The organism is Acidimicrobiia bacterium (assembly GCA_040881685.1).
In the GTDB taxonomy this organism is placed as follows: Bacteria; Actinomycetota; Acidimicrobiia; order IMCC26256; family PALSA-555; genus SHVJ01.
In genome coordinates this window covers 23,472-138,814 of the sequence record JBBECS010000003.1, presented here as the reverse complement: position 1 = coordinate 138,814, position 115,343 = coordinate 23,472, and the positions used below count along the sequence as shown (strand labels likewise).

Here is a 115,343-nt window from a genome sequence, read left to right as displayed (position 1 = left end):
GCGGCAGTCCGATCAACAGCACCAGAGGCGCGAGCAGCGGAATGAACCCGAACGGCGCGAGCAGCCGGAATGCGAAGTCGCCCGACTCCGACGAGAAGACGTGTGACGTGATGGCGCCCGGGTCGTTGAACAGGGTGTCGACCATCCCACCGGCGGAGCCGCCGACCCCTTGGTAGATCCCTTCCGACTGCACGTGGCCGCCGTTGATCGCAGGGAAGAGCACCACGGTCCACAGCACGAACCAACCAAGCGCGACGCCCGCGGTGGCGAGCCCGATCCGGCGGTTCCAGCGGAGCGCGACGAGCAGCCCGAGCACCATGACTGCCAGCGCAACGTCCTCTTTCCAGGACACCGCCAACACGGCCCAGAACGCGAACCATCGCCACGATCGACGCGACGCACACAGGTACGCGCACAACAGCGGTGTGATCGCGACGACCTCGGGGTGGAACAGCTCCCAAGAGAAGAACTGGACGGCGGGGTGCAGCAGAAGCGCGCTGCCGAGCGCGGCACCCACCCAGGGTGACAGCCCACGGTCGCGTGCCAGCAGGTACAGCGGGATCGTGCCGAGCGCGAGTGCGCTCACCTGGAACAGATTGAGGAAGTCGGGTCCCGCTCCGAGCCAGTAGGCAGGGACAAGCAAGTAGTACGCGGGCGTCGCGTGGTGCCCGAACACGTCGAGGCCCCGAACCGTCATGAAGTCGCGACCATGGGCGAGCAGCCACACCGACTGGTCGTGGATGCCCATGTCGAACGCCAGATCCCAGAAGCCGTGATGGCGACGAACGACGAGGACGGCGAAGGTCACGAACCACGCGGTGGTGAACATCGCCAGCGTCAGGACCGCGGGATGGGGCAGCGAGCGCACGATGCTCGCCGCACGCGGGCGCGGTCGAAGTGCCGCTCCTGCGCCCTCGATCGTGACCGTCACTCTGACTCCTTTGGTCGGCGTCGCGGGCGACGCCTGTTGCTCCGGCGGTCGGCGAAGCCGCCGCCTACGCGAATGCTCTCAGAGCACTGCGGGCCAGGAACGGCAGGTGGCACCGGTAGGCTGAACGCCGTCATGGGCCTCTTCAACAAGCTCCTTCACGCCGGCGAGGGCAAGAAGCTCAAGCTTCTCGGGTCGATCGTGCCCGAAGTCAACGCGCTCGAGCCGGAGATGGAAGCGCGCAGCGACGACGAGCTGCGTGCACTCACCGCCGAGTTCCGTGCCCGTGTGGACGAGGCCGGCGATCCCGTGACCGATCGTGAGGCTCGGATCGACATGCTCGACGAGCTGCTGCCGGAGGCGTTCGCCGCTGTCCGCGAGGCCGCGAAGCGCACGATCGGCCAACGGCACTTCGACGTGCAGATCATGGGCGGCGCCGCGCTTCACTTCGGCTGGGTTGCTGAGATGAAGACGGGTGAGGGCAAGACGCTCGTGGCCACGTTGCCGGCCTACCTCAACGCGCTTGCGGGATACGGCGTCCACCTCATCACGGTGAACGACTACCTCGCCAAACGCGACGCCGAGTGGATGGGCCAGATCTACAGCTTCTTGGGCATGGAAGTCGGCGTCGTCATCCCCGAGATCGACGACTGGGACGAGAAGAAGATCGCGTACAACGCCGACATCACACACGGCACGAACAACGAGTTCGGGTTCGACTACCTCCGCGACAACATGGCCGGTTCTCGAGAAGAGCAGGTGCAGCGCGGGCACTCGTTCGCGATCGTCGACGAGGTCGACTCGATCCTGGTCGACGAGGCGCGCACCCCGCTCATCATCTCGGGTCGTGCCGATGACGCTCAGCAGCTCTACTACCAGTTCGCCCGAATCGTCGGCGGGCTCATGCGCGATCGGGATTACGAGGTCGACGAGGCGAAGCGAACCGTCGTGCCAACCGAGGAGGGCATCGGCCGGGTCGAGGAGGCGCTGTCCGTTACCAACCTCTACGAGCACGTCAACCAGAACTTCGTGCACCAGCTCCAGGCGGCGCTGCGCGCCAAGGAGCTCTTCAAGCGTGATGTCGACTACGTCGTGGCCGACGGCGAAGTGAAGATCGTCGACGAGTTCACGGGCCGGATCCTCGAGGGGCGACGGTGGAGCGAAGGTCTGCACCAAGCGGTCGAGGCCAAGGAAGGCGTGCGCATCAAGGAGGAGAACCAGACGCTCGCCACGGTGACCCTCCAGAACTACTTCCGCATGTACGACAAGCTCGCGGGCATGACGGGTACGGCCGCCACGGAGGCGGGCGAATTCGCGCACACGTACGGGCTCGAAGTGGTCTCCATCCCAACGAACGTCTTGATGATCCGAGCCGACCACCCCGATCTCATTTACAAGAGCGAGGCTTCGAAGTTCGAAGCCGTGGCCGACGACATCCAGGAGTGCTTCGAGCGCGGTCAACCTGTACTCGTCGGCACGATCTCGGTCGAGAAGTCTGAGCACCTCTCGGGTCTGCTCCAGCGCCGGGGCATCCAACACGCGGTGCTGAACGCCAAGCAGCACGAGAAGGAAGCGCACATCGTGACGCAGGCCGGACGGCCGCATGCGGTCACGGTTGCGACGAATATGGCCGGCCGCGGCGTCGACATCCTCCTCGGTGGCAACCCCGAGGGCCTCGCCCGCAGTGACCTCCTGGCCGAGGGCTCGTCGCCCGCGGACGATCCGCAACGCTTCGCCGAGCTGATCCGCAAGTACCGGGAGCAGTGCAACGAAGAGGGTGAGCAGGTCCGCCAGCTCGGTGGTCTGTATGTGCTCGGCACCGAGCGACACGAGAGCCGCCGCATCGACAACCAGCTCCGCGGTCGGTCAGGACGCCAGGGCGACCCGGGGGAGAGCCGGTTCTATCTGTCGCTCGAGGACGACCTCATGCGGCTCTTCGCGACGGGCGCGATGAGCTGGGTGATGGACCGCGCGTTCCCAGACGACATGCCGCTCGAAGCGAAGATGGTGACGAAGGCGATCGAGCGCGCGCAGCGCACCGTCGAGGACCGCAACTTCGAGATCCGCAAGGACGTTCTCAAGTACGACGAGGTGATGAACGAGCAGCGCAAGGTGATCTACCGGCGCCGCCAGCAGATCCTCGACGGTGAGGACCTGCGCGAGCAGGCGCTCGAAGCGATCGAGGACGCGCTCGACCGACTCATCGAGGCGAACTGCCCGGGCGAGTTCCCCGAAGACTGGGACCTCGACGAGTTCCATCGGAACCTGCTGGTCACGTTGCCCACCCAGCTCGAGCGCGCGGCACTCAACGAATCCATGCACGTGGACCAGCTCCGCGAGCTCGTGGTCGCCGACGCGCTTGCGCAGTACGCCGCCAAGGAAGAAGTCGTCGGCTCCGAGCAGCTGCGAGAGCTCGAGCGTCGGGTGATGCTCTCGGTGATCGACCAACACTGGCGCGAGCACCTCTACGAGATGGACTACCTGCGCGAAGGCATCAACCTGCGCGCCATGGGCCAGCGTGACCCGCTCGCCGAGTGGCAGCGCGAGGGCTACGACATGTTCGAGGCGATGATGGCTCTCATCGAAGACAACTTCGTGCAGTTCGTCACCCACCTCCAGGTCGTCGCGGAGGAGCCGGAGCGTGCCGCCCCGCGCAATCTGCGTTACAGCGCGCCGGAAGACCCGGTCCAGGGCTCCGGTGGCCTGCGCGACGTCGCCGCAAGCGCACCACCCGCGGAGGTGGAGGAGGCGCCGTTCGGCGAGGTGGTCGAGCCCATCGCCGACACGGAGGTTCAACAGCAACCCGTGACGGTCGACAAGACGCCGGGGCGCAACGAGCCCTGCTACTGCGGGAGCGGCAAGAAGTTCAAGCTCTGTCACGGGCGCTGAACGCGTCTCCGACGATCTCATACCCGAGGCGTCTCGATGCGCGACTTCACTGACGAGCTGTCCGACCTCCGTCGCCGCATCGACGACGCTCGCAGCTACCTCTGCATCGACGCGACGCAGACGCGCGTGTCGGAGCTCGAGAAGGACGCGGCCGATCCCGGGTTGTGGGACGACCCCGATCGCGCCCGTGCCGTCAACACCGAGCTTGCGCGGCTCCAGGAGGACATCACGCTGGTCCAGGGTCTCGAGCAACGAGTCTCGGATCTCGAGACCCTTCACGAGATGGGTCGCGAGGAGGGCACCGACGAGCTCGAGCCCGAGATCGTCGCGGGTGTGGCCAGCCTTCGTGACGAGCTCGACCGGCTGGAGCTGCGCGCGCTGTTCACGGGCGAGCACGACGAGCGCGACGCCATCTGCGACGTGAACTCCGGCGCGGGAGGCACGGACGCGCAGGACTGGACCGAGATGCTCCTTCGTATGTACACGCGTTGGGCCGAACGGCGCGGCTTCGACGTCGAGATCGACGCCGTGCAGCCGGGTACCGAAGCGGGGATCTCGTCGGCCACGTTCACGGTGAAGGGTCGCTACGCGTTCGGGCTGCTGCAGAGCGAGCGAGGTGTGCACCGGCTCATCCGAATCTCACCGTTCGACGCCAACGCTCGGCGTCAGACCGCGTTCGCGTCGCTCAACTGCGTGCCCGCGCTCGACGAGACCGAGGCGCCGGAGATCGACCCGACGGACTTGAACATCGACACGTACCGCTCGTCGGGCGCCGGCGGGCAGCACGTGAACGTCACTGACTCCGCGGTGCGCATCACGCACCTTCCGACCGGAATCGTGGTCTCCTGTCAGAACGAGCGCTCGCAGACTCAGAACAAGGCCAGGGCGATGCAAATCCTCGGGGCGCGCTTGGCCGAGCGTCAACGCCAGGAGCGCGAGGCGGAGTTGGAGTCGCTGTCGGGCGACAAGCGCGACGTCGCCTTCGGAAACCAGATCCGTACCTACACGCTCGCGCCGTACCGCCTCGTGAAGGACGAACGCACGCGCTACGAGACCGGCAACGTGGACGCTGTGCTCGACGGCGACGTGGACGCGTTCATCGAGTCATGGCTCCAGTGGCGACGCCGGGAAGGGCCAGGTCAGACCGCATGATTTCGGCTGTGAACGCGCTGTGAATGATCGGGTTCAACAGACATCGGCTGGTACCCTGACCGTTCAGCCCCTCGCTCCAGCACACCGGTCTTCTCATGCTGCGCTTCGAAAATGTCTCCAAGGTTTACAAGGGCAACGTCACCGCGCTCCGTGATATCTCGATCGACGTCCAGAAGGGCGAGTTCATCTTCCTGGTCGGCCCGTCGGGATCGGGGAAGTCGACGTTCCTCCGGTTGCTGCTGCGCGAGGAAGAACCGTCAAATGGGCGCATCGTGGTCGCGGGGCGTGACATCTCCGCGCTCGGCCATTGGAAGGTGCCGCAGCTGCGCCGCAACATCGGAACGATCTTCCAGGACTACAAGCTGCTGCCGAGCCGGACCGTGTACGAGAACGTGGCCTTTGCCATGGAGGTCATCGGGCGTCCTCGCCACGTGGTGCGCACGCAGGTTCCGCAAGTCCTCGACCTGGTCGGCTTGGCGAAGAAGGCGGGACGTCTGCCCAACGAGCTCTCCGGCGGCGAGCAGCAGCGAGTGTCGATCGCCCGGGCCTTCGTGAACCGTCCGCTAATCGTCCTCGCCGACGAGCCCACGGGGAACCTCGACCCCGCGACGACGGTCGGGATCATGCGGATCCTGGATCGCATCAATCGCACCGGCACCACCGTGGTGATGGCCACGCACGACCAACGGATCGTCGACGCGATGCGTCGCCGGGTGGTGGAGCTCGATCGCGGCAGCCTCGTGCGGGACCAAGCCCGCGGCATCTACGGCGTCGGGAGTTAGTCCAGAGTGTTGGCGCGACTTCGGTACTTTGCGCGCGAGACCGTCATCTCGTTGCGCCGCAACTTGATGATGACGATCGCCGGCGTGCTCACGGTGTCGGTGTCGCTCGCCCTGTTCGGCGGCAGCCTGCTGCTCACGCGCTGGGCCGGTCACGGAACCGAGCGGATCAAGGGCGGCGTCAAGCTCGAGGCGTTCATGCAGGTTCGGGCGACCGAGCAGCAGATCTCCGATGTTCGCGCCGCGCTCGACAGCGACAAGGACGTCAAGTCCTTCACCTACCTCGACAAGGCGGCGGCCTTCGAGGAGTTCCAGCGGATCTTCCGCGAGGACCCCGACCTCGTGAAGAACATCAACGCCGATTCCTTGCCGCCGTCCTTCCGGATCGTCCCGGTGCGGGCCGAGCTCACACCCAGCATCCAACGACGGTTCGCCGCGATGTCAGGTGTCGAAGACGTCGTCACGCCCGAAAAGGCACTCGAGGGGTTGCTCGACGTCACGAGCAAGGTCCGCCTGGGATTGATCCTGCTGTCGCTCGTGCTGCTCGTGTCTTCACTGTTCCTGATTGTCAACACGATCCGTCTCGCGACCTTCGCCCGCCGCCGCGAGATCGAAGTCATGAAGCTCGTCGGCGCTTCGAATTGGTTCGTGCGCGTGCCGTTCCTCGCCGAAGGCCTCACGCAAGGACTCGCGGGCGCGGGGATCGCCACCGTGGTCGTGGTCACCCTCAAGTACGGGGGCTTCGACAACTGGTTCAACAATCCCAACAGCGTCTTCCGGCTCTTCTATCTCACGACGGGTGACGCGGTGCTCGTGACCGGCCTCGTCGTGTTCGCGGGAATGGTCATCGGCCTCATGGGTTCGGGCATCGGCCTCCGCCGCTTCCTGAGAACCTGAGACGACGGGGGAGGCAGGCCTCCCCTTTGATTCCAGGCCTTCTGGGGCCTGTTGCCTGTGTGGTTCGTGTTGTCTAGCCTTGCTGACCCCATGCGACGGCAGCCCCCGCTCCGCCTGGTCCTCTCCGCCGCGATCGCGCTGGCGTTGCTCGGCGCGCCTGCAGTCGTCAACGCGGCCAGCGACAACGACCACCGCCGAGAGCTCGAAGAGCAGATCGGCGAGGCGTCAGCGGCGGAGGCCGCGGCACTGGCTGAGCTCCAGGAGATCCGGGGCCGCCGGATGGTCATCGAGGCGCGCGTCGCCGAGCTCGATGCGCAGCGGGTCGCCGCCGAGGCGAAGCTCGCGCCGCTCGAGGCCGAAGCGGCCAGGCTCACCGCCGAGTACACGACGCTCCAAACCAAGGTGGTGGAGACCCAGGCGCGGCTCGAGGCCGCGCAGCGCAAGCTCGACCGCACCGCGGCCAGCCTCTACCGCACCGAGCGCCGCGGCGCTTCGTACGACGTCGTGTTCACCTCGCGCCCGAGTCGTCTGCTGTCCCAGGAGCAGTACCTCGATCGCGTCTCTGACAAGCGGCATGCGATCGTCAATCGCGTCACGGTGTTGCGCAACGACCTCGAGGACCAGCGCAAGAAGATCGAGGTCCAGAAGGCCGAAGCCGACGCGGCGGCGGCCGAGGCGCGCTCGATCCGCGACCAGATTGCTGCACTCCTCGCCGAGCTCGGACCGGCTCGCGCGCAAGCGGCGCAGGAGCAGTTCCTCGAGCAGCAGTCGATCGACAACATCCGAGCGAACAAGGCGCAGTACGAGGGCGAGCTCGCCGCGATGAGCGCCACCTCGGACAGCATCGGTGGGCAACTCCGGGCGCGCGGGGGTTCCGGTGGAGGAGCTCCGTGCGAGGCGCGCCCCGTCCCGGGTCCGATCACGAGTGGGTACGGGCCCCGGTATCACCCGGTCCTGCACTACAACCGGATGCACACCGGCGCCGACATGCGCGCGAGCTCAGGAACGCCCATCCGCGCGTGCCGGAGCGGCACGGTCGTGATCGCCGGCTCCCAAGGTGGCTACGGCAACGCCGTCGTCATCGACCACGGTGGCGGGATGGGGACGCTGTACGCGCACCAGTCGCGCATCGCGGTCTCCAACGGCCAGCAGGTGAGCGCCGGTCAGATCATCGGCTACGTGGGCAGCACCGGCATGTCCACCGGCCCCCACCTGCACTTCGAAGTCAGGTTGAGCGGGAACCCCGTCGACCCCGCGCCGTACCTCTAACCCGCGGTCGCTCGTTGCGGCGCAGGGGACCTGCACCGCGGCCACTCGCTCCCTGGCGAGCGCCTCCGGCGCCGCAGCTGCTTACTTGCTCGGCTGCGGGGTGACGCGCAGGTAGGGCTTGATCGTCTTGAATCCGGGGAACCGCTTCTCGGCGTCCTCGTTGCTCACTGCGGCGGTGATGATGACGTCATCGCCCTGCTTCCAGTCGGCCGGCGTCGCGACCTGGTAGTTGGCGTTGAGCTGGAGCGAGTCGATGACGCGCAGGATCTCGTCGAAGTTGCGACCCGTCGTCATCGGGTACGTGAGGATCATCTTGACCTTCTTGTCGGGCCCGATGACGTACACGTTGCGCACGGTCATGTTGTCGGCCGGCGTCCGCTCCTTGGGGTCGCCGCTCGTGCTCGCAGGCAGCATGCCGTAGAGCTTCGACACCTCGAACTTCGTGTCGCCGATGATCGGGTAGTTGGGCGCCGTGCCTTGGGTCTCTTCGATGTCCTTCGCCCAGGCCTCGTGGTCGGTGGTGGCGTCGACCGACAGGCCGATCACCTTCACGTTCCGCTTGTCGAACTCCGGCTTGAGTGCGGCGACGCGTCCGAGCTCCGTGGTGCAGACCGGCGTGAAGTCCTTCGGGTGTGAGAACAGCACGCCCCAGCTCTCGCCGAGGTAGTCGTGGAGGTCGAGCTTGCCCTCGGTGGTGTCGGCGGTGAAGTTCGGGGCTTCGTCGCCCAGTGCGATCGCCATGGTGATGCCTCCATTTCCAGATCGGACGGGGAATGCGGTGTGGTGGCCCCTACGCTGCGAACGGATCGCAGCCTAGGGACGCGGGGGTGCAAACACCATTGGAGAGATCGAGATTCCCGGGTCGTCGTGTGCTCGGGCGCCTTGCAATCGACCTCACACCGCTGCGCTCCTCCCGCGACTTCCGATTGCTGTGGGTCGGCGAGCTCGTCTCCTCCGCAGGTTCGCAGATCGCGGTCGTCGCGGTCTTCGTGCAGGTGTACGCGCTCACAAAGTCGGTGGCCGCCGTCGGGCTCGTCGGGCTCGTCCGGCTGGTGCCGCTGGCGGTGTCTGCGTTCCTGGGCGGTCCGCTCATCGACACTCGGGATCGCCGCCGCCTTCTCTTGCTCGCCGAGCTCGGTCAGGTCGCGTCGTCATCGGTGCTGTTGGTGGGGTGCGCTCATGGACGAGCCGCCGTTGGCCCTCGTCTACGTGGGTGCGGGACTGGTCGCAGGCTTCGGCGGCTTCGCCGCGGCGACCCGCACCGCGATCATCCCGAACGTCGTGTCGCGAGCGCAGCTGCCGTCGACGCTGTCGCTCAATCAACTGATGTTCAACACGACGATGATCGTGGGACCGGCGATCGGCGGCGTCGTGATCGACGGACTCGGTCTGCCGGCCGCGTACGGGCTCGACGTCGTGAGCTTCCTGGTAGCGATCATGACCGCTTTCCTCATCAAGCCCCAGGTGCCCACGCAGGAGTCCGTCGCGACCGAGGCTCGGGGAGGCTCGATCGCTCACGGCTGGTCGCAGCTTACCGAGGGGTTCCGGTTCCTACGAGGGCAGCGCGTGCTCAAGGCGACGTTCTATGTCGACATGATCGCGATGATCTTCGGGATGCCTCGCGCGCTGTTCACGGTGCTCGCCGTCACCCAGTTCGGCGCGTCGCGGGGGTCTGAGGGATCGGTAGTTGGCCTGCTCTTCTCTGCGGTCGCGGTGGGGGCGGTCGTGGCCGCGCTCACGACCGGTTGGGTGCGCCACGTCCGGCGCCACGGGCTCGCGGTGCTCTTGGCCGTCGCAATCTGGGGACTCGGCATCGTGCTGTTCGGACTGTCCGGCGGGGTGCTGCCGCTCGCGCTGGCCAGCCTCGCGCTGGCCGGCGCGGCCGACATGGTGTCGGCGGTGTTCCGCGGCAGCATCCTTCAGTCGACGGTCCCCGACAACCTCCGGGGCCGGATGTCGTCCGTGCACATCCTCGTCGTGGTCGGCGGCCCGCAGCTCGGCGACGTCGAAGCCGGCCTCGTCGCCGCCGTGTTCACACCAGTCGCGTCGGTCGTGATCGGCGGCGCGGCATGCATCGCGGGGGTGGTGGTGCTGGCCCTTGCCGTCCCGGAGTTCGCCCGCTACCGCGCACCGCGCTTCGTCGAGCCTGGCGGTTGACGCGCGCCGCTTCGCGCGGCGAACGTGACGGCCTTGGCCGGCTACTCGGGAACCCCCCTCGTTCGGAAGCTGGGCATCAAGGAGGGCGCCCGACTCGCGGTGGTCGGCGCGCCGAACGGGTTTGCCGAGTCCTTGAAGCTCCCGAAGGGCGTTGATCTGCGTCGAGAGGCGCGCGGCCGCCTCGACGTCGTGCTGTTCTTCGCGACGCGGCGCGCCGAGCTTGCGCGGCGCTTCCCTCGCTTCGCCAACGGCCTGGAACCCGACGGTGGCCTGTGGATCGCATGGCCGAAGAAGACGTCAGGTGTGGCCACGGATCTTTCGTTCGCGCCGGTGCAGGAAATCGGGCTCGCATGCGGCCTCGTCGACAACAAGGTGGCGGCGATCGACGACACCTGGTCCGGACTGCGCTTCGTGTACCGCGTGAACGATCGACCGAAGCGCTGACAACCACTCGCTACGCGCGAACGTAGAGGGATGTGCGGTCGCTTCGTCGTGGCGTCGTCCCCGCAGCTCCTGGCTGACCAGTTCGACGTGCAGGAGAACACGGTCGACATCGTCGAGCCCAACTACAACATCGCACCGCGCCAGCAGGTCATGGTCGTCCGCCAACGGGAGGATCGCCGTGTCTTGTCGCAGGTTCGGTGGGGCCTCGTGCCGTCGTGGGCGAAGAGCGCGGCCGTCGGTGACCGCATGATCAACGCTCGAGCCGAGGGGCTCGACACCAAGCCGGCGTACAAGCGGGCGTTTGAGAAGCACCGCTGCATCATCCCGGCCGACGGTTTCTACGAGTGGGAGGTCGTGGCGCCGCCCACGACGCCGAAGGGGCGGCCGAAGAAGCGACCGGTCTTCGTGCACCGCCGCGACGGTGAGCCGATGGCGTTCGCCGGGCTCTGGGCGGCGTGGAAGGTCCCTGATGGCCAGGAGGTGGAAGGCGTCGGGGAGGACGGCTGGCTTCGATCGTGCGTGATCGTCACGACCAAGCCGAACGACCTGCTCGCACCCATCCATGACCGGATGCCGGTCGCGTTGCCGGAAGCCGCGTGGGCGCGCTGGCTCGACCCCGAAGACCACGATGTGGCCACGCTGTCCGAGCTGCTCGTGCCCGCGCCCGATGACGCATTCGAGCTGTGGCCGGTGAGCACGCTTGTGAACAAGGCCGACAACAACGGCCCCGAGCTCGTGCGCCCCGTCTCGTAGTCTCATCTCCTTCCCGCTCTCGGCGCTACGCCTCCATTGGTCGTCGTCGCGAGCGACGACTCCTGCTCCGGCGGTCGGCAAAGCCGCCGCCTTCGCGCCGGGGCGCTCGGCCCCCGGCTACCTGCGCCGCAGGGTACGTGCGGCTCGGTCGGTAGCCTCTCGGCATGCCCACAGACATCGACTACATCGGCGCGATTCGCGAGAACGCCTCGGCACTCGTCGACGCGGCCGAACAAGCCGGGCTCGATGCACCGGTGCCGTCGTGTCCGAAGTGGAATGTTGCCGATCTCTTGGACCACATCGGCGTGGTGCATCGCTGGGCCGCCCTGTCCTGCAACCGCGAGCCGTCGGATTCGTTCACGAGCTCGCGTGACTCGGGCATCAAGTCCCCGGATGACGTTGCCGCCCGACCGGCGTGGGTTCGCGAAGGCGCGACGGAGCTCGCCGACACCTTGGCGTCCCGGTCACCCGAGGACGCGTGCTGGACGTGGGCCCCACCCGCAACCATCGGCTTCTGGCAACGACGTCAGGCGCACGAGACCGCCATGCACCGCGTGGATGCGCAACTCGCCGCCGGCACGGCGCAGCCGATCGACGCGCACCTCGCCGCGGATGGCATCGACGAGTGGGTGACGCTGCTCCCGAACATGGCGTGGCGTGAGGAGCGAAGCGGAGCCGGCGAGACCATCCATCTGCATTGCACCGATGTCGAGGGCGAATGGATGCTCCGGCTCGGGGCGTCGGGCCTCGACGTCGAGCGCACGCACGGCAAGGGTGACGTGGCCGCCCGTGCTCCGGCGTCGAGCTTGCTGGCCTGGGTGATGGGGCGAGGGGCGATCGACCCGCTGGAGGTCTTCGGCGACCGGGCGTTGCTGGAGCGTTGGCGCGAGGACACGAAGTTCTGATCGAGCGTCTGCTTCCAGGAGAGGCGCTTGCGTCCGCTACCGTCGAGCGATGAATCTGCTGCTCGGCATCGCCGCCGGCTTCGTCATCGCCCAGGTCGCGACGCTCGCCACCACCGTCTACCTCCATCGTGGTCTCGCCCACCGGGCGATCACGGTGCACCCGGCCGCGGCGATGGTCCTGCGCTTCTTCCTCTGGATCTCCACCGGGATGCGCGCTCGTGAATGGGCGGCGGTTCACCGCAAGCACCACGCGGCGAGCGACACGCCGGGCGACCCTCACAGCCCGATCGTCCTGGGATTCTGGCGTGTGCAGCTGGCGAACGCGGCGCTCTACCGCCGCACGGCGCGCGACGGTGAGACCGTGACCAAGTACGCGCGCGACCTTCCGCCCGATCGCCTGGACAAGTTCCTGCTCGACCACGCGTTCCTCGGTCTCGGCGTCGGCGTCACGATCTCGTGTCTCATCTTCGGCTGGCAGACCGGCCTGGTTGCGGCCGTAGTACACGCGGTCACCTATCTGATGATGTCGGGCGCGATCAATGCCGTCGGGCACACGCACGGCAGTCGACCCCACGACAACAAGGCCACGAACGGCCGAGTTCTCGCGCTCTTCACGCTGGGCGAGGGCCTGCACAACAACCACCACAACGCGCCTACCTCCGCGCGATTCTCCGAGCGCTTCGGTGAGATCGACTTCGGTTGGTGGACGGTCCGACTGCTGGCCGCGCTCCGACTGGCGAAGATCCGCCAACGGACCCGCGACGCCGTCTCGGTCGCGGGCTAGCTCCAGAACGGGCGACCGCGCCGAGAGCAGAATCAGGCTCCGGGCGCCAGCGCCCGCACGACCTCTCGCACCTCTTCGCCCGAACCGAGGATCGCCGGCGCGGGAGTCGTCACACCGTTGGCGGTGAACCGAGCCAGGTGCTCGCGGATCTCGTCGGCCGTGCCGTGCACGATGAGCTGGTCGACGAGCTCGTCGGGGATCGCCTCGGTTGCCGCGGCACGGTCGCCCGACTTCCAGGCGTCCCACATCGGAGCGAGTGCGGCGCCGCGCCCGAGCCACTCGTGGAATTGCGCGTAGACGGGCACGTTCAGGTACGCGGCGATCGAGCGTCGACCCACGAAACGCACGAGGTCGCGGTCGGTGGTGGCGAGCACGAAGATACGGGCAACGATCTCCTTGCCCTCGCCCACATGAGGCACCACCGTCTTGACGTCTTCGGCCGACAGCCAGTTGATGATCGCGCCGTCACCCTCGCGGCCGGCGAGGCGCAGCATGCCGGGACGCAACGCAGCAACGAGGATCGGCGGCATCTCAGGAACCGCAGCACCGAGCCGGAACCCCTTCACCGCGAACGTCTCGTACTCGGCAGTCACCTTTTCGCCGGCGAGCGCGGCCCGCAGGAAGCGGATGGTGTCGCGCACTCGCTGGTACGGATGCTCGAACGGGATGCCGTTCCAGTTGTGCACGATCACGTCGGACGACGCGCCGATTCCGAGCGCGAATCGACCAGGCGCGGCTGAGCACATCGCGGCGACCGTCTGAGCGATCGTGGCCGCTCCGCGCGTGTACGCAGGCACGATCGCGGTACCGAGCCGGAGCGACGGTGCCCACGCCGCCGCGAGCGCGAGCGGCGTGAACGCGTCGAAGGCCCCGGCCTCGGCTGACCACACATCGGTGTACCCGAGGCGCTCCAGCTCTTCGAACCACGCCTTGTGCTCGTGCAACGGGACGCCCTCGAACGGGACCGTGATCCCGAAGCGCTGAGGCACACTCATTTGGCTTGCCTCATCAACCTTGGTCGGGCTCACTCGGCGGCAGGGTACCTGCATCTCTGGTCGACTCCGCAGGCTTCGTCTCCGCCGGCGCCGGGTCGGCAAAGCCGCCCGGTCGCCTCACCGCCGCCGGTTGGGACGTTCGCCGCTCCGGGTCATCCGACCCGGTGTGCTGGTCGCGCACGATGACGGACTGGCTTGCGGTCGCCAGCAGTGTGCCGTCCTCCGCCCACAGGTGTACGACGCCGTGCCCGAATCCACCGGACACCGCCTGTACCCGCACGTCGGCAAGCACCCACTCCGTCGTACCCGCCCGGACCAGGCGCAGCGTGTTGTCGATGCTGTTGCCCGAGATCTGGTGTCCGAGGGCCTGGCCCACCCCGAAAGGCACGTAGTCGGCCACGATCGCGAGCGCGGCCGCTGTCGCCTCGGTGCCGAAGGGCACCCGCACCCACAGCGCGCTTCGCCCGTCAGGCGTCGGCGTGCCGTCGAGGTGCTCGGTGTCTCTCCCGTTCGCAAGGCGCATGGCGAGCCGCTCTGCGATCGTGCCCTCGAAACGGGGTGCGAGCGGGCGCGGCTTGCTGTCTGCCACCGACGGCAGGTCCGGCCGGACTGCCCACTCGCCCTCCCACGGCAACGTGCGTCGCCCGAGCGCGGCGACGACCGTGAAGATCTCTTGACCGTCGACGTGCGCGAGCACGCGCGCCTGCGAGGACGCGTGCCCGTGCACAACCTCCGTTGCTTCGAGCTCGACGACGGACGGCGGGCGCGCGAACTCCAAGAACTGCGCGGTGGCCCACACCAGCGGCCTCTCCGTCATGTGCTCGAGGATCTCGATCGATGCGCCGAGCGCGCACCCTCCGAACAGCGTTCCCATCCCTGAGCACAACCCGCGGACGACGGGCATGCGCCAACGCCGCTCGTCGATCGACTCGAGGCCGAAGAAGCTCAGTGCGTGGGAGGGCAGCCCACGATTGTACGAGTCAGGACGCGACACAGATCAGCGCGCATCGGTGCCGCCCATCGCCCACGCGCGGCCCCGAGCGTCGTCCGCAACCGCCAGATGCAGACGCCAGCCGGTGTCGGACTCACCGCCCTCCCAGGTCACGAACTCCAACCGCGCTAGCTCCGCTCCCAACCGATCGGGATCGGGCGGCCACACGTCGAGGAGGTCGGTGAGTGCGCCAGCGGCCCACCACGCGCCGAATCGTCCCGCGGCCGCCCCCGCGCGTCGGCCGTGAGCGCCACCGCTGGCGGCAGCCCAAGCCATCAGCGCCATCGCGCGCGCCGCGTCGATCGGTGCCGCACGAGCCTGGCGGTGACCGAGCGCGGCGATCGCATCGAGTGAACCTCCGCGCACGGACACGGCGTCAGCGTGTCCGTCCGACCCGGTCGTCCATGCGCGCACGAGCTCGACGAGTGCTCGGCTCGCCTCGTCACGTTCGATCTCGCCGGGTGCCGGCGGCAACGCCGCTGGTTGCAGCGTCGGGACGTCAGGCATCGGGAAGTCGGCCTCGTCGGGTCGGTACTCGGCAAGCGCGTAGCGCGGCTCCCACTCCATGAGCTTCAGCGGCACCTCGAGGACCGCTGGGCCGGGCAGCTCGACGTCGGAGAGGTCCTCGCCGCGCATCACGCGTTCATGGGCGGCGAGCACGGCGGGCACGCCACGAGGCACATGTGGCGCGAGGTCGTGCCACTCGTGGGCTTGCGCCGCGACCTCGGGGAGCGGGCCGAGCGAGAATGTGGCGCTGTCGTCGCCGAGCATTGCAGCCGCCCACGGTGCCGGGGCTTCGAGCGCGAGGCGGTACGCCGAGTGGGACGCCACCGGCCACAGCTGACGGCCGGTCTCGTGGCCACGTGCACAGCGATCCCGCAGCGTCTCGAGTCCGTCCCAGTCGCGTACCGAGCACAGTGTGTCGACCATGCGTAGGAGGTCGTCGAGGTCGGCCCGGCGCACTGCTTCGTCGAGCTCGTCGTTGTCCACCGTCCCATCCTCGCGGGGACCGCGAGGCCAAGTGAGAGACTGCCGCCGATGGGCACCGCACCTGCGATCGAGGTCGATGGTCTCGTGCGCCGCTTCGGCGAGTTCACGGCCGTCGACGATGTGTCGTTCACGGTTGAACCGGGGGAGCTCTTCGGGTTCCTCGGCCCGAACGGTGCGGGCAAGACCACGACGATCTCGATCCTCTGCACCCTGCTGCGACCAAGCGCCGGGTCGGCGCGGGTGGCCGGGTACGACGTGGGGACCGAGCCGGGGGCCGTCCGTTCGAGCATCGGCCTCGTGTTCCAGGAGCTCACGCTCGACGACTACCTCACGGGCGCCGAGAACCTGAGCTTCCACGCGGTCCTCTACGGCTACCCCGCCGGGAGTGTGCGCGAGCGCGCGGCTCCTTTGCTCGAGATGGTGGGACTCACCGAACGCGCCGATCAGCAAGTGCGCTTCTATTCAGGAGGCATGAAGCGCCGGCTCGAGATCGCGCGCGGACTCTTGCACTCACCACGTGTGCTGTTCCTCGATGAGCCCACGATCGGCCTCGACCCGCAGACGCGCGTCCACATCTGGGACTACGTCGATACGTTGCGCGAACGCGAGGAAACGACGATGTTCCTCACCACGCACTACATGGACGAGGCGGAGCGATGCGACCGCATCGCGATCATCGACCAGGGACGAATCGTCGCCATCGACACTCCCGACGCGCTCAAGAACTCGGTCGGGCTCGACACGGTGACGCTCGAAACGAGTGACGACCGGCTCGCGCTCGAGCAGATCGAGCGTGAGCTGGGGATCACCGGTGAGCTCACCGACGAGGGCCTACGGCTGCGCGTGCCCGAGGGTGAGTCATTCGTGCCGCGACTCTTCGGGCTCCTGACGGTGAACGTCCAGAACGTCGCGATGCATCGCCCCAGCCTCGACGATGTGTTCATCGAGTACACGGGGCGTGACATCAGGGACGCGGAAGCAGGTGCCACCGACCGCTTCAAGATGAACCCGATGGTTCGTGGCTTCCGGAAGGAAGGCAGCTGATGGCCGACGCTGCCGTACGAACCAGCGAGATGACCATCACCAAGCACGCCGACGTCCGCCGTGACGGCGCGTTCGCCCGCAACGTCCGCGCCGCGCTCATGATCTGGCGCCGCGACATCATCCGACTGTTCCGGATGCCGACCCGGCTGATCTCGGGCATCGCGCAGCCTCTGTTGTTCCTGTTCGTGCTCGGGGCGGGTCTTGAGGGCGCGATCGGCAGCCGCGGAGCTGGTGGCGTGGATTACCAGCAGTACCTGTTCCCCGGAATCCTCGGGATGTCGGTGCTCACCTCGGCGCTGTTCTCCGCCATGGCGATCGTGTGGGATCGCGAGTTCGGCTTCATGCGCGAGATGATGGTGGCACCGATCTCGCGATCGTCACTCGTGATCGGCAAGGCACTCGGCGGCGGATCGGTGTCGGTGCTCCAAGGCATCGTGCTGGTGGTCGTGGCCCCGGTGGTCGGCGTGTCGTTCACGGTCGCCAGCTTCTTCCAGATGTTCGGCTTCCTGCTGCTGCTGGCGTTCGCGCTCACGGCGTTCGGCATCGTGATCGGGAGCCGGATGCAGCGCATGGAGAGCTTCCAGATGGTGATGGCGTTGGTGATGCAGCCGATGCTGTTCCTCTCCGGCGCGATCTTCCCGCTGGTCCAGCTCCCGGAGTGGCTCGGGGTGATCACCCGTCTCAATCCGGCGACGTACCCGATCGACGCCATCCGACGAACGGTGCTGCCCACAACCGCGAAGCTCGACGTCCTCGGCTGGACGGTGCCGCTCTGGGCCGATGCGCTCATCACCCTTGGCTTCGGCGCAGCAATGCTGCTGCTTGCTGTCAAGTTGTTCGACCGGACGGAATAGCGCCATGGCCACGAGGAATCGTCAGCTCCGGCTTGCACAGCGGCCCGTCGGCATGGTCGATGACGACACGTTCGAGTTGGTGGAGTCCGACGCCCCAGAGCTGAATGACGGGGAAGCGCTCGTGCGAATGGCGTACTTGTCGATCGACCCGACGAACCGGGTCTGGATCCGCGAGGAGCCGTCGTACCTCCCGCCGGTGGAGATCGGCGAGGTGATGCGCGGCGGCGGTGTCGGGAAGGTGATCGAGTCTCGCAGCGACACCTACCCAGTCGGCGCGACCGTCACCGGAATGCTCGGATGGCAGGAGCATGCAGTCGTCGGGGCCGACGTGCTCGCACGCGTCGTCCCGGACGGTGTGCCGATGATGGCGGTCCTCAACGTGCTCGGCTCGAGCGGGATGACCGCCTACTTCGGCATGACCGACATCGCGCAGGCGCGCGAGGGCGACACGGTCGTCATCTCAGGCGCGGCCGGCTCGGTGGGCTCACTGGCAGGCCAGATCGGCAAGATCCTCGGCTGCCAGGTGATCGGCATTGCCGGGACCGACGAGAAGTGCGCATGGGTCACGGAAGACCTCGGGTTCGACGCGTGCATCAACTACAAGACCGAGGACGTCGCCAAGCGCCTCGACGAGTTGTGTCCTGACGGCATCGACGTGTACTTCGACAACGTCGGTGGCACCATCCTCGACGAGGCCCTCGCCCGCCTCGCGCTCAATGCTCGGGTGGCGATGTGCGGCACGATCTCCAGCTACAACGAGTCGGGTCTCCCGGAATCGATGCACAACTACTTCAAGCTCATCGCCACCCGCTCGCGCATGGAGGGGTTCCTCGTGCTCGACTACCTCGATCGCTTCGACGAAGGGGCGGCGAAGCTTCTCGAGTGGACGTTCGAGGGACGGCTCCAAGCGCGCGAGCAGATCGTCGACGGGCTCGAGAACGCACCACGCGCCCTCAACATGCTGTTCACCGGCGAGAACACCGGGAAGCTCCTCGTGAAGGTCGACCCCGACGCCGACTGAGGTTCCTCAAACAGGGGCTGAGGTGCTCCGCACGACGCGGCCGGTGAGTGCGCCGGTGTGCTCGCCATGCTCCATGAACACGGTGCCGTTCACGATCGTGGCGTCGTAGCCCGTGGCCCGGCCGAGATACCGGCCGGCGCCGTTCGGGAAGTCATGCACGTACTCGGGGACGGGGAGCTCGAGCGCGTCCCAGTCGATGACGTTGAGATCGGCGAACGCGCCCGCCCGCAGGATGCCGCGATCGGGGATACCGAACGTCGTCGCCGTATCTGATGTGAGGCGTCGAACCGCGTCTTCGAGCGTGAGGAGCTGTCGCTCACGAACCCAGTAGGTGAGCAGGTAGGTCGGTGCGCTCGCGTCCATTGTCTGGCCTACGTGGGCGCCGGCGTCGGCGAGTCCGGACAAGACCTCCGGCTGCGTCAGCATCTCGCCGATCGCGTCGACGCTCTGGTTCAGGAGTGGCCACGACAGCAGCAGCGCACCATCGGTCTCGATCGCGAGGTCGATGAACGCTTCGACCGGCGTGACGCCGCGTGCGTCGGCAACGGCGACGAGCGAGCGCTCCGGCTGGCAGTCGTAACGCGCCACCCCGTCGGGGCCGTTGAGCACGAAGAACACGTCGAGACCGGCGCGGTCATCCTTTGCAGCGTCCACGAGCCGGGCCCGCCCACTGGGGTCGCGCAACATGGCGAGGCGCTCCCCGAGCGCGAGGGATTGGAGCGCCTGCCATGCGGTGTGGTGGTCGAACGGGGTTCGATGTGCGATGCCCGTGAGCACGCCGATGAAGCGAGGCGTGGTCTGCGGTCGTACGTGGCCGCCTCGCGCGTTCGCCTCGCGCGCGAGCTCGATCGCTCGGCGGTAGTGCTCGCCCTGGCTGTGAGTGTGGGACAGCCCGAACGTGATCGGGCGGCCGGAACGCAGGCTGGCCTCGGCGATCCACGCCATCTCCGATTCGACGCGGGGGAGTGTGGGGCCCTCCCCGTCGAATCGTGGTGCGACTTCGATCACGCCGCGACCGCGCCGCCCGAGCACATCGGCGAATGCGAAGAGCTCGTCGGGGCTCGCGTAGGTACCAGGGACGAACCGCCCGTCGGGAACGCGATGGCGCAAGGTGCGCGAGCTCGAGAAGCCGAGCGCGCCGGAGTCCAGCGCCTCGTCGACGAGCGCGGTCATCTTCGCGAGCTCGTCGTCGGTCGGCACTGCGGTCTCGTCGAGGGTTCGCTCGCCCATCGCGTAGTAGCGCAGCGCGCAGTGACCCACCATGCCGCCGGCGTTGACGCCCTTGGGAGTCGACTCGAGCCAGTCGAGGTACTCCCCGTACGTCTCCCAGTTCCACGGCAGCCCTTCGAGGATGCTGCGCGCTGGTATGTCCTCGACCGACTCCATCATCTCGGCGAGGTAGGTGTGATCGTTCGGGCCGACCGGCGCGAACGTGACGCCGCAGTTGCCGACCGCAACCGTCGTCACACCGTGGAAGCACGACGACGAGCCGGTCGGATCCCACGCGAGCTGGGCGTCGAGGTGCGTGTGGATGTCGACGAAACCCGGCGTCACGAGCCGACCGTCGACGTCGAGCTCGCGTCGCCCCGGAGCGTCCACGGTGCCGACCGCGGTGATCCGGTCGCCGTCGACTGCCACGTCGGCGCGAGCGCGGTCGCGGCCGGTCCCGTCGACGACGGTCCCGCCGCGCAGCACGAGGTCGTGAGGCACGTGAGCACCGTACGCGCGCGCCACGGGGCGGGTCGCAGAGGTCCCGGATAATGTGACGACCCGTCAGATCGATCTCGACCCGAAAGGGAGGGTCCGTGAGTCCCGCCGAGACCCCCCTGGTCCCGTTGATCGTGAGCGTCGACGACCACGTCGTCGAGCCGGCCCACGTGTGGGAGCGCTGGCTCCCCGAACGGCACCGCGAGCGCGGGCCGCACATCGAGCGCAAGGGCCTGGCGGGCATGCGTCACGTCGGCGGCGGCACGTACGAGCTGGCGTTCGCCGATGACGCGCCCCAAGCCGACTGCTGGGTCTTCGAGGGGACGGTCTATCCGCACAAGCGTCATGTGGCGGCTGTCGGATTCGACCGCGATGACATGACCCTGTCACCGATCACCTACGACGAGATGCGGCCTGGCTGTTACGAGCCGAAGGCTCGAGTCGATGACATGTTGATGAACCACGTCGAAGCGTCAGTGTCGTTCCCCACCTTTCCGCGGTTCTGCGGGCAGACCTTCCTCGAGGCCGACGACCGTGAGCTCGGCATGGCGTGCGTGCTCGCGTACAACGACTGGATGGTCGATGAATGGTGTGGTGACAGCGGCGGTCATCTGGTCCCGCTGACCATCGTCCCGCTCTGGGATGTCGACGCGGCCGCAGCTGAGGTGAAGCGCAATGCCGCGCGGGGTGTGCATGCCGTGTGCTTCAGCGAGATCCCGCCACACCTCGGGTTGCCGAGCATCCACTCCGGCTACTGGGATCCGTTCTTCGCGGTGTGCGCCGACACCGCGACGGTCGTCTGCATGCACATCGGCTCGTCGTCGAAGATGCCTGCCACCTCGGCCGACGCGCCTGCCGCGGTGGCAGCAACCCTCTCGTTCGGAAATGCGATGTCTTCGATGAGCGACTTCCTCTTCTCGGGTGTGCTCGTGCGCTTTCCCGAGCTGCGGCTCGCCTACTCGGAAGGCCAGATCGGCTGGATCCCGTACATCCTCGAGCGCGCTGACGACGTGTGGCAGGAGCACCGAGCGTGGGGCGAGGTCCGCGACATCGTGCCGGAACCGCCGTCCACCTACTACTACCGCCAGATCTTCGGCTGCTTCTTCCGTGACCAGCATGGGCTTGCCTCGCTCGAAGAGGTCGGTGTCGACAACATCACGTTCGAGACGGATTACCCGCACACCGACTCGACGTGGCCGCACACCAAGGAAGTCGCCGAGAAGATGTTCTCCGGCCTCGACGCCGAGACGATCCACAAGATCGTGCGCGGCAACGCGATCCGTATGCTGAGCCTCGACCTCGCCTGACGGCGAGATCGAGGGGGTCGTGATAGTCGAGCTCTTGAAGGGGAAGCTCCTCGTCGCGACGCCGGAGCTGGAAGACCCCAACTTCTTTCGGGCGGTCGTGCTCGTGCTGGACCACAACGAGGACGGCGCGCTCGGCGTGGTGCTCAATCGGCCGAGCGCTGCTTCGCTCGTCGATCCGCTGCCCGAGTGGGCACCAATCGCGGCGGAGCCGGCCGTGGTGTTCGTCGGTGGACCCGTGCAACCCGACGCTGCCATCGGCATTGGGCGCCGCGCGGGTGGCGGCGATCCTGACGGCTTTGCCGAGCTGTTCGGCGAGATCGGAACCGTCGACCTCGAACGGTCGCCAACGGCAGTCGCGCCGCCGGTGGATCGCGTCCGGGTCTTTGCGGGCTACTCCGGATGGGGTCCGGGACAGCTCGAGGGGGAGCTCGCAGCCGACGGTTGGTTCGTGGTGGACGCGGACTGCGCAGACCCCTGGTCCGAGACCCCGTCCGAGATGTGGCGCAGTGTGTTGCAACGTCAACGCGGGCAGCTCCGCGTGTTCGCCCACTTCCCGCTCGATCCGGAGACGAACTGACCCGACCGGAGCGCGGGTTCGGTACGCTGCCGAACATGCGTTTCAACCACATGGAGCTCACCTTCCCCGTCGGGACGCTCGACGACGTCTTCCGCAAGGAAGTGGATGCGTTCTACGGGGACGTCTTCGGCTGGACGGGCGTCGACACCGAAGTCGTCGGGCAGCTCTGCCACGTGATGCTCACCGGCGACCCGAACGGCGACTTCATCCTGTTGGCGGAGAGCCCGAAGCCGATGAGCTCCCCCGGATACGACCACCTCGGGCTCCTGCAGGAAACGCGCGCCGAAGTCGATGAGTTGCTCGACAAGAGCAAGCGTTGGGCGGAGAAGGACGACCGCGTGAGGGTCAAGGAGTACGACGACCTCGTGATCGGTGACCTCGTCGTGCACGCGTTCTACGTGAAGCACCTGCTGCCGATCTATTTCGACGTGCAGTGCATGGAGCGCGGCGGACAGCCGGTTCTTGTCTGAGTCATCCCGCGTCACGGTGGCCGATAGCCCAGATCTCTTCGCGCGGCGTAACCGTGCACGCATCGCGCTGCTTCTGGTACTGGCGACCGTCAACTACATGTTGGCGATCGCCCTCGCGACCGTGGCTGTCGTGCTCGGTGTCGTGCTGTCCGTCATCTTCGGTCTCGAGGTGTTCCCCGACGATCTGAACACGTTGAAGTGGATGGCCATCGGCATCGGTGGCATCGCGGCGGTGTCCGCGGTTGCGGGTGTGGTCATCGGATTGGTTCGAATCCCGTTTCAACGCCGAACACTCGAGCGTCGGGTGCTGAAGGAGACCGGTGCGCACATCGCGACGCCTGACGAGCACCCCGAAGTCCGGAACCTCCTCGAAGGGCTGGCGCTCGCGAGCGGCCTCCCGGTTCCGCGCTTCGCGGTTATCGACGACGACGCCCCGAACTCGTTTGGTGTCGGGACGCGGCCGTCGAACACCGTCATCGGCGTCACCACTGGTCTCGGCAAGACGTTGAGCCGCGATGAGCTTGAGGCGATCCTCGCATACGAGGTGAGTCGGATCGCCAGCTGGGACATTGCGCTCGCGAGCTGGACGGTGGCCCTCACGAGCGGGGCGATCTCGGCGGTCGATGCCAGCGACGACAACCTGCTCAAGACGGTCTTGGGCTACCTGCCGCGACGGTTTGGCGAATGGCTCCAGGTGTGGGCGCTGCGTGATCAGGGCGTCGAACGTGACCGCGCCGCGATCCGTTTCACGCGCAACCCCGGTTCGCTCATTCGAGCTCTCGAGAAGCTCGATGCCGACGCGACCTCGATCAGGCACGTAGCACGAGCGACAGCGCCATTGTGGGTCGAGTTCCCGGCGCACGTCGTGAGCGGCTCGTCGTCGAAGGCGACGCGTCGCCTCGCCAAGGAGCTGTTGCTCGACGAGCGCATCGAATACCTACGCGACCTCGCCCACGAACCCGCTTCGAAAACAACCGAGACGCCTTGATGTCGGCGACGGAGCTGACCGAGATCGACCTCACCGACCTCGACAACTTCGCTCAGGGCTTTCCGCATGACCTCTTCGAAGTCCACCGCCGCGACGCGCCGGTGTGGTGGCACGAGCCCACTCAGCACACGCCCGATGGTGAGGGCTTCTGGTCGGTAGCGACGCACGCTGAAGCACTCGAGGTGCTGCGCAACCCCGACGTCTACTCCTCGGAGCGGGGCGGTGACCGCGAGCACGGGGGAACCCTGCTTCAGGATCTCGAAGTTGCCGGGGTCGTGCTGAACATGATGGACGACCCGCGTCACGCGCGCATCCGCCGCCTCGTGAGCACGGGGCTCACACCCCGCATGGTGGCCCGACTCGAAGATGAGCTTCGGGCGCGCACGGGCGCGCTGCTCGCGGAGATCGACGACGGTGAGGAGCTCGACTTCTTGACCGATGTCGCCGCCGAGCTCCCGATGCAGATGATCTGCATCCTGCTCGGCGTGCCCGAAGCGGACCGTCACGAGCTCTGGGAAGCGGTCGACCCCGGCTTCGACATCCGCACCGGCGACTCGGCACCGCCACCTGGGGGTGGGAACGGTCCGGCGCAGCGGCGGATGCTCGAGTACGGAGCCGCGCTGATCGCCGAGAAGCGAGCGCACCCGACCGACGACATGCTGTCGGTGGTGGTGCACGCCACGCTCGGTGACGTCGACCCGCCCACCCTCTCGGATGCCGAGCTGTACTCGTTCTTCTCGCTGTTGTTCGCAGCCGGTTCGGAGACCACGCGCAACGCGATCACGGGTGGCTTGCTGGCACTCATCGAGCGCCCGGATCAACTCCGTACCTTGCGCAACGACCTCGATCTGCTGCCGAGCGCGACCGAAGAGATGCTGCGGTGGACGGCGCCGTCACCATCGAAGCGCCGCACCGCGACGCGTGCTGTGACGTTGCGCGGTCACGACATCTCACCGGGGGACAAGGTGCTGTTTTGGGAGGGCTCAGCCAATCGTGACGAGCAGGTCTTCGAGCACTCCATGGAGTTCGACGTGCGCCGCAACCCGAACCCGCACCTGTCGTTCGGCCACGGCATCCACTACTGCCTGGGCGCGAGCCTGGCCCGTCTCGAGATGCGCGTGATGTTCGAAGAGCTCCTGCCGGCCTTCGCGACGTACGAACTCACGCGGCCCGTCGAGTGGACCAGGAGCAACCGTCACACCGGCATCCGTCACCTGTGGGTGCGGCTGAGCCGAGACAGCACGAGCATGTGACGTTTCCCAGTCGCGTACGTGGGTTGATCGTCACATGCTCGTAGTGGGGGAGTGGAGGTGGCGGGTGTCGAACCCGCGTCTTCCATGTCCTCAGCGGGGCTTCTCCGAGCGCATCCGGTGAAAGTTGTCGGACCGCCGCCGTTCACCGGCGCCGAACGGCGGTCCCAACCTCAGTAGATGTCCCGAATGGCCCCTGGGGCCTGACCATCCGGTAAGCCGCTGTCAATGACGCCTAGGCGAACCAGCAGCGCATCCGGTCCTAGGCGCACGACCCAACCGAAGTTAGGCCGCGAGTGCGAGGTCGTTGTCCTCAGCAGTTATTGGTTGTGCCGGCTCTTTCACGACGATCCGGCGACGTCGGCTCGCTTCACCCGCTTCGACACACGAAATCGAAGCCACGCACCCCCATTGTCAAGTGTCGAGTCGATGCGTGTGACCCGACAGGAACAGTCTACCTGCCGTGTGAGCCCCCGATTTCAGGGGTCTCAATCCCGCTGGCCCTTCATGGCGCGCTCGGCTTCGCGCTCGGCGTCGCGCTTGGCGATCGCCTGGCGCTTGTCGTACTGACGCTTCCCTCGCGCCGTGGCGAGCTCGACCTTGGCCCGGCCGTCCTTGAAGTAGAGCCGCAGCGGCACCAGCGTCACGCCCTTCTCGGCGGTTGCGCGCGCAAGCTCGTCGATCTGACGGTGATGCAGGAGAAGTTTGCGCGGACGGATCGGGTCGAGCTCCTCCTGGGAGTGCGAGTAGGGCATGACGTGCATCCCGTGGAGGAACACCTCGCCGTCCTGCACGCGCGCGTATGCCTCGCGCAGGTTGGCCTTGCCTTCGCGGATGGACTTCACCTCGGCACCCTTGAGCACGAGGCCACACTCGTAGGTATCGAGGACGAGGTAGTCGTATCTGGCGCGTCGGTTGTTGATCGTCGGAGTGGGGCGGGGTGGCACGTGGTCACGGTACCGTCCCCCTCTTCGTTCGCTGGAGGTTGACGATGGCAGGGGAGCAGCCCCTAGGGGTCGGACTGATCGGGTGCGGGATGATCGGTCAGGTCCACGCGGCCGGGCTCGGCCAGCTCGTTGAAGACGGCGACGTGCGCGCGGTCGCGGCGGCGGATCTCTCGGAGGACGCCCGCATGGCGGCCAACCGCAACGCTCGTGGGTTCGAACGCTTGCATGCCGACGGGCAGGCAGTCATCGACGATCCCGAAGTCGAGGCCGTGCTCATCGCGAGTCCCACCTCGACTCATCGCGATCTGTTGCTCGCCACTCTCGCGGCCGGCAAGCCGGTGCTGTGTGAGAAGCCACTGGCACCGACTTTCCCGATCGTGCGGGAGATGCACGACGCTGTGATCGCATCCGGGCTCACCGCGCAGGTCGGCTTCCACTCGCGCTTCCACTACCTCTTCAACCGGCTCAAGGATCTCGTCGACAGCGGCGAGCTCGGCGCGCCGATGGGATACGTGCTGCGCGAAGACCAGTACTGGCCAACGGGAGACGTCGTGCCCGGCCATTCGTCGTGGCGCTCGGATCGCACCCAGGCCGGCGGCGGCGCGCTGCTCGAGCACACCATCCACGGCGCGGATGTGGTCTCGTGGCTCTTCGGGCCGGCGACCCGGGTCTTCGGCCACACTCGCAGCCACTTCGGCTACGACGTCGAAGACGTCGCGGCCGCCACGGTCGAGCACGACTCAGGTGTCATCGGCACGTTCCTGACCGTGTTCAATGGCGTGCGCGGCCGTGAAGAGCGCCGACTCGAAGTGTTCTTCGAGCACGGTGCGGTGGAAGTCACGGCGGACTTCGTCGTCGGTGCGCCCGAGGACGGTCTCCTCATCCAGCGACCCGACACACCGGCTGAGCATGCCGACCTCGACGCGCTGCGCGCCGCCCACTGGAAGCAGCTCGGTTTGACGCGCACGGACGTCTTCTTCTACCTCTACCTCGGCGCCCGAAACTGGGTGCACACGGTGCGCGCTGGTGGCGCGGCCACGCCCGGATTCGCCGATGCGCTCGCCGCGCACGCGCTCGTCGAGGCCGCGTACCGCTCGGCCGCGAGCGGTGATCCGGTGAAGCTCGAAGGTGATCTCGCACTCGCATCGCAGGGTCGATGACGGCACCTTCGGTCCGCACTCGAGTCAGCGATCTGCTGGGTGTCGACTATCCAATCGTCCAGGCGCCGATGGGGTACATCGCGCGGGCTCAGCTCGCGTCTGCGGTCTCGAATTCCGGGGCACTCGGCATCATCGAGACGTCATCCGGGCAGCTCGACCAGGTCCGCGACGAGATCGCGAAGATGCGCGACCTCACGGACAAGCCATTCGGCGTGAACATCGCGCAGCTCTTCGTGCGTGACCCGAGCATCGTGGACTTCGTCCATAGCCACGGAGTGCGGTTCGTCACCACATCCGCGGGAGACCCGGGCGTGTTCACGGCGGCCTTGCATGATGCGGGGATCACGGTCTTCCACGTCGTGCCCAGCCTGCGCGCTGCGCTGAAGGCCGTGGCCGCGGGTGTCGACGGCATCGTCGCGGAAGGTGGAGAGGGCGGTGGCTTCAAGGCCACTCGTGACGTCGCTTCGATGGTGCTCGTGCCGTTGGTGTGTGCGGCCGTCGACGTGCCGGTGATCGCAGCCGGTGGCGTGTGTGACGGGCCATCGATGGCGGCCGCCTTTGCGCTGGGCGCCGAGGGGGTCCAGATGGGCACGCGCATGGTCTCGGCTGCGGAGTCGCCCGTGCACGACAACTACAAGCACCTCATCATCGACACCCCCGAGACCGGCACAGTGTTCCTCAACCGCTGGCACAAGCCCGGCTTCCGCGTCCTCGCCACGCCGCGCAGCGAAGCGCACGAGCACATCGAGGACCAAGTCGCCCTCGGTACGCTCGACGGGATCCTGCGCCTCTACTTCGAGGGTGACCTCGACGCCGCGTTCGCGTTCGGCGGCCAAGTTGCCGGCCGCATCGACGAGGTGAAGCCCGTGGCGCAGATCATCGACGAGACGGTCGAGGGGTTCCGTTCCGTGATCGCCGGGCTGACCACCATCTAGAGGCGAGCGTCCGCGCCGCAGGTATCCTGCGGCGCAGTGAGCCGTGGCCTAGCGGCCCGGCCCGAAGGGCCAAGAGCGGGAATTAGAGTCCTCGCCCGTGGCGAAGTCCGGCTCCATCCTCGGCAATCCCGTCCGTCGCGTCGAAGACCCACGCATCCTCTCGGGCGAGGCGAAGTACTTCGACGACCTCGAGCCCGACGGGTGCGCGCACGTGGTGTTCGTACGCTCGACGATGGCCCACGCAACGATCACGTCGATCGACACGAGCGAGGCCGAGTCGATGCCGGGCGTGGTCGGTGTGTACACGAACGACACGCTCGAGCTCGCGCCGGTGCAGGGCTTTGTGATGCTCGACGCCGTGTTCAGCCGCCCGCCGCTGGCCGACGGCATTGTGCGCTTCGTCGGCGACACCGTCGCCGCGGTCGTTGCGGAGACCCGCGCACAAGCGGTCGACGCGGCCGAGATGGTGATCATCGACTACGACCCGTTGCCGGTCGTGATCGACCCGGAGAAGGCGCTCGAAGACGGCGCGCCGTTGCTGTTCCCGGATCACGGCTCGAACGAGGCTTTGGACCTCGTGGTCATGGGCGCAACGACCGACCCCACGATCCTCGACGGCGCCGAAGTGGTCGTGAGCGGGCGGTTCGTGAACCAGCGCGTCGCGGCGGTGCCGATGGAGCCAAACGGCATCATCGTGGAGCCCGGCGCCGATGGCGCGGTGACCGTCACCGTGCCCACCCAGGGCCCGTTCGGCGTGCGCGACGGAATGGCTCCCGCGCTCGGCGTCGAGCCCGACAAGATACGCGTGATCGCCCCCGCGGTCGGCGGTGGCTTCGGCGCCAAGACCGGCGCGTACTGCGAGCACATCGTGACCGGGGTGATTGCGATGCGCCTCGGACGGCCGGTGAAGTGGACGGAGACGCGCTCGGAGAACATGGTCGCGATGAACCACGGGCGCGGGCAGGTGCAGTACGTCGACATGGCGCTCACCCGCGACGGAATGATCCAGGCGGTACGGGCCAGGATCATCTGCGACGCTGGCGCCTATCCGGCGATCGGCGCGTTCCTGCCGTTCCTCACGCGCATGATGGGACACGGCGTCTACGAGATCCCGAAGGTCGAGGTGACGTCGCGCAGCGTCGCCACGAACACGACCGCCACCGGCGCGTACCGGGGAGCCGGTCGTCCGGAGGCGGCGGCCTTCTTGGAGCGGATCATCGACATGGCCGCGGTGGAGCTCGACATCGATCCCGTGGAGATCCGGAAAAAGAACTTCATCGCGCCGGAGAGCTTCCCGGTCTCTACCTCGACCGGCGCGAACTACGACGTCGGCGAGTACGCGAAGGCACTCGACGAAGCGTGCCGCGTCGCTGGCTACGAGAAGCTGCGCGCCGATCAAAAGGCGCGGCGCGATCGGGGCGACGTCAAGCAGCTGGGCATCGGCATCGGCGTGTACGTCGAAGTGACCGCGGGTGGGATGTCCCAGGAGTTCGGCGGGGTCGAGGTGCAGACCGACGGCACCGTCGTGGCGACCGTCGGCACGTCGGCGCACGGGCAGGGCCACGAGACCGCGTACGCCATGATCATCGCCGAGCTGCTCGGTGTCGCGATCGAAGACGTGCGAGTCGTCCAGTCCGACACTGGAGTGGTCCCGCGCGGCATGGGCACGATGGGCTCGCGCTCGCTCCAGACCGCGGGCAGCGCGCTGTACAAGGCGAGCGAAGCGGTCGTCGAAAAGGCGAAGCGGCTCGCTGCCCAACTCCTCGAAGCCAATGTCGAGGACGTGGTCGTGCACGAGAGCGGCAAGCTCGGCGTCGCTGGTGTACCCGCCACCGCGCTCTCGTGGGGAGAGCTCGCTACCAAGGCCGACGAGCTCTCCCGCGCGCCCGACGCGTGGAAGGGTGGCCAATGGGACTGGCTCAAGACCGGGGTCGAGGGACCCTGGGACGGGAAGCTCGAGGCCGAGATCGACTTCAACCAGGGTGAAGCGACGTTCCCATTCGGCGCGCACATCGCGGTCGTCGAGGTCGACATCGAGACCGGTCGCGTCGAGCTGCTGCGCCACATTGCGGTCGACGATTGCGGTCGGGTGCTCAACCCATTGCTCGTCACCGGCCAGCAGCACGGCGGCATTGCGCAAGGCGCGGCGCAGGCGTTGTACGAAGGCGTGGTCTACGACGACGACGGCAACCCGTTGACCGCGAACCTCATGGACTATGCGATGCCGAGCGCCGCGGAGTTCCCCAGCTTCGAGGCGTCGAACACCGAGACGCCGACCCCGCTCAACCCGCTCGGCGCGAAGGGCATCGGTGAGTCTGGGACCATCGGGTCGACACCGGCGGTCCAGAATGCGGTCGTCGACGCGATCTCACACCTCGGGATTCGACATCTCGACATGCCATTCACGAGCGAGCGCGTGTGGCGCGCGATCCGCGACGCGGCGCCGCATTGATCCTCTGACGTGCCGTTCGTGGAGCCGACGCTCCGACTCAGCCTGGCGCAGTACCGCGGGATGGTTGCCCACTGCTACGACGGGCTTCCGTACGAGGCGTGCGGTCTGATCGCGGGGCCGGTTCACGAGACCGGTGAGGTCGTCGGCGACGTCACCACGATCTACGCGTGCACGAATACCGACGTATCCGCACGCACCTACACCGTCGACTCGCGCGACCTGCTCCGTTCGATGCGCGATGCCGAGTCGAGGGGTGAGGAGCTCGTCGGCGTCTGGCACTCCCACACTCATACCGACGCGTACCCCTCTGACACCGATGTCCGCCAAGCGATGGAACCGCACTGGGTGTACGTCATCGTGAGCCTCAAGCACGCCGAGCCAGTCATGCGCGCGTACCGCATCCGCGACGGTCGCACCGAAGAGGTCGACGTGGACGTAGCCGGTCTTTAGTACTCGCTCCTACCGCTCTCTCCGGTCGCCGCATGTCTCGCTTGTAGAGTGGTTACATGGCCGTCGAGGTGAAGCTGCCCACGTTGCTGCGGGTGCACGCAGGTGGCGCGTCGTCCGTGACCGCCGACGGCTCCACGGTTGGTGACGTGTTCACCGAGCTCACCGCCCGTCATCCGGGGCTCGCGGGCAATTTGGTCGACGGCGACGGCAAGCTCCACAAGTTCGTCAACGTGTACCGCAACGACGACGACATCCGGTATCTCGAGTCGCTCGACACGAAGGTCGCCGACGGCGACGTGATCTCGGTACTCCCCGCCGTCGCCGGCGGCTAGTTACGCGCGGCCGTGACCCGGCACGAGACGATTCTGGGCGTCATCGGCGACACGCCGCTGGTCGGCATCCACGCGCTGTCGCCGAATCCCGACGTGCGCATCTACGCCAAGCTCGAGGGCCAAAATCCCGGCGGATCGTCCAAGGACCGGATCGCGCTGACGATGGTGGATCTGGCCGAGCGCGAAGGTCTGCTCGCCGCGGGCGACACCATCCTCGAGCCGTCGTCCGGCAACACGGGGATCGGGCTCGCGCTCGTGGCCAAGCTTCGCGGCTACCGCTTGCGGGTCGTGATGCCGGAGAACGTGTCGGTCGAACGTCGCCAGCTGCTCGAGATCTTCGGCGCCGAGGTCGTGCTCTCTCCAGGCCCGGAAGGCAGCAACGGCGCGATCCGACTCGCGGAGAAGCTGGCGGCCGACGATCCATCCCTGCGGTTCTTGTTCCAGTACGGCAACCCCGCCAACCCACTCGCGCACTACGAGGGAACCGGCCCTGAGATCTGGCGCGACTGCCCCGAGGTCGACGTGTTCGTGGCCGGCCTCGGCACGAGCGGAACGCTCATGGGTGTCGGCCGCTATCTCAAGGAGCAGAACCCCTCGATCAAGGTGTTCGCAGTCGAACCGCCCGCGGGTGAGCTCGTGTCGGGCCTCCGCTCGCTCGACGACGGATTCGTGCCACCGATCTTCGACCCGTCGGTGCTGAACGGAAAGTCGATCGTCTATCCGCGCGAATCCGTCGAGTGGCTGCGGCGACTCCTCAACGAATGCGGGATCTTCGCCGGCGTGTCGTCGGGTGCTGCAGTCGCGGGCGCGGTGAAGGCCGCGGAGAAGATGACGTCGGGAACGATCGTCACGCTGCTGCCCGACGGCGGTTGGAAGTACCTGTCGTCGGGAGCATGGACCGACGATCTCGACGTTGTCGCCGAGCGCGCCACGAAGATCAACTACTGGTAGCCCGGGCCATGGCGAGCGAGCACGAGATCAGCGAAGCCGTCGCGGTCCTTCGTCGCGGCGGACTTGTCGCCTTCCCGACGGAGACCGTGTACGGGCTTGGCTGCGACGCCCGGAATCTCGACGCGCTTCAACGTCTCTACACCGTGAAGGCGCGGCCGATCGACCACCCGGTCATCGTGCATCTGCCCGGTCCCGACCATCTCGCGGCGTGGGCGTCGTCCGTGCCCTCCGACGCCGCCGTGCTCGCCGAAGCCTGCTGGCCAGGTCCGCTCACCGTCGTCGTGCCCCGCGCCGCATTCGTACCCGACGAAGTGACCGGCGGGCGCGCGGGCGTCGCGCTACGCGTCCCCGACCAGCCGGTCGCGCTCGCCCTGCTCAGGGCATTCGACGACGGAGTCGCGGCGCCGTCGGCGAACCGGTTCGGACGGGTGAGTCCAACGACCGCCGCCGACGTGCGCGATGACCTCGACGACGATGTCGATGTGATCCTCGACGGTGGTCCGTGCGCCGTCGGCGTCGAATCTACGATCGTTGATTGCACGGAGCCCGAGCCCGTCATCCTGCGGGTAGGGGGCTTCCCCAAGGAGCGCCTCGAGGCGTTGCTCGGCCGTCCGATCGGGCTGCGCGTCGACGGAGAGCGCGCAGCACCAGGGACATTCCCCGTGCACTACTCGCCGCACGCGAGCGTCGTCGTCGTCACGCATGACGAGTTGGTGGCGGAGGCACACGCGACCTTGGCATCCGGGAAGCGCGCTGGCGTTCTCGCTCTCGACGCTCCGACGCAACTGCCGAACGGGCTCGTGGTGCTCGAGGCGCCGAACGACATCGACGATTTTGCGCGCGTGCTGTACGCGCGCATGCGCGAAGCCGATCGCTTGGGCCTCGACGTGCTCTTCGCGGTCGCACCACCCGAATGTGGTGTCGGCGCGGCCGTGGGTGATCGACTGCGGCGTGCCGGTGGCGGGAGGCCATCATGAACGGCCCGATCGGAGTGTTCGACTCGGGCCTCGGCGGGCTCACGGTGCTGCGCTCGATGATCGATCTCCTGCCGCACGAGCCAGTCGTGTACTTCGGTGACACCGCGCGGTTCCCGTACGGACCCAAGCCGCGCGACGAAGTGGTCAAGTACGCCCTCGAGATCGGTGAGCTGCTCGTGGATCGGGGCGCCCGCGTGGTGGTCGTGGCGTGCAACAGCGCAGCCGCGGCGGCACTCGATGCACTCGAAACCAACCTTCCCGTACCGGTGCTCGGGGTGATCGACCCCGGCATGCGCGCCGCCGCGCGGGTCACGAGGTCCGGCCGAGTTGGCGTGATCGGCACGGTGGGGACCATCGCGTCCGGTGCCTATCAGCGGGCCGCCGAATCGCTCGATGGCGACCTCGAGCTCACCTGTGCAGCGTGTCCGGGCTTCGTGGAGTTCGTCGAGGCCGGTGACGTCGAATCCGAGCAGGTCCACGTGCTGGCCGAGCGTTTGCTCGCACCGCTCAAGGATGTGTCCGTCGACACACTCGTGCTCGGTTGCACCCATTACCCCCTGTTGGCCCGTACGATCAGCGACGTGATGGGCCCGAATGTCACGCTGGTCTCCAGCGCCGACGAGACCGCCACCGCGGTGCGCGCGCTCTTGGGGGATCCGTCTCCGGGCGCAGAACGACGAGCCGGCCATCGCGCCTTCGTGACCAGCGGCGACCCCGATACCTTCCGACACCTCGGCGCGCGCTTTCTCGGCCCCGAGGTCGAGCACGTCGAGCAGTGGTTATGGACCTGAGGACGCCGTGGAGCTGACCGTCCTCGGTTGCTCGGGTTCGTATGGTGGACCGCGCGGTGCTGCGTGCAGCGGCTATCTCGTCCGTGAGGGTGATGCGGCGGTGTGGCTCGACTGCGGTAACGGCACGTTCGGTCATCTCCAACAGCACATCTCCGCGGAAGAGCTGACCGCCGTCGTCATCACACACGAGCACCCCGACCATTGCGTCGACGTGTATGGCTTGCACGTGCTCATGAAGTGGGGCCTCGAGCGAGAGGGCTTCCCTGTCTATGCCCCGGAAGGGCTCGACGAGCATCTCGGCACGCTCGTCGGGGGCGACTGGGGCGGTGCGTTCGCGTGGCATGGGATCGAAGACGGTGCGCACGTGCAGCTCGGAAGCATGTCCATGCGGTTTTCGCGCACCGACCACCCACCGCCCACGTACGCCGTCGAAGTCGAAGGCAGCCGCAAGCGACTCGTGTACACGTCGGATACCGGACCCTCCTGGTCCGTGAGCGCATTCGCGCCCGGCGCCGACCTCGTGCTCTCGGAAGCGACGTGGCTCGAGGACCACAAGCCCGCGCCGATCCACCTCACGGCCAAGGAGGCGGGGACGGCCGCCCGAGAGGCGGGGGCGCGACGTTTGATGCTGACGCACCTCTGGCCTCGCACCGACCCTCGTCGCACCGTCGAAGAGGGTTCCGACGCGTTCGGTGAGGCGGTCACGCTTGCCGCGCCGCACCTGGTGATGCGGGTTTGACCGCGCGGCGAGACGGGCGCGAGCCCGACGAGCTCCGACCGGTCGCGTTCACCCGCGACTACACAGACATGGCCGCCGGATCCGTGCTCGTCGAGTTTGGCCGCACGCGAGTGCTCTGTACGGCGTCGGTCGAGGAGCGCGTGCCACCGTGGCTTCGGGGATCTGGGCGCGGTTGGGTGACTGCCGAGTACTCGATGCTCCCCGGTTCGAGTCCCGAGCGAATCGAACGGGAAGCTCAGAAAGGCCGTCCATCGGGGCGCACCCAGGAGATCCAGCGGCTCATCGGACGCTCCCTCCGTGCGGTCACCGAGCTCACGACGATGGGTGAGGTCCAGGTGATCGTTGATTGCGACGTGCTCCAAGCCGACGGTGGCACCCGTACCGCTTCGATCTGCGGGGGCTACCTCGCGCTCCACGATGCGTGCACCAGGCTCGTAGCCACGAGCAAGCTCAGCGCGCACCCGCTCACCGACCAATGTGCGGCTGTGTCGGTGGGTATCGTCGGCGGTCTGCCCTACCTGGACCTCGAGTACTCCGAGGACGCCAACGCCGAAGTGGACATGAACGTCGTGATGACGGGCGCGGGGCGCTTCATCGAAGTGCAGGGCACGGCGGAAGGTCTGCCCTTCACCCGCAGCGAGCTCGACGAGCTGGTCACGCTCGCGCACGTTGGCATCGACGAGCTCTTCGCCTTGCAGCGCGCGCTGCTCGCAAAGCCGCCACCGCCACGTTGAGGATGATCCGAGCACGAACATGAGGGAGATTCGCTTCGTCCTTGCGACTGCGAACCCCGACAAGGCCGCCGAGATCGACGCCGTGATGCGCGAGTCCGGAGCGCCAATCGCCCTCGAGCCCCGTGACCCGTCCCTCCCCGACGTCGAGGAGACCGGCGCCACGCTCGAGGACAACGCGCGTCTGAAGGCGGTCGACGTCTGCGCACGCACGGGCATGCCGGCGATCGCAGACGACACCGGGCTCGAAGTCGACGCGCTCGATGGCGCACCTGGGGTGCGCTCGGCCCGCTTCGCAGGTGGTCGCGCGTCCTACGCCGACAACGTCGAGCTGCTCCTCGATCGGCTCACCGACGTTCCCGACCCTCAGCGCACTGCTCGGTTCGCCACCGTCGCGATCGCGCGGTGGCCAGACGGTCGTGAGGTCGCGGCGCTCGGAACGGTCGAGGGTTCCATCGCCAGCGCGGCGCGAGGCAACGGAGGCTTCGGGTACGACCCGGTCTTCGTGCCCGTTGAGGGAGACGGCCGCACGTTCGCCGAGATGCGCCCTGAAGAGAAACATGCGTGCTCGCATCGAGGCCGCGCGTTCCGTACGCTCGCCGAAGGGTTGCGCACACTCACGACCACGACCGAGGCCTAAGAGGCGAGCGCCCGCGCCGCAGGTACCCTGCGGTGCAGCGAGCCGGGGCCTGAGCGGCCCGGCCGCAAGGCCGAGAGCGGAAAGTTCGACATGGCAGTCATCGACATCGCAGGCTTTGTTGCCGATCTCAAGGATCACGCGGTCGAGCACGGCTTCCACGTTCACGACGAGCGTCACTTTGTCGAGAGCTACTCGCTCCGACAGACGTGGGAGGTCGATGCCCACCCCGAAGAAGGTTGTGAGGGACCGGTCGATCTGTACCTGTCACTCGAGATCGATCCTCGCGTGCTGCTCGGCTTCGAGGACGCCGTGATCGCACGTCCCGAGGGCGACGACCCGCCCGACGAGTACCGGTTCCCGTTGAACTTCACGTGGGGGCTGCCGCCGCTGCCACACGGTCCCGATCTGCTCGTCGTGGCCACCGAGCTCGCCGGCATCGGCGGACCCGACCTCCCGCTCGAGGTGTCTGCGATCGACTCGATCCCCGCCGCCACCGAAGCATCGGAATGCTCGTTGCGCGTCGTGGCACATCAGAACGTCTCGCTGTTGCGCATACGAGACGGCGATGCGGTGTCCTGCGAGCTGCTCGACCGCAGCCTCGGAGTCAGTCGCTTCCTGCTGGCCGCGGCCGAAGGTTGGCTCGCGTAGGACTCAGAGGAGCTCGGTGGGTGTGCTGATGCCGAAGATGACCGCGCGGCCGCGGCCCTGCTCCTTCGCCTGGTACAGGGCGACGTCGGCGTCGCGAAGCAGCGTGTCGATCGTGACCCGGCTCCCCGCGCCGATGGCGATCCCGATGCTCACTCCGACCTCCGCCGTGGCCGTGCCGAGCTGAGCCGGGGGTGACACGGCGGCGATCAGCCGTGCTGCGAGCTCGAGCATCTCGCGCTGACCGGCCGGGTGCTCGCAGCAGATCGCGAACTCGTCACCCCCGAAGCGGGCGAGCACGTCACTCTTGCGCACGACATCGCGAAGCCGAGCCGCGACCTCGACGAGCAGCTGGTCTCCCACGGGATGTCCGAACGAGTCGTTCACGTGCTTGAACCGATCGAGATCGAGAAAGAGAACCGCCACCGTCGTGCCGTCGCGGTCAGCGCGGGCGAGCGCCTGATCACCCAGCTCCTGGAAGAGCTGCCGGTTGGGGAGCATCGTGAGCACGTCGTGCGTGGCCTGGTGCTCGAGCCGTCGTTGCGCGCTCTTCAGATCGCGGATGTCGTGTGCGATCGCGGACACGAGCGTGACCACGTCGTGCTCGTCCTTGTGGAGCTGGACGGTGCACGCGGCGGGTATCTCCTCGCCCGTCGTGGTCAGGAGCGTGAGCTCGCCGGTCCACATTCCGTTCGCGAGGAGCTGAGGCTCGATCTTCTCCGGGATTCGCTCCACGGTCTCGGCGCCCAAGAACCCGTCGAGGCGGTCGCTGGGACGGTCACCTTCCTGCAATCCCAGTAGCTCGCGTGCGCGCGTGTTGACGTACTCGATGGTGCCGTGCGCGTCTGTAAGGAACACGAGCTCCGGGCTCGACTCGAGGATGTCGCGCAACTGGAGCGCGTGCTCCTTCACTGCTCGTTGCTCGGAGATGTCCACCAATGCGCAGTTCACGGCGTGCACGCTGTTGCCGGGGCCGCGCACCACCCAGAACGTGCGGCGCACCCACACGGCGTGGCCGTCGGCGCACTGGAGTCGTCGCTCGTGCGTGTCGTGGTCGGCATCCCCATCGAGCAGCCGTTGTGCGGTGGTGGCCTCTTCGTCGAGTTCTTCGGGGTGCGCGAGCTCGGCGACGTGCATGCCGATCAGCTGAGCGGCCGTATATCCAGTCAGCTCGATCATGGCCGGGTTCACGCGCGTCAGTCGCCCGTCGGGATCGATCACTGCGCACGCCGACGGTGCCCGGTCGAACGAGAACTCGGCGCCGAAATCGGAGTCGTCGCGCCCGGAGGGCGTCTCGGCGCGTCCGGTGACATCTCGGGCGCAGATCACGATGCCGCGCACCTCTGGCGTGTCGAGCAGGTTGTTGGCCACGAGCTCGATCATTCGCATCGGCTCGTCGGGTGCGTTGGCATCCTTCATGGCCACCCGTACGGTGAGCGGCTCGCGGATTCCGGGTCCCTTCGCTGCTGTCTCGGCGAGCGCCTCGATGGCAAGACCTCGATCGTCGACGTGCACCAGCTCGAGCGCGTTGGTGCCGAGCACGTCTTCCACGGAGCGCCCGAGGAACGCCTCGCACGCTGAGTTGGCGTAGCAGAGCGTGCCGCGCGCGTCGACGACGAACACCATGTCGGACAGGTGATCGAGGAGTGCGAGGGCGGTCGGGCCGCCGGTTGCGGCCCCGCTCGGCGCGGAGAGTGACGAGGTCAAGGCGGCTCCTGGTGCGACGCTTCCTTGATCATCGGCACGCCGTCGGTCCGACCGAAGAGGCTTCGCTCCTGCGGTCAGAATAGGCCCGTGCCCATGCGAACGAACTGCCGCCACTACGAGAGCCGGACGTATTCCGGAGGTGAGGTCGTGCGCAAGTGCCGGCTCGACCTGGCGCCTGAGGCACCCTGGCGCTGCCCGGACGACTGCCCACGCTTCGAGCTCCGGCGCATGGACACGGGCTGGCAGTACGGCAGCCTTGGCACGGCTGCGGCTCGTCCGGCGCCTGAGCCCGAGGGCACCGACGTTGCCGCGCTCCTCGACGAGGCCGAAGGGATCGTCAACGCAGCCGCGCCCGACATCATCTCGGAGATCGCGGCCGAGCAGCCCAAGAAGAAGGGCCGCCTGGGAGGCCGCAAGAAGAAGAAGAAGAAGTAGCGCGGCGCCGAAGGCGCTCGCCAGCTAGCGAACGCCCGCGGGCCGGGTATCCCGGCCGGCAGAAAGCGAGCGAAGCAAGGTGTGCGAGCGGAGGGATTCGAACCCTCAAGTCCCTAGGGGACACCGGGTCCTAAGCCCGGCGCGTCTGCCAGTTCCGCCACGCTCGCGTGGGTCAAGTCTCCCACGATGGCCTGAGGTAGCGTGCGCTCGATGGGCAAGCAGATTCCGATGGTCGAGTACCTCGCGCTCGGCGACGAGCCACACCTGATTGCGCAGGAGTGCAAGGAGTGCGGCGCCCTGTACTTCGATCGCCGCAACGCGTGTGCGAAGTGCGGCGCCCGGAAATTTGGGTCGCGCGACCTCGCGCCGACGGGGGTGATCCGCTCGTTCTCGATCATCCATCAGGCCGCGCCCGGTGTTCCGGTGCCGTACGTCTCCTCGATCGTCGATCTCGACGGCGGAGGTTCCGTGAAGGCCAATGTGATGAACGCGGAGCCCGATCCCGACCATGTGAAGCTCGGCATGAAGGTTCGTCTGGCCACCTTCGTTGCCGGTACCGATGACGACGGCACCGAAGCGATCGCCTTCGCCTTCGAACCTGTCGGCTAGCGCAAGAAGGCAAGGAGGCTTCGATGGCGGACTCGGTATGGGTGCTCGGCGCGTCGATGACGAAGATCGCCCGCTATCCCGACAAGGACGTGATCGATCTCGCCTCGGAGGCCGCGCTCGACGCCCTCGACGACGCGGCCGTGGGCATGCGCGACATGCAGGTCATGGGCATGGGAAACATGTTCCAGGCGATGGCCGGCCTCGGGCAAAGCGTGCAGCAGCAGATCGGCCAGACCGGGATCCCTGTGTACAACGTGGTGAGCGCGTGCGCGACCGGCGCGGTGGCCGTGCGCACCGTGTACCTCTCGATCCTCGCGGGTGAGTGCGACATGGGCATCGCGATCGGCGCCGAGCAGATGGGGAAGATGGGGTTGCTCGGTGCGGGCGGTTCGGCGAAGCCGGAGAAGCACGTCTTCGAGCCCGCAGGCCGCTACGGCTCGGTGATGGGGGCCGAGGGCATCCTCGGTACCACGTTGATGCCCGGCGTGTTCGCGCAAGCGGGCATGGAGTACGCGTACGAGCACGACGGTGTCGGGTTCGACCAATTCATCAAGGTGGCCGAGAAGAACCACGCGCACTCGTCGTTGAACCCGCTCGCCCAATATCAGAAGAAGTTCTCGTTCGACGAGATCAAGGAAGCGCGCATGGTGGCGTACCCGAACACGCTGCCGATGTGCTGCCCATCGGGTGACGGTGCCGCGGCCGTAGTGCTCGTGTCCGACACCAAGCTCAAGACGCTGTCTAAGGCGCAGCAGAAGCGGGCCGTAAAGATCGGCGCGTCGGTGCTCACGTCAGACCCGTACGCCGAGCGCGGTCAGGTCCAGCCCGACGTGAACACGCTCACGCGCAACGCGGCCAAGCAGGCCTACGAGAAGGCGGGCGTCGGCCCCGATGAGCTCGATCTCGTGGAACTCCACGACTGCTTCGCCACTGCCGAGCTCTTGCACTACGACAACCTCGGGCTCTGCGAGCCCGGCGGTGCGGGCGAGTTCATCGACTCGGGTGCACCCTGGCGCGACGGGAAGACCCCCGTGAACGCATCCGGTGGTCTGCTCTCCAAGGGTCATCCGATCGGCATGACCGGCGCGGCCGGCGTCTTTGAGATCACCACGCAGCTGCGTGGCGAGGCCGGTGACCGACAGATCGAAGGTGCCAAGGTCGGCATGGCCCACGTGATCGGTCTCGGCTCGTCCTGCGCGATCCACATCCTGGAAAAGGCTGCGGCCTAGTTCCACCACAGAGGACGCGGACGGCCGCCGTCAGCTGACGGTGGCTTCCAAGATGTCGCCGCTTGCCGTCGCGACCACGTTGCCACTGCGCCGCGGTCCACTGATCGAGATGCGGATGAGCACGCGCCCGTCCAATGACGTGTCGCGCTGGATGTAGAGCGACGTCACTCGAGCCTGCTCGATGCGGACGGGGCGTGCGTGCTCGAGCCGGCGCTCTGCCGCGCGCACGATGTCGGGGAGCTCCCCGAGGTTCACGGCCGTCGTCGGAAAGAGTGACGCGTCGACATCCTCCTGCGATCCCGAGAGATGGACTGGTTCCGGGCTGTCCACGGAATCATCCCGCCAGGTGTACGAGTCGATGTGATCGACGATGTTTGGATCCTGCACCTCGACGATGAGGTATTCCGGGTAGACGTAAATCTCTGTGACCTGTGCTGGCGATGCCCCGACTCGATCCTCGATGTCGGCGAGTGCGCGCTTCGCCGCGCCGGGATCGTGCAGCAGGTCGACAGGGAGATCGGGCACGTCGATGGTGTCGGTTGTGCTGGTGGTCGTCGTGCACGCAGCGAGCCCGAGGACGAGTGCAGCGACGATCGGGACGACGCGGCGGCTCATACGGCTGTCCAGCCGCCGTCCACCGGCAGCACTGCGCCGGTCACGAAGCTGCTCGCGTCTGACGCGAGGAACAACAGGGCCCCGTCGAGCTCGTGCTCCTCACCGCCACGTCCCATCGGCGTGCGACCGAACATCCACCGCTCGGAGCCCTCGTCGCCGAACATCGAGCCCTCGGTCATCTCGGAGCGGAACCATCCGGGCGCGAGGGTATTCACCCGCACACCCCTCCTCGCCCATTGCGCTGCCAGCTCGCGCGTCATGCTCAGCAAGGCGCCCTTCGATGCCGCGTATCCAGCGTCGGGGATCTGGCCGACACCGACCATCGCCCAGATGGATGCGACGTTGACGATCGACCCGCCGCGCCCTGACTCGATCATGCTGCGAGCGCAGAGCTGTGAGAGGGCAAACGGTGCCACGAGGTTGACGTCGAGTTCACGGCGGAACTCGTCGACGGTCTCGTCGGTCGCCGCCTTGACGAGGTTGACGCCCGCGTTGTTGACGAGCACGTCGGCCCGGTCGTACCGCTCCATGGCGGCATTCACCACGAGTGCCGGCGCATCCTCGTCGGCCAGGTCGCATGCCACCGGGAGCGCGTCACGCAGGTCGGTCGCGAGCTCCTCGAGGCGATCACCCCGTCGAGCCACGAGCACGACCGCGGCACCGGCCGCGTCGAGCACCCGGGCGAAGCGTGCTCCCAGGCCGCCACTCGCGCCGGTCACGATCGCGACTCGGCCGTCGAGGCGGAATGGCGCGAGTGGGTCGAGTGCGCTCATGAAATCTTGTGCGTCAAGGTCTGTACGCCCCCGGGGACTCGAACCCCGAACCTAGTGATTAAGAGTCACTTGCTCTAGCCAGTTGAGCTAGGGGCGCGCGGCCGCCATCGTAACCGGGCACCTCGATCGCACTGTGACGGTTCCTCCGACGTAGCGTGACGGGATGGACGTGCTGGTCACGGGATCGAGCGGGTTCATCGGCTGCGCGCTGCTCCCCGCGCTCACGGCCGCAGGTCACCGGCCGATCCGCGCGCTGCGACAGCGCTCGATTCCCACCGGTGTCGATGCGATCGCGTGGAATCCCGACGCCGGTACCATCGACGCCGCGTCGCTCGAAGGTCTCGGCGCCGTCGTCAACCTGGCCGGCTTGGGCATCGGCGACCAGCGCTGGACACCGGCGCGCAAGCGGGAGATCCTCGACAGCCGGACGAAGGGCACACGGCTCCTGGCCACGACACTGGCAGGCCTGGCCGACAAGCCTGGTGTTTTCGTCTCCGGCTCCGCCGTCGGCTACTACGGCGGCCGCGGCGACGAGATCCTCACCGAGGAGAGCCAGCCGGGGACCGACTTCCTCGCCGACGTGTGCGTGCAGTGGGAGGTCGCCGCGCAGCCGATCGTCGCCACCGGCATACGCCTCGTCACGATCCGTACCGGCATCGTGCTCGGTCGCGACGGCGGCGTGCTCAAACGACTGCTCCTACCGTTCCGGCTCGGCCTCGGCGGGCGCGTCGCCTCGGGCGCGCAGTGGATGTCGTGGATCTCACTGCACGATCAGGTCCGGGCGATCTTGCACGCGGTGCGCACGGACTCGCTCCATGGTCCCGTCAACCTGACCGCACCGAACCCGGTCACGAACCGCGAGCTCACGGCAACGCTCGGGAAGGCGGTGCACCGCCCGACGGTGCTACCGACGCCGCTCACGCCGCTCAAGCTCCGCTACGGGAGCGAGCTCGTGCAGCACCTGCTCGTGGAGGGCCAACGCGTCGTGCCGAAGGCGCTCGAATCGAGCGGCTTTCCGTTCGAGCACGCGACGCTCGATGCTGCGCTGCGTGCCATCTTGGGGTGACCGAGGGGTTTCGAACCCCCGACCTCCGGGACCACAACCCGGCGCTCTAGCCAACTGAGCTACGGCCACCACGGCGTGGGCGATCAGACCAACCAACCGCCATCCGGACGAGCCAGGCTACACGGCGGTCGGTTCGCCTTCCCCGGGTGCTTCCGCAAGCGCGCCAACCGATCTTGTTGAGCCGCAAGTCGCGCCGAGCGGCACTCCTGCACCAACGAGAGCACGCCATACCACCGTGCACGGAACGACTCGAACGTCGCCGCTCTCCGGGTGGTCGACGGTGACGCGTCGTCGCGAGTCTCCTCGACGGCATCAAGGGCATCGTTCGAGTACCAGTGGAAGCTGCAGCACACGGGTTGGCGCCCCCGGCAGGATTCGAACCTGCGACCTCGTCATTAGAAGTGACTTGCTCTGTCCAACTGAGCTACGGAGGCGCGACATGCCAAGAGTACGCTGGCGCATAGCGATAGACGGGTATTCTGGAGCTCATGGGATCTCACCACACGAAGGACAAGGGCGACATCGGCGTTGCACACGCGATCGGCGATCTTGCCGACCAAGGGTTTGTCGTTCTCGTGGCACTTACTGAACACTCACCGTTCGACCTCGTCGGCTACCGGGCCGGCATGTTCGTCCGAGTGCAAGTGAAGTACCGCGCTCTCTCGGCGAACGGAACAATCGAAGTGCAGTTCCGAAGCACGTGGTCGGACTCGAAGGGAACCTACGTGCGGGCGCTGAACAAAGAGGACATCGATGTCGTCTGCGTGTACTGCCCCGACACGCGTGCGTGCTACTACGTCGACCCCAAGCAGTTCGGTCGGTCGGTGACTGTGCGAGTGACGCCGAGTCGTAACGGACAAGAACGCCTTGTCCTGTTGGCGGATGCGTTTCGAGAGGTCCCATCTCTCTGAGGTAGTCGGCTTCATCAAAGATCTGGCAGTCGCAGATCAAGGTTGGCGGCTTCGATGCCACCATCGATCTCGAGCACTTTGCCGGTCACGAAGCTCGACGCGTCGGACGCGAGGTACAGCGCGCCGAGCGCGATGTCGTCGACCTCGCCGAGTCGCTTCATCGGCGTCTTGTCCACCATCTCCTTGCGGATCGCGTCCTGCGTGAGCACCACTTCCAAGGCGGACGTCGCGACCGAGCCCACGGCGATCGCGTTCACGCGGATGCGCGGCGAGCAGTCGATGGCCATGAGTCGCGTCAAGTGCGCGAGCGCGGCCTTGGCCGTGCCGTACGCGGCGAACCCGCGATCGCGCAACCGACCCATCGCCGACGAGATGTTCACGATCGAACCGCCTTCGCCGGCCAGCATGTGGGGGATCGCGGCCTTGCTGAGCGCGAACGCCGTGGTCACGTTGAAGTGGAAGGCCTGCTCGAAGGCCTTGACCGACGTGTCGAGCAGCGGTGTGGGCATGGAGCCCCCGGCGTTGTTGACCACCACGTCGAGGCGGCCGAACTCACCCATGGTCGTTTCCACGAAGCGATCGAGGGTGGCGAGGTCGCTCACGTCGGCGGCCATCACCAGCGCCTGGCGACCCAGCGCCTTCACGTCGTCAGCGACGGCATCGAGCTGTTCCTGCGTGCGGGCGACGATGGCGACGTCAGCACCGGCCTCGGCCAGCGCGCGAGCACAGCCGGCCCCGATGCCCCGCCCGGCACCAGTGATCACCGCTACGCGGCCGGTCATGTCGAAGCGATCGAGCAGCACGAGGTTCTCCCATCCAGTCGTGTGGGCAACAGTGTCGTCGGTGCGCCAGGCACGGCGCTGGCGCGGCCACGGTCACCAATGGCACGGTTGCCCGGCGCCCAGCCCGAACGATGTCGACAGGAGGCTCGCCCGATGGTGGAGATGCGGCGGGAGCCGTTGCCAGCGGCCTGGGCGCGCGATCCGTTCGGTCGATACCCCCATCGCCTGTTCGATGGTCGCGCGTGGACCGACCGGGTCGCCCGGGGTGGGCGCACGCTGAGCGACACGTTCTTGATGGGCAGCCCGTCACCGACACCCGAGCTCCTGACCACGTGCGACGAGTGCGGCTTCGACGTCGGCGACGCGAAGTTCTGCCCGCGGTGTGGCACGCCAGGGGTGCCGCCGGCGCGGCCACCGTATTGCTATCAGTGCTCGAGCAACCCACCGCCAGGCGCGACGTTCTGCCATGAATGCGGCTCTCGGCTCGACGCGCTTGCGCCGGGATTGTCCGTGCGCGACGCCGACGAGTGGCGCCGGATCTTCGGACTGCTCGGATGGCGAAAGGACGCACCCGACGTCGACCGCGCGTATCGCGACGCCATGAAGAAACCCTCACGACGCGGCGCCAACCTCCCCGCGCTGCTGCGCGGCATGGAGCTCCCCGCATTCGACGGTGAAGATCCGTCAGAGCCGTGGCTCATGTGGATCGCGATGCCCGACCAACGACGGACCGCGTGGCTCACTGCGACCGGTGTCGAGGCTTCACTCCCCGGCGCCGACGGTCCCGCGAAGGTCGAGACGCTCATCGTCACCCGCTGCCGCATCGTCGCACTGTCTCCGGGTGGGCTCACGAGCCCCCCGTCCCTGGTGTTCACCGACAGCCTGGCCAACGTGTCCGAGAGCTCGGTGGGGAACGGCACGCTTCGGCTGCGGTTCGCCTCGGCCGATCGCGAGCTGGGGGTCGGGTGGCGTGTGTCGAATCGCCCGTCGCCCCTCACGCCAGCCGACCTGCGTTCGCTCGCGGCGGGCGGCCCCGGGCCGGCGCCGAACGCGACCAACGCGCCGATGCGGCGGGCCACGGACCGTCGAGACGGCGGCCGTTACGTGGCCGAGGCTGCCCTCGACGCCTTCGCGCGCCAGCTGGCCGCGATCAGCGGATAGCGGAACGGGGAGCAGTGGCAGGGAAGCGGGGATCGGACGACTCCACAGAGGCCCACCATGCCGTCGCAGTCCCCGAAGTACCGGAGATCGCACCCGAGGTCCTGATGGTCGAGGAGGTCGACCCCGCCGACGAGGTACCGCGCTGGCTCCGACGCGCGATCGCGCTCTTCTTCGGCTGGGTCGTCGGTCTCCTGGTCGCGTACTGGGTGATCGGCAAGACGCAATCGCTGATCATCATGATCGTGATCGCGCTGTTCTTGTCGCTGGCGATGGAGCCGCCAGTCAACGCGCTCGCGAAGCACGGCTGGCGACGAGGCGTGGCGACCGGCGTGGTCATGCTGGTGGTGCTGGCGGCGATCATCGCGTTCCTTGCCGCGCTCGGATCGGTCGTCGTCGATCAGACCTCGTCGATCGTCAATGACACGCCGCGGTATGTGCGCAACATCGTGAGGTTCCTGAACGACGACTTTGGTCTCGGGATCGATGCCAAGAAGCTCATCCGCGAGGTGAAGAGTCCGAACGGAGCGGTGCAGCGGTTCGGCAGAGATCTCACCGGCAGCGCGCCCGACCTGGCGCTCGGCATCGCGGGGGCCTTGCTCCAGATTGTGACGACGTTCATCTTCGCGTTCTTCCTCACCGCCGACGGTCCGAAGCTCCGGCGAACGATCTGCTCGCGACTCCCGCGCGCTCGGCAGGAGTTCTTTTTCGAGGTCTGGGAGCTCGCGTCGGAGAAGACCGGCGCCTATCTGTACTCGCGGGTGCTCTTGGCGATTGCGTCTGCCGCGGCAACGTGGCTGTTCCTGTTCCTGCTCGACGTCCCATCGGCGGTGGCACTCGCGATCTGGGTGGGCGTCATCTCCCAGTTCGTTCCCACGATCGGGACGTACATCGCGATGGTGCTGCCCGCGCTCGTGACGATCGTGAATTCACCGAGCGACACCTTGCCCGTCCTGGGGTTCCTGGTCATCTACAACCAGTTCGAGAACTACGTGCTCGGTCCTCGCATCGCCCGCTTCACGCTCAAGATCCATCCCGCCATCACGATCGGTGCGGTGTTCGCCGGGGGGATGCTCTTCGGCGGCGTGGGTGCAGTCCTTTCACTACCTGCCGCGGCTGTGATCCAGGGCTTGCTCTCCACGTACACCGACAAGCACAAGGTGGTCCAGAACGAGCTCACCGAAGAGGATCCGGTCGTGCCGCGCCGAGCGCGGCGTTTGCACGTTCCTCAGTGGGTCGTCCGCATGCGCCGCAGCGATGGTTCCAAACGCTCGAGCGGGTGACGAGGATTGAACTCGCGTCGCCAGCTTGGAAGGCTGGAGCTCTGCCATTGAGCTACACCCGCGCGGAGGCGGATTGCCTCCGAGTCGGGGAGGGGGGATTTGAACCCCCGACCTCCTGCTCCCAAAGCAGGTGCGCTAACCGAGCTGCGCTACTCCCCGCGCGTCACAAGGGTAGGCAAGAGGTCGGCCTCCTGCTCCCATCCATCAAACCAGGGGTGCAAGCTATCGAGCTGCGCTACTCCCCGGATTTCACCAATCGTACGCCGAACGCGTCGCGCGCCTTTGTAGAGAACGCACGATGTGGCGCGAACGGAGAGGGAGCCATGCTCCCGCCTAGGATTCGGCGTCGTGGCGGGCTTTGAGTCTTTCATCGGCGCGTTCGCGCGTCGGTACGCCATCGCGTTCGTGATGGCCGCGGTGATCATGATCGGCGCCGTGGTGTTCGTGAACTACATCGGTGACACGAAGTTCGCCGAGATCGAGAAGGTCGACGTCAACACCCAGAAGTCGACCACCGAGATCGCCAACTACCTGCTCATCGGCTCCGACACCCGCGCTTTCGTCACTGATCCCGTCGACGAGAAGGCCTTCGGCAATGCTTCGGGCGAGGCAGCCGGAGAGCGGTCGGACACGCTGATGGTCGTCCATGTCGACCCGGGCAAGCACCAGGCCGTGGTCGTCTCCTTCCCACGAGACCTCTGGGTCGAGATCCCCGGGGTCGCCCTCGACGAGAGCCATTGTTCGAGGATCGAGGCCGGCAAGTGCATGTCCAAGATCAACTCGGCGTTCAACAACGGACCCGATGTGGTCATCAGCACGTTGCAGCAGAACTTCGACATCGCGATCAACCACTACATCGAGGTCAACTTCCAGACCTTCCAGGGCATCGTCGACGCCATCGGCGACGTACCGATCTACTTCCCGTACCCGACGCGCGATGACGACACCGGCCTGTTCGCCCCGACCCCTGGCTGCCACCTGCTGGACGGGGCCGGGGCGCTGGCCTACGCCCGGGCGCGCAGCATCAAGTACTACAGCTTCTCCGAGGGTGGCTGGTTCGAGAGCGATGCAACGGCTGACCTCGCCCGCATCAAGCGCCAGCAGGACTTCATGCGCCGCCTGGCGAGCCTTGCCGTCGCGAAGAGTGCGAGCAACCCGCTCGTCGCATTGGACGTGGTCGACCAGGTCGTGGAGAACCTCAAGATCGACGACAACCTCGCGAAGGACGACCTCCTCGCACTCGTCGACGTGTTCAACGACGTGGACCCGACCAATACGAGCCGCGTCCAGTTCGTAACCCTCCCGGGCAGGAGCGGCTCCGCTGGCGCTCAGTCGGTGCTCTACCCCGACGAGGTCAACGCTCCGGCGGTGCTCGACATGCTGCGCGGGGGTTCGGGGGAGCAAGCGGTGTCCACCACGACGACGCTGCCGATTTCCACTGAGGCTGTTGCCCCGACCACGACCACGTCGTCGCCGGCGTTGCCCATCACCAACGAGGAGCGGTTCGGCTCACCCGCCGCGGTGACGGCACCCTGCGCTTGACCACGAAGCCGGTGCGAAGAAACACCCAAGCGGCCCGGGTAACCTCGCTTCCTCTCCTATGCCGACCCTCACGACGTCTGTCGAGCCGCTCGAGGGCAACAAGGTTCGTCTGAGCGTCGCGATCCCTGCCGCCGAGTTCGAGAAGGCCGTCGACGCGGCGTTCCGGAAACTCGCGAGCGAGGTGAAGATCGCCGGCTTCCGGCCGGGCAAGGCGCCCCGTGAGCTACTCGAGGCGCGCCTGGGGACCGGCTTGGCCCGTGAGCAAGCACTGCGTGACGCTCTGCCCGCGTACTACGCAGAGGCTGTCGCCACCGAGGACATCGACGTGATCGCCCCGCCCGAGATCGATGTGACCGCTGGAGAGGACGACGGCGAAGTGCGCTTCGACGCTGTCGTCGAGGTGCGCCCGATCGTCCGGGTGGACGGGTACGCCGACCTGCGCATCGAGGTTTCCGATCCCGAGGTCCCCGACAATGCCATCGACAATCAGATAGACATGCTGCGCGACCGCTTCGCGGACCTCGAGGACAAGACAGGCCCGCTCGCTGACGGCGACTACGCGCAAATCGACATCAAGGGCTCGGTGCACGACGAGGTGATTGACGCGCTGAGCGCCACCGACTTCCTGTACGAGGTCGGGTCGGGTGCCCTCGTGCCCAAGCTCGACGACGAGCTTCGCGGGAAGAAGCCGGGCGACATTCTCAAGTTCAACGACTCGCTGCCTGACCGACTCGCCGCCGAGCGGCGTGGACGGTCGGTGGCGGAGGCGTCGCCTACGACGCCGACCAGTGGAGTCGGTGAGCGCGCGGGTGAGGACGTCACGTTCCAGGTGCTTGTGAAGGAAGGCAAGCGCAAGGTGTTGCCCGAGGTCACCGACGAGTGGGTGTCGGAGGTCAGCGAGTTCGAGACGATCGACGAGCTCAAGCAAGATGCGCGCCAACGCCTCGAGGTGTACGCCAAGGTGCAGACGCAGCTCCTCGTGCGCGACAAGGTGTTGGAGGCGGCGGCGCAGCTCGTCGACGACGAGCTGCCCGACGCGCTCATCGCCGGTGAGATGGAACGCCGCGTCCACGACCTTGCGCGCCGCCTCGAGCACCAGGGCGCGACGATCGCCCAATACCTGGCCGCCACCGGTCAGGAGCAGGACACGTTCGTCGAGGACCTGCGGGCCGGCTCCACCCTCGGGGTCCGGGCCGACCTCGCGCTCCGAGCGGTCGTCGCCCAGGAGGGCATCGAGGCCACCGACGAGGATGTCGACGCCGAGATTGCCAGCCTCGCCGAACGGGCAGGGGAGAAGCCCCAGAAGGTGCGCAAAGAGTTCGAACAAAGGGGCGCATTGGAGGCGGTACGCTCTGACATCGCCCGTGGCAAAGCCCTCCAATTCATGGTCGACCACGCCACGGTCGTGGACGTTTCCGGCAACCCCGTCGATCTGAGCCTCCCCGGTGGTTCGGCCATCGAGGATGAGGAGAGCGAGTCCGCACCATCCGAGCAGGCAGCAGAGACGCAGCGGAGCGCTGGCCCGACGGCCGGGAGCGCGCAGCGAAGTCGACCAGTACAAGAGGAGCCGAGCGAGTGAGCGAGCCGATCAGGAACTATCTCGTTCCGACCGTCATCGAGCAGACCAACCGCGGCGAGCGCGCGTTCGACATCTACTCGCGATTGCTCAAGGAACGCATCATCTTCCTCGGCACGCCGATTGATGATGCGGTGTCGAACCTCCTCATCGCTCAGCTCCTGCACCTCGAAAGCGAAGATCCCGACAAGGACATCTCGATCTACGTCAACTCTCCGGGTGGCGAGATCACCGCGCTGTTCGCGATCTACGACACGATGCAGTACATCAAGCCAAACGTGCAGACGATCTGCGTGGGGCAAGCGGCGTCGGCTGCGGCCGTGCTGCTCGCCGCAGGTGCGCCAGGCAAGCGCTACGCGCTCCCGCACGCGCGGATCCTCATCCACCAGCCGCATGGCGGTACATCGGGCCAAGCGGTCGACATCGAGATCCAGGCCAAAGAGATCGTGCGCATGCGAGAGCTGCTCGACCGGCTGCTCGCGCACCACACCGGCCAGACGGTGGAGAAGGTCGGTCACGACACCGACCGCGACTTCATCATGAGCGCACCGGAGGCCAAGGAGTACGGCATCATCGACGAGGTGATCTCCAACCGTGAGCTGGCGTCCGTTGCTGCGGCCGCCGGGGTCAGCTGACCTTCGAGGCAGGGGGGACTCGGCGTGGCGAAGTTCGGTGACGGCGGCGACCTGCTGAAGTGCTCGTTCTGTGGCAAGAGCCAGAAGCAAGTCAAGAAGCTCATCGCTGGTCCTGGCGTGTACATCTGCGACGAGTGCATCGATCTCTGCAACGAGATCATCGAGGAGGAGCTCTCACAGGGTTCCGAGGTCCGCTTCGACGAGCTGCCGAAGCCGCGCGAGATCTACGAATACCTGAACGACTACGTCATCGGTCAGGACCACGCCAAGAAGATCCTTTCGGTCGCGGTCTACAACCACTACAAGCGCGTGCAGGCCGGCGCGTACGGCGATCCCGACGTCGAGCTCCAGAAGTCCAACATCTTGCTGATCGGTCCTACCGGCTGCGGCAAAACACTCCTCGCGCAGACATTGGCCCGCCTGCTCAAAGTACCGTTCGCCATCGCTGACGCCACCGCGCTCACCGAAGCCGGCTACGTGGGTGAAGACGTCGAGAACATCCTGCTCAAGCTGATCCAGGCCGCCGACTACGACGTGAAGAAGGCCGAGACCGGCATCATCTACATCGACGAGATCGACAAGATCGCGCGCAAGGCCGAGAACCCGTCGATCACGCGCGATGTGTCCGGCGAGGGTGTGCAGCAGGCGTTGCTGAAGATCCTCGAAGGAACGACCGCATCGGTGCCGCCCCAGGGCGGGCGCAAGCACCCGCACCAGGAGTTCATCCAGATCGACACCACGAACATCCTCTTCCTGTGCGGCGGGGCGTTCGCGGGCATCGACAAGATCATCGAGAGCCGCGTCGGCAACCAGGGCGTGGGCTTCGGCGCCGACATCCGCAAAGCCGACGAGAAGGATCTCGGCGCGCTGCTCGCCGGCGTGCTGCCGGAAGACTTGCTGAAGTTCGGGTTGATCCCCGAGTTCGTGGGCCGCTTGCCGGTTGTCGGTGCGGTGCACAACCTCGACCAGGACGCGCTCATGCGCATCCTGGTTCAACCCAAGAACGCGCTGCTCAAGCAGTACCAGAAATTCTTCCGGTTCGACGAGGTCGACCTCGTGCTCACCGACGACGCGCTCGAGGCCGTCGCCGAAGAGGCGCTCAAGCGCGGCACCGGCGCTCGCGGTCTGCGGGCGATCCTCGAAGAGGTGCTTCTCGAGGTGATGTACGACCTCCCGAGTCGGTCCGACGTCGCCCGTTGCGTGATCGACCGCGCTGTCGTGATCGACCACATGACGCCCACCCTCATCACAAGCGCACCCGACCGCCGCTCGGCTTAGTGCCAGGCGGCAAGGCTTCGCCGCCGCCGGGCTTTCCGAAAGGGTCAAGACCAAGGTCAAGATCGAGGGCGTAGTTCGTAGACTGACCTGATGGGCGTGCCGGAGAAGCCTTCGCTCGACGGGCTCGAAGACAAGTGGTCGGCGCGCTGGGAGGCCGACGGCACCTACGCCTTCGACCGGTCGAAGTCGCGCGAGGACATCTTCTCGATCGACACGCCGCCGCCGACCGTCTCCGGCTCGCTGCACATGGGATCGGCGTTCGGATATGTGCAGACCGACGCCAACGCGCGCTACCGCCGCATGACCGGTCGCGAGCTGTTCTACCCAATGGGGTGGGACGACAACGGCTTGCCGACGGAACGCCGCGTCCAGAACTACTTCGGGGTGCGCTGCGACCCGTCCCTCCCGTACGACCCGTCGTTCGAGCCGCCCGCGAAGCCTCCCAAGCAAGCGGTCGCGATCTCCCGTCCCAACTTCGTCGAGTTGTGCGGACGACTTGTCGTGGAAGACGAGCAGAAGTTCGAAGAGCTGTGGCGCAAGCTCGGTCTCTCCGTCGACTGGAAGCTGACGTACACAACCGTCGGAACCGCCGCACGGCGCGTCTCACAACGCGCCTTCCTGCGCAACCTGAGGCGTGGCGAAGCGTACGCGGCTGAGTCGCCGACGCTCTGGGACATCGACTTCCGCACCGCCGTCGCGCAGGCCGAGCTCGAGGACCGCCCGACGGCGGGCGCGTACCACGCCGTCAAGTTCCACCGCGAGGGGACAGACCCCGTCATCATCGAGACAACGCGACCGGAGCTCATCCCGGCATGCGTTGCGCTCGTGGCACATCCCGACGACGACCGGTACAAGCCGCTGTTCGGGACCACTGTCCACACACCCCTCTTCGATGTCGAGGTCCCGGTCCTGCCGCATCAGCTCGCGGATCCTGAGAAGGGTTCGGGGATCGCGATGATCTGCACGTTCGGGGACACCACCGACGTGGTCTGGTGGCGCGAGCTCGACCTGCCGGCGCGAGCGATCGTCGACTGGGACGGGCGCATCAAGGACATCCCACCTGACGTGATCGTTGGCCCCGGGCCCCAGGCGGCCTACGCCGAGCTCGCAGGCAAGACCATCAAGCAGGCGCAGAAGCGCATCGTTGAGTTGCTCGTCGAGTCGGGTGAACTCATCGGTGAGCCGCGTGAGATCACCCATGAGGTGAAGTACTACGAGAAGGGCGATCGCCCGCTCGAGATCGTCACCACGCGGCAGTGGTACATCCGCAACGGCGCGCGCGTTGAACAGCTGCGCGACCAGTTGCTCGCGCGCGGTCGCGACCTCGAGTGGCATCCACCGCACATGCGAACCCGCTACGAGACTTGGGTCGAGGGGCTCAACGGCGACTGGTTGATCAGCCGGCAGCGGTTCTTCGGGGTGCCTTTCCCCGTCTGGTATCGAGTCGACGACGACGGGAGTGCCGACTACGCCGACCCGTTGCTTCCCGCCGAGGACGTGCTACCCGTCGACCCGTCGAGCGACGTGCCGGCTGGCTATGAAGCCGATCAACGCGCGAAGCCCGGCGGCTTCATCGGCGATTCCGACATCATGGACACGTGGGCCACCTCGTCGCTCACGCCACAGATCGCGTGCGAGTGGGAAGGCGACACCGACCTGTTCAGCCGCACCTTTCCGATGGATCTGCGTCCGCAGGGCCCCGAGATCATCCGCACGTGGCTGTTCGCGACCGTGGTGCGATCTCACTTCGAGCATGGCACGCTGCCGTGGCGCGACACCGCGATCAACGGCTGGGTCCTCGACCCCGACCGGAAGAAGATGTCGAAGTCGTTCGGCAATGTCGTCACGCCGATGCCTCTTGTGGACGAGTACGGGCCGGACGCGCTCCGGTACTGGGCGTTGAATGGCCGCCCGGGCGTCGATACCGCGGTCGACTACGGCCAGATGAAGGTCGGACGCCGACTGGCGATCAAGATCCTGAACGCGTCGAAGTTCGCGCTTGGCGTGATGGGTGAAGCGCGTGACGCGAGCAGCGCGAACGCACCCGTCGATCGTGCGCTGCTGGCGGACCTCGCCGATCTCGTCGAGGAGACGACCCGCGCGTTCGACACCTATGACTATGCACGCGCGCTCGAGCGGACCGAGCGTTTCTTCTGGTCGTTCTGCGACGACTACGTCGAGTTGGTCAAGCAGCGGGCCTACGGGGACAGCGGTGCGGAATCAGCTCGCAGCGCGCTCCAACTCGTGCTCGACACCCTGATTCGGCTCTTCGCGCCACACCTTCCGTTCGTGACCGAGGAGGTGTGGTCGTGGTGGCGGGAGGGGTCCGTGCACCGCGCCGGCTGGCCAGACCCGGCGCCCCTCCGCGGGGCGGCGGGCGGCGGCGACCCCCTGGTGTTCGCGGTCGCCGCCGAGGTTCTCGGTGAGGTGCGAAAGGCCAAGACGACGGCGCAGCGATCGCTCCGTACCGAAGCGCTGCGAATCGTCGTTAGCGACACGACTGCGCGGCTCGCAGCGCTGCAACTCGCGCTCGATGACGTGCGCGAGGCGTCGCGAGCTCGAGACATCGACCTCGTCGAGGCAACGGCCTTCTCGGTCGAAGTGGAGCTCGCCGAGCCCGACGCCCCCTGACGTGAAACCCGGCGAGGCCCTCGCGTGGCTGGACGCGCACGTCAACCTCGAGTCGATCGGCGTGCCAGTTGGCCTCACGCGCCGCGCTGCGCATCCCACATTGGACCGGATGATCGAGCTCAGCACGCTGCTCGGGTCGCCGCAGCTGGAGTACCCGGTGATCCACCTCACGGGTACGAACGGCAAGACCTCGGCGGCGCGCATAGCGACCGCCCTCCTCGCTGAACAGGGGCTGTCCGTGGGCGCGACGACGAGCCCGCACCTCGAACGCGTCAACGAGCGCATCACTTGGAACGGCGAAGCGATCGATGACACCACACTCAGTGAGCTGCTCACTCTGATCGCCGAGGTCGAACCCCATCTCTCGGCGGTGCCGAGCTACTTCGAGATCCTCACCGCGCTGGCGTTCCGGTTCTTCGCCGATGTTGCCGTCGAGGCCGCGGTCGTGGAGGTCGGCCTGGGTGGAACGTGGGACGCCACCAACGTCGCCGAGGGACGCGTCGCGGTCGTGACGAACGTGAGCATCGACCACGTCGAGTACCTCGGGCCGACTCGTGCCGACATCGCCACCGACAAGGCCGGGATCGTGAAGCCGGGCTCGACGCTCGTCCTGGGAGAGCCCGATCCCAACCTGCGCCCGCTGTTCGAGGACCGCGGTGCCGAAGAGATGTTCCTGCGCGACCGTGACTTCGGCGTCACGGTGAACGAGCTTGCGCACGGCGGTCGACTCGTGAGCATGTACACGCCGGGCTCGCGTTACGACGATGTGTTCCTCTCGCTCCATGGGGCGCACCAAGCCGACAACGCGGTCGCCGCACTGACAGCAGTCGAGTCGTTCCTCGGCCGCGCCCTCGACGGTGCGGTCGTCGGTGAGGTGCTCGGCCGCATCACATCGCCAGGACGGCTCGAAGTCGTCGGACACCAGCCACTCGTCCTCCTCGATGGCGCGCACAACCTGGCTGGGGCGCACGCCCTCGCTGCCGCGTTGGCCGAGGGATTTCCGTCGACGCCGCGCACGCTGGTGATCGGCCTCCTGCGTGAGAAGGACCCCCGAGAGATGCTCGAGGCGCTGGGCGTCCAGCAGGCCGCGCTTGTGATCTGCTGCCGGGCGCCGAGCCCACGCTCACGGCCGCCGGAGGAGCTCGCGGCCGCGGCGATGGAGCTCGGTCTCGAGCGGGCCCGCATCGAGGTGGTCGACGCGGTGGCCGATGCCCTCACCCGCGCCCTCGAAGTCACCGATGCCGACGCGCAGGTGGTCGTGACCGGCTCGCTCTACGTCGTCGGGGCGGCGCGGTCGGCGCTCGCCGCCGGCATCAAGGGCGATAGGTTGCCAAAGTCCGAGGCGAGTGTGCGCGGCGCAGGTACCCTGCGCCGCAACGAGCCGGGACCCGAGCGGCCCGGCCCGTAGGGCCGAGAGCGGAGATCATGAGCGAACGCACGCTGGTCCTCTGCAAGCCCGACGCCGTCGAGCGACGACTCGTCGGCGAGATCGTCAGCCGCATCGAGCGCAAGGCCCTGCGCGTGGTCGCGATGGAGCTGCGCACGATCGACGCCGATTTCGCGGGTCAGCACTACGAGGAGCACCGCGAGAAGCCGTTCTTCGGCGAGCTCGTCGCCTTCATCACCCGGGGCCCTTTGGTTGCGATGGTGGTGGAGGGCGGACCCGACACCTGGAAGGTGGTCCGCGGCCTCATGGGTGCGACCAACCCGCGGGAAGCGGCACCGGGCACCATCCGTGGCGACCTGGCGCTCGTGACCGGCGAGAACCTCGTCCACGGCTCCGATGGCCCCGAATCCGCAGAACGCGAGATCGCGCGGTTCTTCCCGGATCTCTAAGCCGATTGCCGCGAGAAGCGGCATGTTCACTGGGAGAATTGACCGGTGGCGCCGCCCGCACAGCCCCGAGAGTCGGCTGGATACTCCTCTCCTGAGGACATAGCCTTACGGTCCCGTGGTCACCGTCAGCCGGCTTCTCCCTCTATGAGCGCGTCCTGGTACTCCAATGTCATCGGCCGCGACATGGCCGTCGACCTGGGCACCGCCAACACGGTGGTCTACGTCCGCGGCCAGGGCGTCGTGCTCAACGAGCCGTCGATCGTCACGATCAACAGCCGCACGGGCGACATCCTCGCCGTGGGTTCCGAGGCGAAGCGGATGCTGGGTCGGACCCCGAGCCACATCCAGTCGATCCGCCCGTTGAAGGACGGCGTCATCGCCGACTTCGACATCTGCGAGAAGATGCTCCGCTACTTCATCCAGCGGGTGCATCAGCGCAACCGGTGGGCCAAGCCCCGAATGGTCATCTGCATCCCGTCGGGGATCACGGGTGTCGAGCGACGCGCGGTGCAGGAGGCAGCCGAGTACGCCGGCGCCCGCAAGCCCGTGATGGTGATCGAAGAGCCGATGGCGGCGGCGATCGGTGCGGGGCTCCCCATCCACGAGCCGGCAGGCAACATGATCGTGGACATCGGTGGAGGGACGACCGAGGTCGCTGTGATCTCGATGGGCGGCATCGTGTCGGCCGAGTCGAGCCGTGTCGGTGGCGACGAGTTCGACGAAGCGATCATGTCGTTCATGAAGCGTGAGTACTCGCTCTCCCTCGGCGAGCGCACCGCAGAAGAGGTCAAGCTCAAGATCGCAAGCGCATATCCACTCGAGGAGGAGTTCTACGCCGAGGTCCGCGGACGCGACCTCGTCACCGGACTCCCGCGGACCGTCACCGTCACGACGCAAGAGATCCGTGAAGCCATCGAGGAGCCGGTGGCGGCGGTCATCGACGCCATCAAGGTCACGCTCGACAAGACGCCGCCGGAGCTCGCGGCCGACGTGATGGAGCGCGGCATCATGCTCGCGGGTGGTGGGTCCCTCTTGCTCGGCCTGGAGACCGCGATCGAGGCGGAGACGGGCATGCCGTGCCGACGGGCGAAGAATCCTCTCTACACCGTCGTGCTCGGCTCGGGCCAGTGTCTCGAGCAGTTCGATGTGCTCCGGCAGGTGCTGATCAGCGGACCCGACGACTGACCGCCCGCGCGGTGTCGAGAGCGGGAAGGGCTGAGCGCTCATGGTCGTCTATCGGCGAGAGGGTCGTCATCGCTCGGTCCTGCTCGCGATCGTCATCAGCTCGTTGTTGCTCGTCACCCTCGACTCGCGAGGCAACGGGGTCATCGACTCGGTCCGCACCGGCGTGCGTGACGCGAGCGCTCCAGTGCGCAGCGTGGTCGAGGACGTGTTCTCGCCCGTGCGTGACCTGGCTGGTGGCCTGACCGACTACGGCAGCCTCCGCGACGAGAACGCCGAGCTGAGACGACGAGTTACCAAGCTCGAAGGGCAGATCTCGCGAGATCGGGCGGTGGGCGGGAAGGTCGGCGAGCTCGAGCGGCTTCTCGACCTCCCGACCGCTGAGGACGCGACCGGCATTGCTGCTCGTGTGGTGGGTTCAGCGGCCGGCAACTTCGAGCGCACGGTCGAGATCAACAAAGGCACGAGCTCGGGCGTGTTCGTCGGGCAACCGGTGGTGGCGGGAAACGGACTCGTCGGCCGCGTCACCAGGGTGTCACGCACTTTGGCCACGGTCACGCTCGTCGACTCGCCCGAGATCGGTGTTGGCGTGCGGCTCGAGAACACTGACGTGCGCGGCCTCACCGAGGCCCATACCGGGGAGCGCGAGGTCTTGCTCAAGTTCCTCGAGATCTTCGAGCCCACGGGTGCACCGTTGCCGAAGTGCACCGAGAGCTCTTCGCCAGACACGTGCATCGCCGAGGGCGAGTTCGTCTTCACTGCATCCACCGACGATGCCGCCTTCCCGCCCGACATCGCCGTCGGCATCATCGAGTCCTACACCAGGGCGACGACGGACCTCGAGGCGACGATCAAGATCCGACCGGTCGTCGACCTCGACGACCTCACCTACGTCAAGGTGCTGCGCTGGCCCGAACCCAAGACCAAGACCAGCTGAGCACGCGTGGTTCTACGCCGAGTTCGACTGGTCCTGCTCGTCATCACACTCGTGGTGCTCGAGAACACCGTGTTCAGGCACATGCGGATCTTCGACGCGATCCCCAGCCTCTGCCTCATCGCGACGGTGGCGGTCGCGTATGAGGAGGGACCGCAGACCGGCGCGATTTTCGGATTCACGAGCGGTCTGGCCATCGACATGCTCTTGTCGGGCACACCGGTCGGCCTCTCCGCGCTCTCCTTCGCGTTGACGGGCTACCTCTTCGGAGTGTTCCAGGGTGGTCTCGTGCGGGAAGTGCGCGGCATCTCCCCGCTGCTCGCGATCGCGGGCGGCCTCGTGGGTGGGACGATCTTTCTCGTGGTTGGAGGGATCGCGGGCTCTGACGACTTCTTCACCCTGACACAGGTGCGCATCGTGATCGTCGCCGCGCTCTACGACGGCCTCGTGGCGCCACTCGTGTTTGTCTTCGCGCGTTGGGCGAACCACGATCCCGACCGCGCCAGGGGCTGGCGATGAGGACATGACCGGCCCACCGCCGGGCGGAGTCCCGCCGGGACAGGGTCCGCAGAGCGCGGGCAGGCATCCGCGCCGGCCGGTGCCGGACGCGACGACTCGTCGAGCGCGCGACGAGGCGCGCCGGCGAATGCACCGTACGTACATGACGCGTCGCGCCTTCGTGGCAGGAGGAGCGGTGACCGTCGTCGGTGGGCTGGCGGCCGCGGTCGGCGCGTTCGGCGGCGGTGGAGGAAAGAACCGTCGCGGGGTTCGGTCGATACCGGGTGTGACGAGGATACCGACCGAGGCCAGCCACACGTTCGAGCTCGTGGTTCGTGGCGGGCGGGTCATTGACCCGGAGTCTGGTTACGACTACGTGGCCGACGTCGGTATCGACGACGGCACCGTGCTGGCGATCTCGGAGTCGAGCCTTACCGGTGTGGCGACGATCGACGCAGCGGGACTCGTCGTGTCGCCGGGCTGGATCGACATCCTCAGCTACGAGCCCAACTCGTATGGCATCTGGTACAAGATCGCCGACGGCGTCACGACCAACCTCGGTCTCCATGGCCTCCAGGCGCGCGCGGCGGACTTCTTCGCGAGGTGGGGCTCCGAAGCGGATCGACCTCCGACGAACTACGGCGGAGCGTTCAGCAACTATTGGACGCGCAGCGTCGCGTTGGGCATGAGCATCGACGATGCGGCGACGTCGACCCAGATCGATCAGCTCGTCGCGATGTGCGACGAGGACCTGAACAACGGCTACATCGCGGTCGACTTCGAGCCCGAGTACTCGCCCGGTGTCGCGTTCGACGAGATCAAGGCGCTCGCCGAAGTCGCCAAGCAGCACGACGTGCCGTGCACGTTTCACGGGCGCTATTCGGACGACGTTTCACCCGGGACGAACGCAGAGACCCTCGCCGAAATCCTGCGCGTCGCGACCGAGACCGGTGCCCGCGTGCACGTCGAGCACATCATCAGCACCGGCGGCACCTACACGATGGAGCAATCACTCGCGACGCTCGAAGAGGCCCGCGCCGCGGGCATCGAGGTCACCGCGTGCACGTACCCGTATGACTTCTGGGCCACCTACCTGGCTTCGGCCCGGTTCAACGACGGTTGGCAAGAGCGCTTCCACATCTCGTACGAGGATCTCGTGATCGTCGGCACCGGCGAGCGGCTCACGGCGTCGACCTTCGCGAGTCACCAGCGCGAGAACGAGCTCACGGCCGCGTACGCGATCCCCGAGTCCGATGTGCGCCTCGCGCTCCAAAGCGACTTCGTGATGCTCGGGAGTGACTCCATCCTCGAGCCAGGCGACCGTAACCACCCGCGATCGACGGGGTGCTTCGCGCGCGCGATCGGCCGGTACACGCGCGAGCTCGAGGTGATCGACCTGAAGTCCGCGCTCGCGAAGGCCACGATCCTCCCGGCGCGCCTCACCGAGGCAGGTGCTCCGGCGATGCGCAAGAAGGGGCGACTCCAGATCGGCGCCGACGCCGACCTCACGATCTTCGATCCGGCCACGCTGGCCGATCGTTCGACCGTCGAGAATCCCGGCGTCGAATCGGAAGGCGTGCGGTACGTGTTGGTAGCGGGGCAGGTGGTGCGTGATCTCACAGGAAATCACCAGGAAGTCCGCCCGGGCGTGCCGATCCTCAAGGGGTAGCCTCGTCGCGTCCCATGACCTCACGTGCGCCGAAGGCGACCGGCTGCGGGCCGGGTAAGCCGGCCCGCAGGGAGCCGGGGCCCGAGCGGCCTGGTGCACAGCACCGAGAGCGGGGATGAGGTGACAGAAGCCAAGAGCCGAGTCCGCCTCGGCATCATCGGCATCATCGTCATGGCCTTGTTCGCTGGGCTCTTCGCGCGCCTGTGGTTCCTCCAGGTCGCATCGTCCACGAGCTATGCCGCGCAGACCGAGGCGAACCGGGTGCGCATCATCCACGAGACGGCCGTCCGGGGGAGCATCCTCGACCGCAACGGCCGGGTCCTCGTCGTGAGCAGCCTCGTGAACACGATCCAGGTACGGCGCGGGATCACCGACGCAGAGCGCAAGCGCATGGTGCCGAACCTGGCCAAGGCGCTCGGGGTCACCAAGAAGTACATCAACAAGCGCCTCGACAGTGTCCGATACTCGCCGTACCAGCCGGTCCCGATCCAGAACGACGTGGCGTACAAGACGCTCGTCTACATCAAGGAACGCCCCGAGATGTTCCCGAAGGTGGACGCGGTCCGCCGCAGCGTCCGCGAGTACCCGCTCTTCAAGGAGATCGCTCTCATCTATCCCTCGGTGTTCAAGGACACGTCGCCGGCTTCGCACCTTCTCGGCTACGTGGGGGCCGTGAACAAGGACGAGCAGAAGCTGCACGAAGGAGAGGGATACGGGCCCGACGACGTGATCGGGAAGGTGGGTGTCGAGCAAGTCTTCGAGACCGAGCTCCGCGGAAAACCCCGGGCGCGCAAGCTCGAGGTCGACAGCCGCGGTCGCCTCGTTCAGGTTCTGCGCGACGACGCCGCCGATGCCGGCAATGACGTGCAACTCACGCTCGACATCGACGTACAGCGCGTCGCCGAAGAATCACTCGCGCAAGGAATGCGCAAGGCCAGTGGTCTTCGCGACCCGACGATCAAGGACCGATTCAAGACGTACAGCGCGAAGGGTGGCGCCGCGGTCGTGCTGGATGCGAGCGACGGTTCGGTCATCGCGCTCGCGTCCGCACCCACGTTCGACGTGCAGGAGTTCACCGACGGCATCCCCATCGAGAAGTACCAAGCACTGAACGATCCGAAGAGCAACTACCCGCTGCTCAACCGGGCCATCCAGGGTCAGTACGCACCTGGATCCACGTGGAAGCTCTTCACCGCGCTCGCCGGGCTCGAGACCGGTGTGATCGATCCCGAGGAAGTCATCCAAGACAAGGGCGAGATCAAGTTCGGCGTTCCGCCGAACGAGCAGATTTTCAAGAACGCGGGCAAAGAGCGCCACGGCGCCGTGAAGCTCGAGTCGGCAATCCAGATCTCGAGCGACGTCTACTTCTACACGATGGGTTTCCGCTTCTTCCGCGCGTTCGAGAAGGGCAATCGTGCCACGGGGTATTCGGTCCAGCGCCTCGCGCGGCGCTTCGGCTTCGGCACCAAGACCGGCATCGGTCTCCCCGACGAACACGTCGGCCGCATCCCGAACCAGAGGTACAAGGCCCGCATCAACAAGAACAACTCCGACGGGTCGACGAGGGTGTGGCTGCCGGGTGACAGCGCGGCGCTGGCGGTCGGCCAGGGCGACTTGCTCGTGACGCCGCTCCAGCTCGCCGCGGGGTATGCGGCCTTCGTGAACGGCGGCAAGCTCTATCAACCGCGGCTCGCGCAGAGCATCCTCACTCCGGGCCGGGCGTCGATCCTGCGCGAGCTGCCCCCGCAAGAGCTCGGCGACATCAACCTCGATCCCGAGGTCCGCCAGCTGGTCATGAACGGGCTGAAGAACGCGGTCATCGGCATCGGAACGGCGGCGCCAGCCTTCTCGGGGATCTCGTTGCCCGCGGGGTGGCAGGCGGCCGGCAAGACCGGCACCGCCGAGGTGTTCGGCAGGCAGGACACCTCGGTGTTCGTCGGCATCGTCAACCCCGACCCGCCGGAGGGGGCGGACCCCGCCGACTTCCCGCAATACGTCGTGGTCGTGTTCGTCGAGGAGGGTGGCAACGGCGGCTCGGTGGCCGCGCCGATCACCAAGCGAATCATCCAGGCGCTGGCCGGCGAGAAGGATCCACCCGAGGTCCGACTCATCCCGCCGAAGAACCCGGGAGGCGACCGCTAGATGGCGCACGTCCACCTCGAGCGTCAGCGGCACCACCGGCGCACGATGCGTGCCGCCGGCCTAGGTACCGACCGCTCCGGGCGCGCACTCGCCGACTCCGAGCTGGCCGGGCGTCTCGACTGGATCCTGCTCGTCGCGTGCGCGCTGATCGCGATCTTCGGGCTGCTCATGGTGTACTCGGCGAGCCGCAACCGGGTCGACGACCAGTACTACTTCGTGACCCGCCAGGCCGTGGCGCTGATGCTCGGCATCGGCGTGTTCGTGTGGCTGCTGCGCATCGACTACCGGAAGTTCCGCGACTTCTCGATGCTCGCGTACGTGCTGACGGTCGCGGCACTCTTCTTCGTGCTCACGCCGATCGGATCGGCGGCGGGTGGTGCGACGTCGTGGTACGAGCTCCCGTTCAACTTCCAGCTGCAGCCTGCGGAGTTCGCCAAGTTCGGGCTCATCGTCGCGCTGGCCGGCTACGTGAACGAGCACCGCGGTGACATCGATCCCTGGCGGTTGACCGTCATCATCACGCTGGCGCTGGTACCGCTCGGGCTCGTGCAGCTCCAGCCTGACCTCGGGACGAACATGGTCCTGATGGCGATCGTCATCGGCCTGCTCGCGGTCGCGGGTGTCCGGGGTCGGTACCTCTTGATCCTCGGGCTGCTGTCGATCACCTCCATCTATGCGGTGATCGAGGTGGGCGTCCTCCAGGAGTATCAGCTCGACCGACTCGCCGTGTTCCAAGACACCCAGAACGCGACCCAGGGCTCTGCGTACAACGTGAAGCAAGCCACCGCGGCGCTGGGAGCCGGCGGCCTGGACGGGCAGGGGTACCTCAACGGATCGCAGACCCGCCTCGGCTTCGTGCCCGAGCAGCACACCGACTTCATCTTCACGGCCGTGGGAGAAGAGTTCGGGTTCCTCGGCGCCGGGACCCTGATCCTCCTCTTTTGCATCGTGCTGTGGCGGACCTGGCGAATAGCCCAGCTCGCACGCGACTTCTACGGAACCCTCGTGTGCGCGGGTGTGCTGGCGATGTTCACGTTCATGATCTTCGAGAACATCGGCATGACGCTCAACATGATGCCGGTCGCTGGCATCCCACTCCCGTTCATGAGCTACGGCGGCTCGGCCATGCTCACGTGCTGCGCCTGCATGGCCCTCGTACAGAACGTCTACGCGAACCGGTTCAACTAGCGGCGCGAAGGTCGGGCGATCCCTCCCCCCGCACCACAGTGAGCCCGTCCCGGCCACGAAGTAGACTGCAGAGGCAAATGACCGACCTGTGGCCGAGGATCGAGCCTCTTTTGGCCAGGGTGGAGAAGCCCGCTCGCTACATCGGAATGGAGCGGGGATCGCAGCGGCCGGGATACCGGCCCGATCAAGTCTCCTGGCTTCTCGTCTATCCCGATACCTACGAGATCGGCCTCCCCAACCAGGGGCTCCAGATCCTCTACGAGATCCTCAACGAGCGCGACGACGCATCAGCCGAGCGCGCCTACGCGCCGTGGACCGATCTCGAGTCGGAGCTGCGAACGAACGGAGTGCCGCTCTTCTCGGTGGACACCCATCGGGACGCCGGCTCCTTCGACATCTTGGGGTTCAACCTTTCGGCCGAGCTCGTCTACACGAACCTCTTGAGCTGCATCGATCTCGCCGGGCTTCCCGTGCGTGCCGAGGCGCGCGGTCCCGAGCACGCGATCGTCGTCGCCGGCGGACATTGCTCGTACAACCCCGAGCCGCTCGCCGACTTCGTGGACGCCTTCGTGATCGGCGACGGCGAAGAGGTGGCGGGGGAGATCACCGAGGTGGTGGCCGCCTGGAAGCGCGCCGGGCGTACCAGCCGTGAGGCCGTGCTCAGGGAGCTCGCGGGCATCTCGGGCGTGTACGTGCCGTCGATGTACGACGTGGAGTTCGACGGCCCGGCGTTGCGGGCGATCACGCCTCGCTTCGCCGACGTCCCCGCGGTCGTCGACAAGCGCACCGTTGCGGATCTGGGCGAGTGGCCGTACCCCAAGCAGCAGCTGGTCCCGATCGTGGAGGTCGTCCACGACCGGTTGAACGTCGAGATCTTCCGCGGGTGCACCCGCGGGTGTCGCTTCTGCCAGGCCGGGATGATCACGCGACCGGTGCGCGAGCGCCCGTGGGAGCAAGTCCGCACCATGGTGCGAGAAGGACTTCGGCGCACCGGCTACGACGAGGTTGCACTCACGTCACTTTCGAGCGCCGACTTCTCGGGTATCGACGGGCTCGTGGCCGATCTGGTGAATACCCAGGAGGGCACCGGCTGCGTGAGTCTCTCGTTGCCGTCGCTGCGCGTTGACGCGTTCACGGTCGGTCTGGCGAGCGAGATCCAGAAGGTTCGGCGAACCGGCCTCACGTTCGCTCCTGAGGCGGGAACGTGGCGACTGCGGCAGGTGATCAACAAGCTCATCACGGAGGCTGATCTGTACGCCGCGGTCGAAGGTGCGTACGCGCAGGGTTGGCGGCGCGTGAAGCTGTACTTCCTCACCGGTCTCCCGACAGAGATGGACGACGACACCCTCGGCATCGCCGAGCTCGCGCGCAACGTCGTCGACATCGGGCGCCGGTACACGAAGGGTGCGTCGTGCACGGCGTCGCTCGGCGGATTCGTGCCCAAGCCTCACACACCATTCCAATGGTTCGGGCAGAACGGTGTCGATGAGCTGCGACGCAAGGTGCACCTGCTCCGAGACGCGCTGCCGAAGAAGTCGGGTGTGCAGATGCGATGGCACGATCCCGAGGCAACATTCGTCGAGGGCATCGCGAGCCGCGGTGACAGGAGAATCGGTCGTGTCATCGAGCGGGTGTGGCGAGCTGGCGGCACCTTCCAAGAGTGGGGCGAGCACTTCAACTTCTCGCTCTGGGTCGACGCGATGGCAGCAGAGGGCCTCGACGCCGACTGGTACGTGACGCGGCACCGAACCGCGGACGAGGTGCTGCCGTGGGATCACATCTCCGCCGGGCTGCACCGCGACTTCCTGTGGCAGGACTGGCAGGCCGCACTCGCCGAGCACGGCCTTCCCGACTGCCGCTGGACTCCCTGCTACGACTGCGGTGTATGCACGGACTACGCGCTCGAGCATGTCGTCGCATCGCCCGTGGCCCCAGCGGGAGGGAGCCAGGGCACCGGCCAGGACCTCGCCAGGGGCGGCGACGTCCCCGTCGTGTTGCGTTCGCGCGAGGGAGCGCGACGATGAGAGGTGACGTGGGCTTCCCGGTGCGATTGCGCTTCACGAAGGTCGGCAAGGTGAGGTTCGTGTCACACCGCGACGTGGCGCGGGCGCTCGAGCGGGCGTTCCGCATCGAACAGCTCCCGCTGGCGTTCACACTTGGTTTCTCGCCGCGTCCGAAGGTGAGCTTCGGCCTCGCACTCGGTGTCGGCCACGAGAGCGTCGCCGAGTACCTCGATCTCGAGCTGGCCGATGCGGTCGATGTGGACGCGCTGCCCGCGCGGATCTCGCCGGCGCTGCCTGACGGCATCGACGTGGCCGGCGCGTGCGACCTCACGGGACGCGCACCCTCGCTCCAAGAGGCGGTGACGGCGGTCGAGATCGAGCTCCGACTGGTGGACGTTGACGCTGCCGTCCTCACCGAAGCTGTGGAACGAGTATTGAGCGCCGACACACTCCCGACCACGACGACGCGCAAAGGGCGTACTGTCGTGGAAGATCTCCGTCCCGCACTGCGGAGCCTGGTCGTGCACGCAGACGACGGGACCCCCGTGGTGCATGCCGATGTCAACACACAACCCCGAGGCCTTCGACCTGCCGACCTTGTTACCGCTCTCCGCGACCTTGCGGCGCCCGCTGACGGGGTCGGCGAGGACCGGGTGCTCCGGACCCATCAATGGATCGAACGCGACGGCGCGCGGCTGGAACCGCTGGAAGCCGATCGTGCGACGCGCACCGCGACGCGGCTGCGCGTGACGAGCAAAGGACTGACCAATGACCGACGAGACCACTCCGGAGGCGACGGCCTCCGAGCCGACGAGCCCGGAACCCCAAGCGCCGGAACCCGCCGCATCGCCTGACGCAACATCTCCCAACGGCGACGCGACTGCACGTAAGCGCCGTCGGCGCGGCTCGCGCGGTGGCCGAAACCGCCGGAAGCCCGCGGGCGCCCGCCCGCCCGCCGGCGAGGGCATTGGCGAGGACTGGAACGACCCGGCCGCAGACCGCGGCCTGACTGCGGAAGACCTTGCCGCGGATGCACGCGAGGACGCGGGCCTTCCCGCGACCACGCCGACGGCGGCCCGACCGAAGATCGGCGACAGCCGTCCGGCGCCAGCGGCGGCCGGAGCAACGCCCAAGACCGGACGCCGCCGCCGTCGTGGTGGCCGCGGCCGCAACAAGGGCGCCGCGGCGCCCGCCCCGACAAGCGGGCGCGACGACGTCGTGCACGCGGACCTGGGGGTCGGTGACGCGGTTGCACTTGAGGATCTCGACGAGGAGACGCTCGCCCGCCGGCGCGGGCGTACGCGCAAGGGCCGGCCTGCAGGGCGGTATCTCATGTGCGTACACGTCCGAGATGACCGCCACACCCACATCGCGCTCCTCGAGGGCCGGGTGCTGGTTGAGCACGAAGTCGCCACCGCCGAGCGCGACGAGGCGATGTCCATCGACGGCAACATCTACCTCGGACGCGTCCAGAACGTTCTGCCGGGCATGGAAGCGGCCTTCATCGACATCGGCACGCCCAAGAACGGGGTGCTATATCGCGGCGATGTCGCCTACGACCCCGATGAGGTCGAGGAGAAGCAGCCGCGCATCGAACGGCTGCTCAAGAACGGCCAATCGATCGTGGTGCAAGTCACCAAGAACCCGATCGGCGCCAAAGGCGCCCGGCTGACGCAAGAGGTGAGCCTCGCCGGACGCTTCGTCGTGATGGTTCCGAGCCAGCCGAGCACGTACGGCATCTCGAAGCGGCTCCCCGACGACGAGCGCAAGCGGCTCCGCCGCGTGCTCGAAGACCTGCGGCCGCCCGACGCGGGGTTGATCGTCCGGACCGCGGCCGAAGGTGCCACGGCGGAGGAGCTCGAGCGCGACGTGCGCCGGCTGCGCGAGCAGTGGGATCAGATCTCCGCGTTGGCGGATCGGTCGAAGCCCGCGCGGCTGCTGTACCAGGAGCCGCCGCTGGTGACGCGCCTGCTGCGTGAGGAGTTCACCAAGGAGTACCGCGGCGTCCTGATCGATGATCACGCGCTGTACGAGGAGATCCACTCGTACGTGGAGGCGATCGCGCCCGAGCTGGCGGATCGCATCGAGTACTACGACGCCGAGGAGGAGGGGATCCCACTCTTCGAGCGTCACCACGTCCACGAGCAGCTCCTCAAGGCGCTCGACCGGAAGGTGTGGCTGCCGTCCGGCGGTTCGATCGTGATCGAGCGCACCGAAGCGCTCACGGTCGTCGACGTGAATACGGGGAAGAACGTCGGCAAGTCCAACCTCGAAGAGACCGTGTTCCGGAACAACCTCGAAGCTGCCGACGAGGTCGCTCGCCAGCTTCGGCTTCGCGACATCGGCGGCATCATCGTGATCGACTTCATCGACATGGAGATCAGGCCGAACCGCGATGCCCTCGTCAAGGCGTTCCGAGACGCACTCGCCCGTGACAAGACGCGAACGCAGGTGTTCGACGTCTCGGAGCTGGGGCTGGTCGAGATGACCCGAAAGCGAGTCTCCGAAGGCCTCGTGGAGTCGGTCAGTGCTACCTGCTCGATGTGCAACGGCCGTGGCTACATCATCGACGAGGCCCTACTCGAGGAGCTGCAGTAATATGACCTGTTCCCCCAGGATCTAGCGAGCGAGGCAGACGCGCATGTACGCAGTCATCCGCACCGGCGGCAAGCAGTACCGGGTCGAAGCTGGCCAGCGAGTCGAGGTCGAGCGCGTCGGTACGGAGCCGGGTGGTGTGGTCGAGCTGGCACCCGTGCTGCTCGTCGACGGTAAGAAGGTGCTCGCGTCCCCCAGCCAGCTGGGCAAGGCGACCGTCAAGGCTCGAGTGGTCGAAGAGACCAAGGGGCCCAAGATCAACGGCTTCACGTACAAGCCCAAGTCGAACAACCGGCGCCGGTGGGGTCACCGGCAGCACTACTCGCTGCTCGAGATCACCGAGATCACCCCGGGCTAGAGGCGAGCGCCCGCGGCGCAGGTATCCTGCGACGCAGGCACCGAGAGCGGAATCGGGAGACTGAGATGTCGAAGAAGAAGGGCGCAGCCTCATCCCGCAATGGGCGCGACTCCGCCGCGCAGCGGCTCGGCGTCAAGGTGCACTCGGGGACGGAGGTGCGCGCCGGCGCGATCATCGTTCGCCAGCGCGGCACGGTGTTCCACCCGGGTGAGAATGTTGGTCGCGGTGGAGACGACACCCTGTTCGCAACCGCCGACGGCGTCGTGCAGTTCGGCCGCCGCCGCGGCCGCAAGCTCGTCGATGTCACGAGGCCTGCATAGATCACCAAATTTGCGTCGCTGCGCCGCAATAGTTCCGGTGCAGCGACGCAAGATTGTGGTTTCCTGAGTCACATGGCGCAGTCTTCGTTTGTTGACGAGGTCCAGGTCAATCTGCGCGGGGGGGATGGGGGCGCGGGCGCGATGTCGTTTCGGCGTGAGGCGCACGTGCCGAAGGGCGGGCCTGACGGGGGTGACGGTGGCAAGGGCGGTGACGTGATCGTGCGGGCCGACCGCAACACCGCTTCGCTCCTCTCCTTTCGTGACCACCCACACCGAAGGGCGGACTCGGGGAAGCACGGCGCGGGCAAGCAGCGCCACGGCAAGCGCGGTGTCGATCTGGTCGTCACCGTGCCCGAGGGCACGATGATCCGAGACCGCGATGGCACGCCGATCGCAGACCTCGTGGGCCATGGCGACTCCTATGTGGCCGCGCAGGGCGGCCGCGGAGGTCGCGGCAACGCTCGCTTCCTGTCCAACGCGCGTCGCGCACCGGGGTTTGCCGAGCAGGGCGAATACGGCGAGGAGCGCTGGCTGCGCTTCGAGGTGAAGCTGCTCGCTGACGCGGCACTCGTCGGCTTCCCGAACGCGGGCAAGTCCACCCTGATCTCGAGCGTGAGCGCGGCCAAGCCCAAGATCGCCGACTATCCGTTCACGACGCTCGAGCCGCACCTTGGTGTGGTTCGACGCGACGGGCGCGAGCTCGTGCTCGCCGACATCCCCGGCCTCGTCGAGGGTGCGGCCGAGGGCCGCGGGCTCGGCCACCAGTTCCTGCGGCACGTGGAGCGGGCGCGTGTGCTCGTGCTGTTGCTCGACCTCGCGAGCGCCGAGGGGCACACACCCGAGGAACAGGAGCGGGTGCTGATCGGGGAGTTGGAGCGCTACCAACCCGAGCTCCTCACTCGCCCCCGCCTCGTCGTGGGCACGAAGGCCGACGTCGCGCAGGTCCCGTTCGATGGTCGCCGGATCTCCGCGGTGACGCACGACGGCCTCGACGAGCTCATGGGGACGCTTGGGGAGATGGTCGAGCAAGCGCGTGCCGTCGAGCCCGAGCGCGAGGGCTTCGTGGTGCTCCGCCCCGCAGAAGACGGCTTCTCCCTTGTCCGGGACGACGACGGTGCATGGCGCGTGGAAGGCCGCGCGGCCGAGAGAATTGTGGCGATGGCCGATCTCACCAACGCCGAAGCGCTGGCGTATGTGCACCACCGGTTTCGTCGCATGGGGGTCGAACGCGCGCTGGCGAGAGCCGGCGCTCAGGAAGGCGACGCCGTGCGCATCGGCAAGGTGGAGCTCGAGTACGTCGAGGGGTTCCAGTAGGGATGGGCGTGACCGCGGTGGTCAAGGTGGGCACGTCCTCGATCACGGCTGAGACCGGTGAGCTCGACGATGCCTCGGTGGCGAAGCTGTGCGGAGAAGTTGCTATCGCCCGAGAGCGCGGTCACGAGGTCGTGCTCGTGTGCTCCGGCGCCATCGCGGCAGGGCTCCCAGTGCTGGGCATGCTCGAACGACCGACCGACGTCGGCGTCCTGCAAGCCGTGGCCGCGGTTGGTCAGCCTCGCCTGATGGAGCGGCTCGGCACCGTGCTGGCCGGATACGGGCTCGTGAGCGGCCAGGTCCTCCTCACCGCGCATGATTTCGGTGAGCGTGACCAGTACCTGCACGCGCGCGCAACGTTGCGACGCTTGCTCGATCTCGGGGTCGTACCAGTCGTGAACGAGAACGACACGGTCGCGGATGACGAGATCCGTTACGGTGACAACGACCGATTGGCGGCGCTGGTCGCGAACCTCGTGAGCGCCGACGTGCTCGTGCTGCTCACAGACACGACAGGTCTCCACACGGCAGATCCGCGCCTCGACGCGGAAGCGTCGCTGATCGAGGAGATCGTTGAAGTGGACGCCGCGCTCGAGGCGGTTGCCGGTGGAGCGGGAACGGTGCGTGGGAGCGGTGGCATGGCGAGCAAGCTCGCAGCAGCCAAGATCGCCGCGTGGTCAGGTGTGCGGGTCGTCATCGCGGCCACCGAAATCTCCGGCGTGGTGCCGGATGCCATCGAAGGGCGCGCCGTCGGCACCGCGGTGCACCCACGAGCTGATCGTCTCCCGAGCCGCAAGCTCTGGATCGCCTTCGCCCGCGGCGCCACCGGCCGAGTGCTCGTCGACGCCGGCGCCAAGCGGGCGTTGTGTGACGACAACCGCTCACTGCTGCCGGCCGGGGTCACCGCGGTCGAAGGCCGCTTCGATCCTGGCGACGCCGTCGAAGTCTCCGACGTGCACGGCCGGCCATTCGCCAAAGGCATCACCCGCTACTCGTCCCAAGCCTTGGCCAGCGCCGCGGGCAAGAAGACGAAGGATCTGCCCGACGGATCCCCAACCGAGGCCATCCACAAAGACGACCTGGTGGTTCTCCCGTAGCGGGGAGGGCTTGCCCTCCCCGCGCCAGGTGGGCAGACTTCCCGCCACGCTCGTCGTCGACCGACGGGGGGAGGGCCACCCGCATCGGGGGGCTCCAGACGGTCGACGCGTGCGCGGGGGGTGCGAGGCCGCCGCCGGCGGCACGCCCGTGATGGCGCGGCCTCGCCCCACCCGCAAATCCTGTTTCCACAAGGGCGCTGAGAACCTCGCCGGTACACTGATTGCTCATGCCGACGTCCGTTGACGAGCTCGCGCGCCGTTCGAAGGTGGCGAGCCGCCGGATGGCCGGCGCTGGCACCGACGACAAGAACGCGGCGCTCCTCGCCGCGGCCGACCTGCTGCTCGAGCGAGCCCCCGACGTGCTCGCGGCCAACACGGCCGACCTCGATGCAGCCGCGGCCGACGGCGTGGACGCGGGCCCACTCGACCGTTTGCGGCTCACCGAGGAGCGTCTCGTCGGCATGGCGGACGGGCTTCGGAACGTCGCGGCCCTCACCGACCCGGTAGGCGAGGTGCTCGACGGTTGGCGTCGCCCCAACGGGCTGCGGATCGAGCGTGTCCGTGTGCCCCTCGGCGTGATCGCGATCATCTACGAGAATCGCCCGAACGTCACGAGCGACGCCGCAGGTCTGTGTCTGAAATCGGGGAATGCCGCGCTGCTGCGTGGATCCGGGACGGCGCTGCGCTCGAACCTCGCCATTACCGAAGTGCTGCGCGACGCGTTGCAGAAGGTCGGCCTGCCGGAAGACGGTGTCATCGCCGTCGACGATGTCGACCACGACGCCGCGTTGCGCCTGATGCAACTGACCGATTTCATCGACTGCCTCGTGCCGCGCGGTGGGCCCGACCTCATCAGGACCATTCGCGAGCACGCGACCGTCCCCGTCGTGATCGACGGCGACGGCAACTGTCACGTGTACGTCGATGCGGCCGCAGACCTCGACGAGGCGTTCGAGATCGTCCTCAACGCCAAGACCCAGCGCACGAGCGTCTGCAACGCGGCGGAGTCCCTCGTGGTTCACGAGGCAGTCGCTGACGTCTTCCTGCCGCGGGTGTGCGCCGCCTTGGCCGAACGCGGCGTCCAGCTGCTCGGCGACGACGGAGCACGCGCCAGGTGGTCGGACATGGCACCCGCAACCGACGCCGACTTCGGGCAGGAGTTCCTCGACTTGAAGCTCACGGTCGCGGTCGCCGCCGATCTTGACGCCGCGATCGACCACGTGAACCAGTTCGGCACCGGTCACACCGAGGCGATCCTGACCGAGGACGTCGATGCGGCCCGACGGTTCACCGACGAAGTCGACGCGGCTGTCGTGATCGTCAACGCGTCCACACGTTTCACCGACGGTGAGCAGTTCGGGCTCGGCGCCGAGATCGGAATCTCCACCCAGAAGCTACACGCGCGCGGCCCGATGGGTCTGCGCGAGCTCACGACGTACAAGTACGTCGTGTGGGGCGACGGTCAGATCCGCGAGTAGGGAGCAGCGTGGCGAACCGTTTCGAATCGGTCCCCGAGGTCATCGAGCGTCTCCGAGGCGTCGACTACCTCTCCGACAACAACATCGCGGGGGTGGTGTACCTCGCCGACCGGCTCGAGAAGCCGGTGCTGGTCGAGGGTCCTGCCGGCGTTGGAAAGACGGAGCTGGCCAAGGCGATCGCGCAGAGCACCGGCGCGCGGCTCATCCGCCTCCAGTGCTACGAGGGCCTCGACGAGTCCAAGGCGCTCTACGAGTGGAACTACAAGAAGCAGCTGCTGCGCATCCAATCCGACCGGGAGCACGAGACGAGCTGGAGCGAGGTCGAGAGCGATATCTTCTCGGAGCCTTTCCTGCTCACGCGACCGCTGCTCGAGGCGATCCGGGCCGAAGAGCCGATCGTGCTGCTGATCGACGAGGTGGACCGCGTCGAGATCGAGACCGAGGCGTTGTTGCTCGAGGTGCTCTCCGACTTCCAAGTGTCGATCCCGGAGTTGGGCACGATCAAGGGCAACCAGATCCCAGTGGTCATCCTCACGTCGAACAACACGCGCGAGCTGTCGGAGGCGCTGAAGCGCCGGTGTCTCTATCTCCACGTCGACTACCCCGACCTCGAGCGCGAGAAGGACATCGTTCGCGTTCGCGTGCCCGAGATCGACGATGAGCTCGCCGAGCAGGTCGCTCGGGTTGTGCGTTCGATCCGTGAGCTCGAGCTGAAGAAGGCACCTTCGATCTCCGAGACGATCGACTGGGCGCGCACGCTGCTCTACCTGGGCAAGAAGGAGATCTCGCCGGAGGTCATCGGCGACACGTTGCACGTCTTGCTCAAGTACCAGAGCGACATCACGAAGGCGCGCAAGGAACTCGTGCCCGAGGAGCCCACCGCCGCGAGGTCCTGACATGTTGGACGTCTTGCAGGGTTTCGTGCACGAGCTCCGGGCCGCGGGGCTGCCCGTCTCGATGACCGAGAACCTCGACGCTATGCGCGCGGTCGAGCATGTGCAGATCGCCGACCGTGACATCTTCAAAGCCGCCCTCGGCGCCACCCTCGTGAAGCATCATCACCATTGGAACGCGTTCGAAACGGTCTTCGACGTGTACTTCTCGCTGTACTCACCCGGAGTCGACGGTGAAGGCGGGGTCGACGACGAGCTCTGGGAGGCGCTTGCCAACGAGGCGTCCGGTGGTGGTGCCGGTAGCGACATGTCGCGAGAAGAGCTCGCGGCGATGCTCCTCGAAGCGCTCATGTCGATGGACCGTGACGAGTTGCGCCGGCTCGCGGCGATGGCGGTCAGCGCGTTCGCCGGGATGGAGCCGGGCCGGCCGGTCGGCGGTACGTATTACCTCTACCGGACGCTGCGCCAGCTCGACCTCGACGATCTCGGTGCCCGACTCATGGGGCGAGCCCAGGAAGCCGGCGCGGTGCCGGAAGACGAGCTCGCGCAGCGGTTGCAGCGGGAGGAGTTCGACGATCGCCTCCGAACATTGCGGGAGCTGGTCGAGGCCGAGATCCGGCGACGCTTGGTCGCCGATCGGGGCGTCGACGCGATGGCGCGGACGCTCCGCAAGCCGTTGCCCGAAGATGTGGACTTCATGCACGCGTCGCGCGACGAGATGCTCGCGCTCCAGCGGGCGATCTATCCGCTGACCCGGACGCTCGCCGCGCGCCTCGCGCAGCGCCGTCGGCGCCGGCATCGGGGCCATCTCGACTTCCGGCGCACCGTGCGAGCGTCGCTCTCGTACGGCGGAGTGCCGGCCGAACCGAAGTTCCGCAACCCTCACCCTTCGAAGCCCGAGATCATGGTCGTGGCTGACATCTCGGGGTCGGTCGCGAGCTTTGCCCGCTTCACACTGCAGTTCGTCTACGCGATGGCGAGCCAGTTCTCGAAAGTCCGCTCGTGGGTGTTCATCGATGGCATCGATGAGGTCACGCGCTTCTTCCAGGAGTCCGATGACGTCACCGAGGCGGTGCACCGGGTGAACACCGAGGCCGACGTGGTGTGGGTCGACGGTCACTCCGACTACGGACATGCCCTCGAGGTGTTCCATAACAACCACCTCAAGGAGATCACGCCGAAGTCGTCGATCATCCTCCTCGGTGACGCGCGCAACAACTACCACGCACCCCAAGCGTGGGTGCTCGACGCGCTGCGCAAGCGCGCCAAGCACCTCTATTGGCTGAACCCGGAGCCGCGTGGCTACTGGGACACCGGAGACTCCGTGATCGCCGAGTACGCGCCGCACTGCGACGGCGTCTACGAGTGCCGCAACCTGCGCCAGCTCGAGCGCTTCGTCACCACGATCGCCGAGGGCTGAGCGCTCTCGTCAGTCGCGCAGCAGGGTCCAGGCGCGGTCGGCGATCCGGGCGAGCGCGAGGAGCTGAACGCGCTCGCGCCGGCGGAACGGGTGCCCGGCGCGACCCACCAGCAACGTCGATGCGTGGTCGACGAGCGCGGCGACCGCCAGGTCCTCGGGACCGGTGGTTCCGTCCGCGACCCGTGGTGACGCGGTCGTCCCGGCTGCCAGCGCGGCGAGAAGCTCCGGTGGCGGATGCGCGTCGCCGCTCGCCGCCACGACCGCACCGTCATTGACGAGGGCCGTCCAATCTGCGAGGAACTCGCGGCGCGTGTGCGCGAGCAACGTCTGTTGGAGGCTGTCGACGGAGCCGGCCTCGCACAGCAGGGCGGCCGACTCGAGCGCGTCGAGACGAGGGTCGGGAAACGCCTCGACGAGTCGAACCTCCTCGACCGACGCGCCGTCGACCTGCTCGATCTCGCGGACGAGCAGGTCCACGAGGGCCTCGTCCCGGAGCAGCACCGCGAACTCGTCAACCGCGATGTCGTTCCCACGTTCGAGCACGTCGATGCCAACGATGTCGCCACCAACTGAGCCAATCCGGGACGCGACCAGTCCGAGCGCGCCAGGGCGGTCGGGCAGCCAGACACGAACCAGCAGGTTCGCCGCCTCGTCGCTCACGGATCGCGAGGCTAGGCCCGGTGCGTTTCCGGCGTGTGATCGGAAGATGAACCCAAAGCGCGCCCCGTACACTGCCGCGGTGGCCGAGCGGAGCGAGCGCGTGGGCGTGCTCGGCGGCACCTTCGACCCGGTCCACGCAGGGCATGTCGTCGCTGCCGTCGACGCTCGGGCGACGTTGCGCCTCGATCGGGTGCTCTTCGTCGTGGCTGGCGATCCCTGGCAGAAGCGCGGTCGCGTCGTCGCGTCGGCCGCGGACCGACTTGCGCTCGTCGAGCTCGCCGTGGCTGGCGTCGAGGGACTCGAGGCCAATGCGCTCGAAGTCGAGCGCGCCGGACCCTCGGTCACGGCGGACACGTTGGAGGTGCTCGTCGCGCCCGGGCGCGAGCTGTTCCTGCTGCTCGGTGCCGACGCAGTCGCCAACATGACGACGTGGAAGCGGCTTGACGACACGCGGTCACTCGCGACCATCGTGGTGATCGAACGAGACGGCGAGCATGCGGAGCCACCCGGACGCGGATGGAACGTCGAGCACCTGCCGATCCCGCGGCTCGAGGTGTCGTCCACCGACGTGCGCGACCGGCTTGCTCAGGGTCGCCCGATCGACGGTCTCGTGCCCACGGCCGTCGTGAGCGCCATCGAGGAACGCGGCCTCTACACTGGCGGGCGATGACGACGGGATGGCGAGCCGCTTGAGCAGCTCGCAATCCGACGCGCGTGATCGTGCACTCATTGCCGTAGGTGCTGCCGCCGCCAAGAAGGGCGAAGACATCGCGGTCCTCGAAGTTGGCGAGATCATCAGCATCATCGACTACTTCGTGCTGGTGAGCGCTTCGAACACACGCCAAGTGCGCACGATCGTGGACGAGGTCGAGGACGTGATGCGCGAGCACGACGGCTCGCGTCCGATTGGTGTCGAGGGGCTCGCCGACGCCACGTGGGTGCTGCTCGACTACGCCGACGTCGTCGTCCACGTGTTCCTCGAAGCAACCCGCACGTACTACGACCTCGACCGCCTCTGGGCCGACGCCCCGCGAGTGCCGATCGCGGTGGAGTCCGCCCCGGTTCCTCAAGCGTCGAGGTAGGGCCGAACTGGCACGCCGCGTGTGACGAGCGCGTCTTTCAGCTCCCGCACGCCTGGGTTCCGCTCGAAGCGAGGCGAGTACAGGATCGAGCTGATGATCGCTGCCTGCGCTTTGCCCTTCGTCATCCCGTCGGCGATGTGGTCGACGTTGCCGGCGCCACCGGATGCGATGACCGGCACGTTGACGGCGTCTGCCACCGCGCTCGTGATGCCGAGGTCGTAGCCGGAGGCGGTGCCGTCACGATCGATGCTGTTCACGACGATCTCGCCCGCGCCGAGCTCTTCACCGCGCCGAACCCAGTCCAGCGCGTCCATGCCCGTGGCCTCTCGGGCGCCGTCGATGAACACCTCGTACCCGCTCGGGAGTCCGTCTCGAACGCCGACCCGCTTCACTTGCGTGCTCAGGACGACGCATTGACGGCCGAACGCCTCGGCTCCCTGTCGGATGATGTCGGGGTTGCGGACGGCCATCGAGTCCACGCTGATCTTTTCGGCTCCGGCTTTGAGCACCTCGAACATGTCGTCGACCGAGCGGATGCCGCCACCGACTGTGAACGGAACGAACACGTGCTGCGCGACGCGGCGAACGGTGTCGAGGTCGATCTTTCGGCGTTGCGCGCTCGCGGTGATGTCGTAGAAGACGATCTCGTCGATCTGGTCCTCGTAGAGGCGCTGCGCCAGTTCCTCGGCCGGGGCGACGTCGATGTTGTCCTGGAACTGCTGGGCCTTGGTGACGCGCCCGTCGATCACATCGAAGCACGCGATCAGCCGCTTCGTCAGCACGCCGCGTCCCAACGCGCAAACGCGGCGAGGAGGCCGAGGCCAATCGGGCCGCTCTTCTCGGCGTGGAATTGCGTAGCGACGATGTTGTCGTGCGCGACGATCGAGCAGAATTCGAGTGTGTACTCGGTGTCTCCGAGGACGTCATGGTCGTCGTCGGGCACCGCGTAGTACGAGTTGACGAAATAGCAGTGCCCGCCGTCGGGGAAGTCCGCAGTGAGTGGGTGCGCGCGGCGAACCCGCACGGCGTTCCAGCCGATCTGAGGGACGCGCGCCGTAGCCGGGAACTGACGCACGCGACCGGGAACCCAGCCGAGGCCAGGGGTATCGCTCTCTTCCGAGTGGTCGAACAGGATCTGGAGCCCGATGCAGATGCCGAGGAACGGCACGCGGTCGTCCTGCACGCGCGACGTGAGGCTCTCGAGCAGACCCGACTCGGACAACGAGTCGAGCGTCGCTCGAGCCGCCCCGACGCCCGGCAGGACGATGCGATCCGAAGCAGCGACTTGCTCGGCCGTGGTCACGAGCTCGTGCTCGATCCCGAGTCGCGCCAAGGCGTACCCGACACTTGGCGCGTTGCCAGCCCGGTAGTCGACGATCCCGATCATGAGCGGCGAGTCTACGGAGCCAACTCCGGATCCCTCGGAGCGATTGCACCGTTTCAGCCAATCTATGCATCGGCGTAGGCTCCGCGGCATGAGCGACCCTGGCCAGGACGACGCGATCACCGCAGCACAGCGACTGGGTGTCGAAGCCGACGCCGAGGCGGCCCGCAAATGGATGCTGGCCGTCAGCTCCAACGACAACGCCGATCAGATCACCGCTGACGTCGGAACGGGAATCTTCGGCGACCGCGTGTCGCTGCTCGATTTCGATACTGATGACCTCGAGCGGTTCCGACGCCTCGTGCCCCATGTGCGGCTCGAACCGCGACCCGGCGTCGAGTCGGCGATCTCGATCGCCGGCAGCGCAGCGCAGGGCAAGGTGCAGGTGTTTCCCGGCGATGCCGACTTCTTCGAGCGCGTGCACATCCAGGCGAAGGACGAGCAGGAGGCAAAGAAGATCCTGCGCGAGATCCTGCGCGAGACCGCGCTGCGAGCGGCGAGCCAGCCCGACATCGTGCTGCTCACCGTCGACGTCGGCTCGTACCCGGAGCCGGTCATCGAACGCGGCCACAAGAAGAAGGCCGGTGACTCGGTGGACTGGACGACGGAGGACGTCGCGAGGGGCACCATCACGGTCCAGGCCGAAGCGGGCGGGACGCGCACGTACAAGTGGGATGACATGGAGGTCGGCACTGGCTGGCTCTTCCTGGGATGGATCATCGCCGAGCGCGAGGAAGGCCGGATCGCGCTCGCAAGCAATGTGGTGGACGCCAGCTGGGAGGATCCGAACGGAGCGATTCAAGCCTTGGATGGCTCCGTGGATCCCCTGGTCCAGGAGATCTACCTCGAACTGGGTGCGATCGACCTCGTGGCACGGCTCGCGCAGCACATCGCACCCGGCGCGCGCTCGAAGTACCAGGACATCATGCGCGAACAGGTGTACCACTACACGCAAGAGTCGCCGAGCTACGGCAAGGCCGCGAAGCGGCTGTATAACCTGTTCCGAGTTTCCGACCAGCTCGAAGCCGCCGCGTTCGTGCGTGAGCTGTTCGACGAGCCGTCGGCGAAGTTGTACCAGGTATCCGGCCTTCTTCAAGCGGCCGACGTGGCTCTCGACCCGACATCCGGGATCGACCGTGACACCGTGTTGCATCAGCTCGATGTCGTCGCCGAAGCCATCGCCGAAGTGACGGAGGGCGAAGAAGAGACCGAGCTGCTCGCCGCGCTCAGCAAGCTCCGCGAAGAGGCGATGGGCGCAGGCAAGGGGTCGGCGTCATGGCCCGAGGTTCTCTCGCAAGTCAGCGAACGGTGCTCTGAGATCGTCAGCGAGTTCTTCCGAGTGCGCCTGCTCGGCTTCGCCCCGGTGCGCGAGTTCCTCGAGAAGCTCGAGAAGCCGGGTTGACGCAAAGTAGTTCGAGGTGGACCTGGAGGGACTTGAACCCTCGACCCCCTCCATGCCATGGAGGTGCTCTACCGGACTGAGCCACAGGCCCGAACACGCACACGATACCCGCGACCCCTCGCTACGCTCGCCGCGATGAGTGACGACGCCGCGCCGCGGTACCGATACACCGCGCGGCTTGCGAACGAGATCGAGTCGAAGTGGCAGGATCACTGGGAGGAGCACCACACCTTCTGGGCTCCGAATCCGACCGGCGCGCTCTCGGAAGGCTTCGAGGAGGCCAAGGACAAGACGAAGCTCTACGTGCTCGACATGTTCCCGTACCCGAGTGGTGCAGGTCTGCACGTCGGGCATCCGCTCGGCTACATCGGCACGGACGTGTACGCGCGCTTCCAGCGCATGAACGGCCGCAACGTCCTGCACGCGCTCGGGTACGACGCGTTCGGCCTCCCGGCCGAGCAGTACGCGCTCGAGACCGGCCAGCACCCACGCACGGCGACCGAGAACAACATCGCCAACATGCGCCGCCAGCTCCGCTCGCTCGGGCTCGGGCACGATCCGCGCCGCGGTGTCTCCACGACCGACATCTCGTACTACCGCTGGACGCAATGGATCTTCCTGCAGATGTTCGAGTCGTGGTACGACACTGACGCTGACCGGGCACGCCCGATCACCGAACTCGTCGCCGACTTCGACGCCGGCAAGCGTGCGCCGACGAGCGATGCCAATCCCGATGCCCGGCCGTGGTCCGACCTCGACGACCGCGCCCGGCGGGAGGTTGTCGACTCGTACCGGCTGGCCTACCTGGAAGAGGCAGTCGTCAACTGGTGCCCCGGCCTCGGAACCGTGCTGGCCAATGAAGAGGTCACGGCCGATGGGCGGAGCGACCGCGGCAACTTCCCGGTGTTCAAGAAGCCCTTGAAGCAGTGGAAGCTGCGCATCACCAAGTACGCGGACCGACTGCTTGGCGATCTCGACCTGGTCGACTGGCCGGAGCCGATCAAGCTCATGCAGCGCAACTGGATTGGGCGGAGTGTGGGCGCGACCATCCGTTTCCCGATCGAGGGGCAGGCCGACGCCATCGAGGTGTTCACGACGCGCCCCGACACGGTCTTCGGCGCGACCTACATGGTCCTCGCGCCCGAGCATCCGCTCGTCGACGCGATCGCGCCGGCCGACTGGCCACCGAACACGCCAGCGCGGTGGCGGGGTCCGTTCGGGGTCGATGTGGCGCCAGCCGAAGCGGTGGCCAAGTACCGCGCCTTCGCCGGGCAGAAGTCGGAGTTCGAGCGCCAGGACGAGGGTCGCGAGAAGACCGGAGTGTTCACCGGCGCGTTCGCGCGTAACCCGCTGACGGGAGAGGACATCCCGGTCTTCATCGCCGACTACGTGCTGATGGGTTATGGCACCGGGGCGATCATGGCGGTGCCGGGTCAGGACGAACGCGACTGGGAGTTCGCTGAGGAGTTCGAGCTGCCGATCGTGCGCACCGTGCAGCCACCCGAGGGCTTCGACGGCCAGGCGTACCTGGGCGACGGGCCTGCAATCAACAGCGGGCTCCTCGACGGGCTCGACGTGGACGCTGCGAAGAAGAAGATCTCGGAGTGGCTGGTCGAGCACGACTTCGGTGAGCCGACGGTCACGTACAAGCTGCGCGACTGGTTGTTCAGCCGCCAGCGCTATTGGGGCGAGCCGTTCCCCATCGTCTACGGCGAGGACGGGTTGCCCCGCGCAATCCATGTGTCGATGCTCCCCGTCGAGCTGCCCGAGCTCGGGGACTTCCGGCCCGCGGCCCTCGACCCCGACGACGCCGGCAGCGATCCGGCGCCGCCGCTGGCCCGCGCCGAGCAGTGGCTCGAGGTGGAGCTCGACCTCGGCGACGGCCCGAAGGGCTACCTCCGCGAGACGAACACCATGCCGCAATGGGCGGGGTCGTGTTGGTACTACTTGCGCTACCTCGATCCGACCAACGAAGACGCGCTAGTCGACGCCGCGGTCGAGCGGTATTGGATGCCGTCGGGTGGGGTCGACCTCTATGTCGGCGGTGCCGAGCACGCGGTCCTGCACCTCTTGTACGCGCGCTTCTGGCACAAGGTGCTCTACGACCTCGGTCACGTGTCGACCGCGGAGCCGTTCTTCCGACTGTTCAACCAGGGAACGATCATGGCATACGAGTTCACCGACGAGCGCGGGGTCTACGTCGAGGCATCCGAGATCGAGGAGCGCGACGGCCGGTTCTTCCATCAGGGGCACGAGGTCGAGCGCTCGATGGGGAGGATGGGCAAGAGCCGGAAGAACTCGGTAGCTCCCGACGACATCTACCGCGACTACGGCGCCGACACGCTGCGTCTCTACGAGATGTTCATGGGGCCGCTCGATGCCAGCCGCCCGTGGAGCACCACCGACATCATTGGCGTCCATCGATTCCTGCAGCGCCTCTGGCGCAACGTCGTCGACGAGGACACCGGCGAGATACGGCTTTCCGACGAACGAGCCGACGACGAGACCCTTCAGCTCCTCCACCGGACGATTGCCGCTGTGCGCGACGACATGGCCGAGCTCAAGTTCAACACCGCCATTGCCCGTCTCTTCGAGCTCAACAACCGCCTCACCCAGGTCGTTGCCGACGGCGGGTCGGCGCCGCGCGAGGTCGTCGAGCCGATGGTGCTGATGCTGGCCCCGCTCACTCCCCATGTGGGGGAGGAGCTCTGGCAGCGGCTGGGGCGCGACTCGTCAGTCGCGTATGAGCCCTTTCCCGAGCCCGACTCGGCGATGCTCGTCGACGACGAGATCGAGGTTCCGGTGCAGGTGAACGGCAAGGTGCGGGCCCAGGTGACCGTGCCAGCCGGCAGCACCGACGACGCGCTCGAGCACGCCGCTCGCGACGAGCCGCGCATCGCCGCGTTGCTTGCCGGAGCCACGATTCGCAAGGTGGTGGTGGTCCCCGGTCGACTCGTGAACTTCGTCGTCAGCTGACTGGGCAATGCCCGACCCGGCCCGGGTAGGGTTCCGGTTGGTCCTCACGGCCGCGCCTCCCCGCACTTCCTCCGGTTGTCGCCACGCGCCCGGAGGTTCTTGTGCCCGAGTCGACCCCACCCCGCGCGAGTGCGGGAGTCCCGCGCCCCGCCGTACGCCGCCCTGGTGGCGCGCCTCCGGATGATCACCTCACGCCTGACCCGAAGTTCTGGGGTGAAGACGGCGATCGACGTCGAATGCTGCCCCGACCGCGGATGGGGAGTGGTCTCGACCTGTTGCGAGACCGGATCGACGAGTGGAGGGCGGACGCGCGCTTCGGTGTGATCGCGCTGGTGATCGTGGCCGTGATTGCCGGAGTCGTCTGGTACCGCGTCGGTGTCTCGGGTGGCGGCGATGAGGCCTCGCCAGGATCGGTCGCATCGGAGCGTCGACCGCGTCCGCGATCGAACCCGGTCGCCACGACCGCACGGCGCGACGCGGTCGTGGTCCATGTGGCGGGAGCAGTCACGCGCCCCGGAGTCGCCGAGCTCCCGGCCGGGTCACGCGTGATCGACGCGGTCGAGGCCGCTGGGGGCGCGCTGCCCGACGCCGATCTCGACCGGCTCAATCTCGCGGCGAAGGTCGCCGACGGCCAGCGCGTGCTGGTGCCACGCCTGGGCGAGGCCGGCGCCGTCGATCCGACGCTCGAGTCGAGCTCCTCGGGCGAGATCACCGGCGGATTGCTCAACCTCAACACCGCGACGGCCGCGCAGCTCGAAGAGCTCCCCGGCATCGGACCGGTGCTCGCGGCTGCGATCCTCGAAGAGCGGGAGCGTCGCGGTGGCTTCCGGTCTGTCAACGAGCTGCGCGACGTTCGCGGCATCGGCGAGAAGCGCTTCGCTGACCTCCGCGAGCGCGTCGTCGTGTGATCCGAGACCGGACCAGGGCCGGACCATTCGCAATCCTCACCGCGCTCGTGGTGGGGATGGGCGCGGGCGAGAACCTCGGCTCGGTTCCGGGCGCGCCAACATTCGCGACACTTGCGGTGCTGGCGGTGATCGCCGCGCTGCTTCGCCCGTCGGCATGCCGGGTCGTCGTGGTCCTCGTGATCGTGGCGATCCTCGGTGCCGCGCTGACTCAACGCGCGTTGCACCGGCTCAACGACTGGCCGCTCGCCCCGGCCGTCGCCGAACGAGCCGATGCCACCATCCAGGGCAACCTGATCGACGACCCAGACGGCACGCGTTTCTCGACTCAGGTGCTCGTTCGACTCGAACGAGCACGACTCGCCGACGGTCGGTGGCGCAATGCGGACGGGCGGATCGTGCTCGTCGTAGCCGAGGACGAAGCCGCGCCTCGAGTTGCGATCCTCGATGCCGGAGATCAAGTCACGCTTCGTGGCTGGCTGCGACCGCTCGAGCTCTACGACGGGCGATTTCGATGGCGCCACGCCGCGGCGCGATTCGACGCCAGCTCACTAGCGGCGTTCGACGGCCCCGACGCGCCGCATGTGCGCGTTGCGAATGCGATCCGACGCGTCGTGCTGCACGGGTCCGCAACGCTCCCGCCCACGGAGCGGGCCCTGGTCGCCGGCTTCCTCCTCGGTGACACCCGCGCGCTGCCCGATGACGTCCTCGAGCGCTTTCGGGCTGGCGGGCTCTCACACCTGCTCGCCGTCTCCGGTGCGAACGTCGCCTTCACCCTGGGCCTTCTCGGGCCACTCCTCCGACGCCTCTCCCGAGGACCCCGGCTGGGCGCAACCCTCGCCGTGCTCGGTGTCTTCGGTGCGATGACACGTTGGGAGCCCTCGGTGATGCGCGCGTGTGCCATGGCGGCGTGCGCGGTCGTCGCGATCCATCTCGGTCGCCCGGCACGTACGACGCGCGTGCTCGCCATTGCCGTCACCGTGTTGCTCGTGCTCGACCCATTCCTGCTGCACTCCGTCGGCTTCCAGCTCTCGTGTGGTGCGAGCCTCGGCATCGCGTTGCTCGCGGCGCCGTTCGCCGCACGTCTGCGCGGTCCGCAGTGGCTTCGTGAGGGCCTCGCCACGACGGCCGCCGCCCAGATTGGTGTCGCGCCGGTGCTGCTCCCAGTGTTCGGATCGATGCCGCTCGTCGCGCTGCCGGCAAACTTGCTCGCGGTGCCGATCGCCGGCCCGTTGACGATGTGGGGACTCGCGAGCGGCGCGGTCGCGGGAGTTCTGGGTCCCGCCATCCCCGGTCTGGCGGCAACACTCCAGGTCCCCACGCGGTTCATGGCCGATGCCATGCTCGGGATCGCCGATGCCGCCGCACACGTGCCCTTCGCGGTCGACGTTCGAGGCGCGGTCGCGCTCGGCGCATTCGTGCTCGTCGCGGCAATCGCGCGGCGCGGGCGTATGCTCCGCCGAGATGCCCTGGTCGTTCCGCCTCGGTGACCGCGACGTCGACCTCACCGTCCGGACCCTGGTCATGGGCATCCTGAACCGAACGCCTGACTCGTTCTACGACCGCGGCGCCACTTACGAGCTCGACGCTCTGATCCGCAGGTCCGAGGACCTCGTGCGACTCGGTGCCGACCTCCTCGACGTCGGCGGCGTGAAGGCCGGACCGGGCCCCGAGGTGGCGGAGGCGGAGGAGCTCGATCGCGTCGTTCCTGCGATCGAGGCGCTCCACGCCCGCGTGGACGTGCCCATCTCGGTCGACACCTGGCGTTCGACGGTCCTCGACGAGGCGTGTCGCGCCGGCGCCGTGGTCGGCAACGACATCAGCGGCTTTGCCGATCCGGCGTACCTGCGCATCGCCGCTGCGCACCGCGCGTCGGTTGTCGCCACGCACATCCGGCTCCGACCGCGGGTGGCCGACCCGGAGCCGCACTATGACGACCTCCTCGGTGACGTGTCTTCCTTCCTCGTGGACCGTGTCGCGCAGGCACAGGCCGCGGGCCTGGCGCCCGCGCAGGTCGCGATCGACGCTGGCCTCGACCTCGGCAAGACCCCCGAGATGAGCGCATGCCTTCTCCGGGAGAGCGGAGCCCTTGCCGGGCTGGGCTACGCGTTGCTGTTGTCGGCTTCGAACAAGCGGTTCCTCGGTGAGCTGCTCGGCTTGGAGATCGACGATCGACGAGACGCGTCACTCGCTGCCGTCGCGTACGGCGTCGCCCATGGCTGCCGCATCGTGCGGGTGCACGATGTTGCCGGAACCGTGCAGGTGTGTCGCACGGTGGAGGCTGTGCTCGCGGCGGAACGGAGAGCCTCATGAGCGTCCACTTCGTGAAGGGCGCCGACCCGATCTTGCGCGACGACTCGCTCTCGGCGCTCGTCGACGAGCTGCTCGACGGAGAGGACCGTTCGTTCGCACTCGAGGACTTCACGATCCCCGGCGATGCTGGCAGCCACGGGGACGTCGACGACGCGGGTGATCCCGAGAGCATCGTCGAGTCCGTCGGCGACGACGCCAACGGCGAGGAGATCACGGACACGCCGCTCGGGGCAGCCCTCAACGCCGCCGGCACGCTTCCCATGCTGACCACGAAGCGCGTGGTGATCGTGCGCGACGTCGGCTACCTCGCAGCCGCCGAGGTGAAGGCGCTCGGCGCATACCTCAGCGACCCAGTCCCGACCACGGAGCTGGTGCTCGTCGCGGGTGGTAGCGGGAAGCGAGCCACCACGACCAGCACGACGATCGAGAAGCTCGCGCGCGACGTGGGTGAGGTCGTTGGCACCGCCAGCGAGAAGCCGAGCGACGTGCTGGCCCGCGAGACCGCCGCCGCGCACGTGACGATCCGTCCCGCCGCGGCCAAGCTCTTGCTCGCGCACGTTGGCGACAACGCCGGCTTGGTGCCTGGTCTGGTCGACATGCTGGCCGCGGTGCACGGCCCGGGGGCTGACCTCGACGTATCGGAGGTGGAGCCGTATCTCGGCGAGCTCGGCGCCGTCCCGATGTGGGATCTGACGAATGCCATCGAGCGCGGTGACATTCCGGGGGCGCTCGCGGTTCTGGAGCGCCTGCTCACGGTCTCGAGTGCGTCACAGCCGAAGCCCGTCCACCCGCTCCAGGTCATGGGATTCCTGCACGGTCACTATCGGCGGCTGCTTCGGCTCGACGATCCTGAGATCCGCGGCAACGACGACGCAGCTGCCGCCTTGGGTGGTCGCATGAACCCGAAGGCCGCGGGCTTCCGACTGCGCCAAGCGCGCGCGCTGGGCACCGACGGCCTGCGCCAGGCGTTCGACCACCTGGGCCGCGCTGATCTCGACCTGAAGGGTGAGCGTGCAATCCCCGCGGATGCCGTGATGGCCGTGCTGGTGGCCCGGCTCGCGGCGCTGACGACGAGAGCGGCGAGTCGCCGTACGTGAAGCCTGACTCAGGCCTGCTTCGACGCTCGCTTCATGAGCCGAGAGGTCCGGCGGGCGGCTTGGTTCTTGTGGATTCGACCCAGCGCGGCGGCCTTGCCGAGGCGCTTCTGCGCGAGCCGGGTCTGCTCGGCGGCGTCGCCGCTCCCCGCGTCGATCGCGGTCCGAGCGGACTTCACGCGGCTCTTGAGCTCTGAGCGCACGCCCTTGTTGCGCTCGTGGCGCTTCTCGTTCTGCCGGTTCCGCTTGATCTGACTCTTGATGTTCGCCATGAGGGCGTGCGCTGCTCCTTCGAATCGTGTGGGACCGAGGGAGGGTATCAGCCCGCTGCGAAGGGGTCGCAGCGCGCTCTGCGAGACTGACGGTCGAATGTCTTCGCTCGAACGCTTTCGCAACGTGAGCTGCATAGCGCATGTGGACCACGGCAAGTCGACGCTGGCTGACCGGATCCTCGAGCTGTGCGGCGCGGTCGACCCTCGTGACATGCGCGAGCAGTACCTCGACACGATGGACCTCGAACGCGAGCGTGGGATCACCATCAAGGCGCAGAACGTGCGGCTCTCGTGGAAGGACCACGTGCTGCACCTGATCGACACGCCGGGTCACGTCGACTTCTCGTACGAGGTGTCGCGCAGCCTCGCCGCGTGCGAAGCAGCGATCCTGCTCGTCGACTCCAGCCAGGGCATCGAGGCCCAGACTTTGGCCAACTGCTACGCCGCGCTCGACGCCGACCTCACGATCGTGGCCGCGCTCAACAAGATCGACTTGCCGCAGGCCGAGCCGGACAAGCGCGCCGCAGAGATCGAGCGGGTGCTCGGCATCCCGACCACAGACATCCTGCGCATCTCGGCCAAGACCGGCGAAGGCGTCCCGGAGCTGCTGGACGCGGTTGTCGAGCGCGTGCCGGCGCCGGAGGGCGATCCCGACGCGCCCTTGCGAGCGCTGCTCTTCGACTCGTACTACGACGCGTATCGCGGCGTCGTCAGCGCGGTGCGTGTCTTCGACGGCACGCTCGTCACCGGCTCGAGGCTGCGCTTCCTCCAGACGAAGGCGATGCACGACGCCGAAGAGGTCGGTGTGCGTCTCCCCGCGCCGACACCGGTCGCGTCGCTCGGCCCGGGTGAGGTGGGTTACCTCGTCGCCGGGATCAAGGATGTGGGTGAGGCCCGAGTCGGTGAGACCGTCACCACCGCCGCGAACCCGGGAGAGGAGCTGGAGGGATACCGCGACCCGAAGCCCATGGTGTTCTGCGGTCTGTACCCCGTCGTGGGCGATGAATACGGGTCGTTGCGAGAAGCGCTCGAGAAGCTGCGACTCAACGACTCGTCGTTCACCTACGAGCCGGAGACGTCAGGTGCGCTCGGCTTCGGTTTCCGCTGCGGGTTTCTCGGGTTGCTGCACCTGGAGATCGTGCGCGAGCGCCTCGAGCGCGAGTACGACCTCTCGCTTGTCGCCACCGCGCCGAACGTGGAGTACCTCGCTCACCTGCACACGGGCACGGTGGAAGTCATCGACAACCCGTCGGCAATGCCCACGACGAACGAGGTGGAGCTGATCGAGGAGCCGTACGTCAACATCACGGTGCTCACCCCCACCGACTTCGTCGGCCCGATCATGGACCTCACCCAGACCCGCCGCGGCGAGATGACGAAGATGGAGTACCTCTCCGAGGACCGCGTGGAGCTCGTGTATGCGATTCCGCTGGCGGAGATCGTCATGGACTTCTTCGACCAGCTCAAGTCACGTACGCGGGGGTACGCGAGCCTCGACTACGAGCCCGCGGAGTATCGACGCTCGGATCTCGTCAAGGTCGACGTGCTCCTCAACAACGTCGCGGTAGACGCGTTCTCGACGATCGTGCATCGAGAGAAGGCGTACGACTACGGACGGCGCATGACGCAGAAGCTGAAAGAGCTCATCCCTCGTCAGCTCTTCGACGTGCCGATCCAGGCGGCTATCGGAGGGCGGATCATCGCCCGCGAGACCGTGAAGGCACGTCGCAAAGATGTGATCGCGAAGTGCTACGGCGGCGACATCACGCGCAAGCGCAAGCTGCTCGAGCAACAGAAGGCCGGCAAGCGCAAGATGAAGCAGATCGGGCGCGTCGAGGTCCCGCAGGAGGCGTTTGTCGCCGCGCTTCGCCTCGACGAGTAGCGCTCAACGGCTGCGTGGCTCGAGCTCGGCGGCGTACGAGTACGCCGCCAACGCCCATCCACGCACTCGACTCAAGCCATCGCGCGAGGGTATGTCGGTGAGCCACGGGTCGATATCGACCCAGTCGCCCACCAGGCCGCGGTTGCCCCACTCGCTGCGCACGACCGCCGAGTGCACATGGGTCGGAAGTCGCAACACCATCCAGTTCTGCCCGGCCGCGATTGCGAACACGACGCCGCCTGGGTGCACGAGCACGGGGATGCCGCCGACGAAGCGGAGGAGTGTCCCTGGCAGCTGCTCCGCGAGGCTCCGAAGGCGGTCGAGGAGCTCAGGATGACACCGTTGCGATTCCACGGCGACGCGACGCCGCGCCCACAGACGGCCCGACGGACGGTCGATGGCCTGCCGCAGCCACGCAGCCACGGTGGCGTTCGCGGCGGTCGCGATTCGCACGGGGGCAGGCTAAGCGAGACGATCGAGCGCGCCGGTAGAGAACACCGGACATCCGGGACCGGCTCGGGGGCCGAACCACTGGTGTCAGCCGGCTCGGAAGGCAGCCCGTGAGCGACGACCCTCGAGAGGCGAGCGACGCCCAGCTCGTCGTGGCGATTGGCCGCTTCCATCAGGCCGCGCTCGCCGAGACGTACCGCCGTCACGCCGGGGCCGCGTTCGGTCTCTCGTTGCGCATCCTCCGCACACGGACCCTGGCCGAAGACGTGGTCCAAGAGGTGTTCCTCCGCCTCTGGAACGAACCCGAGAAGTTCGACCCTGGGCGCGGGTCTCTACGCGCGTACCTGCTCGCCCAGACGCACGGCCGCAGTGTGGACCTCGTTCGGGCAGAGTCGGCGCGTCGAACGCGCGAGCAGCGCGAGGCGCGCCGCCGCCCTGAGGTCGACTACGACCTCGAGCGCGAGATCGAACAGCTGAGCCTGGCCGAGCACGTGCGCGTGGCCATCGCCGAGCTCGGCGAGTCCGAGCGCGCGGCGATCGAGCTCGCGTACTTCGGTGGGCACTCGTACCGAGAGGTGGCTGTTCTCTTGGGACAACCCGAGGGAACGGTGAAGAGCAGGATCCGCGCGGGGCTTGCCCGCCTGCGCGACTCGCTGGTTGCCAGCGGCGCGACCGGGGACGGGGGACCGTGGGCCGAGAGCTGACCCCCACCGAGCTGCACGAGCTGCTCGGAGCGCACGCGCTCGACGCGGTCGACGGCGACGAGCGCGACCAGGTTGAAGAGTGGCTCGCGCGATCACCTGACGCGCGCGAGGAGTTGGCCGCCTTGCGGGAGACGGCTGCGCTCCTGGCGCAGGTCGAGACCGAGGCGCCCGTCACCGTCTGGGCGCGAATCGAAGAGGCGTTGGCGGAGGAGCCGCCACCGCTCGCGGTGCCGATCCGGCGTCGCCGGCTCGCCATGCGCGTCACGGCCGGACTTGCCGCCGCGAGCGCGGCCGCCGCGGCGATCACCGCGGTTGTGCTGTCCGACGAGCTCGCGAGACAGGACGAGCGGTTGGAGTCGATGGCGCGCAGCGTCCGTCACCGCGGGATGGAACGAGCCGCGATCGCGGCCATGACCGACCCGCGAGCGCGCACGCTGCGGCTCGAGTCCCTTGATGGCGCCGCGGCGACGCTGGTCACCATGCCGGACGGGGAGGGGTTCCTCATGTCGGTGCGCCTGCCTCGGGTGGCGCGCGGGCGCACGTACCAGCTCTGGGGGGTAACCGATGATCCAGACGGACCGGTGATGGTGTCGGCCGGCGTGCTCGGCCGTGACGTCGAGCTGGCCGCCTTCCGTGGGCCTCGCGGCGCCCGCGGCTTCGCCATCACCGTCGAGGAATCGCCGGGCAGCAGCACCCCCGAGGGCCGCCATGTCCTGGAGGGCTCGTTCGCGTAGGCAGGGGTCCGCGCGGACCCTGGGTTGGCACTCGATAACATCGAGTGCCAAGCACGCGCCCCCGTTCCAGCCCGGGGGCCAGCCGGAGCCCCCATGGAGCAACCAGAGCTCGACGAGCGCAAGGCCGCGATCCTCAAGGCCGTCGTCGAGGAGTACGTCGAGACGGCCCAGCCGGTCGGGTCCCAGACCATCGCCCAAGCGAGCGGCCTGGGCGTCTCGAGCGCGACGGTGCGCAACGAGATGACCGTCCTCGAGCGCGAGGGATACTTGCGCCAGCCGCACACGTCGGCCGGCCGGGTCCCCACCGACCAGGGCTATCGGTTCTTCGTGGACCGCTACGCGCCCACGGGCGGTCTACCGCCGGTGCAGCGACGTGTGGTCTCCGACTTCTTCGCGTCTGCGCATCAAGCGCTCGAGGATCTGCTGCACGAGACGAGCCAGCTGCTGTCGCGAGTGAGCCGTCACGCGGCGATGGTGATGGCGCCTGAGACCGACCGCGGGCTCGTCCGGAGCGTTCAGCTGGTCCCTCTGCAAGCCGGTGTGGTGCTGCTCGTGGCCGTGCTCTCGAACGGCTCGGTGGAGAAGCACGTGCTCCACCTCGACCGCGATCCCGATGACGGGCGCGTGAGCGCAGCCGGTGCCGCGCTCGACACTGCGCTGCGAGGACGCCCGTGGGGTTTGCTCCCCGACGCACCGGCGAGCGGCGACGCGGTCGTCGACGAGGTGATCACCGCCGGGCACCACGCGCTGGTCGGACTCGCGGCGGAGAGCGTGTCGGAGCCTCTGTACGTAGGTGGCGTGAGCCGGCTCGCCGCCGAGCACGAGGCGTTCGCCACGACCGAGAGCGCGGCCAGGCTCCTCGAGATGCTCGAGCACCAAGTCGTGGTGGTGTCACTCGTGCGTGAGCTGCTCGACCGCGGGCTCATGGTCAGCATCGGATCCGAGAACCGTCTCGACGAGCTGCGCGACTGCTCGATCGTGCTCGCTCCTTACGAGGCCGAGGGTGGCGGCGCCGGCATCGTCGGTGTGCTCGGTCCCACGCGCATGGACTACCGGCACGCGCTGGCCGCGGTCACGGCGGTGTCGCAGCAGCTCGGCCGGCACCTGTCGTGACCCGAGACCTGTACGAGGTCCTCGGCGTCAGTCGGTCCGCGACCGAGGACGATCTGAAGCGCGCCTTCCGCGACCTCGCGCGCAAGTACCACCCCGACAGCGGGCACAACGATCCCGAGGCCGAGGAGCGCTTCAAGGAGATCTCCCTTGCCTACGAGACGCTGCGCGACCCGGAGCGTCGACGGCGCTACGACCTCTTCGGCGAAGGCCAGGCGCGCGCGGGAACCCCTGGTGGTGACGCGTTCGGCTTCGGTGATCTCTTCGACGCGTTCTTCGGCGGCGACCCCTTCGGCTCACGTCGCGGCGCGGGCCCGAGCCGCGGTCCTGACGCGGAAGCGGTGGTGCAACTGACCCTCGAGCAGGCGGCCTTCGGCACCACCCACACGATCGAGGCCCGGCTCCCCGTCGGTTGCTCCCGCTGCGACGGGGCGGGCTGTGAGCCCGGCACGCACCCCACGAGATGCGACGCCTGCGGTGGCAGCGGCGAGGTTCGCCAGGTGCGACGCTCGATCCTGGGTCAGATCGTGACCGCAGCGCCGTGTGGGGTCTGTGCAGGGAACGGCCGTCGCATCCTGTCCCAGTGCCGTGACTGCCGCGGCGACGGTCGGGTGCAAGCGACCCGCACGATCGACGTCGAGGTTCCGGCCGGCGTCGACGATGGGCAGCGCTTGCGCCTCGCCGAGCGCGGGCCGGCCGCGCCGCGAGGTGGGTCACCCGGCGACCTCTACGTGACCGTGCGCGTCGCGCAGCATGCCGACTTCGAGCGGCAGGGCGACGACCTCATCTATGCGCACGGGCTCTCTGTCGCGCAAGCCGCGCTCGGAGCGCTCCTCGTCATCCCGACGCTCGAAGGTTCAACCGAGCTCACGATCCCGCCGGGCACGCAGCCGAGCCAGGTCTTCCGAGTGAAGGGTGCCGGCGTACCGTCGCTCCGGGGTCGTGGCCGCGGCGATCTGCTCGTGCGCGTGGAAGTGGTTGTGCCGTCGCGCCTCTCCGACGAGGAGGCCGCCCTGCTCCACCGCCTCGCAGAGCTGCGCGGCGAAGAGGTTGCTCCGCCGGAGAAGGGCGTTCGTTCGCGTTTCCGGTCCGCGTTCCGCTAACCACGAGCGTGTCGGCGTCGGTGGAGCCGGGCTGGGCGGCACGCGAGCTCGCCGCCGCGCACGTCGTGGTCGAAGGCCCACTCCTCGACCAGCTCACGATCACGGGAACCGACGGACACCACCTCGCGCGTGTGCGGAGGCTCCGTGTCGGCGAGCTTGTAACTGCGGCGGACGGCGCCGGACGCTGGCGCACCTACCGCGTCGAGCGCGTGAGCAGAGGATCGATGACGATCGGCGCGGACGGAGCGCCGCGGATGGAACCGTGCCTCGAGCCGTCGCTCGCCGTCGCGTTCGCGTTGACGAAGAGCGACAAGCCGGAGACGGTCGTTGCCCGTCTCACCGAGCTCGGCGTCGACCGGATCGCCCCCGTGATCGCGCGGCGATCGATCGTGCGATGGGACGATGCCCGCGCCCGCGCCGCAGCCGAGCGATTTCGGGTCGCCGCGCACGAAGCGGCGATGCAGTCGCGGCGGGCGCGCGTGCCGGTGGTCGAGCCGGTCGCCGACATCGGCACGTTGGCCGGTCGCCCCGGTCTCGTCGTGGCCGACCCCGAGGGTGGTCCGCCCGACGCTCTGCCCCATCCCGGCCCCGGCGGGTGGCTGCTGGTCGTCGGACCGGAAGGAGGCCTGGACGAAGCCGAGCTCGGGGCGTTCGGACCCGTTCTCCGGCTGGGGGTCGGGCCCCATGTGCTGCGGGCCGAGACCGCCGCCGTGGCCGCCGCGGCGGCCCTCACGGGCCTGCGCCGGGCCATCCCCAGGGAGGGGGGCCACGGAGGGTGAGCATTGGACGGGGTTCTTTGGTACGCTCCGCGCGGGGTTCGACGGTTGGGGGTACAGCAGCGTGAAGAGTACTAGCGCCCATATTGGGGAGCGCTTGCGGGCAATCCGGCGCCAACAGGGGTTGTCCTTGCACGACGTGGAGGCCCGGTCGGGGCAGGAGTTCAAGGCGTCCGTGCTGGGGGCCTACGAGCGGGGGGAGCGCGCTTTGTCCGTGGGCCGGCTCATGCGATTGGCCCAGCTCTACGACGTGCCGGCCGATCAGCTGCTGCCCAAGGACGGGGCCGAGGTCGAGATCGACCTGACCCGCATCGACACCTCGATGGCGTCCACGATGACCCTCGATCTGGTGCGCCTGAACCAGCTCGAGCACCCCGACGCTGCGGTGCTCTCCCGATATGCGGCGACGATCCAACGCCAGCGGGAGGACTTCAACGGTCGGATGCTGACCATCCGCCGCGACGACCTGCGTGTGCTGGCGGCCGTGCTCGGCCGCAAGCCCGAGGAGTTCGGGGCCCACCTGCTCCAGCTGGGCCTCAGGGTGGGTTCCTAGCCCGACCCCGAGGGCCAATATCCCACGCTCGGCGTCAAGTTAGGCCACTCTCCGCGAAAAATTGGGTTGAGGGTTTGCCCAGGCGCGCCGAAGATCTGGGGGATACGAGCGCTCGCCTCGATCTGACGTGAGTCTGCTAGAGGCGGCCACGACACCGACTCGGTGCCGTCTCGGGGTCCCAGACACCGCCCTCAACGCTCCATGTCAGAAGGAAGCGTTGGACATCCACCGACTGACGAAGCACCGGGATCACCGAACGATGCGTGGGTCGCGCACTGCGCTCAGCACGCAGTACCGCGACGTGACGTTCAGGAGCCTGGCCGAGAGCGAGTCTGCGTTGCGCGCGCTGGACGAGCGCGCGAGCGACATGATCTATCGGTTCCGCTTCCTGCCCGAGCCTGGGTTCGATTACGTCAGTGGCGCAGTCTTCGCGATCACGGGCTGGACGGCCGAGGACTTCTATTCGGACACCGCGCTGATGTTCGAAATGCTCCATCCCGAAGACCGACGCTCGGCTGCAACCATGATGCGCAGCCCGACGGACGAGAACCATCGGCTGCGCCTTCGACTCCGACACCGGGATGGCCATTGGGTGTGGACGGAGCACTACACCGTTCCGGTCGTTGATGAGCACAGAGTCCTCGTGGCGGCTGAAGTGATCGCACGCGACATCTCGGACCAGGTCCGCATCGAGGATGAGCTGAGGGAGAGCGAGCGGACTGCCAACGCGGTGCTCGAATCGATCCCGGGGCCAACGGCCGTGCTCGACGCGGCCGGGGTCATCTCGATGGTGAATGCCGCCTGGGACGAATACATGCTCGCGAGCGGCGCGGCGGCCGGTCGGTACGCGGTCGGGACTGACTACCTAGCGGCGTGCGATGAAGCGGCGCGTGCTGGTGTCGAGGGCTCTGCGGAAGTGGCCGCGGGGGTTCGTGCGGTGCTCGCCGGAACGCACGATGGGTATCAGCTCGCGTACCCAGCCTCGGGCCGAAACGAAGACCGTTGGTTCGCGATGGATGTCTTGCCGATGCGGACCGAGGCAGGGGGTGCAGTCGTACTGCATTCCGACATCACGGAGCGGAAACGTTACGAGGAGCAGCTACGTCATCAGGCGCTCCACGACTCACTGACGGGGCTTCCCAATCGGGCGCTGCTCAATGACCGGCTGGAAGGAGCGCTCGGGCGCGCCAGGCGCGATGGCAACGAGGTCGCCGTGCTGTTGTTGGACGTCGACGGCTTCAAGGTGGTGAACGACGCGTACGGGCACGCCGTCGGCGACGAGCTGCTCGTCGCATTGGCCGGTCGTCTCCGGACCCTGGTTCGACCCGGCGACACGGTGGCGCGACTCGGTGGCGATGAATTCGTGGTGCTCTGCGAAGCACTTGGAGATCCCGCCGAAGTTGCGGTGGTGGCAAAACGGATGGTCACCGGCCTCGCAGTGCCGCTGCACCAGGGCGATGGGAGTGAGCTGAGCATCACGGTGAGCATCGGAGTCGCCGTCGGCCGCGGAGAGACCCGCGGTCACGGGCTCCTGCACGATGCCGACGCGGCGATGTACCACGCGAAGGAGAACGGCCGGAACCGCTTCGAGCTGTTCGACGCCCGTCTCGCAGGGAGAGCGCACGCACGCCTCACGATCGAGGAGACACTTGAGCGTGCGATCGTGAACGGCGAGTTTCGAGTGTTCTACCAGCCGATCATCGAGATCGACTCCGGCGTGTGTGTGGGCATGGAAGCGCTGCTCCGGTGGGAGCACCCCGAGCGTGGCTTGCTCGCGCCCGAGGAGTTCCTGAGCATGGCCGAGGAAACTGGTCTGATCGTTCCGATCGGCGCCTGGGTCCTTCAGGAGTCGTGCCGACAGCGCCGACGGTGGCAGCAATCACATCCTGCGTTGGGCTCGCTTCCGATCTCGGTCAACGTGGCGACGCAGCAGATGCAACGGCCGGACTTCGCGCACGAGGTTGCGCAAGCCATCGATGCTGCAGGCATTTCACCGCGCGAGATCGTGTTGGAGCTGACCGAGCGCAGCCTCATGGACGCAACAGTCGTTCCCACCGCACTCGAGCTTCACGGCATCGGCGTGCGCCTCGCGGTCGACGATTTCGGCATCGGATATTCGTCGCTGACCTACCTCAAGACGCTTCCCGTCGACCAAGTCAAGATCGACCAATCATTCGTAAACGGCCTCGGCCGCGATGCTGTAGACGGAGCGATCGTGACGGCTGTCATCACCATGACTCGCGCTCTCGGGATCGTCGCGATTGCGGAGGGCGTCGAGACCGAGCAACAGCGCGACGAGCTCGTCGTCTTGGGGTGCGGGCACGCTCAGGGTTTTCTCTACGCGCATCCGGCTCCGCCGGAGGAGATCGAGTTGCTCCTCGAGCGGCCGGTTGGGGACCCGGCGAGTGCCAGATCCTCAGCCGTGTTGGTTCGGCAAGTGAGCCCGGCGCCCTCTTCAGCAGCGTCTTGAGGCGGCCGCAGGCGCCAAGAGCGGGGATTACGCTTCGCGCGACGTGTCAGTGCCGTCGTCGACCCAGCTGAAGGTCCTGGTTCCTGGCAACCACCTCATGGTGGACCTGCTGGGCCAACGCGACGAGTTGCTCAAGATCGTCGAGGCCGCGTTTCCGGTGACGATCCACGTACGGGGCAACGAGATCACCGTCACGGGCGAGCCCGACGACGCCGAGCGCGTCGGGCGGCTGTTCGAGGAGCTGGTGCTGCTGCTCGAGCGCGGTCAGACGTTCGACCGAGACGGGCTCGGGCGCACCATCGAGATGCTCAAGGCCGATCAGCGCCCGTCCGAGGTGCTCGCGACCGAGGTGCTGAAGGGTCGCAAGCCGATCCGCCCGAAGACCGCAGGCCAGAAGCGCTACGTCGACGCCGTGCAGGCGAACACGGTCACATTTGCAATCGGGCCCGCGGGAACGGGCAAGAGCTACCTCGCGGTCGCGCTCGGGGTGCAAGCGCTCCAAGCCAAGGAAGTTCGGCGCATCATCCTCACGCGTCCAGCCGTGGAAGCCGGGGAGCGTCTCGGGTTCCTCCCGGGCGACGTGCTCGCCAAGGTCGACCCGTACCTCCGCCCGCTGTACGACGCGCTCTACGACATGTTGGACCCGGAGGTGGTCGCGCGCCTGATGGATCGCGGCACGATCGAGGTCGCGCCTCTCGCCTTCATGCGCGGGCGCACGCTCAATGACTCGTTCATCATCCTCGACGAGGCGCAGAACACCACGCCCGAGCAGATGAAGATGTTCCTCACCCGCCTGGGGTTCGGCTCTCGCATCGTCGTCACCGGCGACGTGACCCAGATCGACCTCCCCGAAGGGCGCGACCGTTCGGGCCTCCTCGCGGTCCGTGACATCCTCCACGACATCGACGGTCTGAGTTTCGTCGAGCTCGACCGCGGCGACGTCGTCCGCCACCGCATCGTGCAGCACATCGTCCACGCGTACGAGCGCGCGACCGAGCCGACGTGATCCCGGCTGCCGCGGCCCCGGTCTTCGGTGCAGACGAACAGGACGACGTACCGGTCGACGTGCTCCGGTTCGTGCGCCTCGCTCAGCTCGTGCTGCGCGAGGAACGCTCGTCGAGCGATGCCGAGCTCTCGGTGATCTTCGTCGACGAACAGGCCATCTCTGATCTCAACGAGCGCTTCCTGGATGTGCGCGGCCCCACCGACGTGCTCGCGTTCCCGCTGGACGACGAAGTCACCCCCGGCGGGCGACAGCCCGACGAGGGCGGTCGCGGGCCTGGTGCACCGCCGGACGGCACGGACCTGCCGACGATGCTCGGCGACGTCGTCGTGTGCCCGGCGGTGGCCAAGCGTCAAGCCGAGCAACACGGTCGACCCGTCGATGCAGAGCTCGAGCTCCTGGTGGTGCACGGCGTGTTGCACCTGCTGGACTACGACCACGCGGAACCGGCCGAGGCGGAGCGGATGCGCCGCCGTGAGCGCGAGCTTCTCGACCGGTTCGCGGCAACCGACCACGCCGACGGGGAAGACTCGCCTCGATGACAGGCGCCGACTGGCTGATCCTCCTCGCGGTGGTCGTGCTGTTCATGTTCTCGGTGTTCCTCGCGATCGCCGAGACGGCGTTCGTGAGGGTGAACCGCATCCGTGCGATCACGCTGGCCGAGGAAGGTCGCAAGGGTGCGGCGCGGCTGGCCGAGATGCTCGAGCGACCAGAGCAGACGCTGAATGCCGTCTTGCTGCTCGTGCTCGTCTCGCAGCTGACGAGCGCCTCGCTGCTCGGCATCCTGCTCGACCGCCAAGCCGGACCCTGGGGCGTCGCGATCGGCCTCGTGCTCCAGATCGTGGTGTTCTTCGTGATTGGTGAGGTCGCGCCCAAGACGTACGCGGTCCAGCACACCGACCGGGCCGCGTTGCTCGTCTCGGGGTTCCTGTACGCGCTCACCAGGTTCCCTCCGATGCGGTCTCTGTCCCGCGGCCTCATCGGGCTCGCCAACGTGTTGCTGCCCGGGCGGGGTCTCAAAGCCGGCCCGTTCGTGACGGAAGAGGATCTGCGCGCGATGGCCGACGTCGCCGCGGATGAGCAGGCGATCGAAGGTGAGGAACGTCGCCTCATCCACTCGATCTTCGAGTTCGGCGACTCGGTGGTGCGCGAGGTGATGAAGCCGAGACCCGACATGATCGCGATCTCGGCCGATGCGAGCGTCGAAGAAGCTATCGAGCGCGCGATCGAGGGCGGCTTCTCGCGCATCCCGGCATACGAGGACACCACGGACAACATCGTGGGGCTCGTCTACCTGAAGGACCTCGTGCACCGCGCTCGGAGCGGAGGAGGAAAGGAACCGGTACGAGGGTCGCTGCGTCAAGCGGTGTTCGTGCCCGAGACGAAGCGCCTGACGGAGCTCCTGCGGGACATGCAGAGCCGCCAGTTCCACATGGCGATCGTCGTCGACGAGCACGGCGGGACCGCCGGGCTCGTGACCCTGGAGGACCTGCTCGAAGAGATCGTCGGTGAGATCACGGACGAGTACGACGTCGAAGAGCCTGGCGTCGAGCGGTTCGCCGACGGCGCGCTGCGCGTGCCCGGAAGCATGCCGATCCACGACCTGTCCGAGGAGCTCGGCACCGAGCTGCCCGACGGAGAGTGGGACACGGTGGGCGGCCTCGTCCTGAACCTCATGGGTCGTGTTCCCGATCCAGGGGAGGCCGTGCGATTCCAGGGCTTCGAGTTCAAGACCGAGCGGGTGCAGGGCCGACGCATCGCGTCGGTGCGGGTCACACCGACCGCGCGTCCCGAGCCCGACGTGGAGCGAGTCGACGCCGCGCCACCGTCGTGAACGCGTCGCCATCCCTCGGCTTCCGGTCGGGCTTCGTGACCGTCGTCGGACGGCCGAACGTCGGCAAGTCCACGCTCGTGAACCAGCTGGTCGGCTCAAAGGTGGCGATCACGTCGTCCCGACCCCAGACCACCCGCACGACGATCCGCGGCGTGCGCAACACTCCGGCCCACCAGCTGGTGCTCCTCGACACGCCCGGCCTGCACCGTCCGCGCACCGCGCTCGGGGAGCGAACCAACGAGCGCGCGAGGGCCACGCTGGGAGAGGTGGACGTGATCTGTGTCGTCATCGAAGCGACCGAGCCGATCGGGCGCGGCGATCGATTCGTGAGCGAGCTCGCGCAGGAAGCCACGACGCCGGCGGTGCTCGTGGTGAACAAGGTCGACGCGGCCCCCAAGGCTGAGGTGGCCGAGCACCTGGCGCTCGCGGCGGAGAAGCTCGGCGACTTCGAGGCGTACGTCCCGGTGTCGGCGCTCACCGGCGACGGCGTCGACGTGCTCGCCGCCGAGCTGGAGTCCCGACTCCCCGAGGGGCCGCGGTACTACCCCGAGGGCATGATCACCGACCAACCCGAGCTGTTCCTCGCGGCGGAGCTGCTCCGCGAGCAGCTGCTGCGGGTCACCCACGACGAGGTCCCGCACTCGATCACGGTCGAGGTGGAGCCGCTCGATGACGACGGTGACGACCGCCACCATCCAGACGACGTGCTGCGGCTCCACGCAATCGTGCGGGTGGAGCGTGATTCCCAGAAGGGGATCGTGATCGGGCGCGGCGGCGCGCTCCTCAAGGAGGCGGCGACCGCGGCCCGTCGGGAGCTCGAGACCCTCCTCGGGACCCGGGTCTACCTGGAGACGACCGTCCGGGTGGAGCGCGACTGGCAGCGTCGTCCCCACCTCCTCGACCGCCTCGGCTATTAACGCCAGCCGCCAGAGCGAGCGGCCGCGGCGCACGCATCGGGCGCCGCAGCGAGTGGTCGCCGAGGTGGAGAGGAGCGGCCCGCCGCACGGCGCCGAGAGCGGGAGGTGAGTTGCCGATTCGCGAGGAGGCGGCGGTAGAGTGCCGACGCGCTCGGGAGTCGGGCGCATTCGGCCAAGGTTCACCGACACCGGGGAAGATGAGGCTGCAGCGCACGCGCCGGGGGCTCCACAAGCGATGGTGGATCCCGACGCTCGCGACCCTCGCGTTGGTGTTGAGCGCGTGCTCGACCGAAACCGGTCCGCGCAACCGCCAGAACGCGCTGCGCCCGAAGGGCCGCTACGCCGAAGAGATCGACAACCTCTTCACTCCGGTGTTCTTCGCGTCGGTCGTAGTCGGCGTGATCATCATCGGCCTGACCATCTTCGTGGCCCTGCACTACCGCCAGCGCCCCGGCCAGGACGTCCGCCCGAAGCAGACCCACGGCAGCACGCCGCTCGAGATCGGGTGGACGATCCTCCCCGCCGTGATCCTGCTCGCGGTCGCTGTCCCCACCGTGAGCACGATCTTCAGCCTCGACGAGGAGCCCAAGAATCCGGTCGAGATCACCGCCGTGGGCAAGCAGTGGTGGTGGCAGTTCGACTATCCCAAGGACGCCAACGGCAAGGCCGTCGTCACCGCCAACGAGATGCACATCCCGACGGGCCGCGACGTGCTCATGACCCTCGAGGCCTGCGACGAGTCGCTCCCGGGCGGCGCGGCACGTGGGGACGGCACGACCGGGCCCGGCTGCAACGTGCTGCACAGCTTCTGGGTGCCCGGTCTGGCTGGCAAGCGCGACGTCGTCCCCGGGCGTCGGAACCAGCTCAAGCTGCGCGCCGACGAGCCTGGCGTGTTCTTGGGTCAATGCGCCGAGTACTGCGGGCTCTCGCACGCCAACATGCGGTTCCGCGTGATCGCCGAGAACCCCTCCGACTACGAGGCCTGGCTCGAGGGCCAGCGCGAGGGACCGGCGGTGGAGCTCGCCGACGCCGGCGCGGTGGAGGAGCTGTTCGGCGCGAAGTTCGCGTGCAGCAACTGCCACAGCCCGAGCGACTCGAGTGTGAGCTCGTATGGGCCGAACTTGACGCACCTCGCCAGTCGCACGACGTTCGCCAGCGGTTATTTCGAGCTGACTCGGGAGAAGCTCATCGAGTGGTTGCTCGACGCGCCGTCGCTCGTCCCGATGCAGTCGGAGGAGTGCCGTCTCGGTCCACCCGGTACGGAGGGAGTCATCTGCGTCGGCATGCCCTCCTTCACGCAGAACACGCCCGACGGCGACACCAAGAAGTTCCCCACGATGACCCGGCGCGAAGCCGAGATCCTCGCCGACTATCTACTCTCGTTGACTTGATGAGGGCTGACCCATGACCACGGTCTCGGGTGCTGTCACCGCGCCGCGCAGGGCGCTCCTCCTTCGCCGTCCGACGAAGACGACGGGCGCCTTCAGCTGGTTGACCACGATCGACCACAAGCGCATCGGAATCATGTACTGCTCCTTGTCGCTGCTCTCCTTCCTCGTGGGTGGGCTCGAAGCGCTGCTGATCAGGCTCCAGCTCGCCGGGCCGAACGGAACGGTCGTCTCGGCCGCGCAGTACAACGAGCTGTTCACCATGCACGGCACCACGATGGTGTTCCTCATGGGCATGCCGATGGCGGTCGGCATCGCCAACTACTTCGTCCCGATCATGATCGGAGCTCGCGACGTCGCGTTCCCGCGGCTGAACGCGTTCGGCTTCTACGTTGTCGCCGTCGGCGCGATCTTCCTCTATTCGAGCTGGATCCCGGGCATCAACGGCGTTCCGAACGGCGGGTGGTTCGGCTACACGCCCTTGACCGACACCCCGATCAGCGCCGGGTTCCTTCCGGGCCGCGGTCCCGACTTCTGGTCCATCGGCCTGATCATGCTCGGCATCGGGTCGACGACATCGGCGATCAACTTCATCGTGACGATCCTGAACCTGCGCGCGCCAGGTATGACGCTCATGCGCATGCCGGTGTTCGTGTGGATGATGCTGGTCGTCGCGTTCCTCACGCTTTTCGCCATGCCGATCATCACCGTCGCGCTGATCATGGTCTTCTTCGACCGCAACTACGGCACGTTGTTCTTCCAACCTGCCGCTGGTGGCGATCCGTTGCTGTACCAACACCTGTTCTGGCTCTTCGGCCATCCCGAGGTGTACATCCTCATCTTGCCCGGCATGGGCATCGTGTCGGAGATCCTGCCGGTGTTCTCGCGCAAGCCGCTGTTCGGCTACGCCGTGGTGGTGTTCTCGGGGATCGCGATCGGCTTCCTCGGCTGGGGTGTGTGGGCGCACCACATGTTCGCGACCGGGCTCAGTCCGGTGGCCATCTCCGCGTTCGCGGTCTCCACCATGCTGATCGCGGTTCCGACCGGCGTGAAGATCTTCAACTGGCTCTCCACGGTGTGGCGCGGCGCTGTTCGGCTCACGACGGCGATGCTCTTCGCGCTCGGGTTCATCGCGATGTTCACCATCGGTGGTCTGTCGGGAGTGCTCCATTCGGTCGTGCCCTCCGACACGCAGCAGACCGACACGTACTTCGTGGTCGCGCACTTCCACTACGTGCTGTTCGGCGGTCTGATGCTCGCGGTGTTCGGCGGCTTTTACTACTGGTTGCCGAAGGTGTTCGGCCGCATGTTGGACGAGCGGCTCGGGAAGTGGAACTTCTGGACGATGCTCATCGGGTTCAACCTCACGTTCTTCCCGATGCACTTCGTCGGCCTGTACGGGATGCCCCGTCGCACGTATCGCTATGACGAGGGCCTCGGCTGGGACGTGTGGAACCAGATCGAGACGGTGGGAGCGTTCATCATCGGCGTCTCCACATTGATCTTCCTCGCCAACGTGATCGTGTCGATCAAGTTCAAGCGCGGTGCGGTCGCGGGCAACGACCCATGGGACGGGCGCACGCTCGAGTGGACCACCGCGTCACCACCTCCCGCGTACAACTTCGCCGACGTCCCCGAGGTCGAGGCGCGGGACGAGTTCTGGCACCACAAGTACACCGAGGACGACGAGGGTCGACTCATGCCGCTGCCGAGTGGAGGTGCCGACGCGGCGCCGGCGGAGGAGAAGCACGGCCACGGCATCCACATGCCGTCTCCGTCGATCTACCCGCTGGTGATGGCCCTCGGGCTGCTGCCGCTCGGGTACGCCGCGGTGTACCACAGCTTCGCCTGGCTCGGCCTCGGCGTCCTCGTCCTGCTCTTCGGGATGTACGCGTGGGCGATCGAGCCCGCCACCGAGCCCGAGCCCGAGACCGTCACCGGGCGCACGCCCGAGCCGGTGCACTGAGGGGTCACGATGGCGACGATCGAGCAGACGACCGAGATCGGGGCGCCGGCGAACCGCGGGGGGTCCGCGGGGCACGACGCGCACGCCACGGCAACCGGCGTCACCAACAAGAAGCTCGGGATGTGGCTGTTCCTCGCGTCGGATTGCTTGTTCTTCGGCGCCTTCATCGCCACGTACCTGCTGTACCGCGGCCGCGACACCGTCGGGCCCGGCCCCAGGCTGCTCTTCGACATCCCGTTCACGTCGGCGACGTCGTTCATCCTGCTGATGAGCAGTCTCACGATGGTCCTCGCGTTGGCGGCCATCCAGCGGGGTGACGAGCGGCGGCTGCGCATCTGGCTGCTCGCGACGGCCCTGCTCGGGGCCACGTTCATCGCGGGTCAGGTGTTCGAGTTCACCGAGTTCAACCGCGAGGGACTCGCCCTCGACACCAACCTCTTCGGGTCCACGTTCTTCATCCTCACGGGATTCCACGGCGCGCACGTGACCGCCGGGATCATCTGGCTCATGTCGCTGTGGGGGATGGCCTCACAGGGCCGGCTGAAGCAGCCCGACTCCGAGAAGATCGAGATCGCCGGCCTGTACTGGCACTTCGTCGACGTCGTGTGGATCGTGATCTTCACCGTCATCTACCTCGTGCCGCAGCCAGGGAACCCGGGCGGATGAGCACCGACACGCCAGCTGAGCTCGCCGAGGGGAGCGACGGCGGCCCAGACTCCGCGCCACAGCGACCCGGTCGCCCAGGTGAAGTGGAGCGGCCCGGCCCGCAGGGCCGAGAGCGGGGAGCCGGTGTGACCGAGCACGCACCCGGGCTGCTGCCCGGCGAGGTGCGGCCGCACCCGTCGCCGGTCCAGTACGTGCTCATCGCGGTGATCCTGTGCGTTGTCACTGCGCTCGAGATCGCGGTCTCGTACACCGAGGGCGACATCCCCGACTCGCTGATCGTGGTCCTCCTGCTCGGCATGGCGGTCCTCAAGTTCGCGCTCGTGGCCGCGTGGTTCATGCACCTGCGTACCGACCTGCCGATCTTCCGGCGCTTCTTCGTCCTGGGGATCGTGGCCGCGATCATCCTCTATCTGATCGCGCTCGCGACCCTTAACGTGTTCTAGCTATGAGGCGAACGACGGTGCCGCAGGTACCCTGCGGCACAGAGAGCCGGGGCCCGAGCGGCCCGGCCCACAGGGCCGAGAGCGGGAATTGATGCTCATGGCGCACGGTGCGGGCAACATCGCAGACTGGCACGCACATCCTGATGTCTGGCTCCTGATCGCAGTTCTGGCCGGCGGCTACTGGCTCCTCGTGCAGCGCGTGGGTCCTCGCTTCGCTGCACCCGGCGAGTCCCCGGTGACGCGCTTCCAGGCGATCTGCTTCGGGCTCGGTATTGCCGCGGTGTGGCTCGCGTCCGACTGGCCGATCCACGACGTGGCCGAAGGCTCCATGTACAGCGTGCACATGGTGCAGCACCTCTTGATCTCGATGGTCGCGACGCCGCTACTCCTGCTCGGCACCCCGGGCTGGCTCGCGCGCTGGCTGCTGCGGCCGCCGAGCGCGCTCTTCCGCGTCGTGCGCACCCTCACGCGGTTCGTCCCCGCGCTCATCGTCTTCAACGTGGTGCTCGTGTTCACGCACTGGCCATCGCTCGTGAACGAGAGCCTGGCGTCGCACCCGCTGCACTTCGCGGTGCACGTGTTGATCTTCGGGTCGTCGTTGATCGTGTGGATACCGGTGCTCAGCCCGCTGCCCGAGATCCCGCGACTCGCCGCTCCGACTCGCGCCGCATTCCTGTTCCTCCAGTCCATCGTGCCGACCGTCCCCGCGTCGTTCCTCACGTTCGGCGAGCACCCGCTGTACCGCTTCTACGAAGGGTTGCCCCACCTCTGGGGCCTCTCGACGCTGCACGACCAGCAGGTCGCTGGCCTCATCATGAAGATCGGTGCCGGGACCCTGTTGTGGCTGTTGATCGCCGTAATCTTCTTCCGTTGGGCCGCCGACGAGGACCGGCGGGGCCAACCGCAAAGGATCCGGCGGGAGCTCGAGCGTGAGCTCGAGCAGATCCGGGCCGAGGGTGCCGACCAGAGTGTGAGGCCATGACGACGACCGAGACCGACGCCCCACCGGAGGAGCCGGGCGAGCAGCCGCCGGCCGATCCGTCGGCGGCTGGTGGTTCCGGCGACGGATCGCCTCCCGAGCTCGAGGCTCCCTCGCCGGCCCGCAACGAACCGCTGTGGACGCGCGGCATCCTCCCGCTCGCGTTGCCGATCCTCGCTGCCGTCGCCATGGCGGTCTGGGTGATCAACCTCTCCCGTGCGTTCCTCGTCGGCGGGAAAGAGGGTGCGCTCGTCATCGTGATGGTGGTGACGCTGACGATCATGGCGGGCGCGTCGCTCATGTCCGCCGCGAGCCGCATTCGCACCGGCACGAGCGTCATGCTCGTCGCTGCGCTGTTGATGACCATCGTCACCGCCGGGATCATCACGCTCGGCCCGAGCGAGGACCACGGCGAAGGTGAGGTCGCGAGCTACCAGGAGCCCAAGGGCAAGCCCGTGGCCGAGCTCGCCGTCGTTGCGCTGGCCTCGATCAAGTTCGACAAGGACGCGTACACGGTGACACCAGCCGGCATCACCGAGGTCGTGTACTCGGGTGCACCGGGTCACACGCTCCTCATCGAAGATCAAAAGTTCGCGGGATTCATCCTCACGTCGGACAGGCCGGATTCGCTCAAGGCTGAGCTCGACCCCGGGGAGTACACGATCTACTGCAACGTCCCCGGCCATCGGTCCACGATGCACGCCGCCGTCACCGTCGAATGAGCGCTGAGGTCTCGGGCACGAGCACCTGAAGCGCGCCGGGTACAGCCTCGAGCCGCGCCGGGAGCGGACCGACCCGCTCTCCGCTCGCCCAGAGCTCCAAACCGTGCTGCCCGGCGTCGGATGCCGTGATCTCCACCGACGATCCGCGGAGCGTCGTCACACTGTCCAGCGCGGTGTGCGTGCCCTTGAACACGCGGGGGAACCGCCGGAGGAACTCCGCTGTGGATCCGTCACCGACGATGCAGACGTCGAGCAGTCCGTCGTCGATCTCCGCGCCGGGGGTGATCATCATTCCGCCCGCATACCACCGGGTGTTGCCCACCGCGACGAGCCACGCCGGGCCTTCCCACGTCGTGTCGTCGACGCGCAGGCACATCGGGCGCGGCCGGTAGGTCACCGCCGTGCGTAACAGCGCGAGCACGTACAGGGTCGTGCCGGTCGCCCAGCGCACATCGTTCGCCCAGCGGTTGGCCTCGGCATCGAATCCGGCGTTGGCCACCGTCGTGAACATCTCGGCGGTGCCGTCGCTCGCTTCGGCCCGGCCCAGGTCCATGCGCCCGATGCGGCCTGCGTCGAGCAATGCCACGGCGTCGATGGCCTGACGCGGATCGAGCCCCAGCTGGCGGGCGAGGTCGTTGCCGGCACCGGTGGGCACGATTGCGATCGGTCCGCCTTCATCGGCCGCGACCCCCGCGAGCGCGCTGACGGTCCCGTCACCACCGCACGCGACCACACCCTCACCGCGGAGAAACGCGTCACGCGCCACGCGCCGACCATCATCGACGTCCATCGAGACGTGCACGGCAACTGCGTGCTCCTCGAGCGCGTGACGCAACGTAGGGAGCATTCTTCGCGTGCGTCCGCGTCCTGCCACTGGGTTCACCACCGCGGTCCAGCGCACGGCGCCGGATCGTATCGGCCCCCTCCGGGTGCGTCCCTCACCCGGCTATTCCGGGCTCAGGGACGCACGTCCGGAGTGTTGACCGGGCGGTAGCGTGCGCGCGTGGTCCCCGCAGCGCATGAGCTCGACCCGGCGCGGGTTCCACGACACGTCGCGATCGTCATGGACGGCAACGGGCGTTGGGCCAAGCGTCGCGGACTCAAGCGCACCGAAGGTCACGCAGCCGGTGAGGAAGCGCTGTTCGACACGGTAGAAGGCGCACTCGACATCGGCTTGAAGTGGATGACGGTGTTCGCGTTCTCCACGGAGAACTGGCGGCGTCCGCTCGACGAGGTTCGCTTCCTCATGCGGTTCAACGAGTCGCTCTTGCTCCGCCGGCGTGATGACCTCAACCAACGTGGCGTGCGCGTGCGCTTCATCGGCCGGCGCACTGGGCGGGTGCCGCGACGGGTGTTGCGCCACATCGAGGACACCGAGGAGCTGACGCGCCGGAACCGACGATTGACGCTCACTTTCGCGTTCAACTACGGCGGGCGGGCCGAGCTCGTCGACGCAGTCCGCACGATCGCCGCCGAGGCTCGTGCCCGGCGCCTCCAGCCGGACAAGATCGACGAGCGCACGATCGCCCGTCACCTGTATGCGGCCGACATGCCCGATCCCGATCTCCTGGTGCGCACATCGGGGGAGTACCGCATCTCGAACTACTTGCTGTGGCAGCTCGCATACTCGGAGCTGGTCTTCACCGACACACTGTGGCCCGACTTTCGCCGCGGCGACCTGTTCGAAGCGGTCGGCGAGTACCAGCGCCGCGAGCGACGGTTCGGCGCGATCGACTCCGACTGAGGTCGCTCAGCCGAATTCGGAGCCCGTGACGCCGTCGATCACTGGCCGGTCGCCGAGGGGCTGACGAAGGGTTACCTTCAGCGTTCGGAACGCCCCGATGTCGGGGCAGGCGATCGGTTCTTTCGGCGGTGCTGTGTGACGCAGGCGGCGGATGGTGATAACCACGCCGAATGACTCCTCGCCGACGCGGGCTCGGTAGCCCTCCCAGCACGCGCTCGACTTCGGTGCCTTCGGCGCGCCGACGAAGTCGACGACAACGGTCCGCGGCGAGTCACCCAAGCGGGCGTCGTCGATGCGCACGAGCCCCGACACGACCACATCGTCGGCGGGCTCGGCCCGCGGCTCTCGGGCGCGCGCGCCCTTCACGTCGAGCGGACCGTCGTCGGTGCTGCGCGTGCCGTTGCACAGCGAGGCCGCCAGCTGACCTGGCCCGGGTTGGCTCTCCTCGGGGAAGACCCCGTCCAACCAGGCGAACACCAGGTACTCGTGTCCCTCAGCAACCTCGAGTCCGCAACTCGCGCCGCTGCTCGGGCTCACGACCTCTTGGCGCTGTGCGACCTTGCCCTTGAACACTTCGCTGACAGAGAAGGTCCAGGTCGCGGGGTCGATGCTCGAGATCGTCGCTCCGCTGCTCTCGACCGTGTGGCCGGTGACACGGCCCACGAAGACCGCATCGGCTTGGCCAAAGGCCTGGGGATCCGTCTGGGCAACGCAGGAGCAGGCGTGGGCCGATCGGACGGCGGGGCCCACGACGAGCGTCGTCAACACCAAGGTCAGCGCGGCAAGCAGGGTCAGCGAGCGTCTCATCTGGGTCCGACGCTACGGCGGCCGGCTCGGTTCCCAGGGCACCGGCGGGGATCACAAGTGCGTAGTTACACTCCTGTGATGCCCGGCCTGTATCGCGATCAAGGCGTCGTGCTCCGCACGATCAAGCTCGGCGAGGCCGACAGCATCGTCAGCCTCATGACCCAGGGCAACGGCAAGGTCCGCGCTGTGGCCAAGGGCATCCGCCGGCCGGGGAGTCGCTTCGGTGCACGGCTCGAGCCCACGAGTCACGTGGCGTTCCAGTGCTACCGAGGGCGCGAGCTCGACGTGGTCACGCAGGTCGAGACGATCGACGCGAACCGTCAGCTGCGAGACACCTACGCGGGCCTCACGCACGCCATCTCCATGCTCGAGGCCGTCGACCAGGTTGCGCAGGAGCGGGAGCGCAACGTCGCGCTCTACCGGATGCTGGCGGGCGCGTTGCGCACACTTGCCACCCGGCCGTCGCCGATGGTGAGCGCGGCCTTCTTCTGGAAGCTGCTCTCGCTCGAGGGCTTCCACCCCGAGCTCGGCACCTGCGCGCGCTGCGGCGCGCCCGACCCCTTCGTCGCCTTCGACCTCCAGGAGGGCGGTGTGCTGTGCGAGCCCTGCGGTCGCCACGGTGGGCGCCGCATCACCCCCGAGGCGCTCGACGTCGTGGGCCGCGTCGTGGGCGGCGGACTCAACGGCGTCCTCTCCTCGCCGCCACCCCCGCCGCTACTCCACGAAGTCGAGCGGCTCGCGATCGCGGCCCTCGAGCACCAATCCGAACGAAGACTCAAGAGCGCGGCCCTTCTTTAGCGTCGACCGCGTACTTGACGAGCGGGGGCCCCGCGCAGCCTCCCGATACGATCGGCGGTTCCTATGGCGAAGCCGGACTTGATGGAGCGCGTGGTCAACCTGTGCAAGCGGCGTGGCTTCGTGTTCCCGTCGAGCGAGATCTACGGCGGGTTCCGGTCCACCTGGGACTACGGGCCGCTGGGTGTGCTCCTCAAGCGCAACGTGAAGGACGCGTGGTGGCGCTCCATGGTGCAGCTACGTGACGACATCGTCGGGATCGATGCCGCCATCCTCATGGCGCCGAAGGTCTGGGAGGCCAGCGGCCACCTGGCGACGTTCACCGATCCGCTGGTGGACTGCCGGAACTGCAAGGAGCGCTTCCGCGCCGATCATCTCCCGGCGTCGGGCGCGTGCCCGAACTGCGGAGCGAAAGACTCGTTCACCGAGGCGCGCCAGTTCCACCTCATGTTCAAGACATTCGTCGGCCCGGTGGAGGACGACGCGTCGGTCGCCTACCTGCGGCCGGAGACGGCGCAGGGGATCTTCGTCAACTTTTCGAACGTCCAGACGACCACGCGCAAGAAGCCGCCGTTCGGCGTCGCGCAGATCGGCAAGTCGTTCCGCAACGAGATCACGCCAGGAAACTTCATCTTCCGTACGCGCGAGTTCGAGCAGATGGAGATGGAGTTCTTCGTGCCGCCGGAAGACTCAGAGCGCTGGTACGAGCACTGGTGCCAGGAGCGGCTGCGCTGGTTCGTGGACCTCGGCATCCCCGAAGCGAAGCTCCGGCTCCGCCCGCACGACGCCGAGGAGCTCTCGCACTATTCGACCGGCACGTCCGACGTCGAGTTCGAGTACCCGTGGGGCTGGGGCGAGCTCGAAGGCGTCGCCAACCGGGGAGACTTCGACCTCACGCAGCACGCCAAGTTCTCGGGCGAGGATCTCACGTACTTCGATCAGGAGAACGACCGCCGCTACGTGCCGCATGTGATCGAGCCCGCGCTCGGCGCCGACCGGGCGCTGCTGGCCTTCCTGCTGGCCGCCTACGACGAAGACGAGGCGCCGAACGACTCGGGCAAGCTCGAGAAGCGCACGGTGCTGCACTTCGACCCGCGCTTGGCGCCGATCAAGGTTGCGGTGCTCCCGCTCTCCAAGCAGGAGAAGCTCGTGCGGGTCGCCGACGAGGTCGCGGCGATGTTGCGGCCGCACTTCATGATCGACGTCGATACGGCGGGCTCGATCGGGCGCCGCTACCGTCGTCAGGACGAGATCGGCACGCCGGCCTGCGTGACGATCGACTTCGAGAGCCTCGATGACCGAGCGGTCACCGTCCGTGACCGGGACACGATGAAGCAGGACCGTGTGCCGATGGACGGCCTCATCTCGTACCTACAGGAGCGCATACCGACGTGAGCGAAGACCTGACCCATTACGACGTGCTCGGTGTCGAGCCGTCCACCGACAAGGACGCGATCAAGTCGGCGTATCAAGAGCGGTTGAACGAGGTGCAGGCCGACGCGCAGCGCGAGCAGGCAACGAAGAAGCCCGACCAGGGCTCGATCGACGGGTACCGTCGCGAGGAGGCGAGCATCCGCAACGCGTGGCAGGTGTTGAGCGATCCCTACCAGCGCGGTCGGTACGACGCGACGATCGAGATGGGTGGGGGCGGAGCTGCGGACGCGCTCGACACCGACGCAGATGACGACGCACCGGTCGCTCGCGCACCCGGGCGCGGGGGTCGAGAACGTCGACCCCCGCCGGAGCGTCCGCCGGGCTTGTTCTCGACGGAGCCGCTGCCGACGCCGGCCTCGTGGCCGCCCGGACTGCGGCCACCGCCGCCGCGGGCGAGGGTCCTCGCGCTGACGATCGACATGTTCGTGCTGATGGTCCTCTTCATCGCGCTCAGCGTCGCGCGCACGGTCGCACTCGACGAGATCTATCCCAAGGAGAGCAAGCAGCTCGACCAGGTGGCCAAGCAGTTGGACCGTCTCGACGTGCGCCAGCAGAACGCTCAGGATCGCGTCGATTCCGCCCAGGACCGCTTGGATGCGGCGCGGGAGAACGGCAACGAAGCGAAGGCCGCCGACGCCCGTCAGGATCGCAACACGGCCCAGGACGCGGTCGACCGGCTCGAGAAGCAGATCGAGCGTGCCGACAAGCGCTACGACAACCTACAGAGCGACGTGCAACCGGTGCTCCTCGGTGGATATCTGTTCATCCTCGGGGTGATGCTGCTCTACCTCGTGCCGTCGAGCGTCATCTCCGGGCGCACGCTCGGGAAGAAGCTCATGCAGATCCGGGCTGTGAACGCCGACGGTTCGCGCCTGCGACTGCGCGGCGCGATGTTGCGCTACGGCCTGCCGCTGATCGTCGTCCTCATGCTCCAGCAGCTCGGTCCGATTGCCTTCGGCTTGGTGTTGTTCGCGATCCTGAGCTGGCCGCGCAACCCGAACCTGCAAGGTATGCACGACCGCATGGCGCGCACGATCGTGGTCGACGGCTGATCCGTGGTTCGGATCGAGCCACGGTTAGTAATCTCGACGATTCCCAAGCAGTCGGGAGTCGCGGCGTGAAATACGTCTCTGCCTTCGAGGAAGGCTCCAAGGAGCAGAAGTTCCTGCTCGGGGGCAAGGGCGCCAACCTCGCCGAGATGACCAAGCTCGGCCTGCCCGTACCTCCTGGCTTCACGATCAGCACCGACGCTTGCAAGGCCTACATGAGCGCGGGTGACGCGCTCCCCGACGGGCTGATGGGCGAGGTCGCCGCGGCTCGCGAGACGCTCGAGTCGAAGATGGGCAAGGGCCTTGGCGACGAAGCTGACCCGCTGCTCGTGTCAGTGCGATCGGGTGCAGCCTTCTCGATGCCCGGGATGATGGACACGGTCTTGAACCTCGGGCTCAACGACACGTCGGTGGCCGGCGTCGCGAAGCAGACGTCGAACGAGCGGTTCGCGTTCGACTCCTATCGTCGGTTTGTCCAGATGTTCGGCAAGATCGTCCTTGACATCGACGGTGAGCGGTTCGAGAAGGCGCTGGAGGAGCTGCGGCACGAGCGCGGCGTGGAGACCGACCCTGAGCTGTCCGCCGACGACCTCCGAGGCTTGGTCGAGACGTTCAAGGGCATCGTGCAGGCCGAAGCCGGCATCGAGTTCCCACAAGACCCCACCGCGCAGCTCCAGTACGCGATCGAGGCCGTGTTCAAGTCATGGAACGGTGAGCGCGCCAAGGTCTACCGCCGGATGGAAAGCATCCCCGACGACCTCGGTACGGCGGTGAACGTCCAGACGATGGTGTTCGGGAACAAGGGCGACGACTCCGGCACCGGAGTCGCGTTCACCCGCGACCCCGCGACGGGCGAGTCCCGCGGGTACGGCGACTTCCTTCGCAACGCACAGGGCGAGGACGTGGTGGCCGGCATCCGGGCCACGGAGCATCTCGACGCCATGGCGAACCACTTCCCGGAGTGCCATCAGCAGCTCCTCGGCGTGATGGACACCCTCGAGAAGCACTACCGCGACATGTGCGACATCGAGTTCACGATCGAGCAGGGTCGGCTCTTCATCCTCCAGACCCGTGTCGGCAAGCGCACGGCGGTGGCGGCGCTGCGTATGGCCGTCGAGATGGAGTCCGAGGGGATGATCGACAAGCGCCAGGCGGTGCTGCGCGTTCAACCGGACCAGCTGGACCAGTTGCTCCACCCCCAGTTCGATCCCAAGGCGAAGTACGCCGCGATCGCGAAGGGGCTCAATGCCTCACCGGGTGCCGCCGTCGGGAAGGTCTACTTCACCGCTGACGACGCCGAAGCGCATCACGAGGCCGGGGAGGCCGTGATCCTCGTTCGCCCCGAGACATCGCCCGATGATCTGCACGGCATGATCGCCGCGGAGGGAATTCTCACGTCGCGCGGTGGGCTCGTGAGCCACGCGGCGGTTGTTGCGCGCGGCATGGGCACGCCTGCCGTGTGCGGTGCGAACGAGCTCGAAATCGACGTTGCGGGCAAGGTGTTCACGGTCGGCACCGCGACGACGGTGCGCGAGGGCGACGTCATCTCGATCAACGGCAACACCGGCGAGGTCGTGGTCGGGGCCGTACCCGTGATCACGCCGGAGCCCAGCGGACCCTTCGACACGATCCTCGGGTGGGCCGACGAGTTTCGCCGGCTGCGGGTGCGTA

The 115,343-nt window shown here is 67.5% G+C and carries 109 protein-coding genes, 7 tRNA genes and 1 other RNA gene (1 of these 117 only partly in view); 91 read left to right on the top strand and 26 right to left on the bottom strand.

The window, feature by feature from the left end; all coding sequences use genetic code 11:
* Positions 1-931, bottom strand: partial view of a DUF2079 domain-containing protein gene (locus WEE69_01855; GenBank protein ID MEX1144032.1) — the 5' portion only. Its footprint begins 572 nt before the window's first position; the window shows 931 of its 1,503 coding nt (coding positions 1-931); its start codon is at positions 929-931; the stop codon falls past the left edge of the window.
* A gap of 132 nt (positions 932-1,063) precedes the next feature.
* Between WEE69_01855 and secA the strand changes: the two genes are divergently transcribed.
* From secA to WEE69_01830, 5 genes are all read left to right on the top strand, one after another.
* Positions 1,064-3,817: a preprotein translocase subunit SecA gene (gene secA, locus WEE69_01850; protein MEX1144031.1), complete on the top strand. Its 2,754-nt coding sequence runs from the start codon at positions 1,064-1,066 to the stop codon at positions 3,815-3,817.
* A gap of 36 nt (positions 3,818-3,853) precedes the next feature.
* The gene (gene prfB, locus WEE69_01845; protein ID MEX1144030.1) at positions 3,854-4,969 is read left to right on the top strand and encodes a peptide chain release factor 2; all 1,116 of its coding nucleotides are present in this window, start codon (positions 3,854-3,856) and stop codon (positions 4,967-4,969) included.
* A 95-nt stretch (positions 4,970-5,064) separates the two neighbouring features.
* The gene (gene ftsE / locus WEE69_01840; protein MEX1144029.1) at positions 5,065-5,751 is read left to right on the top strand and encodes a cell division ATP-binding protein FtsE; all 687 of its coding nucleotides are present in this window, start codon (positions 5,065-5,067) and stop codon (positions 5,749-5,751) included.
* 9 nt (positions 5,752-5,760) lie between these two features.
* Positions 5,761-6,645, top strand: coding sequence for a permease-like cell division protein FtsX (locus tag WEE69_01835; protein MEX1144028.1), 885 nt, complete (start codon positions 5,761-5,763; stop codon positions 6,643-6,645).
* Positions 6,646-6,735: 90 nt separating this feature from the next.
* A complete protein-coding gene (locus WEE69_01830; protein MEX1144027.1) occupies positions 6,736-7,914 on the top strand; it encodes a peptidoglycan DD-metalloendopeptidase family protein in 1,179 nt (392 codons plus the stop codon).
* 81 nt (positions 7,915-7,995) lie between these two features.
* Here the strand turns inward: WEE69_01830 and WEE69_01825 are convergent, their stop codons facing one another.
* A complete protein-coding gene (locus WEE69_01825; GenBank protein ID MEX1144026.1) occupies positions 7,996-8,655 on the bottom strand; it encodes a peroxiredoxin in 660 nt (219 codons plus the stop codon).
* Positions 8,656-9,093: 438 nt separating this feature from the next.
* Between WEE69_01825 and WEE69_01820 the strand changes: the two genes are divergently transcribed.
* The 5 genes from WEE69_01820 to WEE69_01800 all read left to right on the top strand — a co-directional run bounded on the left by WEE69_01820 (position 9,094) and on the right by WEE69_01800 (position 12,957).
* Positions 9,094-10,071: an MFS transporter gene (locus WEE69_01820; protein ID MEX1144025.1), complete on the top strand. Its 978-nt coding sequence runs from the start codon at positions 9,094-9,096 to the stop codon at positions 10,069-10,071.
* A gap of 33 nt (positions 10,072-10,104) precedes the next feature.
* Complete coding sequence (locus WEE69_01815; protein ID MEX1144024.1) at positions 10,105-10,515, top strand: DUF3052 domain-containing protein; 411 nt, start codon at positions 10,105-10,107, stop codon at positions 10,513-10,515.
* Between the two features lie 30 nt (positions 10,516-10,545).
* A complete protein-coding gene (locus WEE69_01810; protein ID MEX1144023.1) occupies positions 10,546-11,268 on the top strand; it encodes an SOS response-associated peptidase in 723 nt (240 codons plus the stop codon).
* A 164-nt stretch (positions 11,269-11,432) separates the two neighbouring features.
* Positions 11,433-12,173, top strand: coding sequence for a maleylpyruvate isomerase family mycothiol-dependent enzyme (locus tag WEE69_01805; protein ID MEX1144022.1), 741 nt, complete (start codon positions 11,433-11,435; stop codon positions 12,171-12,173).
* A 49-nt stretch (positions 12,174-12,222) separates the two neighbouring features.
* Positions 12,223-12,957: a fatty acid desaturase gene (locus WEE69_01800; protein ID MEX1144021.1), complete on the top strand. Its 735-nt coding sequence runs from the start codon at positions 12,223-12,225 to the stop codon at positions 12,955-12,957.
* A gap of 32 nt (positions 12,958-12,989) precedes the next feature.
* Here the strand turns inward: WEE69_01800 and WEE69_01795 are convergent, their stop codons facing one another.
* From WEE69_01795 to WEE69_01785, 3 genes are all read right to left on the bottom strand, one after another.
* A complete protein-coding gene (locus tag WEE69_01795) occupies positions 12,990-13,946 on the bottom strand; it encodes an LLM class F420-dependent oxidoreductase (GenBank protein ID MEX1144020.1) in 957 nt (318 codons plus the stop codon).
* Positions 13,947-13,965: 19 nt separating this feature from the next.
* Complete coding sequence (locus WEE69_01790) at positions 13,966-14,856, bottom strand: acyl-CoA thioesterase (protein ID MEX1144019.1); 891 nt, start codon at positions 14,854-14,856, stop codon at positions 13,966-13,968.
* 93 nt (positions 14,857-14,949) lie between these two features.
* Entirely contained in the window at positions 14,950-15,933 is a 984-nt protein-coding gene (locus WEE69_01785; GenBank protein MEX1144018.1) for a hypothetical protein, read from the bottom strand.
* Between the two features lie 48 nt (positions 15,934-15,981).
* On the opposite strand from WEE69_01785, the gene WEE69_01780 reads away from it, so the two are divergent.
* The 3 genes from WEE69_01780 to WEE69_01770 are packed head-to-tail and all read left to right on the top strand — an operon-like array spanning position 15,982 to position 18,852.
* Positions 15,982-16,977 carry an ATP-binding cassette domain-containing protein gene (locus WEE69_01780; GenBank protein ID MEX1144017.1) on the top strand — a complete coding sequence of 332 codons (996 nt, stop codon included), beginning with the start codon at positions 15,982-15,984 and terminating at the stop codon, positions 16,975-16,977.
* Entirely contained in the window at positions 16,977-17,831 is an 855-nt protein-coding gene (locus tag WEE69_01775) for an ABC transporter permease (protein ID MEX1144016.1), read from the top strand. The genes WEE69_01780 and WEE69_01775 overlap by 1 nt, the downstream gene beginning before the upstream one ends.
* A gap of 4 nt (positions 17,832-17,835) precedes the next feature.
* Complete coding sequence (locus WEE69_01770) at positions 17,836-18,852, top strand: NADP-dependent oxidoreductase (GenBank protein ID MEX1144015.1); 1,017 nt, start codon at positions 17,836-17,838, stop codon at positions 18,850-18,852.
* A gap of 6 nt (positions 18,853-18,858) precedes the next feature.
* Here WEE69_01770 and WEE69_01765 read toward each other — a convergent pair whose 3' ends face one another.
* The gene (locus tag WEE69_01765) at positions 18,859-20,562 is read right to left on the bottom strand and encodes a D-aminoacylase (GenBank protein ID MEX1144014.1); all 1,704 of its coding nucleotides are present in this window, start codon (positions 20,560-20,562) and stop codon (positions 18,859-18,861) included.
* Positions 20,563-20,657: 95 nt separating this feature from the next.
* Between WEE69_01765 and WEE69_01760 the strand changes: the two genes are divergently transcribed.
* From WEE69_01760 to WEE69_01740, 5 genes are read left to right on the top strand one after another with little or no spacing between them, the layout of a single operon-like run.
* Positions 20,658-21,866 carry an amidohydrolase family protein gene (locus WEE69_01760; protein MEX1144013.1) on the top strand — a complete coding sequence of 403 codons (1,209 nt, stop codon included), beginning with the start codon at positions 20,658-20,660 and terminating at the stop codon, positions 21,864-21,866.
* A 19-nt stretch (positions 21,867-21,885) separates the two neighbouring features.
* Positions 21,886-22,443: a YqgE/AlgH family protein gene (locus WEE69_01755; protein ID MEX1144012.1), complete on the top strand. Its 558-nt coding sequence runs from the start codon at positions 21,886-21,888 to the stop codon at positions 22,441-22,443.
* A gap of 35 nt (positions 22,444-22,478) precedes the next feature.
* The gene (locus WEE69_01750; protein ID MEX1144011.1) at positions 22,479-22,913 is read left to right on the top strand and encodes a hypothetical protein; all 435 of its coding nucleotides are present in this window, start codon (positions 22,479-22,481) and stop codon (positions 22,911-22,913) included.
* Positions 22,914-22,929: 16 nt separating this feature from the next.
* Positions 22,930-23,901, top strand: coding sequence for a M48 family metalloprotease (locus tag WEE69_01745; GenBank protein ID MEX1144010.1), 972 nt, complete (start codon positions 22,930-22,932; stop codon positions 23,899-23,901).
* Positions 23,898-25,154, top strand: coding sequence for a cytochrome P450 (locus tag WEE69_01740; protein ID MEX1144009.1), 1,257 nt, complete (start codon positions 23,898-23,900; stop codon positions 25,152-25,154). Before WEE69_01745 ends, WEE69_01740 begins: the two co-directional genes overlap by 4 nt.
* 49 nt (positions 25,155-25,203) lie before the next feature.
* Here WEE69_01740 and ssrA read toward each other — a convergent pair.
* Together ssrA and smpB are read right to left on the bottom strand one after the other, a co-directional pair.
* Positions 25,204-25,561, bottom strand: a transfer-messenger RNA (tmRNA) gene (gene ssrA / locus WEE69_01735).
* Positions 25,562-25,639: 78 nt separating this feature from the next.
* Entirely contained in the window at positions 25,640-26,098 is a 459-nt protein-coding gene (smpB, locus tag WEE69_01730; protein ID MEX1144008.1) for an SsrA-binding protein SmpB, read from the bottom strand.
* A 44-nt stretch (positions 26,099-26,142) separates the two neighbouring features.
* Between smpB and WEE69_01725 the strand changes: the two genes are divergently transcribed.
* The 12 genes from WEE69_01725 to WEE69_01670 all read left to right on the top strand — a co-directional run bounded on the left by WEE69_01725 (position 26,143) and on the right by WEE69_01670 (position 36,904).
* Positions 26,143-27,258, top strand: a complete 1,116-nt coding sequence (locus WEE69_01725; GenBank protein ID MEX1144007.1) for a Gfo/Idh/MocA family oxidoreductase — start codon at positions 26,143-26,145, stop codon at positions 27,256-27,258.
* Entirely contained in the window at positions 27,255-28,193 is a 939-nt protein-coding gene (locus WEE69_01720) for a nitronate monooxygenase (GenBank protein ID MEX1144006.1), read from the top strand. Before WEE69_01725 ends, WEE69_01720 begins: the two co-directional genes overlap by 4 nt.
* Positions 28,194-28,290: 97 nt before the next feature.
* Positions 28,291-30,645 carry a xanthine dehydrogenase family protein molybdopterin-binding subunit gene (locus tag WEE69_01715; GenBank protein ID MEX1144005.1) on the top strand — a complete coding sequence of 785 codons (2,355 nt, stop codon included), beginning with the start codon at positions 28,291-28,293 and terminating at the stop codon, positions 30,643-30,645.
* Between the two features lie 18 nt (positions 30,646-30,663).
* Complete coding sequence (locus tag WEE69_01710) at positions 30,664-31,095, top strand: M67 family metallopeptidase (GenBank protein ID MEX1144004.1); 432 nt, start codon at positions 30,664-30,666, stop codon at positions 31,093-31,095.
* A 56-nt stretch (positions 31,096-31,151) separates the two neighbouring features.
* Positions 31,152-31,427 carry a ubiquitin-like small modifier protein 1 gene (locus WEE69_01705; GenBank protein MEX1144003.1) on the top strand — a complete coding sequence of 92 codons (276 nt, stop codon included), beginning with the start codon at positions 31,152-31,154 and terminating at the stop codon, positions 31,425-31,427.
* A gap of 12 nt (positions 31,428-31,439) precedes the next feature.
* On the top strand, positions 31,440-32,378 hold the full coding sequence (locus tag WEE69_01700) for a cysteine synthase family protein (GenBank protein MEX1144002.1): 939 nt from the start codon (positions 31,440-31,442) through the stop codon (positions 32,376-32,378).
* An 8-nt stretch (positions 32,379-32,386) separates the two neighbouring features.
* Positions 32,387-33,355 (top strand): L-threonylcarbamoyladenylate synthase, encoded by a 969-nt coding sequence (locus WEE69_01695; protein MEX1144001.1) that lies wholly within the window; start codon positions 32,387-32,389, stop codon positions 33,353-33,355.
* Positions 33,352-34,146 (top strand): glutamate racemase, encoded by a 795-nt coding sequence (gene murI / locus WEE69_01690; protein MEX1144000.1) that lies wholly within the window; start codon positions 33,352-33,354, stop codon positions 34,144-34,146. The genes WEE69_01695 and murI overlap by 4 nt, the downstream gene beginning before the upstream one ends.
* Before the next feature lie 7 nt (positions 34,147-34,153).
* The gene (locus WEE69_01685) at positions 34,154-34,885 is read left to right on the top strand and encodes an MBL fold metallo-hydrolase (GenBank protein MEX1143999.1); all 732 of its coding nucleotides are present in this window, start codon (positions 34,154-34,156) and stop codon (positions 34,883-34,885) included.
* Entirely contained in the window at positions 34,882-35,619 is a 738-nt protein-coding gene (gene rph, locus WEE69_01680; protein MEX1143998.1) for a ribonuclease PH, read from the top strand. The genes WEE69_01685 and rph overlap by 4 nt, the downstream gene beginning before the upstream one ends.
* Before the next feature lie 19 nt (positions 35,620-35,638).
* The gene (rdgB, locus tag WEE69_01675; GenBank protein ID MEX1143997.1) at positions 35,639-36,256 is read left to right on the top strand and encodes an RdgB/HAM1 family non-canonical purine NTP pyrophosphatase; all 618 of its coding nucleotides are present in this window, start codon (positions 35,639-35,641) and stop codon (positions 36,254-36,256) included.
* Between the two features lie 90 nt (positions 36,257-36,346).
* Entirely contained in the window at positions 36,347-36,904 is a 558-nt protein-coding gene (locus WEE69_01670; protein ID MEX1143996.1) for a hypothetical protein, read from the top strand.
* A 3-nt stretch (positions 36,905-36,907) separates the two neighbouring features.
* On the opposite strand, the gene WEE69_01665 is transcribed toward WEE69_01670, so the two are convergent.
* Positions 36,908-38,608 (bottom strand): diguanylate cyclase, encoded by a 1,701-nt coding sequence (locus WEE69_01665; protein MEX1143995.1) that lies wholly within the window; start codon positions 38,606-38,608, stop codon positions 36,908-36,910.
* 87 nt (positions 38,609-38,695) lie between these two features.
* On the opposite strand from WEE69_01665, the gene WEE69_01660 reads away from it, so the two are divergent.
* Entirely contained in the window at positions 38,696-39,043 is a 348-nt protein-coding gene (locus tag WEE69_01660) for a hypothetical protein (protein MEX1143994.1), read from the top strand.
* Between the two features lie 82 nt (positions 39,044-39,125).
* Here WEE69_01660 and WEE69_01655 read toward each other — a convergent pair.
* Positions 39,126-39,210 (bottom strand) — tRNA-Leu (locus WEE69_01655).
* Positions 39,211-39,253: 43 nt separating this feature from the next.
* On the opposite strand from WEE69_01655, the gene WEE69_01650 reads away from it, so the two are divergent.
* Positions 39,254-39,652: an OB-fold domain-containing protein gene (locus WEE69_01650; protein ID MEX1143993.1), complete on the top strand. Its 399-nt coding sequence runs from the start codon at positions 39,254-39,256 to the stop codon at positions 39,650-39,652.
* A gap of 23 nt (positions 39,653-39,675) precedes the next feature.
* On the top strand, positions 39,676-40,881 hold the full coding sequence (locus WEE69_01645; GenBank protein MEX1143992.1) for a thiolase family protein: 1,206 nt from the start codon (positions 39,676-39,678) through the stop codon (positions 40,879-40,881).
* 30 nt (positions 40,882-40,911) lie between these two features.
* On the opposite strand, the gene WEE69_01640 is transcribed toward WEE69_01645, so the two are convergent.
* The 3 genes from WEE69_01640 to WEE69_01630 all read right to left on the bottom strand — a co-directional run bounded on the left by WEE69_01640 (position 40,912) and on the right by WEE69_01630 (position 42,366).
* Positions 40,912-41,496, bottom strand: coding sequence for a hypothetical protein (locus WEE69_01640; protein MEX1143991.1), 585 nt, complete (start codon positions 41,494-41,496; stop codon positions 40,912-40,914).
* On the bottom strand, positions 41,493-42,269 hold the full coding sequence (locus WEE69_01635) for an SDR family oxidoreductase (protein MEX1143990.1): 777 nt from the start codon (positions 42,267-42,269) through the stop codon (positions 41,493-41,495). The genes WEE69_01640 and WEE69_01635 overlap by 4 nt, the downstream gene beginning before the upstream one ends.
* Positions 42,270-42,292: 23 nt before the next feature.
* Positions 42,293-42,366 (bottom strand) — tRNA-Lys (locus WEE69_01630).
* A 66-nt stretch (positions 42,367-42,432) separates the two neighbouring features.
* Here WEE69_01630 and WEE69_01625 point away from each other — a divergent pair.
* Positions 42,433-43,335, top strand: coding sequence for a TIGR01777 family oxidoreductase (locus WEE69_01625; protein ID MEX1143989.1), 903 nt, complete (start codon positions 42,433-42,435; stop codon positions 43,333-43,335).
* Here WEE69_01625 and WEE69_01620 read toward each other — a convergent pair.
* A tRNA-His gene (locus WEE69_01620) sits at positions 43,328-43,404 on the bottom strand. The two genes, WEE69_01625 and WEE69_01620, sit on opposite strands and share 8 nt — an antisense overlap.
* Before the next feature lie 288 nt (positions 43,405-43,692).
* A tRNA-Arg gene (locus WEE69_01615) sits at positions 43,693-43,769 on the bottom strand.
* A 54-nt stretch (positions 43,770-43,823) separates the two neighbouring features.
* Here WEE69_01615 and WEE69_01610 point away from each other — a divergent pair.
* Complete coding sequence (locus WEE69_01610; protein ID MEX1143988.1) at positions 43,824-44,246, top strand: group I intron-associated PD-(D/E)XK endonuclease; 423 nt, start codon at positions 43,824-43,826, stop codon at positions 44,244-44,246.
* Between the two features lie 14 nt (positions 44,247-44,260).
* On the opposite strand, the gene WEE69_01605 is transcribed toward WEE69_01610, so the two are convergent.
* Positions 44,261-45,049, bottom strand: coding sequence for an SDR family oxidoreductase (locus WEE69_01605; protein ID MEX1143987.1), 789 nt, complete (start codon positions 45,047-45,049; stop codon positions 44,261-44,263).
* A gap of 132 nt (positions 45,050-45,181) precedes the next feature.
* On the opposite strand from WEE69_01605, the gene WEE69_01600 reads away from it, so the two are divergent.
* Both WEE69_01600 and WEE69_01595 read left to right on the top strand, forming a co-directional pair.
* Positions 45,182-46,189 (top strand): zinc ribbon domain-containing protein, encoded by a 1,008-nt coding sequence (locus WEE69_01600; protein MEX1143986.1) that lies wholly within the window; start codon positions 45,182-45,184, stop codon positions 46,187-46,189.
* A 14-nt stretch (positions 46,190-46,203) separates the two neighbouring features.
* Entirely contained in the window at positions 46,204-47,469 is a 1,266-nt protein-coding gene (locus WEE69_01595; protein ID MEX1143985.1) for an AI-2E family transporter, read from the top strand.
* On the opposite strand, the gene WEE69_01590 is transcribed toward WEE69_01595, so the two are convergent.
* Together WEE69_01590 and WEE69_01585 are read right to left on the bottom strand one after the other, a co-directional pair.
* Positions 47,461-47,531: transfer RNA gene (locus tag WEE69_01590), tRNA-Gly, on the bottom strand. The genes WEE69_01595 and WEE69_01590 overlap by 9 nt on opposite strands.
* 22 nt (positions 47,532-47,553) lie before the next feature.
* Positions 47,554-47,628, bottom strand: a tRNA-Pro gene (locus tag WEE69_01585).
* 189 nt (positions 47,629-47,817) lie between these two features.
* Between WEE69_01585 and WEE69_01580 the strand changes: the two genes are divergently transcribed.
* The 23 genes from WEE69_01580 (at position 47,818) to WEE69_01470 (ending at position 76,055) form a co-directional block, all read left to right on the top strand.
* Positions 47,818-49,011 carry an LCP family protein gene (locus WEE69_01580; protein ID MEX1143984.1) on the top strand — a complete coding sequence of 398 codons (1,194 nt, stop codon included), beginning with the start codon at positions 47,818-47,820 and terminating at the stop codon, positions 49,009-49,011.
* A gap of 58 nt (positions 49,012-49,069) precedes the next feature.
* The gene (gene tig, locus WEE69_01575; GenBank protein ID MEX1143983.1) at positions 49,070-50,590 is read left to right on the top strand and encodes a trigger factor; all 1,521 of its coding nucleotides are present in this window, start codon (positions 49,070-49,072) and stop codon (positions 50,588-50,590) included.
* Positions 50,587-51,222: an ATP-dependent Clp protease proteolytic subunit gene (locus WEE69_01570; GenBank protein MEX1143982.1), complete on the top strand. Its 636-nt coding sequence runs from the start codon at positions 50,587-50,589 to the stop codon at positions 51,220-51,222. Before tig ends, WEE69_01570 begins: the two co-directional genes overlap by 4 nt.
* Positions 51,223-51,246: 24 nt before the next feature.
* Entirely contained in the window at positions 51,247-52,500 is a 1,254-nt protein-coding gene (gene clpX, locus WEE69_01565; protein ID MEX1143981.1) for an ATP-dependent Clp protease ATP-binding subunit ClpX, read from the top strand.
* A 90-nt stretch (positions 52,501-52,590) separates the two neighbouring features.
* Positions 52,591-55,131: a valine--tRNA ligase gene (gene valS, locus WEE69_01560; GenBank protein MEX1143980.1), complete on the top strand. Its 2,541-nt coding sequence runs from the start codon at positions 52,591-52,593 to the stop codon at positions 55,129-55,131.
* Position 55,132: 1 nt separating this feature from the next.
* A complete protein-coding gene (locus tag WEE69_01555; GenBank protein ID MEX1143979.1) occupies positions 55,133-56,539 on the top strand; it encodes a Mur ligase family protein in 1,407 nt (468 codons plus the stop codon).
* 14 nt (positions 56,540-56,553) lie between these two features.
* The gene (ndk, locus tag WEE69_01550) at positions 56,554-56,967 is read left to right on the top strand and encodes a nucleoside-diphosphate kinase (protein ID MEX1143978.1); all 414 of its coding nucleotides are present in this window, start codon (positions 56,554-56,556) and stop codon (positions 56,965-56,967) included.
* A 144-nt stretch (positions 56,968-57,111) separates the two neighbouring features.
* Positions 57,112-58,152, top strand: a complete 1,041-nt coding sequence (locus tag WEE69_01545; GenBank protein ID MEX1143977.1) for a rod shape-determining protein — start codon at positions 57,112-57,114, stop codon at positions 58,150-58,152.
* A 40-nt stretch (positions 58,153-58,192) separates the two neighbouring features.
* Positions 58,193-59,086, top strand: a complete 894-nt coding sequence (gene mreC / locus WEE69_01540; GenBank protein ID MEX1143976.1) for a rod shape-determining protein MreC — start codon at positions 58,193-58,195, stop codon at positions 59,084-59,086.
* A gap of 6 nt (positions 59,087-59,092) precedes the next feature.
* Positions 59,093-59,602 (top strand): rod shape-determining protein MreD, encoded by a 510-nt coding sequence (gene mreD / locus WEE69_01535; GenBank protein MEX1143975.1) that lies wholly within the window; start codon positions 59,093-59,095, stop codon positions 59,600-59,602.
* Positions 59,603-59,744: 142 nt separating this feature from the next.
* Positions 59,745-61,250 carry an amidohydrolase family protein gene (locus WEE69_01530; GenBank protein MEX1143974.1) on the top strand — a complete coding sequence of 502 codons (1,506 nt, stop codon included), beginning with the start codon at positions 59,745-59,747 and terminating at the stop codon, positions 61,248-61,250.
* A gap of 120 nt (positions 61,251-61,370) precedes the next feature.
* Positions 61,371-63,392: a penicillin-binding protein 2 gene (gene mrdA / locus WEE69_01525; GenBank protein MEX1143973.1), complete on the top strand. Its 2,022-nt coding sequence runs from the start codon at positions 61,371-61,373 to the stop codon at positions 63,390-63,392.
* A complete protein-coding gene (rodA, locus tag WEE69_01520) occupies positions 63,393-64,580 on the top strand; it encodes a rod shape-determining protein RodA (GenBank protein MEX1143972.1) in 1,188 nt (395 codons plus the stop codon). It begins immediately after the preceding gene.
* 77 nt (positions 64,581-64,657) lie between these two features.
* Entirely contained in the window at positions 64,658-66,604 is a 1,947-nt protein-coding gene (locus WEE69_01515; GenBank protein ID MEX1143971.1) for a TIGR03960 family B12-binding radical SAM protein, read from the top strand.
* Positions 66,601-67,437, top strand: a complete 837-nt coding sequence (locus WEE69_01510) for a TIGR03936 family radical SAM-associated protein (protein ID MEX1143970.1) — start codon at positions 66,601-66,603, stop codon at positions 67,435-67,437. Before WEE69_01515 ends, WEE69_01510 begins: the two co-directional genes overlap by 4 nt.
* Positions 67,352-69,181 (top strand): Rne/Rng family ribonuclease, encoded by a 1,830-nt coding sequence (locus WEE69_01505; GenBank protein MEX1143969.1) that lies wholly within the window; start codon positions 67,352-67,354, stop codon positions 69,179-69,181. Before WEE69_01510 ends, WEE69_01505 begins: the two co-directional genes overlap by 86 nt.
* A gap of 43 nt (positions 69,182-69,224) precedes the next feature.
* Positions 69,225-69,536, top strand: a complete 312-nt coding sequence (gene rplU / locus WEE69_01500) for a 50S ribosomal protein L21 (GenBank protein MEX1143968.1) — start codon at positions 69,225-69,227, stop codon at positions 69,534-69,536.
* Between the two features lie 65 nt (positions 69,537-69,601).
* On the top strand, positions 69,602-69,856 hold the full coding sequence (gene rpmA, locus WEE69_01495) for a 50S ribosomal protein L27 (protein MEX1143967.1): 255 nt from the start codon (positions 69,602-69,604) through the stop codon (positions 69,854-69,856).
* Positions 69,857-69,928: 72 nt separating this feature from the next.
* Positions 69,929-71,170, top strand: a complete 1,242-nt coding sequence (obgE, locus tag WEE69_01490) for a GTPase ObgE (protein MEX1143966.1) — start codon at positions 69,929-69,931, stop codon at positions 71,168-71,170.
* 2 nt (positions 71,171-71,172) lie between these two features.
* Positions 71,173-72,264: a glutamate 5-kinase gene (proB, locus tag WEE69_01485; protein ID MEX1143965.1), complete on the top strand. Its 1,092-nt coding sequence runs from the start codon at positions 71,173-71,175 to the stop codon at positions 72,262-72,264.
* Between the two features lie 227 nt (positions 72,265-72,491).
* Positions 72,492-73,742 carry a glutamate-5-semialdehyde dehydrogenase gene (locus tag WEE69_01480; GenBank protein MEX1143964.1) on the top strand — a complete coding sequence of 417 codons (1,251 nt, stop codon included), beginning with the start codon at positions 72,492-72,494 and terminating at the stop codon, positions 73,740-73,742.
* A gap of 8 nt (positions 73,743-73,750) precedes the next feature.
* Positions 73,751-74,638 (top strand): MoxR family ATPase, encoded by an 888-nt coding sequence (locus WEE69_01475; protein MEX1143963.1) that lies wholly within the window; start codon positions 73,751-73,753, stop codon positions 74,636-74,638.
* Position 74,639: 1 nt separating this feature from the next.
* Positions 74,640-76,055, top strand: coding sequence for a VWA domain-containing protein (locus WEE69_01470; GenBank protein MEX1143962.1), 1,416 nt, complete (start codon positions 74,640-74,642; stop codon positions 76,053-76,055).
* 9 nt (positions 76,056-76,064) lie between these two features.
* On the opposite strand, the gene WEE69_01465 is transcribed toward WEE69_01470, so the two are convergent.
* Complete coding sequence (locus WEE69_01465) at positions 76,065-76,715, bottom strand: hypothetical protein (GenBank protein MEX1143961.1); 651 nt, start codon at positions 76,713-76,715, stop codon at positions 76,065-76,067.
* Positions 76,716-76,794: 79 nt separating this feature from the next.
* Here WEE69_01465 and nadD point away from each other — a divergent pair, with 79 nt between their 5' ends.
* Both nadD and rsfS read left to right on the top strand, forming a co-directional pair.
* Positions 76,795-77,385, top strand: coding sequence for a nicotinate-nucleotide adenylyltransferase (gene nadD / locus WEE69_01460; protein MEX1143960.1), 591 nt, complete (start codon positions 76,795-76,797; stop codon positions 77,383-77,385).
* Between the two features lie 7 nt (positions 77,386-77,392).
* The gene (rsfS, locus tag WEE69_01455; protein MEX1143959.1) at positions 77,393-77,797 is read left to right on the top strand and encodes a ribosome silencing factor; all 405 of its coding nucleotides are present in this window, start codon (positions 77,393-77,395) and stop codon (positions 77,795-77,797) included.
* On the opposite strand, the gene WEE69_01450 is transcribed toward rsfS, so the two are convergent.
* A complete protein-coding gene (locus WEE69_01450) occupies positions 77,782-78,579 on the bottom strand; it encodes a HisA/HisF-related TIM barrel protein (GenBank protein MEX1143958.1) in 798 nt (265 codons plus the stop codon). The genes rsfS and WEE69_01450 overlap by 16 nt on opposite strands.
* A complete protein-coding gene (gene hisH, locus WEE69_01445) occupies positions 78,573-79,184 on the bottom strand; it encodes an imidazole glycerol phosphate synthase subunit HisH (protein MEX1143957.1) in 612 nt (203 codons plus the stop codon). Before hisH ends, WEE69_01450 begins: the two co-directional genes overlap by 7 nt.
* A gap of 88 nt (positions 79,185-79,272) precedes the next feature.
* On the opposite strand from hisH, the gene WEE69_01440 reads away from it, so the two are divergent.
* Positions 79,273-80,583, top strand: coding sequence for a hypothetical protein (locus WEE69_01440; GenBank protein MEX1143956.1), 1,311 nt, complete (start codon positions 79,273-79,275; stop codon positions 80,581-80,583).
* 17 nt (positions 80,584-80,600) lie between these two features.
* On the opposite strand, the gene WEE69_01435 is transcribed toward WEE69_01440, so the two are convergent.
* Positions 80,601-80,674: transfer RNA gene (locus WEE69_01435), tRNA-Ala, on the bottom strand.
* A 44-nt stretch (positions 80,675-80,718) separates the two neighbouring features.
* Here WEE69_01435 and leuS point away from each other — a divergent pair.
* The 5 genes from leuS (at position 80,719) to WEE69_01410 (ending at position 87,874) form a co-directional block, all read left to right on the top strand.
* Positions 80,719-83,559: a leucine--tRNA ligase gene (leuS, locus tag WEE69_01430; GenBank protein ID MEX1143955.1), complete on the top strand. Its 2,841-nt coding sequence runs from the start codon at positions 80,719-80,721 to the stop codon at positions 83,557-83,559.
* A 236-nt stretch (positions 83,560-83,795) separates the two neighbouring features.
* Positions 83,796-84,467 carry a helix-hairpin-helix domain-containing protein gene (locus WEE69_01425; GenBank protein ID MEX1143954.1) on the top strand — a complete coding sequence of 224 codons (672 nt, stop codon included), beginning with the start codon at positions 83,796-83,798 and terminating at the stop codon, positions 84,465-84,467.
* Positions 84,464-85,954, top strand: a complete 1,491-nt coding sequence (locus WEE69_01420; GenBank protein ID MEX1143953.1) for a ComEC/Rec2 family competence protein — start codon at positions 84,464-84,466, stop codon at positions 85,952-85,954. Before WEE69_01425 ends, WEE69_01420 begins: the two co-directional genes overlap by 4 nt.
* Positions 85,929-86,777 (top strand): dihydropteroate synthase, encoded by an 849-nt coding sequence (gene folP / locus WEE69_01415; protein MEX1143952.1) that lies wholly within the window; start codon positions 85,929-85,931, stop codon positions 86,775-86,777. The genes WEE69_01420 and folP overlap by 26 nt, the downstream gene beginning before the upstream one ends.
* Positions 86,774-87,874, top strand: a complete 1,101-nt coding sequence (locus WEE69_01410; protein ID MEX1143951.1) for a hypothetical protein — start codon at positions 86,774-86,776, stop codon at positions 87,872-87,874. Before folP ends, WEE69_01410 begins: the two co-directional genes overlap by 4 nt.
* An 8-nt stretch (positions 87,875-87,882) precedes the next feature.
* Here the strand turns inward: WEE69_01410 and rpsT are convergent, their stop codons facing one another.
* Positions 87,883-88,143, bottom strand: a complete 261-nt coding sequence (gene rpsT, locus WEE69_01405) for a 30S ribosomal protein S20 (GenBank protein ID MEX1143950.1) — start codon at positions 88,141-88,143, stop codon at positions 87,883-87,885.
* A 97-nt stretch (positions 88,144-88,240) separates the two neighbouring features.
* On the opposite strand from rpsT, the gene lepA reads away from it, so the two are divergent.
* Positions 88,241-90,025, top strand: coding sequence for a translation elongation factor 4 (lepA, locus tag WEE69_01400; GenBank protein ID MEX1143949.1), 1,785 nt, complete (start codon positions 88,241-88,243; stop codon positions 90,023-90,025).
* 3 nt (positions 90,026-90,028) lie between these two features.
* On the opposite strand, the gene WEE69_01395 is transcribed toward lepA, so the two are convergent.
* A complete protein-coding gene (locus WEE69_01395) occupies positions 90,029-90,478 on the bottom strand; it encodes a hypothetical protein (protein MEX1143948.1) in 450 nt (149 codons plus the stop codon).
* A gap of 107 nt (positions 90,479-90,585) precedes the next feature.
* Between WEE69_01395 and WEE69_01390 the strand changes: the two genes are divergently transcribed.
* The 17 genes from WEE69_01390 (at position 90,586) to WEE69_01310 (ending at position 107,843) form a co-directional block, all read left to right on the top strand.
* Entirely contained in the window at positions 90,586-91,179 is a 594-nt protein-coding gene (locus tag WEE69_01390) for a sigma-70 family RNA polymerase sigma factor (protein ID MEX1143947.1), read from the top strand.
* A complete protein-coding gene (locus WEE69_01385; protein MEX1143946.1) occupies positions 91,164-91,913 on the top strand; it encodes an anti-sigma factor in 750 nt (249 codons plus the stop codon). Before WEE69_01390 ends, WEE69_01385 begins: the two co-directional genes overlap by 16 nt.
* A 93-nt stretch (positions 91,914-92,006) precedes the next feature.
* Complete coding sequence (gene hrcA, locus WEE69_01380; GenBank protein MEX1143945.1) at positions 92,007-93,026, top strand: heat-inducible transcriptional repressor HrcA; 1,020 nt, start codon at positions 92,007-92,009, stop codon at positions 93,024-93,026.
* Positions 93,023-94,126 carry a J domain-containing protein gene (locus tag WEE69_01375; GenBank protein MEX1143944.1) on the top strand — a complete coding sequence of 368 codons (1,104 nt, stop codon included), beginning with the start codon at positions 93,023-93,025 and terminating at the stop codon, positions 94,124-94,126. The genes hrcA and WEE69_01375 overlap by 4 nt, the downstream gene beginning before the upstream one ends.
* An 8-nt stretch (positions 94,127-94,134) precedes the next feature.
* Positions 94,135-94,905, top strand: coding sequence for an RsmE family RNA methyltransferase (locus tag WEE69_01370; GenBank protein ID MEX1143943.1), 771 nt, complete (start codon positions 94,135-94,137; stop codon positions 94,903-94,905).
* 61 nt (positions 94,906-94,966) lie between these two features.
* A complete protein-coding gene (locus WEE69_01365; GenBank protein MEX1143942.1) occupies positions 94,967-95,455 on the top strand; it encodes a transcriptional regulator in 489 nt (162 codons plus the stop codon).
* Between the two features lie 259 nt (positions 95,456-95,714).
* The gene (locus WEE69_01360; GenBank protein MEX1143941.1) at positions 95,715-97,925 is read left to right on the top strand and encodes an EAL domain-containing protein; all 2,211 of its coding nucleotides are present in this window, start codon (positions 95,715-95,717) and stop codon (positions 97,923-97,925) included.
* A 97-nt stretch (positions 97,926-98,022) separates the two neighbouring features.
* On the top strand, positions 98,023-98,931 hold the full coding sequence (locus WEE69_01355) for a PhoH family protein (protein ID MEX1143940.1): 909 nt from the start codon (positions 98,023-98,025) through the stop codon (positions 98,929-98,931).
* A complete protein-coding gene (ybeY, locus tag WEE69_01350; protein MEX1143939.1) occupies positions 98,928-99,470 on the top strand; it encodes an rRNA maturation RNase YbeY in 543 nt (180 codons plus the stop codon). Before WEE69_01355 ends, ybeY begins: the two co-directional genes overlap by 4 nt.
* Positions 99,467-100,762 carry a hemolysin family protein gene (locus WEE69_01345; protein ID MEX1143938.1) on the top strand — a complete coding sequence of 432 codons (1,296 nt, stop codon included), beginning with the start codon at positions 99,467-99,469 and terminating at the stop codon, positions 100,760-100,762. Before ybeY ends, WEE69_01345 begins: the two co-directional genes overlap by 4 nt.
* Positions 100,759-101,679 carry a GTPase Era gene (gene era, locus WEE69_01340; protein ID MEX1143937.1) on the top strand — a complete coding sequence of 307 codons (921 nt, stop codon included), beginning with the start codon at positions 100,759-100,761 and terminating at the stop codon, positions 101,677-101,679. The genes WEE69_01345 and era overlap by 4 nt, the downstream gene beginning before the upstream one ends.
* Before the next feature lie 197 nt (positions 101,680-101,876).
* A complete protein-coding gene (locus WEE69_01335; GenBank protein ID MEX1143936.1) occupies positions 101,877-103,070 on the top strand; it encodes a cytochrome c oxidase subunit II in 1,194 nt (397 codons plus the stop codon).
* A 13-nt stretch (positions 103,071-103,083) separates the two neighbouring features.
* Positions 103,084-105,033 (top strand): cytochrome c oxidase subunit I, encoded by a 1,950-nt coding sequence (gene ctaD / locus WEE69_01330; GenBank protein ID MEX1143935.1) that lies wholly within the window; start codon positions 103,084-103,086, stop codon positions 105,031-105,033.
* Between the two features lie 9 nt (positions 105,034-105,042).
* Entirely contained in the window at positions 105,043-105,699 is a 657-nt protein-coding gene (locus tag WEE69_01325; protein MEX1143934.1) for a cytochrome c oxidase subunit 3, read from the top strand.
* A gap of 125 nt (positions 105,700-105,824) precedes the next feature.
* Entirely contained in the window at positions 105,825-106,142 is a 318-nt protein-coding gene (locus tag WEE69_01320; GenBank protein ID MEX1143933.1) for a cytochrome C oxidase subunit IV family protein, read from the top strand.
* A gap of 91 nt (positions 106,143-106,233) precedes the next feature.
* Complete coding sequence (locus tag WEE69_01315) at positions 106,234-107,124, top strand: cytochrome c oxidase assembly protein (protein MEX1143932.1); 891 nt, start codon at positions 106,234-106,236, stop codon at positions 107,122-107,124.
* On the top strand, positions 107,121-107,843 hold the full coding sequence (locus tag WEE69_01310; protein ID MEX1143931.1) for a hypothetical protein: 723 nt from the start codon (positions 107,121-107,123) through the stop codon (positions 107,841-107,843). The genes WEE69_01315 and WEE69_01310 overlap by 4 nt, the downstream gene beginning before the upstream one ends.
* Here WEE69_01310 and WEE69_01305 read toward each other — a convergent pair.
* A complete protein-coding gene (locus WEE69_01305; protein ID MEX1143930.1) occupies positions 107,830-108,729 on the bottom strand; it encodes a diacylglycerol kinase family protein in 900 nt (299 codons plus the stop codon). The genes WEE69_01310 and WEE69_01305 overlap by 14 nt on opposite strands.
* Positions 108,730-108,846: 117 nt before the next feature.
* Here WEE69_01305 and WEE69_01300 point away from each other — a divergent pair, with 117 nt between their 5' ends.
* Complete coding sequence (locus WEE69_01300; protein ID MEX1143929.1) at positions 108,847-109,587, top strand: isoprenyl transferase; 741 nt, start codon at positions 108,847-108,849, stop codon at positions 109,585-109,587.
* A 6-nt stretch (positions 109,588-109,593) separates the two neighbouring features.
* Here WEE69_01300 and WEE69_01295 read toward each other — a convergent pair whose 3' ends face one another.
* The gene (locus WEE69_01295; protein ID MEX1143928.1) at positions 109,594-110,394 is read right to left on the bottom strand and encodes a hypothetical protein; all 801 of its coding nucleotides are present in this window, start codon (positions 110,392-110,394) and stop codon (positions 109,594-109,596) included.
* 78 nt (positions 110,395-110,472) lie between these two features.
* On the opposite strand from WEE69_01295, the gene recO reads away from it, so the two are divergent.
* From recO to WEE69_01275, 4 genes are all read left to right on the top strand, one after another.
* A complete protein-coding gene (recO, locus tag WEE69_01290; GenBank protein MEX1143927.1) occupies positions 110,473-111,192 on the top strand; it encodes a DNA repair protein RecO in 720 nt (239 codons plus the stop codon).
* 63 nt (positions 111,193-111,255) lie between these two features.
* On the top strand, positions 111,256-112,584 hold the full coding sequence (locus tag WEE69_01285) for a glycine--tRNA ligase (protein ID MEX1143926.1): 1,329 nt from the start codon (positions 111,256-111,258) through the stop codon (positions 112,582-112,584).
* Positions 112,581-113,675 (top strand): RDD family protein, encoded by a 1,095-nt coding sequence (locus WEE69_01280; protein ID MEX1143925.1) that lies wholly within the window; start codon positions 112,581-112,583, stop codon positions 113,673-113,675. The genes WEE69_01285 and WEE69_01280 overlap by 4 nt, the downstream gene beginning before the upstream one ends.
* A gap of 65 nt (positions 113,676-113,740) precedes the next feature.
* Positions 113,741-115,343 (top strand): pyruvate, phosphate dikinase (locus WEE69_01275; protein MEX1143924.1); only part of this gene is annotated, 1,603 nt, incomplete at its 3' end.

Bases quoted from the DNA above. Each gene is read 5' to 3' on its own strand.
- tig (MEX1143983.1), top strand. From the start codon at position 49,070: ATGCCGACCCTCACGACGTCTGTCGAGCCGCTCGAGGGCAACAAGGTT.
- WEE69_01705 (MEX1144003.1), top strand. From the start codon at position 31,152: ATGGCCGTCGAGGTGAAGCTGCCCACGTTGCTGCGGGTGCACGCAGGT.
- WEE69_01810 (MEX1144023.1), top strand. From the start codon at position 10,546: ATGTGCGGTCGCTTCGTCGTGGCGTCGTCCCCGCAGCTCCTGGCTGAC.
- ctaD (MEX1143935.1), top strand. From the start codon at position 103,084: ATGACCACGGTCTCGGGTGCTGTCACCGCGCCGCGCAGGGCGCTCCTC.
- WEE69_01295 (MEX1143928.1), bottom strand. From the start codon at position 110,394: ATGAGACGCTCGCTGACCCTGCTTGCCGCGCTGACCTTGGTGTTGACG.
- rodA (MEX1143972.1), top strand. From the start codon at position 63,393: ATGGCGCACGTCCACCTCGAGCGTCAGCGGCACCACCGGCGCACGATG.
- WEE69_01625 (MEX1143989.1), top strand. From the start codon at position 42,433: ATGGACGTGCTGGTCACGGGATCGAGCGGGTTCATCGGCTGCGCGCTG.
- WEE69_01440 (MEX1143956.1), top strand. From the start codon at position 79,273: ATGAGCGACCCTGGCCAGGACGACGCGATCACCGCAGCACAGCGACTG.
- hisH (MEX1143957.1), bottom strand. From the start codon at position 79,184: ATGATCGGGATCGTCGACTACCGGGCTGGCAACGCGCCAAGTGTCGGG.
- WEE69_01505 (MEX1143969.1), top strand. From the start codon at position 67,352: ATGACCGACGAGACCACTCCGGAGGCGACGGCCTCCGAGCCGACGAGC.
- WEE69_01360 (MEX1143941.1), top strand. From the start codon at position 95,715: ATGCGTGGGTCGCGCACTGCGCTCAGCACGCAGTACCGCGACGTGACG.
- WEE69_01345 (MEX1143938.1), top strand. From the start codon at position 99,467: ATGACAGGCGCCGACTGGCTGATCCTCCTCGCGGTGGTCGTGCTGTTC.
- WEE69_01820 (MEX1144025.1), top strand. From the start codon at position 9,094: ATGGACGAGCCGCCGTTGGCCCTCGTCTACGTGGGTGCGGGACTGGTC.
- WEE69_01315 (MEX1143932.1), top strand. From the start codon at position 106,234: ATGCTCATGGCGCACGGTGCGGGCAACATCGCAGACTGGCACGCACAT.
- WEE69_01635 (MEX1143990.1), bottom strand. From the start codon at position 42,269: ATGAGCGCACTCGACCCACTCGCGCCATTCCGCCTCGACGGCCGAGTC.
- prfB (MEX1144030.1), top strand. From the start codon at position 3,854: ATGCGCGACTTCACTGACGAGCTGTCCGACCTCCGTCGCCGCATCGAC.
- WEE69_01695 (MEX1144001.1), top strand. From the start codon at position 32,387: ATGGCGAGCGAGCACGAGATCAGCGAAGCCGTCGCGGTCCTTCGTCGC.
- WEE69_01790 (MEX1144019.1), bottom strand. From the start codon at position 14,856: ATGCCCGTCGTCCGCGGGTTGTGCTCAGGGATGGGAACGCTGTTCGGA.
- WEE69_01480 (MEX1143964.1), top strand. From the start codon at position 72,492: ATGCCGACGTCCGTTGACGAGCTCGCGCGCCGTTCGAAGGTGGCGAGC.
- WEE69_01410 (MEX1143951.1), top strand. From the start codon at position 86,774: ATGAGCGTCCACTTCGTGAAGGGCGCCGACCCGATCTTGCGCGACGAC.
- WEE69_01645 (MEX1143992.1), top strand. From the start codon at position 39,676: ATGGCGGACTCGGTATGGGTGCTCGGCGCGTCGATGACGAAGATCGCC.
- leuS (MEX1143955.1), top strand. From the start codon at position 80,719: ATGAGTGACGACGCCGCGCCGCGGTACCGATACACCGCGCGGCTTGCG.
- murI (MEX1144000.1), top strand. From the start codon at position 33,352: ATGAACGGCCCGATCGGAGTGTTCGACTCGGGCCTCGGCGGGCTCACG.
- secA (MEX1144031.1), top strand. From the start codon at position 1,064: ATGGGCCTCTTCAACAAGCTCCTTCACGCCGGCGAGGGCAAGAAGCTC.
- WEE69_01470 (MEX1143962.1), top strand. From the start codon at position 74,640: ATGTTGGACGTCTTGCAGGGTTTCGTGCACGAGCTCCGGGCCGCGGGG.
- ftsE (MEX1144029.1), top strand. From the start codon at position 5,065: ATGCTGCGCTTCGAAAATGTCTCCAAGGTTTACAAGGGCAACGTCACC.
- proB (MEX1143965.1), top strand. From the start codon at position 71,173: ATGGGCGTGACCGCGGTGGTCAAGGTGGGCACGTCCTCGATCACGGCT.
- WEE69_01425 (MEX1143954.1), top strand. From the start codon at position 83,796: ATGCTGCCCCGACCGCGGATGGGGAGTGGTCTCGACCTGTTGCGAGAC.
- WEE69_01805 (MEX1144022.1), top strand. From the start codon at position 11,433: ATGCCCACAGACATCGACTACATCGGCGCGATTCGCGAGAACGCCTCG.
- recO (MEX1143927.1), top strand. From the start codon at position 110,473: ATGCCCGGCCTGTATCGCGATCAAGGCGTCGTGCTCCGCACGATCAAG.
- WEE69_01600 (MEX1143986.1), top strand. From the start codon at position 45,182: ATGGTGGAGATGCGGCGGGAGCCGTTGCCAGCGGCCTGGGCGCGCGAT.
- WEE69_01510 (MEX1143970.1), top strand. From the start codon at position 66,601: ATGAGAGGTGACGTGGGCTTCCCGGTGCGATTGCGCTTCACGAAGGTC.
- WEE69_01355 (MEX1143940.1), top strand. From the start codon at position 98,023: ATGGTGGACCTGCTGGGCCAACGCGACGAGTTGCTCAAGATCGTCGAG.
- WEE69_01775 (MEX1144016.1), top strand. From the start codon at position 16,977: ATGGCCGACGCTGCCGTACGAACCAGCGAGATGACCATCACCAAGCAC.
- WEE69_01750 (MEX1144011.1), top strand. From the start codon at position 22,479: ATGCGTTTCAACCACATGGAGCTCACCTTCCCCGTCGGGACGCTCGAC.
- WEE69_01650 (MEX1143993.1), top strand. From the start codon at position 39,254: ATGGGCAAGCAGATTCCGATGGTCGAGTACCTCGCGCTCGGCGACGAG.
- WEE69_01325 (MEX1143934.1), top strand. From the start codon at position 105,043: ATGGCGACGATCGAGCAGACGACCGAGATCGGGGCGCCGGCGAACCGC.
- WEE69_01780 (MEX1144017.1), top strand. From the start codon at position 15,982: ATGGGCACCGCACCTGCGATCGAGGTCGATGGTCTCGTGCGCCGCTTC.
- WEE69_01530 (MEX1143974.1), top strand. From the start codon at position 59,745: ATGACGCGTCGCGCCTTCGTGGCAGGAGGAGCGGTGACCGTCGTCGGT.
- WEE69_01640 (MEX1143991.1), bottom strand. From the start codon at position 41,496: ATGAGCCGCCGCGTCGTCCCGATCGTCGCTGCACTCGTCCTCGGGCTC.
- rpmA (MEX1143967.1), top strand. From the start codon at position 69,602: ATGTCGAAGAAGAAGGGCGCAGCCTCATCCCGCAATGGGCGCGACTCC.
- rsfS (MEX1143959.1), top strand. From the start codon at position 77,393: ATGGCGAGCCGCTTGAGCAGCTCGCAATCCGACGCGCGTGATCGTGCA.
- WEE69_01720 (MEX1144006.1), top strand. From the start codon at position 27,255: ATGACGGCACCTTCGGTCCGCACTCGAGTCAGCGATCTGCTGGGTGTC.
- valS (MEX1143980.1), top strand. From the start codon at position 52,591: ATGGGCGTGCCGGAGAAGCCTTCGCTCGACGGGCTCGAAGACAAGTGG.
- folP (MEX1143952.1), top strand. From the start codon at position 85,929: ATGCCCTGGTCGTTCCGCCTCGGTGACCGCGACGTCGACCTCACCGTC.
- WEE69_01310 (MEX1143931.1), top strand. From the start codon at position 107,121: ATGACGACGACCGAGACCGACGCCCCACCGGAGGAGCCGGGCGAGCAG.
- WEE69_01515 (MEX1143971.1), top strand. From the start codon at position 64,658: ATGACCGACCTGTGGCCGAGGATCGAGCCTCTTTTGGCCAGGGTGGAG.
- hrcA (MEX1143945.1), top strand. From the start codon at position 92,007: ATGGAGCAACCAGAGCTCGACGAGCGCAAGGCCGCGATCCTCAAGGCC.
- WEE69_01285 (MEX1143926.1), top strand. From the start codon at position 111,256: ATGGCGAAGCCGGACTTGATGGAGCGCGTGGTCAACCTGTGCAAGCGG.
- WEE69_01335 (MEX1143936.1), top strand. From the start codon at position 101,877: ATGAGGCTGCAGCGCACGCGCCGGGGGCTCCACAAGCGATGGTGGATC.
- lepA (MEX1143949.1), top strand. From the start codon at position 88,241: ATGTCTTCGCTCGAACGCTTTCGCAACGTGAGCTGCATAGCGCATGTG.
- rdgB (MEX1143997.1), top strand. From the start codon at position 35,639: ATGAGGGAGATTCGCTTCGTCCTTGCGACTGCGAACCCCGACAAGGCC.
- rpsT (MEX1143950.1), bottom strand. From the start codon at position 88,143: ATGGCGAACATCAAGAGTCAGATCAAGCGGAACCGGCAGAACGAGAAG.
- rplU (MEX1143968.1), top strand. From the start codon at position 69,225: ATGTACGCAGTCATCCGCACCGGCGGCAAGCAGTACCGGGTCGAAGCT.
- mreC (MEX1143976.1), top strand. From the start codon at position 58,193: ATGGTCGTCTATCGGCGAGAGGGTCGTCATCGCTCGGTCCTGCTCGCG.
- WEE69_01770 (MEX1144015.1), top strand. From the start codon at position 17,836: ATGGCCACGAGGAATCGTCAGCTCCGGCTTGCACAGCGGCCCGTCGGC.
- WEE69_01545 (MEX1143977.1), top strand. From the start codon at position 57,112: ATGAGCGCGTCCTGGTACTCCAATGTCATCGGCCGCGACATGGCCGTC.
- WEE69_01725 (MEX1144007.1), top strand. From the start codon at position 26,143: ATGGCAGGGGAGCAGCCCCTAGGGGTCGGACTGATCGGGTGCGGGATG.
- WEE69_01800 (MEX1144021.1), top strand. From the start codon at position 12,223: ATGAATCTGCTGCTCGGCATCGCCGCCGGCTTCGTCATCGCCCAGGTC.
- WEE69_01670 (MEX1143996.1), top strand. From the start codon at position 36,347: ATGGCAGTCATCGACATCGCAGGCTTTGTTGCCGATCTCAAGGATCAC.
- WEE69_01830 (MEX1144027.1), top strand. From the start codon at position 6,736: ATGCGACGGCAGCCCCCGCTCCGCCTGGTCCTCTCCGCCGCGATCGCG.
- WEE69_01825 (MEX1144026.1), bottom strand. From the start codon at position 8,655: ATGGCGATCGCACTGGGCGACGAAGCCCCGAACTTCACCGCCGACACC.
- WEE69_01610 (MEX1143988.1), top strand. From the start codon at position 43,824: ATGGGATCTCACCACACGAAGGACAAGGGCGACATCGGCGTTGCACAC.
- obgE (MEX1143966.1), top strand. From the start codon at position 69,929: ATGGCGCAGTCTTCGTTTGTTGACGAGGTCCAGGTCAATCTGCGCGGG.